Source organism: Bartonella sp. AP9QHHD, from assembly GCF_042195625.1.
Lineage (GTDB): Bacteria > Pseudomonadota > Alphaproteobacteria > Rhizobiales > Rhizobiaceae > Bartonella.
The window spans coordinates 1-115343 of the sequence record NZ_JBHIOP010000082.1; the positions used below are offsets into that span (position 1 = coordinate 1).

Below are 115343 nucleotides of genomic sequence, written 5' to 3' on the forward strand. Positions count from 1 at the left end.
ACTACCCGTTACAGCATCTGTTGATTTAGCGCTAATCTCACCATTTGCAAGGAACGTAATTCTACTGTTTTCTTGTGTCCTTACAGCTCTGCCTTTTTCTTCTTTACTCTTTTCATGACGCGCTACAAAGGCATCGGCTTCCTTGCTCCATAACAAAGAATCCTGTGCTACTCCTTCAGAAACCTCTTTAATCCTTGCATTCACATTCTTGATATTCTCATCAAGACCTGCAAAAGCGGTTCCAACACCTTGAAAGGCACTCTCTGTTACAACTCCATCTTTAGCAATGTAAGATAATTTATACGTTGGCTGTGTAAGAGCTCCATCTTTAAAGGATGCTTCTCCACCTAAAAACTTAGCTACATCCTCACCGATTTTATTAATCTGACCACCCGTGATTGCATCACGTGAACCCTTGGCAATCTGACCATCGGCAACATTATGAAGACCAACAGCTGCCTTATCCTTACCTTTGCCTAAAGTCACACTCGTGTAATCAATGCCGCCATTCTCACCCTCTTTTTTATCGTAATGAACAACAGCCGAGTCATCTGACTGAAGGCTGGTAGAAAGATCCTTCAAACCTTTATCAAGCTGACCTTTGTTAACAGCTTCATTATCCTTTGTTGCTTCACCAACACCTGAAAGTGTCCGATCCGTACCAGTCTTGTTGGCTATGTTGATTTCACTGCCTTCTACTTCTTTACCAATAGTGATAAGATTGGTTGCTTGATCTTTCTTAACAAGGCTATCACCTTTCACATTGGTAATCTCATTATTAATTTCTTTGCTAATCTCATTTCTAATATTTATGAAAGAATTACCAACTCCAGCCAAAGCATCCGCCACATTGCCATAGTCTATCTCTTCAGATTTACCATCATCCTTAACTGTCTTAACCTTAAAACTTGGAGCAGTCCATTGTCCTTGCTCATCATAGCCAGCACCTCCACCAAAATAGGTTGCAAGTTGTTCGTTCAGCGAATAAAGCTGACCACCCGTGATAGCATCCGTTGAATTAGCGCTAATCTCACCATTTGCAAGGAACGTAATTCTACTGTTTTCTTGTGTCCTGACAGCTTTGCCTTTTTCTTCTTGCTTCTTCTCATGACGTGCTACAAAGGCATTAGCTTTATCGTTCCATAATAAAGCATCACCTTTAACTTGCTGAGTAATATTCGTTATGTTTTTAGTAAGTTCGCTAAACTTATTTGTTACATTATCATTGACATTCTTGATATTGCTATCAAGCTGGCTTTTGTTAACAGCGTCATTATTGTTCTTTGCTTCACCAACACCAGAAATTATCCGATCCCCACCGCTTTCATTTGCAATATTGATTTCTGCGCCACCTACTTTTGCACCAATAGTGAGACGATGCGTTGTTTTGTCTTGCTGAACAAAGCTCTCGTTTTCCACTTTGGTAATCACATTATTAACCTGTTCAGTCAATTTATTCTGAACATTCGTGATAGAACTTCCAACACCGGCAAGTGCATCCGCTACATTCGTATAGTTCTTGTCAAAAGAAGTACCATCCTCACCAAACTGCTTGATCTTGAAATCCGGTGCTTTCCATTTGCCCTCTTTATCATATCCAGCACCACCACCAAAATAGGTTGCAAGTTGTTCGTTCAGCGAATAAAGCTGACTACCCGTTACGGCATCTGTTGATTTAGCGCTAATCTCACCATTTGCTAGAAACGTAATTCTACTGTTTTCTTGTGTCCTGACAGCTTTGCCTTTTTCTTCTTTACTCTTTTCATGACGCGCTACAAAGGCATCGGCTTCCTTGCTCCATAACAAAGAATCCTGTGCTACTCCTTCAGAAACCTCTTTAATCCGTGCATTCACATTCTTGATATTTGTATCAAGACCTGAAAAAGCGGTTCCAACACCTTGAAAGTCACTCTCTGTTACAACTCCATCTTTAGCAATGTAAGATAATTTATACGTTGGCTGTGTAAGAGCTCCATCTTTAAAGGACGCTTCTCCACCTAAAAACTTAGCTACATCCTCACCTATTTTATTAATCTGTCCACCCGTGATTGCATCATGTGAACCCTTGGCAATCTGACCATCGGCAACATTATGAAGACCAACAGCTGCCTTATCCTTACCTTTGCCTAAAGTCACACTCGTATAATCAGTTTCATCACCTGTTTTATCGTAATGAACAACAGCCGAGTCATCTGATTGAAGGCTGGTAGAAAGATCCTTCAAACCTTTATCAAGCTGGCTTTTGTTAACAGCGTCATTATTGTTCTTTGCTTCCCCAACACCAGAAATTATCCGATCCGCACCGCTTTCATTTGCAATATTGATTTCTGCGCCACCTACTTTTGCACCAATAGTGAGACGATGCGTTGTTTTGTCTTGCTGAACAAAGCTCTCGCTTTCCACTTTGGTAATCACATTATTAACCTGTTCAGTCAATTTATTCTGAACAGTCGTGAGAGCCGTATTAACACCCTCAAACGCATCCGCTACATTCCTGTAGCTTTGTTTATCTTCTGTGCCATCATCCCGAAAAGTTTTAACCTTAAAAGTAGGACCTTCTGAGTTTCCATTTCCAAAGTCAGCACCACCACCAAGATAATTAGCTAAATGGGTACCCAGTGTATACAGCTGTCCACCATTCACGGCTTCTTCTGAGTTTTGTGTTAAATCTCCACCTCCAAGATATTTAATTTTACCTGATCTTCTGTCTTCCCCCTCTACGTGCATAGCACTAAAGGCTTTATCAGTTTTGCTCCACAATAAGGCATCGCCTTGAAATTCTTTATTAATATCGTTTAATTTGTCATTAAAATTATTAACAACAGTATTCAGATGTTTGTTTACATTTATGAAGTTCGTATCAATTCCTGCAAAAGCAGAGCCTACATCGGGATAGTCTTTTGAAGCACCTTCTTTACCATCAGCTGTGAAGGTTTTAAGCTTGAATGTAGGGGCTGTCCATGCACCACTTTCATATTTAGCACCACCACCGAAATAAGATGCAACACTGCTCCCTAGGGTATGAAGCTGAGAACCACTTACAGCTTCGTCTGAATTTTCATTGATTGTCCCGCCAAGTAGACCGGAAAGTTTCCGCCCTCCATTATCCTTATTTAGAATACTGATTTCGGTACCACCAGTTCCCTTACCAATAGTGATAAGGCCCGTTCCTCCATCACGGAGACTGCGCGTCAAAGCCATCTCTGCTACTTGCTTAACAAGAATACTGTCTCTTACTTCATTAATTTCAGTATTTGTTGCCAAAAGTTGGGAACCATTGACCGCTTCGGTCGATTCTGCTGTGAGTGCACCATTTTGAATGCCTGTTATCTTCTTACTACCAGCGTCAATACCACTCGTTGTTATTTTCGGTCCACCAGAAATCACTAAGCCCGTTGCATCTAAGGTATTTCCTGCTACTTTTGCACTACTCAACGTAATATCTTTAGCAAGATCAAATTTTAGCTTATTGTCCTTATCGCCCTTTGTAATATTTAGGTTGCTACTTCCAGCAGAAAAATCTACTCCGCTATCCATAAGAACAGCTGTAGCATTTTTATCTCCAACTGATAGTTTCCAACCGGTTTTTCTTACAACATCTTCTAAGTCTCTTAACTGTCTAACATTCACTGCATCGGCAGGCTCAGAACCAGCTGCTACGCCTGTAATTTGTCTGGTTATACCATTACTACGATCACCAACACTCACTGCACCCCGCGTACTTTTCCATTGTGTCTGGGAGCTTGTTGCAGGTCCCTGCAGCACAGAAGTATAACCAAACTCACCAGCAGCCCTATTGGCTACAGAATCACTTCCTATAGCAACACCCCCTACTACCTTCACTTGCGTTTTAAAGCCTAAAGCTGTACTGCTGTCCGCCTCTACCCGTATAAAACGACCAACAGCAACCGCATCATTATTTAGTGCCACTATATCTGCACCAACAGCAACCGATCCACCTCTATGGATCTCCGAGTTAGAACCTATGATAACAGATGCCGCTAACGTTTGGTCTCTTTCAGCTAATACCGCCTTCGCTTTAGAACCAATAACAACACTGTCCACGGTTTTCGCATTAACGCCTTCACCAAAAATGACATTACTTCCCGATACATCACGCTGTACTTCTCCACTACGTGTCATTCTGGCTATAGGATCTTTTCGCGAGAAATCAGATGCATCAATAGTCACTGTATCCTGTCCACTTTGAGTGAAAGATCGAGTTACAGAGCTACTGTCCATAAAAAACTGTGGATCGACAACAAATTTCTTATTTTGGTCTTCTGGACTTAATGTGTTTTTTGATAACTTATTGTCATCGATTTTTAAAGTATTCGCAATAGAATTATCATCACCTACACTAGTAAGGGTTCTAGTTAAAAAATTTGCATAGTCATCAGAAGCATTAATCTTTTCTAATCCGGCTTTATTGAGTGCTGTTAAATAATTGTTTTTTGAAACAGGAGAAGCATTCAAACCAGCAACAGAGAGAAGGCTTTGTGGATAAGACACACCGGCACTTTTTACACCTTCAAGAAATGTGTTTCTAAAATCAGGATTTGCTGAAAAAACAGGCGTAACATTCGATAAGAATGTAGCCGCTATAGCCAACGAAAGAACTTTAACAAAAGAAAAACGAGAACGTTTTAATTCACTCGCTGCTTGTGGGGCATATAATTTTTTCATAATAAACTCTCCAATGAAAAAACTTAGAAACACCTCCAAAACATAAAAAAGACACATTTTAGCATTATCGATATCTTTGGAATTCAGAGTAGAGGATCATTGCTTAGAGTGTGAACATTTTGAGTCTTTAGTCTTGTTCTGTTTGTGCTCTCTGTATTGAGATCTAAATGCTTGTCTTTTTGATTATGTTTTGTGGACATAAAGATAACACATTTAGAGTCTAAGGGTTTTAGTGTGCTGTTTTTTCCTAACTAAAAAAGAGGCCTTGTATATTTAATATTACTTTTTACTTGGTAGTGGTTACTATAAAATCCTTTGTACTAGGTTTTAGTATGTATTTTCCTAATTATAGACTTTATTTTTATTAGAAAACATGGTTTTATTAATAATAACTAAAGTAAAAAGAAATTGTAATATGTCCAGAATATAGTTTTCCTTGGATAACTGGCTTTTTAGTTGGATTTTTTCTTTTTAATATATCATATAATGATATATGCGCGGTCTCGTGATGTACCTTTTATCTTTACACATTACTTATCCTCCCCTTTGAAAGTTATTTTATCAAAATGAGTCTTACTAATATACATTTCCGCATCACTATAGACTGTTCAAGAAAATAGCAACATAAAAATATAACTTTTTAGCAATATGGATTCTACTGTGATCTTTTTTCAACAAAATATAGAAAAATCTTCTATAAAACCTCACAGTCTATAGCCTCATCAAATATTATGCTTATCTCTAGGTAAATACTGTGCGTCTGTAAAAAAAATCACCCTTATTTCAATTAATAAGGGTGGATGTTTTGTTTTCTTTTCGTTGTTCGTATTATTTTATTTTCAGAGTAATTGCACCACCTATGCCCCAATGACCACCAGCACTCGTGGCAGAGAGATTAGAGCGGATTTTTCCGTTTTCAGATGTATAACCAGCACCAAGAGCAAATGCGGACTGTCCACGCCATGTGCCGCTACCAAATGAGACACTCAAAGATCCCGGCTCGTCAAAGTAACGTAGGTTGGATACTGCTAGACCAACGGCGGCTGCTTGCCTTGCCTCTTTGCGTACGCTCTTAATATCATAACTTAAAATATTAAACTTCATATCTGTATATCGGTCAGACCGATCAACAGCATCATCAATGGCATTAATAACAATATTATCCACCCGACTATCCGTATATTTTTTTGCATCATCGAGAACAATTTTCATCTGTTGCTGAGTGTAATCATGTAGTTGACCACCATTCACAGCTTCTTTCGAACCTTGTTCAATGCGACCATTGGCAACATTATCAATCATAACAGGTTCACTTTCGTTGCCACCTTTTAGAGTGATCTTATTGGTTTTTTTACCATCAGCATCTTTATCATAGTTAACTGCACCATCAGAAAGATTATTAACCGTGTTCTCAATATTATCAACTCTGTCTTCAATATTGAAAACCGTTTCACCAATATTCGTAACCGTAGTGGAAATATTGTCGACTCTGTTTTCAATATGCTTAATATCTTTTTCAACGCCAGTGATACGTTCGTTGGTTTCCCAAAGCTGTCCACCATTGACTGCATCTTTTGAACCTTCTGCAATTTTACCATCTGCTACATTGATAATCTTACTTGGTTGACCATCATGGCTAGCGTCATAAGCTTTTTTCTGCTCATTCCAATTTAAACCATTGGACGAGACATTGTTTTCAACACTTTGAATACGGTCGTTTATCTTAGACATACTCTCACTTACGCCGTCAAAAGCACTGGCAACGTTATGATAATCCTTCTTTTCACCAGAGCTCCCGTCAGCCTTGAATTGTGCTATCTTGAAAGTAGGAGCAGTCCATTCTCCATTATTATAGCCAGCGCCACCACCAAAATATGCAGCAAGCTGATTACTCATCAAATAAAGTTGCGAACCATTTATAGCATCGGTTGAATTAGCAGAAATATCTCCATTGGCAAGAAACTTAATTTTGCTATTTTCTTTGTCTGCTCCATGCTGTGCTACAAATGCCTGCTCATCACCGTTCCACAACAAGGCGTCCCCTTTGACTTCTTGTGTAATATCATTGATTTGTTGTGTAAAATTATTGACCACATTCGTGAGATGACTATTCACACTCTTCACATTTGCATCGAGACCACTCAAAGCTGAGCCAACATCATGATAATTGGCTTTTGCCACCTGACCATCTTCAACAATAACAGATAAACTATAGTTTGGTCCTTTAAAAGCACCATTTTCGANCATTTCGCTCTGCAGCTTTTACACCAGAAATTGTACGAGCTTCACCAGATTTGTTTGCAACATTAATTTCTGTACCCCCCGTTGTCACACCAATGGTAATAGTACCTGCATCTCCTTCCTGCTTAACGAGACTATTTTTTGTCGCATTCGTAATCTGATTTTGGATATTCGTGATAGAAGTATCAACAGCATTAAAAGCAGAACCAACATCATTATGAGAATTACCCTGAATTGTGTAAGTTGGTGCTTTACCATTAGATACATCTGCACCACCACCAAAATATTGTGATGTATTTTGAGAAATTGTTGAGAGATTATTCGTAACAGTGATAACATTCTGATTAGTAGCAAAGAGCTGCGAACCATTTACTGCATCGGTTGAATTAGCAGAAATATCTCCATTAGCAAGAAACTTAATTTTGCTATTGGTTTTTTCCTCTCCATGCTGTGCTACAAATGCCTGCTCATCATTGCTCCACAACAAAGCATCCCCTTTGACTTCTTGTGTAATATCATTGATTTGTTGTGTAAAATTATTGACCACATTCGTGAGATGACTATTCACACTCTTCACATTTGCATCGAGACCACTCAAAGCTGAGCCAACATCATGATAATTGGCTTTTGCCACCTGACCATCTTCAACAATAACAGATAAACTATAGTTTGGTCCTTTAAAAGCACCATTTTCGAACGAGGCACCACCACCAAAATAATTTGCTATATCTCCAGATATTTTATTAATTTGGTTCCCATTGATCGCATCATGCGATCCTTGCGCAATTGTGCCATCTTTAACATTATGGAGAGCAACAGGGACTTGGTTATCCATCCCACCTAAAGTTACGCTACCATAATTAACGGTACCGTTTTCTTTATCATAAAGAACTGCAGCAGCACTTGTAAGATTAATATCATTAGAAATCTTCTCTATACTTTTATCAAGCTGGGCTTTGTTAACAGCTTCATCATTTCGCTCTGCAGCTTTTACACCAGAAATTGTACGAGCTTCACCAGATTTGTTTGCAACATTAATTTCTGTACCCCCCGTTGTCACACCAATGGTAATAGTACCTGCATCTCCTTCCTGCTTAACGAGACTATTTTTTGTCGCATTCGCAATCTGATTTTGGATATTCGTGATAGAAGTATCAACAGCATTAAAAGCAGAACCAACATCATTATGAGAATTACCCTGAATTGTGTAAGTTGGTGCTTTACCATTAGATACATCTGCACCACCACCAAAATATTGTGATGTATTTTGACTTACACTTGCAACGTCCCGATTAACCTGCTCCAACTGCGCAAAATTCACTGCATCATCAGGTTCTTCCCCAGCTGCCACTCCTGTAATCTGCTTATTGCCAGCATCAATACCATCCACAGTTATTTTAGCCCCATCAGCAAACAAAATGCCATCATCACTGATAGAGCTTCTCCCAGCGGTAACTCGTTCCACTGTAATATTATTAGCTAGATCAAATGTTACATTATTGTTTTCCCCACCTTTTGTAATCTTAAGGTTGTCACTTGCAGCCGACAAATCTACAGTATCTTGTACACCAACAGCTTTAGCATTTTTACCTCCAACAGATAGTGTCCAACCTTGGTCTACGTATTTTTGTAATGATTTTAACTGTGCAACATTAACGGCATCAGTGTCGCCACTACCAGCTGCCACTCCTACAATCTGGCGCGTTTTTTTTGATTTAGCATCACCAACACTCACTGCACCTAGCGTACTCGCCCATATCATGTCGTCAGAATCTGAAGGGCCTTTAGTTAAAGAATTATACCCGATAGCGCCAGCAGCAACATCAGCCACAGACTCGCTCCCAAGAGCAACACCCTTATGCTCAGTCGCTCTTGCATCTGAACCAATCGCTATCGAAAGATCTGTTTGAGCTTGAGCACCATAACCTATAGCAATTGCTTTTTGTCCACCTGCAAGTGATTTGTTACCGAATGCAATACTATCAACGCCTTTTGCTTTTGCACGCCCACCAATAGCAATCGTATTGCTTGCTACTGCTTCAGACGCAACCCCTATAGCAATACTTGCTTGTCCACCTGCAAGTGCAGCAATACCAAAAGCTTGTGATCCCCCAAACTTTGCAGTTGCAGCCGCTCCAAATGCTGTTGAATAATGCCCCGTTGCGGAAGATCCACACCCAGTTGCAAAAGAATACACACCATAAGCTTCAGGCAGAACATTTGAAAGACCACCGGTTGCTTTTCCCATATATCCCCCCTTACCGGTCAGACCATCATCAACCCAATTAAGCTGAACCTTCGCCCAGTTAAAAGGACGCTTGCCATTAATCTCTTTATTCATAGAAACTCTTTCATATAGTTCCTCTGCAGTGATTTGGTTATTAGTACCTTGATTGCTTCCACCACGATCAACAACATTAAACACACCACAGTAATCCTTATCGCCAGCTAATACAATACTGCCATGGCTAGCGTATTGATAAGACACGCTAGGACCACTTGTACTTTGAACTTTATCACTTGTTATCGCAAGATTTGCAGCAACCACAGGAGAAACACTCGACAAGAGCGCCGCTATAACTGTTCCCAATGAAACAGCTTTAATCAAATTTGGTGTTGAATATTTTTTCATAATACCCCCTCATAACAATAGATTAAAAACACAAAAAAGGTGTGTTCCAGAGCTTTCTTATTTCCCTTGCGTGTTCCTGCTTTTACAGCGTGTTTTAGGACATAAATAAAATTAAGACGTAAGCTGTTGTTTCTGCAACGCCTTTAGAGGGTAATTAGGGGTAGGTTCGTGAAAGTCAATTTGAGGAAAGTAAAAAAATACTTAATATTAGAATGGATTTCATTTTTCTATCAAAGGTTGTGTGTCGTTTTTAGCTTTGATCTCTTTGAAAAAGGTATAATTTTTGTGCCTATTGATCATCCGCTTAGGCATCAGTTTATTTTTCGTGAATAAGCTCTTTTATTTCATTAGAGGATTTATGAAAGCTTTTTACTAAAATGCCCCATCTATATCCTTACTCATGGTAATGTGTCTCGTTGCTGTATCCTATTTTACAAAAATACTCACTGCTACTTGTTCTTTTATTCCCTTCAGTTGTGAAAAATTCACTGCATCAGTATTGCTAGTTCCTTCTGCAACATTTGTTACTTTTTTACTTGCCGCATTAATATTACCGGTGGTTATTTGCGGGACATCAGTAATTACTAAGCCTGTTGCATCGACTTTTCTTTTCTCTCCTAATGTTATGCTTTTCAATGCTATATCATTAGCCAAACCAAATATGAGCTTATTTTCATCGTCCTTATCTCTTTTAACCCTGAAGTTACTTCCTCCCGATGAAAAATTCATTGTACTATCTAGCACCCATATCTTTAGCTGCCTCACCAGAAATAGACTGTTTCCACTCTTTTTTTCTTACGACTTCTTCTAAATCTTGCAACTGTCTCAGGTTCACCGCATCGGCAGATTTGCTATCAGCTGCTACGCCTATAATTTGTCGCGTTATGTTCTTACTAGGAACACCAATATTTACTGAAACTTTCGTACTTTTCCATTGAGATTAGGTGTTTTTAGCCAGTCCTTGCAGAACAGACGTATCCCCAAAAACGCCAGCAGTCCTACCAGACACAGAGCTGTTCCCGATAGCCCCCCATCAACCATCACTTTAGAATAGGAACCTAAAGCGATACTTCCAACCCCTTTTGCTTTTGAATAGAAGCCCATAGAAATAGCTTCTTGAGCAAATGCTTATGTACGGATGACCAAGAGCAATCGAACCATATTCTAAAGCTTTAGAAACAGCTGCTACTACTGTTGAATAATCACTCTTCGAAAGAGTATAATCATTTTCCCCGTGTTCGCTCTTCTTATTATATTCACTACCTATTGCGATACTGCTTTTCTCTAAAGCGTAAGCCATATTGCCTACAGAAACGCTTCATTCTTTTTCCGTTTGCGCTCCACTACCCTAAAGCAATACTTGTGTTTGGAGTACGTTGCATATCTGTAGATCGTTGCATTATAAAGCATACGTTTAAAACTATACGAAAATAAAAGCTAAAACTGTCTTCTTTTAATAAAGGGTATATTCGTATTTACATTTCTTGAAGCATTTTAATAAATCAAAATAATAGCAATCAATTTTTTAAATCTTTACCATTAAGGTCTTTTATTCTCAAAAAAAGTTGTCATAGGCTTTTTATATTCGGATTTTATATAATTACGGGTGTTTTATACATTTAGAATAGCTTTAGAGAACTCTGGAAGAAAGTAAAAAATTTGCCCTTTTCTTCAATTAAGAAAAAGGCAAATCAATTTTATGGATTTAGTCGTTTATTAGTTGAGTATCACATTAACCCCTGTACTTATACCCCAGTGACCTCCAGAAGTGGTAATTGACAAGTTGGAACCAATATCACCGTTCTCTGAAGTATAACCTGCACCAAAAGCAAAAGCAGATTGACTACGCCATAAACCACTACCAAATGCGATTGTTAATTTTCCAGGAATATCACTATAGCGTAAACCAGCTACTGCTAAACCAACAGCTGCTGCTTGTCTTGCCTCTTTTCGAACATCCTCAACAGCATAACTTAATGTCGAAAACTTCATATCCGTATACGAATTAGCCTCACTAACTCCATCTTTTACAAGATGAGAAACTTGCTCATCCGTATACTTATTGGCATTTTCAAGCACAAAATCCATCTTATCTTTTAATTGACCGCCATTAATCGCTTCTTTCGAATCCTTTTCAATCTTTCCATCGGCTACATTGGCTATTAATACTGGAGAACTTTCATCTCCACCAACTAAGCTAACTTTATTGGTCTTTTTGCCCGTTTTTTTATCTTTATCGTATTGTACAGATCCCTCCGTAACTTTATTTTCAATATCCTTGACCTGATCTGTAATCATTTGCTGAGTTTCCCAAAGCTGTCCTCCATTCACAGCTTCTTTTGAATCTCTGTCTACCTTGCCATCCTCTACATTGATAATCTTACTTGGACTCTTAACACCCTGAGCATCAACATGAGATGCATCATAGCTTCCTTTTTCTTCATTCCAATTCAGACTATTCGAAGAGGTACCTTTTTCAACTTCTTTTATACGATCGTTGATAGTGCTCATGCTGTCATTAACAACATCAAATGCTTCAGAGACATTATTACGCTCCTCTTTATCACCTTTCGTACCATCCTTATTAAAGACCTGAACGGTGAATTTTGGTCCTTGCCAGTTTCCTTCCTTATCATAACCAGCTCCTCCACCAAAATATGAGGCAAATGTCTGTTGAAGAGTATAAATCTGACCACCATTAATCGCATCAGTCGAATCTTCTGATATCTTTCCTTTCGCAAGGAACGTGATCTTGCTGTTTTCCTTTTTACCTTCTTCCTCATGCTGTGCTACAAACGCACCTGCATCATCACTCCACAACAACGCATTTTGCTCAATGTTGTCTGAAATCTCATTATGAAGATTCTTGAAAACCTTATTTACACCGGCAAACGCGGCTGCAATGCTATCATAATCCTCCTCTACAAAGCTTCCATCTTCTTGGAAAGTCATTATCTTGAAACCTGGAAGGACCCAGCCATCACCATCATACTTAGCATCACCACCAAAATACTTTGCTAGCGACTGATTCAGATCATAAATCTGTCCACCATTAACCGCATCACTCGAGCCTGATACTATAGAGCCAGCCGCAAGTGATGTGATCTTGCTTGCTTTTCTGTCTTCACCTTTCCCATGCAGAGCGACAAAAGCTTTGTCACCATCGCTCCAAGATAAAGAATCTTGTGCAACTCCCTCTGAGACCTCCTTAATGCGAGCGTTCACATTCTTGATATTCTCATCAAGCCCTTTAAAGGCAGAACCAACATCGGTATGCGGTTTATCTGTTACTTCACCACCTTTATCAATACTAGATAAATTATAAGTTGGCCCTTTAAAAGCACCATCCTTAAATTCAGCATCTCCACCCAACAATTTTGCTATATCCATTGAAAGAATGTGAACTTGTCCTCCATTGATAACATCCGTTGAGTTTTCCGCAATCGATCCGGCGGCTACATTATGGAGCGCAACAGGTGTAGCATCCTTCCCTTTCCCAAAAGTTACATTTGTATAATCAGTTTGATTATCTGTTGTTTTATCGTAAAGAACAACAGAAGAACTATCCGACAGAAGGGTATCAGAAAGATCCTTCAAACCTTTATCAAATTGTTCTTTGTTCACAGCTTCATTGGCTTTTTCTGCTGCCTTTACACCAGAAAGAGTTCGATCCTTACCACCCTTGTTTGCGATATTGATTTCACTACCTTCTACTCCTTTACCAATGTTGATAACATCTTCATTTTTCGTAACAAGCAAATTACTGATTACATCGCTGATCGCAGTTTGAACCTTTGTGAAAAGTTTACCCACACCTGAAAATGCATCTGATACATTCTTATAGCTTGATTCAGCTTCAGTGCCATCATCATTGATAATTTTGAGCTTAAAATCAGGAACTTTCAATTCCCCATCCTTATATTCAGCGTCATCAGAAAAATATTTTGCAACCTTATCGCCCAGTGAATAAAGTTGAGAACCATTTACAGCATCCATCGATTCTTTCGTAATATCTCCTACAGCAAGCGATGTGATTTTACTTGCCTTTCTGTCATCACCTTCCCCATGCTGGGCAACAAAAGCTTTGTCAGCATCGCTCCAAGATAAAGAATCTTGTGCAACTCCTTCTGAGACTTCCTTAATGCGAGCATTCACATTCTTGATATTGTCATCAAGTCCTTTAAAGGCAGAACCAACATCGGTATGCGGTTTATCTGTTACAACACCTTTTTCATCAATATTCGATAATTTATACCCTGGTACTTTAAAGTTTTTTCCATCAAAGGATACATCTCCACCTAAAATTTTTGATAAATCCCCAGTAATTGTATGAAGCTGACCACCATTAACGGCATCTGTCGAATTTGTGCTAAGATCTCCACCTGCAAGACCTGTTATTTTTTTACCTGCAGCATCAATACCATCCGCTATTACTTTGGGACCATTTTCAATAGTTAAGCCCGTTTTATCTAAAGTGATGTCTTTTAATTTTACACTGTTCAATGTGACATCTTGTGCCAAATCAAATGTTATTTTTTTGTCTTTATTGTCTGTTGTATCACTATTTTTAATCTCAAAGTTTTTGCTTCCAGAAACCAAATTTAATATATCACCCGGCTGAAAGTTTGAAACAGCCTTATCATTAAGAGAAAGTGTCCACCCTTGTGCTACAAATTCTCTTAATTTTTTCAGCTGTGCAATGTTGACGGCATCAGTGTCTGCATAACCCGCTGCCACACCTGTAAGCTGTCGTGTTATCTTATTCGGAGTATCACCAACACTAAAAGCTCCTTGAGTGCTCTTCCATATCACACCATCATCCGTTGACTGGCTCCCTATGGAAGGATCATAGCCAACTGCGGACACTGAGTTACGAGAAACAGATTTATAACCCACAGCAACACCACCCTCAGGAAGTACTTGTACATTTGAACCTAATGCCATACTATTTTTAGCTGTTGCAGCTGAAAGTCCACCTAATGCAATACTATTTTCACCAGATGCATTTGCAAAACCACCTAATGCAATACTATTTTCACCAGATACATTTGCAGAACCACCTAATGCAATACCATTGTTGGCAGTTGCACTTGAAAGCTTACCTATAGCAATACTTTCTTGCCCACCTTTTCCCTCACTAGCAGCAATTGTAATGCTCTCCGTTTCGGCATGCCATTTAAAGACACTATCATCGGTAGCTTTTTTAATCTCATTGTGAAGATTTACATAAGACTTACCCACACCTTCAAAGGCTTTGGCTACATTTGGAAAACTTTCTTCTTCCATCTCATTCGTCTCAGGATTTAAAGTTTTAATTTTGAACTCTGGATTATCCCATTGACCATTCGTAAATTTAACACCACCGCCTAAATATCCAGCTATATGGGTAGCTACAACATTCAACTGACTACTATTTACCACCTCTTGTGAATCTGCACTAAGATCACCAGATGTAACGCCCATTACCTTTTTATTTCCAGCATCAATACCACCGGTGGTTATTTTCGGACCATCAGTAATTACTAAGCCCGTGGCATCGAAGGTATTTGTACCTGTCTTTACGCTCTCCAGTGCAATGTCTTGCGCCAGATCAAATTTTACTTTATTGTCATCTTCGCCCTTTGTAATATTTAGGTTGCTACTTCTAGCGGAAAAATCTACCGCGCTATTCATAAGAACAGTGGTAGCATTTTTATCTCCAACAGAGAATTTCCAACCGTTTTGTCTTACAACTTGTTCTAAGTCCTGCAACTGTCTAAGGTTCACTGCATCGGTAACATTAGAACCAGCTGCTACGCCTGTAATTTGTCTGGTTATACCCTTACTATAATCACCAAATGAAACTGTTCTCTCTTTTTCATCAGAACTATCGGTTAGAGAAGAGCCGATTGCAATGCTATTTTTAGTATTTCTACTACTACCAGCTAAAGCAGTTAAGCCGATAGCAATCCCTTGGTCAGCCTTCGTCTGCGCTACCTGCCCGAAAACAATAGCATCATGCGCTTCTCCCTGAGCTCGTTCACCATAAATAAGAGGATTACCCAAATCCTGACTGCTAGTTATCTGATCTCCCTTTACAACCCCTGGAGTTAAAGCTGCTCTTGTTATTTTTTTACTTCCAGCATTCATATCAATTGAACGTATCGAATCGCTGGTTTCTGCCAAAACATTCACTATAGGACTATAATCACTTACACCAGTAAGAGTTTTGGTTAAAAAATTTTCATAGTCATCAGCAGCACTTACCTTGGATGTCAAAGCAACATTCAGCGCTGTTAAATAATTTTCCTGTGATGAACTAGAAGAATCCAAATCATTCGAAAAAACAGGGGAAATACTGGCTAAAAGTGCCGCTATTGAAGTCAAGGATAGGACTTTAATAAAAGGAAAACGAGAAAATTTTAAATTGCTCCCTGCTAATTTTGTATATAATTTTTTCATAATGAACTCCCCAATGAAAGAAATAACTATAAACACAAAAAAGACACATTTAAACGCTATTAGGTCTCCTAAAATTGGTTTTTCTAAACGTATTCAAAAATTTAGTACCTGACTGAAAAGATAGAGAAGTTGTGTTTTAGGTTTTATGGTTAATGCGTTTTGCTCTTTTACATTTCCTAAGAAAGTAAATTTTTTTTGTGGTGATTGGTTTTTTTTAACCTTTAAACTTATTGGTTGTTTTTTGCAAGGGGTAGAGTTAATTTAGCATATTGTTTTATAGCTTCTTCCAGTAAAGTTGAAATACATTTGAATGGAGATTTTTGTCTTAGTAGAAAGCTTTTTAATAGATTTGTAGAGAGCAAAAGGTTTTTTTATCTGTAGAGTGCTACAGATTTTTCAGATTTAAAAATTAAAGAAGAAAATAATAAACTTATAATTTATGAAAAAACTCATTATCTTATTTTGAAATAAGAGGTTCATTTTGTTGAAAGCGTCCGGTTTTTCTGTTTTTTTAACCTGTATTTATCGTTAGCGCTTATCAATTTATATATATTTTTTTACATACGTAACAACAATTCACCCCTGCCTCATGAGACAGGGGTGAAAAGGAATTTTTATGTATTTTGTTTATTATCAATTCAATGTCATATTGAATCCCGCACCTACACCCCAGTGACCTCCAGAAGTTGTTGCAGATATGTTAGAGCGGTATTTTCCATTTTCTGAGGTGTAACCTGCACCAAAGGCAAATGCAGACTGACTACGCCATAAACCAGTACCAAATCCAACGCTTAATTTTCCAGGTGTATCATTGTAGCGTAAGTTAGACACTGCAAGACCAATAGCTGCTGCTTGTCTTGCCTCTTTTTTCACACTCTCAATACTATAGTTTAAAACATCAAACTTCATATCTGTATATTGCTTAGCCCGATCAACAGCATCATCAATCGCATCAATCACAATATTATTAACCCGTTGATCTGTATACTGCTTGGATTCATCAAGAATAATCTTCATCTGTTCTTTAGTATAATCATGAAGTTGACCACCATTTACAGCCTCTTTCGAGCCTTTTTCAATTTTACCATCAGCTACATTATCAATCAGAACAGGTTCACTGGCATCCCCCCCCGCTAATGTGATTTTATTGGTTTTTTTGCCGTTTTCATCTCTATCATAACGAACAGCATCCTCTTCAATGCCGTCAACTCTATTATTGATGTTATCAACTTTGGCATCAATATTGATAACTGTATCACCAATATCAGCAATCGTATTGGAAATGGTATCAACTCTGTTGGTAAGATGTTTCACATCTTTTTCGACACCAGTGACACGTTCATTGGTTTCCCAAAGTTGCCCACCATTGACGGCATCTTTCGAGCCTTTTTCAACTTTACCATCAGCTACATTGATAATTTTATTCGGCTTTCCATCGCGACCAGCATCATAGGCTTTTTCTTTATCATTCCACTTTAAAGCATCTGAATCGACCTTGTTGATGACATCATCAATACGGTTATTAATATTTGACATATTTTTATTGACGTCACCAAAAGCATCAGCGACATTATGATGCTCTGTCTCAACAGTCGTACCATCAGCATTGACTTGAACAATCTTAAAAGTAGGATCTGTCCATTTGCCATTCTCATATTTGGCACCGCCACCGAAATAATTTGCAAGTTGGTTATTCATGGAATAAAGTTGGTTGCCCGTAATGGCATCTGTTGAACCTTGAGCAATCTCACCATCTAAAAGATACTTCAATTTGCTGTTTGTTTTCTTACCATCTTTTTCATGACGTGCCACAAATGCTTCTTCCTCATCATCCCACAGTAAAGCATCTTTAGAGAAATCTTCAATTTTCTGGTTAAACTCATTGGATACATTCGTTAAACGTTGATTCACATCTTGAACATTTTTATCAAGACCTGTTAAAGCATCACCAACATTGTAAAAATTAGCCTTCCCTACTTCACCACCTACAATAGCGGATAAAGTATATTTCAGCCCTTCAAAAGCACCGTTAATGAACTTTGCACCACCACCAAAAAACTTTGCAATATCTGCTGATATTTTATTAATCTGACTACCATTGATTGCATCGTTGGAATTTTCAGAAATGCTACCATCTTTTACGTTATGAAGAGCAACTGGTCCGTTGTTCTTATCGCCGCCCAAAGTTACACTACCATAATTAACACTATTATCGTCATTCTTATCATAGAGAACCGCAGCAGCAGTTACTGTCTCAATATCTTTAGAAATCTTATTTATGCTTTTATCAAGTTGGTCTTTGTTAACAGCTTCATCACCATTTTCTGCCTCCCGCACGCCAGAAATTTTACGTCCTGAACCACCAACACCTGCAATATTGATCTCAGTACCAGCGGTATCCTTACCAATAGTAATAATACCTGATGCACCTCCATCTTGCTTAACAAGACTATTTTTTACCACATCGGAAATCTTATTATCAATATTTGTGATAGAAGTATTAACACCTGTAAACGCTTCCGTAACATTATGATAGGTCTTCCCCTGAATAAGGAAAGCTGGTTCTACACCATTCAGTACATCTGTACTACCCCCAAAATATTTCGATGTATTTTGAGCGACTGTTTTAAGATTATCAGTAACAGTTGTAACCTTCTCATTCGTAGCAAAAAGTTGTGAACCATTTACTGCTTCAGTAGATGTTCGAGAAAGTTCTCCATCTTTTACACCGGAAAGTGTTCTTTCTTGCTTATCTTTATTTACAAGGCTGATTTCAGTACCACCGGTTGCTTTACCCACAGTAATAAGACCATCTTCTCCCTCCTGCTTTACAAGGCTATTTTCTGTTACATTGTTAATCTGATTATAGATATCCGTAATAGAACTATCGACACCTTCAAAAGCATCAGCAACATTATGATGCGTTTTCTCAACAATAGTGCCATCCTCATTACGCTGAGAAACTTTGAAAGTAGGATCGCTCCACTCTCCATTCTCATAGCGAGCACCACCGCCAAAATAATTCGCAATCTTATTGCCCATCTTATAAAGTTGAGAACCATTTATTGCATCTGTTGAATCTTCTGAAATATCACCATCCGCAAGGAATTTAATCTTACTATCTGTCTTCTGTCCATTTGGTCCACGCAGTGCGACAAACGCTTTTTCCTCTTCACTCCAAAGTAACGCGTCTTGAGAAAATTTATCAAATTTATCATCAAATTTCTTGTCTACATATTGTATATGTTTATTCACATTTTTGACATTCGCATCAAGCCCAGTCAAAGCATCACCAACATTTTCAAAGGTTTTCTGTTCTACCTTACCATCTGCAGAAACGGTAGATAAATTATACTGTGGTCCAACAAACACACCATTTTCAAATGAAGTACCACCACCAAAGAATTTTGCAATATCTCCAGAGATTGTATTAATTTGACTACCATTTACAGCTTCCATAGAGTCTTTGGAAATTTCACCATTTTTTACACCTGCAATGGTTCGCTCTCCCTCAGTACCTGTAATATCAATTTTCGTACCGCCTTTTTCAGCACCAATAGTGATAAGCTTCTGATCTTCTTTCCATTTAACAAGACTATTTTCTGTTACATTATTAATCTGACTATAAATATCTGTGATAGAAGTATCAACAGCAGCGAAAGCATCCGTTACATTGTCGTGTTTTGTATTCTGAACCATAAAAGTTGGTTTGATACCATTAAGTATATCTGTCTCCTTACCACCAAAAAAATCCACTATATTAGTAATATAACTAAACAGCTGATGGCCATTTATTGCTTCTGTTGAATCGGAACTGACTTTTCCAACTGCAACGCCAGAAATAATTCGATCCTTGCCTTCAGAGTTCGCAATATTGATTTCGATACCTTCTTTTTCAGCACCAATGGTAATATTTTTTTTACTTTTACTCCATTTAACAAGACTATTGTCTTCTATCTCAAACTTCATTTTATATAATTGTGAAAGATTAACAGCATCATGCTCATTGCTACCATCTGCGACTCCTGTAATTTTTGTATTGGCGGCATGAATACCACCCTTGGTCATTCTTGGGCCATCTTTGATCATGAAACCGGCATTACTCATTCTGCTGTCCCCTGTTTCTACACGACCAACTTTAATATATTCGCTTAAATCAAACTTTACTTCATTGTTATCACCTTTGGTAATTTTTATATTTGTGTTCTCACTCTCATTATTATCATCGTCTTTATGCTTAACTGCAACAAACTTTACTGTACTTCCTGCTTCAACATCTGTAGCTTCTCCGTCTTCAACAGAAAGCTTCCAACCCGTTTCCATCCCCGCTGTAAAGTCTTTCAGCTGTTTATAATTTACTGCATCAGTATCATCAGTACCAGCTTTCACTTTTGTAATCTTTTTGCCACCAGCATCAATACCTTTCATAGTTATGCTTGGACCACCATCAACAAACTTAAAGCCATCGTTGCTCATAATGCTGTTGCCTGTCGTGACACTCGTGAGCTTAAGAGTATCATTCAAAGAAAATGTAACTTTATTACTGTCTTTTGCAATCTTTATATTTTTGCTTCCGTCCTCACCCGCATCCGCAACAAAATCTACTGTACTCCCAGCTTTAACATCTGTAGCATTGTTACCATCAACAGAAAGTTTCCAGCCATTTTCTGCAAGTGTCCTTACCTCTTTCAGCTGTTCATAATTTACAGCATCAGTATTGCCTTCTGCCTTAGCTACTCCTGTAATTTTTTTATCACCAGCATTAATACCATTCAAAGTTATGCTTGGTCCATTACCATCAATAAACTTAAAGCCCTCATCACTCATAATGCTGTTGCCTGTCGTGACACTCGTAAGCTTAAGGTTATCATTCAAAGAAAATGTAACTTTATTACTGTCTTTTGCAATCTTTATATTTTTGCTTCCGTCCTCACCCGCATCCGCAACAAGATCTACTGTACTCCCAGCTTTAACATCTGTAGCATTGTTCCCATCAACAGAAAGTTTCCAGCCTGCTTCAGCAAGTGTTCTTACCTCCGTCAACTGCTTATAATTTACAGCATCAGTATCTTCTTCCCCTGCCGCTACCCCTTTAATCGTTTTATTACCAGCATGAATGCCATTAACAGTTATGCTCGGCCCCTCATCACCGTCAAATCTAAAGCCAGCAGCATCCATAATGCTGTCTCCTGCTGTGACAGTCATTACCTGAATATCATCAGCTAGATCAAATGTGACATTGTGATCATTATCTTTTTCGATCTTGATATTTTTTGTACCTTTATTGTCAACTGACTGAAAATTTACTGTACCATTTGGACCAATAGCCGTAGCATTTCCACCGTTAACAGCAAGCTGCCAACTCGTTTTGTTCGCGTTTTTCACCTCTTGCAACTGTTTATAATTCACTGCATCGTTAGGTTCAGACCCATCTGCTACGTTTGTGATCTTTTGCTTGGCTGCATCAATACCATCAATAGTCATGCTTGGACCATCATTACCATTAATAAAAAAGCCGTCTACAGTCATGCGTGAACCGCTTTCACCGTTAACAAAAAAGCCATCATCACTCATCGTGCTTTGGCCTGTGGTGACTTGCGTCAATTTAAGATGATCATTTAAAGTAAATTCAATTTTATGCTTATTATCTGCAGTGTTTTTTGCAATCTTTAAGTTGTCTTTTCCCGCTTCTTTTTCACTTTTCACTGAAAAATCTACAGTATTGCCTGAATTCACATCTGTCGGATCGGTATCGTTAGCAGAAAGTTTCCACCCCCCTCCCCCTGCTATGATATCTTTCATAGCTTTTAGTTGCGCCACGTTTACCGCATCAGTATCTTCACTTCCAGCTGCAACCCCTGTAATTTGTCGTGTTAACGTACCATTACCACGACCGCCAACTTCACCAACGCTAAAAGCGCCTGTGGTGCTCTTCCATGCTATACTGGTTTTTGTTGTCCCTTTACCTGTTGCAGGATCATAACCAGCAACCCCCTTCTCTCTATCAGAGATAGCCCCACCACCTACAGCAACACCATCTCTAACAAGCACTTGCGAATTTACACCAATGGCAACCGAATCTTCTGTTTCAGCATAAGCTTGCGTACCTATAGCAATGGCATTTTCTGCCTTCGCGATTACTTTTCTGTTAGGATTATTTTCTTCAGTTCTGTCAGAGCGCCTGCCCCCTATTGCAATAGCACCTGAAGCTTTAGCTTCAGCATCTGTACCTATAGCAATCGTATAACTCTTTTCTGCCTTTACCTTTGTACCTAAAGCAATGCTATTTGTACCTAATGCAGTTGCAAGCCCTCCAATAGAAACTGAAGATTTGCCCGATGCTTCTGAGCCTACACCCATAGCAACACTTGCTATACCACTTGCAAGTGCAGAAACACCAAAAGCTTGTGCACCCCCTGCCTTTGCTGTCGCACCTGCACCAAATACGGTTGAATAATTACCCGTCGCTGCAGATCCACAACCCGTTGCAAAAGAATAAACACCATAAGCCTCAGGCATTGCACTAACGATACCGCCAGTCGGTGTCCCCATATAACCTTTAGTGGGATCACTTAATGTCCCATCACCAGTCCAAGTAACCTTTTCAGTAGTCGTGCCATAAGGTTTACGACCTCCAAAAACTTTCTCACCAATAAATCTCTCATATTGTTGCTCTGCGGTTATTCGTTGATTATCAGCAATTCCTTGTTGTTGTTTGCCGCCACGACCAATAACGTTGTCTACACCACAGAAATCATCATCACCAGCAAAAACAACACTCCCATGACTACCGTGTGGATATACAACACCAGTACCAGTTGTACTTTGACTCGCCCCTCCTACTATCGCAAGATTCGCCGCAAAAACAGGAGAAACACTCGATAAGAGTGTGGTCATTACCGTACTAAGAGAGACAACTTTAATTAAATTTGGTGTGGAATATTTTTTTTTCATAAGAATCTCCTCCTACAGAGTTCAACATCATCACAACGCGCGAAAACACACATGGCAAAACCCTTAGTTTGCGCACTTCAAAAACCAATAAATCAAGACAAAACTCCCCCCTACGATACCGATACTTATCCGGCATCGACCTAAAATCTCTGCAACAACATCGAATCTAGAAAAGTCCCCAACCCTTTTAGCTAGAGGGATTCAAGCTAAAAAATAAATAAAAACACAAAACTTTGAAAATATACTGTTATCTCCATTCAAAAATACTGCGATTTATCTCTTAACAAAAATAGTTTCACTAAAGAGCAATTCTACTTTTCAAATAAAGCGCATCAGAAGAATGGCAAGAGTGTAAAAATTATTTTTTATAAATTTATAAAAATACTTCTCAATAAATTAGCTGTTCTTATAAGCACAAATTTATGATTTTTTAACTTATAGCATAATGTAATAATGACGATTATCATGATAATCTCACTTTTTGTTGCGAGGTAAACTGTTTCAATATATTATACATCTCTTTGAAAGAAATCTGTCTTAAATATAATGATGCACGCTCTGTAAAAAGTTTTAACGTGCTCATCTTATCATCTTCATAAAAAGACAAAAGCGCGCCTATAAATAGTCTTTCGTTCTTCTCTCTTATATATCTGTTACCCTTCTATAGGAACAAAACATCGTCATTGTATTTTCACTGTTGTATAAATTTTTTAATATCACAAACCGAAAAGAAGCTGTTTTCTAAACTCTTTCCTCTCACAGAACCCACTGTATTTTCACTGTTGTCCGTATCTTTTCTTCAACCAACAAATATTTCAGGAATGATGCTATACTCGCTTCCTTTTGAAGAAATTTTGTTTGTATTGCTACCCGTCGTTCTTTTTATGAACCGTTTTATTTTTAATCAGAACAGTCTATTGATTTATAATGATAGTTTCTCGTTTTTTAGGTTGAATAAGAGACTCGAAAATCCTGAGATTTTCACATTCCAAACTTGGTTATACAGCAGAAAATCAAAAAAGTTTTATTTTTTTTAAAGGCTGTTCATTCGTATCTTATGAAATTTCTAGATGTGCTTTTCAGTTTCGATTTTACGCTTTAAATGTAATTTTAAAAGTGGCAAAGTGGCTTCGACTTCTTCTATATCATTGAGGTTTTGAATAAGCTCTTGCAATCTTCCATAAAGCTCTGCTGCTAATTCCGCAACATCTTCAGGAGAAAGTGTTATTTTTGCATCATGATAGGTCGTATAAACTAAATGTCCCAGCTTTTTCATCAGCCCAGTAGGAATCGCCTGCGGTTTAAAACCAGCTGCTTTCGCCTTTGCCACATCTGAAAACATCTCGCCATTTCCCGTTACTAGCCAATCTAATGAAACACCACAAATTTCTTGATATTTGGAGAGCGCAGAGGCTGTAGGCTCACTTATACCAGTTTCATAAGTTCCTATAGAGCCAGCAGTGATACCAAGATGTTCAGCAAACTGCTTACGCTCTGTAAAACCAAGAGCGTGACGCACTTTACGAAAACGTTTTGCCAACTCAGTTTTAGGTTTTGCTTCCGGACGAGCCAAAAAAAACACTCCAAAATCAATATAATTGTTGACTAAATAATTATATTGATTTATATCTATCATTACTGCCCCTTAAGAAGAGCAGTTATCACATACATAACCCCACAAAAACGGATGTTACAGCATCCATTTAAGCAGGAGCGAAAATTATGACAATTACAAAAAATGCAATCGCCGTGGTATTTTTCTGAGCTGCGCCCCTGTAATATAACCTTGGAAAAACTCAAGCCTATCAGAGGCTATTTTCCAGAGTCAAAAACATTTGGACACAGGCCAATGAAAAAACTAAATGCGCCACTGCCAACTCTATCAGTTTGCATGCCAAGCCAATTCTTGCCAACTGCTTTCTCAAAAGTTGCAGTCATATTCTTTCAAAAGCAAAAAGCCTAATACGATTCTCTTCATTTCATGCTGTGTAATATACCACTGAAATCTTATTACAAAAATATGCTAATGCATTTCCCATAGGTTTTTATAAGGTAAAAAGTTTATCAATGTCTAAAAATCAATATAAAATAGGCAAAATAATTGGTATTCTACAAAAAATGAGATTATCACTCGTTATTAAAAAGTTAGACGTTTACAAACCCTGTTTGCTTATTTTATATATTAATAGCACTGATTTAGCTGTAACTGGCAATAGAGATTTCAGGGTGTTTGGTTTATCGTCAGAATACTCTTCCTCTACGCATATTAAAAGCCTTTTGGCAATGTATTTTAAATGCTATAAATTCTATAGTAAACACATTGCCATCCATATTTACAATTGGGCGCTTCAAAATCTTGGAGTAATAAAATCTTTAATAGGCTTTGATTTAAAAGCGCGTATTTTGCAGAAAATTGACAAAACCATGAGGTTCGTATACATGGCAATTTTAAGTGATGATAGTGGAGTGATACTTAAAAAAGCTGCATGGAAACCCGCAACGTTGAGGAATTAAGCATGACCTCTTTATGCGATAAAGAATTATCTGATACACTGGTTGGTCTTTATGACGACTATCAACGCGGTTTCGACATTGGAGAAGAGCTTAAACTGTGCGTGGATTTGGCGTTATCTCTTGAATTGGAACTCAGTATTCACCGTTTAAGTGAAACAGATGCTGTTTTAAAAAAAGAGATTGTGCAAACCTTGCATCGTCGTAGAAATACTCATTCCAATGAAGATGAAATTGATACAATTTTTCATATGGATTTTGAAAAACAAAAATAATACAATACTCTCCCCATATGATACGATATTACCTCATCGCTTTACTTTCTGCTACGCTTAGACAAAAAACTTTCAAGAAGATTTAAAGTGTTACGTTTTCGTCTTCTTAACAACAGTGAGATGAATTAAAGAAACGCATCAATTCTTTTAGATCATTATCAAAAAATAGAGAGTATTCTCTAGCATACATCAATTTATGCTTTGTTCATTAAGCACCAACTTTTACATTTTCTCAACTCTCCTTTAAAAGCAAAATGTGAAATGTACTGCAGCGTAAATATTTATAAAATAGCGTATGTTGTCCACACTTAAATGTAATTTATTGTTTTTCATGTTTATAAAACAGCACTATGAGTATTCCAACAAACGCAACAATGCTTTGAAAAAAATATATCGATTGAGGTGATATGTTACTGTTATCGCTTGCCATGATGAGATAGACTCCGAGGATCAAGCATCCAGAGATACCATTAAAACTTGCCTGCAATCTTCCTTGGTATTCAGGATCACAAGAGAGTTGTGATAAAGAAATCGAAAGAGCCCAACTCGAAAGTCCAAATCCAATCATAAAGTAAACAGGAAAAACAACAAAATTGTGTGTATTAACAGATAAAATAGCGAGGCCAATAGCCATAAAAGCTAATAAAATGGCTAATGTTTTCCTGATAGATAAAACTTTACAAAGAAGTGGTGAAAAAAACGCACCTGTCAATACGCCCATAGAATAAAGCACCTCAAATATTGCAAAGATCCTGCTATCCGCATGTAAAACCTCTTGTATATAAGGAACGAGAATAACAGGAATGGTCATCAAAAGAGTCATAATAATCATCTGGCTTATATAAGGTACAAAAAGAGCCGGATTCTGTTTAAAATAATGAAGGGATGCTGTATAATTTTCCCACCAATTTTGCTGGTTTTGATTTTTAGATCTTCGGTTTTTAGGTACCTTCATTGCAAAATTAAATAAACCAGCAATGATAAAGAATATACCACCTATTAGAAGAGTTCCTTTTGTTCCTGCATAGGACAGTATAAATCCACTTAAGCCCATACCTACGATAGTGCCAAGTTCATAAACCATATCGATGGTTGCATTTGCATTGATGAGCTGTTCCTTCAGCACAATACTTTGAATTAAAGAAATAGCTGATGGCATATAAAAAGGGATAAAAATACCCAAAAGAGCAGATAAGACCATCAATTCAATTTCTATACCAAAATGCCAAAGCATTACCCAGCTTACAATTACCAAACCTCTCACAAGATTTGAAATAATAATCTGCGTTTTACGGTTATATTTATCTGCCAATATGCCAAAAATAGGCGCAAAAATAATGCCAGGCGTCCAAAGAAAAAGCATCATCAACGCTACACCACGGATTGAGCCCGTCTGATTGTAAGCGAGCCATGACAATGTAATATAATTTAGTCCACTTCCAAATGTAGCAAATAAGCCGCTCAAAGTAAAATAGAGAAAAGTTCTATTTTCAAATAAAGCAATGCGTTCCTTCAAATTTGAAGTGAACATAAATTATCCTCTAAAATGAATACCAGTCGATATGCATGATACATCCTGTTTAAAAACAGGCATTCTTACAATTTTTATTTTAGATCATTAAATTTAAGAAAGCAAAATTTCTTTTTTGAGGCTTTTACAATCTTTGTGCTGTTTTATGATTAATTCTTCTATGAAAACGGAACATTTATGGACAAAAACAAAATTAATATTTTATGTGCGTTTTATTCAGAAGCTACACCTTTATACATCTGTGAAACAATTTTACGGTATGGAAGCTTCACTCACATTATTGTCCTTATTATTCTGTGCACTAAAATATGCTCGAGTATATTCCTCCATGTCGTTCTTCTATCACCACACTTCGTCTCTAAAAGAATAAACATACTATTATCCTCACAATAAATATTGCTAACTTTTCTACTCCCCTTCTCTAAATCTTTTAAAACAAGCCCATTACAGTTAGTTTTCTAATTAAAATATATAACGTGATATTTTTCCTGAGCAGTTAAATTATTGCAATCACATCTCTAAAGTTTCAGATTTAGAGTAAGAATACATAAAGGAGGATTTATCGTAGATAAATTGATTAATAAATGATTTTATTCATAATCAAAAAAACTTATCTATATGATGTCGTATTTGATGATGAATTAAAGAAACAGGAGTAGTTCCATTAATTGTTATAAACCGCTCATCTATTTCCGATAAAACGCGGTAAATGAAAATAAAATGTAATATGAGGTCTTGGAATAGATTGATTTAATTTAACGACACTTTCAACAGAAAGCTCTTGAGCATAAAAATAAGCAAGACTAGAATAAACATATCGATCGCTAATTAATAAATTTTGCGATGACGTTAAGGAAGGTTCAATAATTTCAAGCGTATATTTGCGTCTATCTGTCGCTGATAAGAGTGCTAAAAGCAACGGATCAATTGCTTTTCCATTATCTAAGTAATCTCTAATTTCTGGATTATTTCTATACCAATAACTGGGTTGAAAAGTTTGTATTATATGTTTTTCTGTTGAGTAATGGCGTGCAATTTCTTTTGTTTGTGTTGTCTTACCACTCCCATCAAACCCGCATAAGACAATAAAAGAACCAGAAAATTTCTTTGAAGACCACATGGAGTTATAAACTTTTTTATCAAGATACATTTTGTCTATATACTTTCCATAAGTTAAATTGTTTTATATCTGAAATCTCTTAATGTTTAATAAGGTGTTTTTTAACTCGTCTCTAAACAGAAAAACACAATACTCCCGCATTTTGTATAACTTATTAACTTTATGATAAATGGCGGTATATAGACTTAGTTTTAAGATAATGTTATATTTTAGACAACTTAAAATGAGATTAAGTATTTGTAAAAAATATATTTTTTTGTTCACACTCCATAACCTGTCATTTTTTGACGAATTCTAGTAGAGTTTCTGAGGATTACTCCTATAGCGTCGTGTAAGTGTATAGAAATGAGTTCGATCTCAGTATATTATTGTCCCTTAAGAGCTGCTACTAGATTGCGCTCCATAGGAAGATAATGAAATCAACTCTATCTTTTCTCAAACCACTGCCCTCGCTATAAGCATTTGATATCCGATCCCGTCAAAAAGCAGCAGAGCAATTCTCAGAAAACATCGCTGAGATATTGAAATATGTCTTGCAAAAGCGTTTGAATCAAATGTTTCAATATATCTTTCGGTATATTCATAAACTGAAACTAAGAATATTATAATAAGCCCTCAAACAACGACGACGCCCAAATCGGCCGTAATAAAGCCTCCTAAAACTGAACCAATAATACCTCTCTCTGAAAAAGACTACTATGTAAAGGCTTTAATACAATACCTTAGCGCTAATGCCATAAATGTTTCTGATAGATAACGAAGTTTATTGTCACAATAACATCTAACAACGGTCAATAGAAAAACCTCAACCTTGAGTATAAATGGAGGCAATCTTGAGAGTGCAAACACAGCCTTCCCAAGAACATAGCTATACTGGTCATTTAGCGAAGAAACTCCTCATTGGAAAAGCACCTCACAAGAGATACAGTAAAAATACCAACTGCCTCCGCTCTCAGTTTCTCCAAAATTAGCTATCGCTATGATAAACGTTATCGTTCAAATCTGTACCATGCTTCTATCGAAAAAACTTGACATGCCTAACAACATATATATTAGCTTTTTGTAAAAATGTATAATTTATAGCATGTCTATTTAACATGGGGGGATAATGTGCACAAACAACTGATGTTTCGGTTTTATGGGCTTGTTGTCCTGCTGTATCTTTCTGATATGGTTTTATTTTTAAGTAATCTTTGGAATGCTTATCGCATAACATCCTCATCGGTTTTCCTGGGCGTAACCATGGCTTTGGGCACCCTTATGCCCTATCTTCTGAAAAAAAGCGGTCTTGTGCGCATTAAAGCCTCACTGCGGTTGGTCGATTTATACAAAAGGCGGATCATTATCTATAGCCTTCTTTTATTGATTGCTCTTTTCCATTACGCTGATTCCCCCTTTGGTTTTATCGCTGTCTCTATCTCTATCGGCTATCTCTCTTTGATTACCTTAAGCACACTCGAGACTTATAATACTAAACTAGCACTTAGTGGTTATATTAGCGCCCAAAAGGCTTCCCGCATTATGCAAACAGTGGTGCAAATTGGCGCATTTTTGGGAGCAGCACTAAGTGGTTATCTCTTAGAAGCGACCAGCCCTCGAGGGGCAGCGGCTGAAATCGGTTATAATGGTTTGATTGTGACACTTTGTGTATTTGACATCATTATAAGCCTTATAGCCGGATATATTATATTTTGCGATGAATACAACGCTACAGATACCACAGCACTTGCAACTGGTAAGAAGCCAGCACCTACACCGCAAGCGGATGAGCTCTCCCGTGAACTTAAACTTTTATGCGTCTGCATAGGACTTATTGGCTTTCATATTTGCGCTTATAATACGCTGGCAACCATTCTTTTTCAGAGTGTGAAAAATTTTGGCTCTGAATACTATGGGCTTTGCAGTGCGGTTGCGGGCATGGGCGCTTTTTTGGCTGCTTTTATCAAAATCCCTCGTTTTGAATTTATTCTCCCAGCCCTTATATTGAGCGTAGCTGATCTTATTTTTAGCACCACACAATCGCCCTATTTGGCTGTGGTCTTTTGCTTTTTTATTGGCTTTTCAATGAATACCATGCGAATTAATGCCCGCAAACATACGATTGAAGCGACCAAAACAGAGGCTCAAGCAGAGCTGGTGGGAAGCTATAGCGGCATGCTTTATACTCTCTCCCAGTCGGCAGGTTATGTCATTCTTGGTCTTCTTACAAGCTCTGCCCTTATGGGTCCTCAAGCAGCTGTTTATCTTCTGCCCCTTATAGGGTTGATAATCTTTATTTATGTTCTTTTCCTTTTATTACAGCGGAACAAAGTATGAGAAAACCTATTCTTATTGTCGACCCTTTCTCCACGGGTGCCCTCTATGGCCCTGCTTTGCAAAAATTAGGCTATGCTTGTTATGGTCTTGTCTCTCAAGCAGCTCCTTTTTCACACTTTATGCTTTCTTATCAGGGAAAGGGCATGGCAGAAGCGAAGCTTCATAGTGTAGATGAGATAAAGAAACGTTTTCCTATCGGCACGATAGAGGCTGTAATAGCGGGTGCCGAAAGAGGTATCTATTGTGCAGAGCAATTGGCGGCTTATTATGGTTGTCTTGGGAATAACCCCTTGACTACCGATTGGCGACGGAAAAAAGCAGCGATGCAAAAACGTCTTTGTGAAAATGGTTTATCTTACATCCGATCAAAAATTCTTACAAAAAACGATTGTACTCTCGATGGCTTTGAAAGCCACAGCGGCTATGTGGTAAAGCCAAATGATTCTGCAGGGAGTGATGGTGTTTTGTTTTTCTCTAATCTTGAGGAAGTAGTAACGTGGGCCTCTGAAATCAACTGGAAGAAAAAAAATATTTTTGGCGCACCTAACGAGGCCTATTTGCTCCAAGAAAGATTGGAGGGAGAGGAATACATCGTCGATGCCGTTGTAAAGGGAGAGGCTATAAAAATATGTAGTTTGTCACGATATAAAAAAGGTATTCATAATGGAAGTACTTTTGTTTATGAAACGCTTGATGTGCTTGATTCTCAAGATCCCTCTTATGCCTCTCTTATCTCTTATGCAAAACAATGCATTCGCGCGCTGGGGATTGAATATGGACCTGCGCACGTGGAAATCATGCAAACAGCTCGTGGTCCAGTGATGATCGAAGTAGGAGCCCGCCTCCACGGAGGAATTGCACCCACCTTGTTCGCGCATTGCTATGAAGATGGTTTACTTGAAAGCTCCGTTAACCTTATTGCAGGCGTGTTTTCGCAAACCCCAAGTCGCTTTAAGAAAAAAGGGCGTATTATCTTCCTTATCAACGAGATCGACGGTCATATTATAAAAGATGTTAACGTATGGCGGCAAAAGCTTCATTCTTGGGAAAATGTGGTTCATTTTACGCTTTTTTTTAAAGAAAACGAGCCCCTCCCCCTAACCATCGATTTAAATACCTGCCCAGCTATTATAGCAATTTGGGGACACAATGATGATGAATTATCAGCTTTGGAGAGGATCATTCGTAGCAATTTCCTATAAAATACAACAATTGGGAGGAAAACATGGATTCAGCAGCGCAAATAATTGAAAATATAGACAAATATTAAAAATGGAAGCAGATCGTTTTTAAAGAATTCGATGCAACCATGAATAACACAATTAGACCTTTTCCCTGCCTATTCGGTGTAAATGGATACTCAAAAAATATGCTTAGATTTGAGTTCTACAACAAGCTGACTTCAAAAAATATGATGAAAGACATGATAACTTATTGCGATAACTATAAAAGTTTTGGAAAGAACACATCTTTTGTTGCATTCGAGGAGCCTGCCCCCATACAAAGTATCGAATTTTATAGAGAAAAATTCTGGTCTATACTTAAAGATTTGCGAATGCTTGATGACCGAGAATGGCCTAAGCATATACCAAAAAATATGGACAATCCTCTATGGGAGTTCTGCTTTCATGGGGAGCCTACGTTTATAGTTTGCAATACCCCATCCCATATAAACAGAATTAAGTAAGTTCTCTATTTATGTTAACTTTCCAGCTTAAGTGTTTTTTCTAAGTCTTCTCTCTACAGAACAAAATGTATTCTCGTTGTAGGAAAAAGGACTGAACCTTTTTATATTATCACAAAATCTCCTTATTTTAAGAAAATATAGCAAACTCCAAAATAGAGAATGGACGCAATATTTTCTGCAAGACAACACTATTGAATCCCTACCTTTCTCATATCATCTAATGAAACACGATAATGACTAAGTTTTCTAAAATTAAATTAAATAAAAATATTTATGATATATTAAAAATGATACTGCCAAAACAAGGCTCGATAGAGATTCAAAGGGATTTTCCAAAAAATACATAGAATGCAGTGTGTATGTATAAAACTTCTCAGGATGATCGTGTTAATAGCAATGTTTAGGGAAGCCTTTTGGGGAAAGATTTTACAGCAATTATGAGTATCTCTAGAATGAAAAGCGCTGACTTTTAGAACAGAGAGAAACATTGATTATAACAGTTTATTAGGCTAAACGCAGAATATTTATCCTAATAATGGATGGTTAAATTATAACGGGATAGTTTTTTGATAATCATAAAGAAAAAGGTATAGAGCGTGTTTCTTTTAGTTAAGGAAGAGTATTGCTCATTTTTTTTCTAAAAGTAAGCAAATTCAAAGATAATTTTTTGTTCTTATAGTGGTGAGAAAATAATTGTCGAAGTCAGTGAAGGGGAGATTCCAATAGATTGTTACAAAGTTTAATAAAAGTTGGAATACTTAAAAATTCTTTAGTTTCTATTATGATTTAAGAATACCAGATTAGGATATGGAGAATTCAAGAGCTCAAAACTTTGTGATAATATTGGTTTAGAATTACATCTTGTTCATTCAGACGAGATGAGCCAATTATTATATGTCACAGAGACATATGGGTGGAAAATTTAAAAAAAGCTTATCCAGAATCTGACTTAAAGGTTATTGGAACTTTAGTAGTAAGATTGGCTTGGTCTCATGTTGCTCAAAAATTAGCAACCAATCTTGTTGTGACTAGACTAAATTTGGAAGATCTGCTCACTGAGCGTTTTTATAATATTATGAAATGATAAAAATATTAATATCTCTTCTTGTCTCGGACATGAAGCCGGTGCTATTTGTATTTATTATCCGTTGCACCATTGTCCGAAATATATTTTAAGTGGTTGTCACTTGAAATATGCCTTGGAAAATTATTTGGCAAGAGAGCGTACCTATATGTATTGGAAAGTAATTTCCTATTATTTATCTCAATCTATAGGTACAACGTTACCAAGTATAGAATTCATGCTGACAGATGACTTTCAAAAAATAAGTGCCTATAACGCATTTGAACTAAACTTTTATGAAAAATTCGGATTAAGTACCGAGCTACATTTGACAACAGAGGAAATCACAAAATGGTTTAGTGCTCTGTCTGGGATCATAAAAAATGTTGCGTAATTCCGTCTTTCTTATGATTTTGATTGGAAGTTTGACAAGTTTCTGTACGAGTGGTGTATTATCTATCGGCCTTTCTTTATTACAATTCCAAGATACAACTGGAGAAGCATCTGCTGCTTTAAATGTCGTTAATTTAATCGCAATTGGAATTGCTGGCTTATGTTTGGGAAATGTGTTGGTGCACTATCAAGGCTTTATAATTGGGTTTTATAGCCAAATTATTTGCGCTTGTTTATTGTCTTTCTTATTATTCATAAACAACTCAATGCTTATTTTATTTGTGTTTTTCTTACTCGCTCTCTTGATGGGGGCTGATAACCCAAATAACAATAGTGCCTTGAATCAGCTGGTTCCAGCTCCCAAACAAAAAGCTGGAATTTTTGCATTTTACACTAGTTGCTGTCAGTTTTTTGTTATTATATCCCCATTGCTTATATATTTTATAATTGCGCATTTGGGGCACAAAATAGCCATAGCCTTTATTGTATTTATCTATCTTTTGAATGCCTGCTTATGGTTTCGTATAAAGTCTATACAACAACTAAACAGAGCAAAAGAGCTATTAAAAAAGCCATCTCAAAAAGCTTATGGAGTTGGGTTCAGGTGCCTTTGGCGGATTTCTGCGTTGCGTTTTTTAACGATTAATCGTATTTTGAATAATTCTCTCTATACGGGGCCTATTGTTTTATTGCCACTTGTTCTTGCTTCTATAACATCAGATAATATAAAATTTACAGCTATTCAAAATTCTATTTTTGCTTTGTCAGCACTGGGTTTTGTGATCAATGGTCTTATCTCATCTTATTATTTACGGAAATTTCCATCTTTAATTCGTTTTTTTGTATGGGGGGCACCGGCTTTTGCCGTGATCGCAATCTCTTTTGTTTTATATTTAAATTTTACTCAATATTCCCTTTATATTATGGGTTTTTTATTAGGTATTGGGCAATTTTATTTTAGGATATCGGGAATAACAATTGGACAAGCTATCACACCTAGTGAAAATTTAGCCGAGGTGATTTTGGCAGGCGATGCCAGTGTACGCATCATAACAGCTTTATTTTCTATTGTGCTTTTATATGCAGGAAATTTTTTTTCATTTTCTATATTATACATCCTATGTGTATTTATAGGCTTTTGCGCCCCTTTATTTATTTTGCACGGACTATCTATTTACATACAAAGCTTAAAGATAAAAGAAAGCGCCACATGAATGATATTCAATTATTACGTCAGCCTTTTTTTGATTATCGTATAGATAAAAATTTTGTACAAATATTCATGACATTAATTTTAAATAAGCACATTGCGTGAGAAAAGCTGAGGTGTTCGTTACCTCTCATGTGGATAAAACGCATTTAGCCCGTTAAGCAACGAAATTGCAAATAGCACTATGATCACCATTAATTCTAAAAGCTCTACCAGAAGTTAGTGATAATGGCAAAAATCCTTTAATGATATTTGAAGAGATCGTTTATGCTAGATCAGGTTATCTCAAGATCGAGAGGAGAGGAGCTTAAAAAGTGTAAAATTCATGGAAATTCAACAACAATTTCTAGTTGTACATAATGACAGGTATAGATTGGCGCGAACTGGTCAATTGCAACAGCAAAAAATCCTGCAAATGCTGAGCTTTTTAAACTATGTCATATCAAGCATATGAAAGTTCGTTTTAGGTTAATGGCGGAGAGAGAGGGATTCGAACCCTCGATATGGTTTCCCATATACACGCGTTCCAGGCGTGCGCCTTCAACCACTCGGCCACCTCTCCAGAAGTTCGCACTATACCCAGAAAGAAATAACGTGCAAGTCTAAACTATACATTCAAAACCCAAAAAACAAATTCATTTATTAAAGTAAGAGCTTTTATCTGTTGAATAACAAGCACATCCCTTCTTTTTAAGAAAAAACTTTTTTCGTGGATAGGTTTGTAGAATACAATAATGAGAATAAAAAGATTGTCACCAGTTATAAACTTTCATGCTCATTTACGCACTTTCTGCTTCACAAAAAAATACTTCTCTTAAAATTAGCATACAGCCCATAGTTTTACACAACCAAATAATTAAAATCACTTACTTATACGTCATAGGAAGGGATGGTATGTGGGGGAAGAACATTTTAAGAGAGGATAAGCGGCTCTTATGCATTTTCTTAAATAGCACGAATTTTTGCAACATTGAGAGCTGTAAAATAGCGTGATGGTATCAGTTTTCTCTTTCATAGGATTACATAATAAGCCCTATTCTAAATCCTCTATTCAATTTCACGCTTCTATATTTAGTTGATACTAAAGAAAATAAAATTTAGAAAAAAACTTTGCATTTTTAATTTAATATGTATGAATATATTTTATTTTCTAAAATGAAAAAATAGTCTCATTTTGATCAAATACAAAATCATAAAAATGCAAACCTGTTTTCATTTTTACCATATATTTTTAAATTCAGCTTTACAGTTTTCAAAATATCTAAAGTAGTCTCCATTATTTAAAAAAATTACGTATTACTTTATACTTTGATTATCGCATTCTTTAAGCGTGATATGGTCTCATCACAAAACAGAATACTCTAAAAATACTATTTTCTTTCCCATCCACACGTTTGTAAAAAAACATCTCTTAAAGCTTGCTACATCTACCTCATACGGTATCTATGAATGGTATAAAATCTATTGGATAACATCATCTTTCCTTAAATAAAAAGTAAAAGCCAAGTACTATCACGCTATTTGTCGCCTAATGTTACAATATCTATTGCTATTTGAGAGAATGCATAAAAGGAATTTATTCTTTCTTAGAGTGTTTTTATCCATACATTACTCCTCCTTGTAATGTATAAAAGAGTAATTTTTATTAATTAAATATAGAGAAATTTAAAACGAAAAAACCCTACAATATTCAGGGTTCTCATTATGTAAAACGATAAATTACCATTATAAATTAATATACTGTATTAATGTTTTACAACACTAAAGATCTGATTAGTCTGCAAAATGCAGCTCGTTCTTTCCCCTTAATGTTCTTTATTACCTTATATCCTTGCTTAGAGCACGTACAGCTCGTGCAGTTTCACATTGTAATGCTTTTTGTGCTAAAATTTTCATATCTTCAAAACTATGAGTCTGTAAACACGCCTTTACTGGAGAAATATCGCAAGATATCATAGAAAGCTCATTAATTCCCAATCCAGTCAAAATCATTGCACCAAAAGGATCTCCAGCCATACCACCACATACACTCACCCAACACTTATGTTGTGCAGCTCCCTGAATAGTCTGATAAATCATACGCAAAACTGCTGGATCAAGGCTATCAGCTTCAGACACAAGGTACGGATTTTGCCGATCAACAGCCATTGTATACTGTGTTAGGTCATTGGTTCCAATTGAAAAAAAATCAACATGGGCGCTTAATACATCTGCCATAATGGCCGCTGCTGGAACTTCGATCATAATACCAAGTTTTAATTTTGGTGCATCAACATCGTTGCGGATTTCCTCTGCAATCTTTTTTATAGCGACAATCTCTGAAACAGACATGACCATCGGAAACACAATCCATAGATCTCCACCCTCTTTTGCCGCTCGATATAAAGCACGTAATTGAGGCACCAAAAGATCACGTCGACGTAACAAAAGCCGCGTTCCTCGAACACCTAAAAAAGGATTGTCCTCTTTAGATAAATGTAAATGCGTAACCTGTTTATCTCCACCAATATCAAGTGCACGAATAATTAATGGCTTATCTCCTACAGCTGTAATCATCGCCCGATATATATTAAATTGTAGCTCTTCATCCGGAATATATGGATTCTCTAAAAACAAAAATTCCGTGCGCATGAGTCCAACACCTTCAGCCCCTAAATCAAGCGCAACAGGAACCTGATTTGCGTAGTTGACATTAGCCATGATACGAATTCTTTGACCATCTGTCGTTTGCGCTGGTAATCTACATGCATTTATTTCACTGACACGTTTTTGCGCAACAGTATCAATATGCCTTTGAGCATCTTCAACGTCTTCAAGCGTAGGATTAAGGTAAATAAACCCGTTATCGCCATCAATAATAGCCTGAATATCAGACTGAATTGCTAAAATATCATCACCTGCAGCAACAACCATTGGAATACCAAGAGTACGCGCCAAAATAGCTGTATGAGATAATGGACCTCCCCATGCTGTTGCTAATCCTTTTACCCTTGTACAATCAAGTTGTGCTACATCAGAAGGAGAAAGGTCATTTGTAACCAGAATTACACCATGTGGAATATCATTTAAAAAGAACGATCTATAGGATGGATTGATTTCACCTAAAACACGTCGACCAACATCAACTAAATTAACAGCACGTGCTGCTAACAAAGGATTATCTACCTTAAAAAACATATCTGAAAATTGACGAACCGCTCTATCCCAAGACCAAGCGACACCATGACCTTCCGCTATAAAACGACAAGCTTGAGCTATTAAATTTTCATCTTCAAGCAAAACCATTTGCGCAGAAAAAATCGCAGCAGAATCTGCTCCCATACGCACTGTAATATCAGAAATCACAGATGCCATTTTATGTTTTGTTTTTGTAAGAGCATTTTCAAGACATGCTGCACCAGCTGCAAAATCAATTGGCTGATCTATTATGGAAATATCATTTTGCCTTAAAACAAAAATCTTACCAAATGCTAATCCTGAACTCGCTCCAACACCAGAAATGCCTTTTTGCATAGAGCGTGGATACCAACCATGAAAAGCCTTTGTTTGAGATTCCATTGCTCTCATCAGACATTTTTCACTAATACTCACTTTTTTTGCAATAGCAATGGCATCATTGAGAAGTTGTGCTCCTTCTGCAGCATCTGTAGAAAAAATCAGAACATCACCGTTTTTTGCTCCTAATTGCAATAAACCAACCAAATTTTTCATTTCAACGGTATATTGACCATGGCGAACTCTGATAGAGTTTTGAGCCTTTTTCGCAAAATCAACCCATAGAGAAGCTGGTCGTGCATGAAGACCACTTGGATAATCTAAAGTCCATTCCTGACACACCGAAAGGTCACCAATAAAAGTTTTTTCTATCTTCATCTCTTGGTCAAACAAAGTTGTAACAATTTGCTGTTTGTCCATAGTTGTTGCAAGTACTTCAAGCTGTTTTTTATCAAATAAAAGAGACGTCAATTTTTTACAAATTTCTCTATAGCGATCTGGACACGCTGCAATGGCAATAACCAAATATGCTTTCTTGCCATCCTGCCACTCAACACCAGCAGGCACCTGTATAACAGCAACAGCATCCTTGATAATTAAATCACGATTTTCAGCCATACCATGAGGAATGGCTATACCATTTCCAAGCCAAGTATTGGTTGTTTCTTCACGTGCAAGCATACTTGCCAGATAACACTTATCAACTGCACCAACCTGCACAAGCAATTCAGCAGCAGCATAAATTGCATCATTTTTATGATCAAAAGCAGCTGCAAGTTGTACAGATCTTATAGACAAGATTTCACCATCAGTAAAATCTACATTCATTGCTTCTGCTTTCTCATATCTCATCATGAATTCAAATTGCCTCACATTTGAACACCAATATCTCTGATACATTCCTTTTCAAAGCTGCATTTCCCAAAATACAAGCTATAAATACCACCACAGCTCTCTTTATATTTTACAGAATATAGCTAAGTGAGGTGCTTAAATACCTCAATATAACCGATAAAACAATTAGATATTATTATCCACCTAAGTGCTTAAAACCATCATAAACAAGTCCGCCTCTTACTCTTTTACTTTACAAAGACAAAACCCCGTTTTTTACAGCACCAATCACCTGAAAAACTATGCTTTCAAAATGCTCTTATTATCCTAAGTTGATCCTAAGTTATCCAACATAACTTTTCATTATTTTTCCTACAAGAAAGCATCCTTCCCAATCATCCGTAACTTCAGCTAATATTTTGATTGATTCCTCAAAGTTTATTTAACCTATTATCCCTCTTTATAAATTCATTACATAATTACAAATTGCTCCATGCAACTTATCATCTTTAAAATTCCGTGCTGCCCATCTTATGATATCAAACCCTCGATATATAATATTTATATATTTTAAGCCACACCTTTACTTCAATCAATATCGTAAATACACAATGCCCTCTGTCGCACATTTGCAAAGTACGACACCCTCCAAGCACCATCACCAACAACTAAAATCAAGAAAAACTCTACAAATAAGATAAATAAAGTAAAAAATGAAACGCAATTATTGCCTTAACTCTAGCTCTTATGCTTGTTTATTTTCAACAATACACAATAATAGTGAAATCAGAAAAAATATTCTTGAAGGGCGCTGATTGCACGTTGGTTATTTTTATATCTTTAAACACCGTCCTCCTTAAAAATATAATTTCACTCTCGATTTACCGAAAATTCCTTAATGCACGTCACTTTCAAAGTCGTTTTGACTACCTTTTTATGGATTTTTTATCCCTATGTCTTTTTAAATGAATAGCCCCACCTATCCACACTACCACCTAAAAACAGTATGACAACTCATCAATACCACAATGCCGATAAAAAGATCCATCTTTATCAAAATGATTACATCAATAATGCTCTCATTAAATTTCTCATAATTTTCTGAAAACAAACTGCTTCTCTTATAAGAAATTACTCGACGCTTCTTCATACATAAAAAGAAAGTCTCTCCTCACTATTATTATACAGAAACTTATCAACAAACTCTATCATAATATCAATATGTTCAGTACTAAATACTAACATAACAGCGCAGAAACTTTTTCCCTCATTGAGAAAAGCCATTTCCTCAATTCTACCTTTTTCGTATATCTTCTACATTTATTATAGTACCAACGCAAAAAGGGAAAGATAAGACTCTATCTTTCCCTTTTAATACTTATAAAACCACAACTATAATTCAATGAAATCCTGTTGATTTCTAGAGAGTGTTACAGATTACTCTGCTGCCTCCAGCATAGGAATGACTGAAACATAGGAACGATTACCCGCTTTGCGTTGAAAAGAAACCTTTCCATTTGATAATGCAAAAAGCGTATGATCTTTTCCAATACCAACATTGTTACCAGGATGCCAACGTGTACCACGCTGGCGAATAATAATATTTCCGGCAATAACGGTTTCACCACCAAATTTTTTAACGCCTAGACGTTTCGATTCTGAATCACGACCATTACGCGAGGAACCACCAGCTTTTTTATGTGCCATAGACGCTCTCCTTTAATCTTTCTTACTCTTTGATGCTACAGACGCTTTCTTCTGCGGCGCAGTCTTTTTTTCAACCGTTTTTTTAGCCGTCTTCTCAACAGAAGCAGCAGCTTTTGTTTCTTGTGGTGTAGTTTCTTCTTCTTTTATCGGTTTCGCAGCAACTTTTTTAGGTTTTGAACCACCCATTAAAATTTCTAAAACACGAAGCCTCGTAAATTCTTGACGATGGCCACGCGTGCGTTTAGAATTTTGACGACGGCGCTTCTTAAATGCGATAACCTTGCGCCCACGTGCCTGTTCTAAAATCTCAGCTGTCACCAATGCATCAGCAACGACAGGGGTACCAATAACCGCATTACCTTCTTGCCCAACCATTAATATGTCATTGAATTCAACAACATCACCCGCATTTCCACTAACTTTTTCAACTTTTACCACTTGATTAGCAACAATGCGGTATTGCTTACCACCAGTTTTAATGACTGCGAACATTTTTTATCCTTCCGTTCACTCCAGCTCTTATTTAATTTCTGCCTTGAAATAAGGGAAAATAGGCTGCTTTTTATCAGTCGTAATAGATCCCAAAGAAGGATAAAACCTTCTTCAACACAAATATGCGCAGATTTCCCCACGCTTATATTTTGTATATATGAAGGAATTTCTATTCTCTGTCAATAAAGTCCCATAAAAAAGAAAAAAAGGTTGTACCAAAAACAATTGAAGGTTATCTACCACTTATACACTCAAATAGTGCCGATTTTTGTTTCACTTTATTATGGAGAGATGGCTGAGTGGTTGAAAGCACCGCACTCGAAATGCGGCATAGGGGCAACTCTATCGGGGGTTCAAATCCCTCTCTCTCCGCCACAGTTTATAAAGCGATATTATTAAAACTGTCTTTAATCGTAGTGTAGCTTGCCAGCAGGTTTTGTATATTTTGCCACTAGGTTTTGTACCAATTTATTTTTTTCAAAGAGTTTTTAAGGGGTTCTCAAAGGGTCTTCAAAGACCTCTCAAAGGTCTTTATCGTTTTTGCGAATAAATTCTCATTTTTACAATTTTTGCACTTTTTTGATTTTCTGTTACATAAATCTAATCCAGATAATAAGAGAAGGCATAGTAAAATTAAAGAATTATCTCATATTTCTCCTCCTTCTACTTTTGCTTAGTTAGTACAAAACCTACTGTAAAATTATATTATTTTGCACGTCTTGCTTGAATATGTGCTAGCAACCCTAATGTTGAACTATCACGATTATCCGCTTTACTTTCTCCACGAAGAATTGGTAGTAACTCGTTTGCTAATTCTTTACCAAGTTCAACACCCCATTGATCAAATGAATTAATATTCATTAAAATCCCTTCAACAAAAGTGCGATGTTCATAAAGCGCAATAAGACGACCGAGTGCAAAAGGTGTTAATGAATCTTGAACCAGCGTAATGCTGGGACGGTTTCCTTTAAAACTTCTATGACGTGCTAAATGGTCTGCTTCACCCTCATCAACTCCATTTTTTATCAAGATATGCCGAGCATCTTCAAGACTACGCCCCTTCATCAAGGCTTTTGATTGTGCTAAACCGTTTGCTAGCAACATCTCATACATAGAATGTAATTTTTTCTCATGCCCTTTTATAAATAAAATAAATTCTACAGGAATAATATCTGTTCCTTGATGCAGAAGCTGAAAAAAAGCATGTTGACTATTTGTTCCTGAATCCCCCCAAACAATTGGACCACTTGAAAAACTTAATGGTTTTCCATCCAGCGAGACTTGTTTACCATTTGATTCCATATCAAGCTGTTGTAAATAAGCTGGAAAATGTATTAAACGCTGTGCATAAGGAATGATCGAACGTGATGAATAACCACAAATAACACGATGCCAGAATCCTAAAAGAGCAAAACGAATAGGAATATTTTTATGCAAAGGCATAGTTTTAAAATGTTGATCCATTTGCAAAGCACCATTGAGAAATTGGCGAAAATTTCCACCACCTATTGCAAACATAACAACAAGTCCAATGGCTGACCAAATTGAATAACGTCCTCCAACCCAATTCCAAAATTTAAAAACTCTTGTGGAATCTATGCCAAATTCTGCCACTTTATCAAGCGCACTTGAAACAGCAACAAAATGCGTACAAACGGCTTCTTCTCCTAAATGTGAACAAATCCACTGACGTGCAACTTGAGCATTGACCATTGTTTCAGCCGTTGTAAAAGTTTTAGAAGCAATGACAAACAGCGTTGTTGCTGGATTCAAAATAGAGAGAGTATCAGAAATATGGGCACTGTCAGCATTCGAAACAAAATGACACTGTGGACCATCATGATAAGGTTTTAAAGCATATGTGACCATTGCAGGACCAAGATCAGAACCACCAATACCAATATTGACAATATCACTTATTCTCTCGCCACTGCTTCCCTTATAGCTTCCATCACGCACCTTTTCAGAAAATCTTTCCATACCTTCAAGGACGTCTTGAATATCGCGAATAAGATTATGACCATCCAACATGAAAATTTCATCAGCAGGTAAACGTAATGCAATATGAAGAACTGAGCGTTTTTCAGTTGTATTAATCGCCTTACCAGAAAACATTGCATCACGCCGGCCTAACACATCTGCTGCGACCGCTAAATCATCTAGAAGTTGCAATGTTTTAAATGTCACACCACATTTTGAAAAATCGAAAAGAAGATCATCAAGTCTGAGGGAAAAATGGGAAAAACGCTGTTCATCTTCTACAAAATGCCGACGAATATCATAGACCCCATCCTTTGCGGCATGGTTTCTTAAAGCTTTTAATGTGGCTTCAAAAGCCATTTCATTTCGAATCGAAAAGCTATCTCCCATAAGCTTATCCTATACGGTTATTGATAATGAAATCTATGCCCAAACAATAACAAAGCAGAAAACACCTCCTTTATTGCTCGCTATTTTCACTGCTCACATAAAAATGAAGGAATATACAAAATAAAAGGATAAGATCCGAAAATGATATTTTTACAAGAATAAACTTTCAAATCTTTTCTATCATATACATCATTTAACTTGATTGAGTTCTTTTGTTAAACGTAAATCTTCTTCTGCTTTTGGTCTTATAAAACGCCCTAAAAAAAGATAAACAACCGGTGTGACATAAAGCGTAAAAATAGTTGCTAAACCTAAGCCACCAACGATAACCCAACCTAAGTCTATACGAGCTTCTGCGCCAGCACCTTTGGCCAAAACCAAAGGAATACCTCCTAAAATGGCACAAATCATTGTCATACAAACTGGACGAAGGCGAATGTTTGCTGCTTCTTCTACGGCTTCACGCACGCTTCTTCCCTGATCGCGTAATTGATCTGCAAATTCAACAATGAGAATACCATTTTTTGCCATAACACCAATTAACAAAATTAATCCAATTTGGCTGTAAATATTAAGACTTACACCACTTAATAGCATAGCAATTACAGCACAACCAATCCCTAATGGGACAGTGGCCATAATAATGAATCCTGAAATAAAGCTTTCAAACTGAGCAGCCAAAATCAATAAAATAATCAAAAAGGCAATGCCAAAAACAATCATAAAATTGGAAGATGTTTCATTAAGCGTTTCGGCTTCCCCTAAGGGAACCAAATAGGTTCCTTTTGATAACAAAGGAGAAGCAATTTTCTGTACAGTTTGGTAAGCTTCCCCTAAAGCGATATCTGGAGCAAGATTTGCGCTTAAAATAACAGCACTCATGCGTTTTTCCCGTTTTAATTGAGGAGCAATAGCTTTTTCATGTAAACGCGCAATAACCGATAAAGGAACATATCGATTGTCTTTGGTTTTTAAAAAAATATTTTCTAAATCGCTAGGACTCTTCATAGAATTTGTACGCGATATCAATTTAACATCGTAAGAATGATCATCCACGTTAATGGAACCAATCTTTTTACCATCCAACATTGTTTGTAATGTATCGCCCAAATTGGTGATATCAATCCCTAAATCGGAGGCTTTTTTTCGATTGATTTCAATAAAAAATTGCGGTTGTGTTGCATCAACAGTAAGGCGTGGGCGAATAAAACGCGGATCATCTTGTAAAGCACTTACCAGCTTATCAGCAATGGGTTGTAATATTGCATAATCATTGCCAAGAATTGCAAATTGCAACCCTTGCCCAGTTCCGCTCACACCTAGAGAATTTCCCTGCGCAGCAAACACAAAAACTGCGGGAAACTGTTTAACCTTTGCATTAATATCTTTCACGATTTCTTGCTGACTCCGTAAACGTTTATCCCAAGATGAAAGCAATAAAATCAAAAAAGCAGTATTGGGTGAACCGCCAGCACCCGCAATAGAGTAACTGTTAGCAATCTCCCCTGCATCACGTAATGGCTGTAGACTTGCTTCAATTTGCTCTATTTGCTCGTTCAAATATTGTGTTGAAATACCTTGTGGTCCATTAATAACCAAAAAGATCACAGCTCTGTCTTCTGCTGGCGTTAATTCCTGTTGTAGCTTCGTATAGCCTCCAACACAAAGACCCGCAAAAATAAGTGAAGCAAAAACAACAGCCCAAGGTTTTTCTAAACACTTATGCAAACTGTAAGTATATGCCTTATGAAAAAAAGTACCTAATTTATATAAAAAAGCAAAATGATGGGACTTTTCCTCTTTTTCCTCAATATGTTCTTTGAGAAAACGCGAAGCCAACATTGGACAAAGCGTTAAGGCAACAACTGAAGAAAGCAAAATAGAAATTGCCAAAACAAAACCAAATTCTCTAAAAAGACCTCCAACTTGCCCAGGAAGAAAGGAAATAGGAACAAACACAGCCACTAATGTCAATGTTGTTGCTAAAACAGCAAAAAACACTTCACGTGTTCCTATCACCGCTGCTGCTCTGGAACCTAATCCCATATTGCGCCACCGAACAATATTCTCAAGAACAACAATGGCATCATCCACAACAAGCCCTGTTGCTAAAACAAGTCCTAAAAATGTGAGAATATTCAATGAAAACCCTACAAGATAAATAGCCGCAATGGTACCAATCAAAGCGACAGGAAGAGATAAAGCAGGTATCAGCGTTACACGAATGTCTCTGAGAAAAAGAAAAATGACCAAGATAACGCTCAAAATAGCAATGACCAACGCAACTTCAACCTCATGAAGAGCGCTTTTAATAAAAATTGCATCGTCATTAATAACGTCTATATTTACAGAAGAAGGAACAATACTTTTGAGATTATCAACAACGGCTCTCACACCTTCAGAAATATTAAGAGTGTTGGATTGTGCTTTACGCACGATACCTAATCCAATACCTGTCTTTCCATTGATACGAAGAATAACTGTTTCTATATCCGGCGATAAAGTAACATGCGCAACATCACCAAGATGCACATGAGGCTTTAAAACAACTTGTTCAAAAGATTCTGGTGTTGTTAAACGTGCAGTAGCACGTACAACTAAAGTTTGCTTAGAATTGCGTAATGACCCTACTGGCACATCTGTTGTCATATCAGCAAGAACACGTGAAATATCTGCTACAGTTAATCCATAACTTGCAAGTTTTGCTTGATCTATATCAATCTGAAAAATCTTTGTGCGAGCACTATCGACCTGTACATCACCAACACCATCAACAGCAGAAATAGCATCAACAATCTGATCGTTTACAATCGTGGTTAAATCATCAACACTCATTGTTGGTGACGTCACAACCAAATACATCATGGCAGCAGCATTCGAATCTGCTTTAATAATCAAAGGCGAATCCGCATCTTTCGGTAAAGAATAGGTAACACGAGAGAGAGCATCACGAATATCAGATGCTGCAACATTCAAATCAACACCGACATTAAAGTTAATCTTCACACGGGAGCGTCCAAAAGAAGACGTTGAAGAAATCGTCTTAACACCTGAAACACGAGAAACAGCATCTTCTATAACTTTTGTAACTTCACGATCAATTGTTTCTGCCGATGCACCAGAAAACATCGTCACAATCGTTGTTACAGGAGTATCAACATCGGGTAATTCTCTTACATCAACATTTAACCATGCTGCAAATCCTGCAATGATGATCATAGCATTTAAAACAAAAGTAAAAACCGGTCTGCGAATAAATAAGGTAATGAGACCACCTTGCTCCACCTTTGACGTAGGCTGTTTTGTGCTCAATTCTTGGCTCATTGTATATCCGTTCCATAACCTACTGATAATTGCTGTTGATGAGACTTTGGATCATCAATAGTTACTTTACTTCCTGGATAAAGCATTTGCACCCCTTGAATGACAACTTGATCACCATTTTCTAGGGGAGCTTTCACGAAAACATGATCGGCTTTATGCTGAATAATTGTTACGGGAATAGACTCTACTTTTCCTTCTCTCACACGCCAAACGAATGACCCTTTACTATTCCATTGAACTGCAAGAGGATTAACGACAGGAAAAGAACCACCATGAAACTGCAAGGAAACAGAAAAGGACATACCAGACATGAGCGTATCTTTTTCATTATTGATTTCAACCTGAACATGAAGTGTGCGACTTTCTGGATCAACGATATTATCAATCGCATAAATATGACCAACAAAAGATCTATCTGGCTGCGCGATTAACGTTGCCGTTACCTCATCTCCTTTATGGATGCGCGACACATATCGTTCAGGGGCCCATATATCGACCAAAATACGTTCTCTATTCTCAATACGGCCTATTACAGTATTAAGGGTCACGTTATTCCCCGCATCAACGGGCAAAATACCAACAACTCCAGGAATCGGTGCTCGAATTGTTCGCCGATCGAGATCTAATTCAGCATTACGCAAAACTAAATTTGCGTTATCCAACTCTAAGCGTGCTGTAATTTCTTGAACTTCCGTTGCTGTATTGCTGGCACGTAACTTAAGAATACGCGAAAGCGTTAACGCATTATTATCACGTTGTACTTTTGCTTTTGCAGCCGCTATTTCCTCTTTTTTAGAATCAAGCTTTGCAATCACATCATCAGCTTGTACTTTTGTACCCGCTGATACAAAAAGCTTATCAATAACACCTGAGGATAAAGGGGTAAGCTCGACTTCTGCAAGAGCTTTTCCACTCCCAAGAACGTTAAGTTGTTCATAAAGATCTTGAACTTTTACAAGATCAACGACAACATTTACCGGTGGCCTTCCCATTTTTTCATTTGAAGCTTTATCCGATACTCTTGTTTTATCCACCATAGAAATGGGTTGGTCTGCACTCTTTTTTCCAGCCCAATAAGTAACCGTTAAAACAACGATTAAAAACACTAATGGAAAGCTCTTTTTTAATAACGCCATACATCCGCCCTTGCTGTGTCATGTTCATCTGAAATAGTTTTCAACAGTAATATCGGCGTTTTACACAAAAACCCAACAGCGGGTGTATATATCTTACCCCCACCGCAAAAAACACATCTCATCTCTGCTTGACTATCTTTCATAGATTAAAACGTCAAGTTAACTATCGTTCATATTGCTTTGTATAGTCATGACAAAAAAATGTTCATATTAAAACCAACTGAAGCAATAATATATTATATCCTTTTTTAAAATATATCATAAAAAAGAGAGATTTTTTTTATGACGACTCAAGTTTCACTTGCATTTCTTTAATGAAACGATTAGGAACCCTTTGTCTTAGACAATGTAAAAAATTGAAATGTATGCACCCGTAGCTCAGCTGGATAGAGCACCAGACTACGAATCTGGGGGTCAGGAGTTCGAATCTCTTCGGGTGCGCCATCTATCAATATCTTACTTATAAAGTCAGACTTTTTAAATTCTTTATTTTGTGATTTATTTTTACCTATCTTTGTATTTTGTTATTTCATTCTGTTGTGAGTCGTTTCTTTAGCCATTTTGCTAGAATAAGATGTTACGAGTCCTTCAATTCAGCTCTAAGTTGCTTTTATTAGCTTATAATCGTAGCGATTGCATGAGTAGCGTATGTTGTTGTTTTCTTTTTTCAATCTATGCGCTTGTTTTTGGTCTCTTCCGGATTATACTCTCTACTCAGTTAGGTAATTTTTTACGTGCTTATTTCTAATTGTTCCATAACTGGATGTTTCTGGATATTTTATTCCTAGCAGTCCCATCTTAAGAGGGACTTCAGATGTGTCGCCATAAATTCCGGTTTACCACCATGTGAAACTTTTTCAGTGTGTTGTTAGAAAGAATAAATAAACTACTTCTCAAACGTACTACTATGAAACACTTATGGTATCCATTAATGTCATCAGCATTTGTTGCAAACCAAAGCTTCTTTTCGCAATATTTTTAATTGAATTAAACGTATTTTTACTGCTTAAAAGCAAAAAGATTCTTTTTCCTAAAAAACAATAAAACTCTTCTTGTGCTTCTTTAGCATTATCTCTTGCATGGCATATCATCGATTTCTATGATATCTTAATATTTTTCTGTTCTCTATGAATTTTAATCCATGGGTACAGATTTCAAACATTAATAAAAGCTGAATTTAAAGAATTTTTCCATGCCTAAAACTGATATTGAAATTGCTCGCACTGCTAAAAAGCAACATATTATTGAAATTGCACAAAAAATTGGTATCTCACATGAAAATCTCATTCCCTATGGCCATGATAAAGCTAAAATTTCTTCTGAATACATAAAATCGCTTAATAAAAATCCAGATGGTAAACTTATCCTTGTCACAGCTATCAATCCCACACCTGCCGGAGAAGGCAAAACAACAACAACAGTTGGACTAAGTGATGCTCTTAATCTTATTGGTAAAAAAACAATAGCTACCTTGAGAGAACCATCTTTAGGTCCCTGTTTTGGTGTAAAAGGCGGTGCTGCTGGTGGTGGTTATGCGCAAGTCATTCCAATGGATGACCTTAATTTACATTTTACCGGTGATTTTCATGCTATTACAGCTGCTCATAATCTTCTTGCCGCAATGATAGATAATCATCTTTATTGGGGAAATACTCTAAACATTGATCCACGTCGCATTGTTTGGAAACGCGTTCTTGATATGAATGATCGTGCATTGCGCGATATTGTCATTTCATTGGGGGGCATAACAAATGGTTTTCCACGCCAAACAGGTTTTGATATTACTGTTGCATCAGAAATTATGGCGCTTCTTTGTCTCTCTGAAAATTTAGAAAACCTTACACAAAGACTCAAGAAAATTATTGTTGCTTATCGTTATGATAAAACGCCCATCACCGTTGCTGATCTTAATGCAGAAGGTGCAATGGCAGTTCTTCTAAAAGATGCTATACAACCCAATCTCGTACAGACAATTGAAAATAACCCTGTTCTCGTTCATGGAGGACCTTTTGCTAATATTGCTCATGGTTGCAATTCGGTTATAGCAACAAAAACTGCTTTAAAACTTGCTGATTATGTTGTCACAGAAGCAGGGTTTGGAGCAGATCTTGGAGCAGAAAAGTTCTTCAATATCAAATGTAGGCAAGCAGGTATTGTACCAAATGCTACAGTGATCGTCGCAACTATTCGTGCATTAAAAATGAATGGTGGTCTGGATAAAAATAACCTGACAGAAGAAAATATCACCGCTTTAGAAAAAGGAGCAGCCAATCTTTTACGACACATAAAAAATATGAAGCACTACGGTATTCCTTGTGTTGTGGCTATCAATCATTTTGACAGCGATAGCGATGCTGAAATAAAAACATTACAAAAAATAGTTGCAACAACTGGACACAAAGCTATTATCTGTAAGCATTGGGAACAAGGTGGAAAAGGCGCTATAGAACTTGCACAAGAACTCGTTACCTTGATTGAAAAGCACGATTCTGATTTTAAAGTTCTCTATCAAGATGATATTCCCCTCGTTCAAAAAATTAATTGTATTATAACAAAGCTATACGGTGGACGTGGTGCCATTATCTCAGCCCCTATTCTCAAACAACTTGAAACTTGGGAAAAAGAAGGTTTTGGCGTCTACCCTATTTGTATGGCAAAAACACCTTATTCTTTTTCTTCTGATCCCAAGCAATACGGTGCTCCTGTTGATTTTGAAATTCCCATACGAGAAGTTCGTCTCTGTGCGGGAGCCGGTTTTATTGTTGTCATTTGTGGAGATGTTATGACCATGCCGGGACTACCCCATTATCCCACGGCTGAAAAAATTCATCTTGACGAAAATGATCAAATACAAGGACTTTCATAAGTTTATAATCATGAAATCTATCATTCATTATAAAAAGCATTTTATTACAAAAAAAATAGAATTTTTAAAAGCGATATAGACAAATGTCTTATTTATATGGTATAAGTTTCTGTCCTTTTGGATATGCCTTTAAAAGGACGTAGGTTTTCCTATTATTTGTGACACTGAAAAAAGCAGGATAAATAGTGCAAGTACTCGTTCGTGATAATAATGTTGATCAAGCGCTCCGCGCGTTGAAAAAAAAGATGCAGCGTGAAGGTATCTTCCGTGAAATGAAAATGCGTAGTTATTATGAGAAGCCATCTGAGAAGCGTGCTCGTGAAAAAGCTGAAGCTATTCGTCGTACACGCAAGCTTGCTCGTAAGCGTGCACAAAGAGAAGGTTTTGTTAGTAACGGACGAACTGTTGCGGTAAAGTAATATACTTTATGATATTATATAATTGCATAAGCAATAGATAGTAAGCTACTAGAAAATTTTATCTTCATAGGCAATTGCGATGAATTGCTTGGGTAGGTTTTTATGTACAATGTTATCTAATATGTTAGTTATTTGAAAATAATAAGGTTTCTATCATAGAGGTGGTTTTTATTTCACTCTTATATTTTAAAAATAGATAACAAACTACACTTGAGATATTTAAGCGACTTTTTCCTATGTAAATTGAGTGCGGGGTGTTTTATTATCACTTTTCGCTATAATTTTCTCCTTCTGGATATCTCTTACATCACTGCTTCTTATGTACAAATTTCATGATGAACTTCTTTTTTGTCATTAAATATTCTACATCTTTCGATCATCCTAGGTCTGATTACAAAACAAAAATAACTATCGCAATATGCGATTGTGTGTAAAATATAATATCAAATTCATAATCCTCTTTCCCTTCAGTTATGTAACGAAACGATATAATTCCATAACTTTTTATATCTCTCTAAAGGATGACGAATTTCAACCACTGCACTATAGATTCTTTTTTCTTGATAAATTTCTTCTATTCATCACTTATGTAATTACCCTCATCAGTGTATCGAATAAGCCTTTCTATTTCATTCAACTTTCTTCTATACTGAGTTAGAGAAAAAGAAAATTGACAATAAACAGAGAAAACACTGTATTTTAATATGGATGAATGTGCCTTTTATTACCATTTTTGATGGAAATGTTTTTAAAATTTAAATAACGAGTTAAAGTTTTTAACGCGGAGATTTATTATTATAAGTAATCGTTTTTCATATTAAGTAATAATTCTGAATAACGTAAAGTTTCTCAACACTTTCTCATATTGAATCAATCAAGATTATTTTCTTGTACATCATAAGCGGGATTCGTATGCAAATAGAATAAAAGCTATTTAAGAAAAAACAAAAATGCTTCTTATAAACACTATAAATAATAGGAACTGCATAACATTGAAAGCTGGTAAATAGAACGATGGAGCCAGCTTATCTACCATACGGATAAGCATTATCATGGCATAAGATTAGAGTGTAGAAAATTTTATAAATGAATTATCACGAAAAAGTGTCCTGTTAAAATTAGCCCTTCATATATCAATCTACTCTATAATGTTGCTCATATTTTTACGCTTAAATGTTTTATTTATCGTATTATTTTGTTCATTCAAAACTTCTTTTCAAGCCACACAATAATCCCTTTCTGAACAGCTCTTTGTTCATAGTATGCATACATGCACTTTTACTTTGAGAAACAAACTCAAAAAAGAGATGCAATACTTTAGCCCTAATTTCCTGTACAAAAACTGCCTATGGCTCCAATATACTTTACTGTTTTATCACGCTTACAGCTACATAAAAATCTAATGTTTATTTATATCTACCCCCTCATAAACAAGATAAGCACTAAGAAATACAAACCTTTTGTTTTCCTTATTTTGATATTTTTGTAGCAATTTTTTCATCGTTTAGATCTCTTTAACGAGCAATGTGTCATACTTTTTATCAGTTTCCAGTCTTATCTTTCAGATTTTAAATTTCCAATATATGACGAAATAAAGGAGTTCGGTGTGCAAAATTCTCGTTGGTTTCGCGTTTCAATACTCATATCATGTATCTTAATAGCAATAGTCATTGTATTGGGTTCATCTCATTTGTTGCATGCACAAACATTTAATCAAAATTTAGGGCCCAGTGGTTTACCACTTCCGCGATTTGCTTCGATTAAACCCACCAGCGTTAATGTACGCGTCGGACCAGGAAGCAACTATTCAATCATTTTCACCTACAAAAAGAAGGGCTTACCTATTGAAATCATTCAAGAATATGATCAATGGCGCAAAATTCGTGATGCAGAAGGCGATGAGGGATGGGTGTATCAATCGCTTTTATCGGGAAAGCGAACTGCTATAACTATTCCATGGCAAAAAGATAAAACAAAAAGGCTGATGCTACGAAAAAACCCCACCGACAACGCAGAACTTGTGGCGGAAGTAGAACCTAACGTCATTGGTAACATCCGCCAATGTGATGGACAATGGTGCGAACTAAACATTAATAATACGCGCGGATGGCTTCAGCAACCCCAGTTATGGGGAATCTATCCTGATGAAAAAGTAAAAGGTTGGTGAATACTCAAACTCAACAAGTTTAATTTTTATTCCTCATTGAATATCCTCACTGCCTATCACAAGATTGATTTTTTGGTTTCAATCGCACGATTAAATCAACATGTGAAATTTCCATACCTTCTGGTGGCTTAGGCAAATTTCTAATAATGGGAGCTTCTTCCAAATTATAAGGAATATCAAGAATACGATTTTCGCCTTCTATATAAAAATGGTAGTGATCAGAGGTATTGGTATCAAACCAAGTTTTTGAGCCTTCTACGGCAATAATCCGTAATAATCCCGCTTCCGTAAATTGATGAAGCGTATTATAAACCGTTGCTAAAGATACAGGTACACCTGCCCTCACCGCTTCCTCATAGAGCTCTTCAGCAGTAATATGACGATTTCCTTGAGAAAAAATCATATGTGCAAGTTCCAACCGCTGACGTGTTGGACGCAGACCATTTTGACGCAAATGTTTTTCTAACATAGAAATGGAATAATATTGCACAATTTTTCCACACTCTTTTGTGAACTGCTGCTCTTCATTCATATCTAAATTGTCTGCACTCACTGACATAATTACAAACCCAAATATATTCCTGCTAAATAAGATCAAAATACAAAAAAATGGGAATAGTATGGTGTAATCTTGTATTCCATTTTTAAATAATTACCTATGTAGAATACATAAAAAAAGGCTTTTGTCATTAAAAATGATATAAAATCATTTCCCTCTCTTTAAAATTTGCTCTAAAAGTAGGTTGGGAAAAGCGCAGAAATAAAGATATATGCAAATAAATGGAGTAACAATGGCTGAACAAAAGTCTCGCTACACATATGAAGAGCTTCTAAGCTGCGCTCGCGGCGAAATGTTTGGTAGAGGTAATGCGCAATTGCCAGCACCGCCAATGTTAATGATTCATCGAATCACTCAAATTAGTGAAACTGATGGTAAATACGATAAAGGAATGGTTCGCGCCGAATTTGACATTACACCAGACATGTGGTTCTTTAATTGTCACTTTATAGGCGATCCCGTCATGCCAGGATGTCTCGGACTGGATGGTATGTGGCAATTAACAGGTTTTTTTCTTGGTTGGCTAGGCGAACCAGGCAAAGGAAGAGCAATATCAACAGGTGAAGTAAAGTTATCAGGGATGGTAACTCCACAAACCAAAATTCTTGAATATGAAATAGATTTTAAGCGTATTCGACGTGGAAATTTAGTCTTAGGAATAGCTGATGGGTGGCTAAAAGCAGATGGAGAGACTATTTATAAGGCGAACGATTTACGCGTTGCTTTATTCAAAGAAGATTGAACGTTATTTCCGTCAGAAAGAACTTTTCACTATTCTGTATGGAACGAGGAGGTATGAATGCGTCGAGTTGTTGTAACCGGAATGGGAATTGTCTCCGCAATTGGAAATAATCCTAGAGCTGTTTTAACCAGTTTACGTGAAGCAAAATCCGGAATTTCTTACGCACCTCAATATGCTGAATTAGGCTTTCGTAGCAGAGTTTATGGCAAGCCCGATATTAATATAGAAGAACTCGTAGATCGACGTGCTCTACGTTTTCATGGGCGTGGAACAGCATGGAATCACATCGCCATGGATCAAGCAATTGCTGATGCGGGTCTAGAACCGCATGAAGTATCGAACGAACACACGGGTATTATTATGGGTTCTGGAGGTGCTTCAACACATTCAATCGTAGAAGCTGCTGACATTACACGCCAAAAAGGTCCAAAACGTGTTGGACCTTTTGTTGTCCCTAAAGCGATGAGTTCCACAGCATCTGCAACATTAGCAACTTTCTTTAAAATAAAGGGGATCAATTATTCAATCTCTTCAGCTTGTGCTACCTCCAATCATTGTATTGGTAATGCTTACGAAATGATACAATATGGTAAACAGAAGCGCATCTTTGCCGGTGGCTGCGAAGATTTGGATTGGACACTATCTGTTTTATTCGATGCCATGGGCGCTATGTCCAGCAGATATAATGACATTCCTCACAAAGCTTCACGTGCTTATGATGTTAATCGTGATGGTTTTGTCATTGCTGGAGGTGCTGGCGTTTTAGTCCTTGAAGATTTAGAACTTGCTAAAGCACGTGGTGCAAAAATCTACGGAGAAATCGTTGGATACGGTGCGACATCCGATGGACATGATATGGTTGCCCCATCAGGAGAGGGAGCAGAACGATGCATGCGCATGGCCCTTGCAACAGTCGATAATAAAATTGATTATATCAATCCCCATGCGACAGCAACTCCTGTTGGTGATCCTCCTGAGATAGAAGCTATCCGTCGTGTCTTTGGAGCAGGTGATCAATGCCCCCCCATTTCCGCTACCAAGTCTCTAACAGGACATTCCTTGGGAGCAGCAGGTGTTCACGAAGCAATCTATACATTGTTAATGATGAATCATAATTTTATTTGTGAAAGTGCCCATATTGAAGAACTTGATCCAGCTTTTGCTGATATGCCAATCGTTCGTGAACGACGTGATCATCAACAACTGAATACCGTATTGTCGAATACTTTTGGCTTTGGCGGTACCAATGCAACGCTTGTTTTCCAACGTTATGTATAAACAAAAGCTCTTAGTAATTGAAAAAAGTACGGTCTTACGGAGAATAATATGAAAGGTTTGATGGAGGGCAAACGCGGCCTTATTATGGGAATTGCGAATGACCATTCAATTGCTTGGGGCATTGCCTGTCAGCTCGCACAAGCAGGAGCGGAATTAGCGTTGACTTATCAAGGAAATGCTTTTGGAAAACGTGTTCATCCCCTAGCAGATAAACTTGGCTGCAAATTAGTGCTAGAGTGTGACGTTGAAAAAAGTGAAAATATTGATTACGTCTTTGAGCAACTTGAAAAAGAATGGAAAACAATTGATTTTATTGTCCATGCCATTGGTTTTTCAGATAAAACTCAGCTAAAAGGGCGTTACGTTGATGTTACAACACGTGAAAACTTTCAACGCACGATGGTTATTTCAGCTTATTCCTTTACTGAAATTGCCCAGCGCGCGGGTAAGCTTATGCCCAATGGAGGAACACTTTTAACTCTTACCTATGGTGCTTCACAGCAAGTTGTGCCTAATTATAACATCATGGGTGTTGCTAAAGCAGCTTTAGAAGCTATGGTACGTTATTTAGCAGCGGACTTTGGTCCTCAAAATATTCGTGTCAATGCGATTTCCGCTGGTCCTGTTAGAACTTTAGCAGGTAATGGTATTGCAGCTGCACGGGCAATATTTTCACATCAACGCCGTAATGCCCCATTACGGCGTACCGTAGATATTCATGAAATTGGAAAATCTGCTCTTTATCTACTCTCTGACTTATCATCAGGTGTTACAGGTGAAATCCATTATGTTGATTCAGGCTATAACATCATGTCTATGCCAATACTTGAAGAACTGAAAAAAAGTGACGATTCCCAAGAAGAATAAAATTTATTTCATTGCACTAAAAAAGAAAATCAATCATGTACATAGTGCTTTAATCGGGTATTGAGTACTTTCTCAGCTATATAATAGTGTATTGACTTATAATAATATGACGTAAGGAATATGTGCAAATGTTTGTAAGAATAAGTCAATACAAAACCAGATGTACGATGCCTTGTTTCGCAAAATATTTTATAAAAGCCGGAATATTTCTTCAATCCATGGTTGATAAAGTGTGTATTTTATGACGTTATTTACCTTACTAAAGCATACGCTTTTGCCATTGCTTATAAATCAATATCCAACCCTCATGCCACCGCAGTTTGAAACAGAGATTAGAGAATTATTAAAACCCTTAGTTTCAGCTTTTGTGTAGCAAATTGAAAAAAATATTCCTACCGTTTGATTTATTCTTGAAACGCAAATACAATCTAATTTAGGATGAATATGAAGGCGTAAAGAAATCAATCATTAATCTTACTATTGTTCTTTAATGAAAGCATTGCTCTGATGTGTCAGGTAAAATAGAACACCCAAAAACACTATAGCTGTTTCTCCTTCATGCATTTTTTAAAGATATCTCTCAATGCACGCCATTCCATTTCACAATGGTACCTGTAGAACATATAAAAAATCCTTGTGAAGTACATAAAATCCTTTTTTTACCACCATTTTAATGTTTATACAGATGACAAACCGACACCGTCATTTTACTTGCCATGTTCTAATATTGAAACAACCCTTGACACTTGAGATGATTCATTAGAAGTATCTTTAATAATTTTTATCCACATACTAACCCGCTTGTGACAAGCAAACATATATTTTTAATTAACTCAATACAAAAATAAAATGAATTATTTATATAAATCAATTTTTTATCTTTATAATCACATTATTTTTCAGTTTAAATGACAGCCACAAACAAGTACAATAACATTTTTTCAATCTTAGACTTTCAAAGTTATAATTCCAAAAATCATTTCTTGCATATAAAAAACAGAATTGACATGTGAGAAAATAAAAGGCTTAAATATCTCTACTGAATAGCTTCAAGTGCCAAGAGCTGTCTCACAACATTTGGGGGTGTAATGATGCTCGTCTTCCTCCTTCATAAACATAAAGATGGGGATGTGCACAATAGCTTTATCGGTTACACTATTCACGGTCACCGTCGCAAATTGGACTTAGGATTTTTAAGAGAGGTCTCTTTAAAACAAGCACGTGAATATATAACAGCAATCGTGTTTTTTTGGACGTTTTATTTTACCTGACACATCAGAGAAATGCTTTCATTAGAAAATGAGAAAAATAAAGGTGTGAGATAATCTCCATTATTTAAAAGATATTGCTTTAGATAGCGTAAAACTGAATTTAAAAATGATTGTAGAAATGGGAACCGATTTTCAGCTTTAAAATTTCATCTTCTTCCCAAATTAGATTGTCTTCTTGTTTTAAAGAATTACAAAAACAGAGATTCACAATATCCCTGCCCCGATATTCTTAGCTTATACGTTACATAAATAAGATGCTTCTACCTAATGAGTCTTGTACTATTCTGTTTGCAAATATCATTGTGAGATGAATTTAAGAGACAATAAAAATATCTTGTTCATTACATTACATAAACATGTGTAAGTGGAAACGATAATTTATCTTAAAAGAGATAGCTCTTAGACAAAAGCCAAAACTTTTATATTTCAGCCATGTTTCATAAAGAATCGAATGATATGAATCTATAATTTTCTGGAATATGACTGCCTTATACAACCATCAATAAAATCTATTTTATATGTCTATCATAGCATGTTTCTATTTTTTACGATTGGAATTATTAAAAAACAGGATATTATTGAATTTCGTCCTTGAGGGCGCGGCTTAGTAATGTGTTTGCCGCTTCAGTTATATTTTTACCACAATAGAGAATTTGATAAATTTGTTCTACAATGGGCATTTCTACCCCAATACGCTGCGCCAACGTATATACTTCCTTGGTATTTAAGTATCCTTCCACAACCTGACCAATTTGTTTTTCTGCTTCTTTTATATCTATTCCTTTACCAAGAAGTATTCCAAAACGGCGATTACGCGACTGATTATCAGTACATGTCAAAACCAGATCACCTAAGCCTGTCATTCCCATAAATGTGGAAAGCTCAGCACCCATAGCCCCCCCTAAACGACTGATTTCAGCTAGTCCTCGTGTGATAAGAGCTATTCGTGCATTTGCCCCAAAACCTATGCCATCTGATATTCCTGCACCAATAGCAATAACATTTTTGACGGCCCCCCCTAATTGAACACCAATCATATCTGAACTTTTATAAACTCTAAAAGTTTTGTCACAATGAAAAAGTTGCTGCAATTCTTTACCAAACTCAACATCAGAAGCTGCTATCGTCATTGCAGTAGGCCAACCAATAGCTAGTTCTTGCGCAAAAGTTGGTCCAGAAAAAACAGCTAAAGGAATTTTTTCACCTAAAATCTCACGAGCAACCTCTTGTAAGAAACGTCCAGTACCATGTTCTAAACCTTTTGTAGCCCAAATAACGCGTGAATGCTGATCTAAATAAGGCTGAATATTATACAAAACTTGATGAAATACATGGCTTGGAACAGCGATTAATATATTGTGACTTGCCGTTATTGCAGTTTCAAGGGAAGCTTCAAGTAATAAATTTTCAGGAAATCGAACATCGGGTAAATATACTTGATTACAACGTTGTTCCTGTAATTCTTTGATATGTTGAGGACTATATCCCCAAAGTAAAACATTATGACCATTACGGGCAAGAGCTATCGCTAATGCAGTACCAAAAGAACCAGCACCTATAACTGTCATTGCAACGGTTTTCATTAAATTTTCTGATTATTCTCTAAATTTTTGATTTCAATTGCATATTATTATTACAAATAATTTTAATGCTATCTTTAATATAAATTCTTTAAATCTAAAAATATTACTGCTTCGTAGCTTTTTTATCTCACACAACATAAAAACTTGTTTCGCACATTCTCTTTCTTTGTAGTAAATTTTACAAATATCACTTTTTGTATATTCTACAAATAGCTATTTGTCTCAAAAATTAAAGCTTGACTAAATACCCCACGGACTTTCTTTTTTAAATTAAAAGTATATTCAAAATAATGATACTCATTCCACTGATATCTTGTACTTATCTCCTGCTTTATATCCTACAAATTTCTTCTACGAAGCTGATACATGCCGCATCAGCTCCGTAGATATTTCTAACAACTACTCCACAGGAAACTGCGTATTTGGATCTTGATCCATGGGCATTTCTGAACCAGGTGCTTGATCTACAGGAGTTTGCGTACTTAGACCCTGCCCCATGGGCATTTCTGAACGAGGTGCTTGATCTACTGGAGTTTGCGTACTTACACCCTGCCCCATAGGCGTTTCTGAACCAGGTGCTTGAACTACAGGAGTTTGCGTATTTAGACCCTGCCCCATCGGCATTTCTGAACCACGTGCTTGATCTACAGGAATTTGCGTACTTAGACCCTACCCCATAGGCATTTCTGATCCAGGTGCTTGATCTCCAGGAGTTTGCGTACTAAGACCCTGCCCCATGGGCATTTCTGAACCAGGTGCTTGATCTACAGGAGTTTGCGTACTTAGACCCTGCCCCATAGGCATTTCTGAACCAAGTGCTTGATCTACAGGAGTTTGCGTACTTGCACCTTGCTCCATCGAAACCTCTGAGCCCTGTATCTTTTCTGGCTGTTTTCTTACGGATATATCTTTGTTTGATAACTGCTCAGACACTGAAGAATCATCTCTACTTGATATTTCCGGTTCAATAACACGTCCTGAACCACCCATCATATTATAATTCAAATGAGAAATAGCCCACCAAGTTCCCCCAATAATAACAAAAACGCAAATAGCAGCAAACCACAACGCGCTTAAATTCCACTTGGCGTCTGGACCAGAATTCAAGTGCAAAAAGAAAACAATTTGTACTATAATCTGAATAATCGCCATCCCAATAAGATACGCAACCTTTGTACTAACTGCCCAACTTTCCATCATTCCATACATCACAGGAATAAAAGAACCCAAAGTGAAAAATACAGCCAGAATAAAACCAACCAAATAGGAACCAGTACTGGGACCATGTGTTTCATTTTGCACGCTCATCACAACGCTCCTAATAGATAAACCATGGTGAAAACACCAATCCATACAATATCAAGTAAATGCCAAAAAATGGAAAGACATGCTAAACGTGTTTTATTGTTCTGATCCAAGCCATTACGACGAAGATGAAAAAACATCACAACCATCCAAAGAAGGCCAACACTTACGTGAAGTCCATGGGTGCCAACCAAAGCAAAAAATGCTGACCAATAAGCAGAGAGAATTTCCCGTCCAAAAAGCTGTAAACCTGTTGCAGGATCAATACCCGCATAAGCATTTGGATCAAAATAAAAAACCTCACTCAAAAGTTCATGAAATTCGTAAAGTTCCATACCAATGAAGCAACACCCCAATCCAAAGGTAATAGCCATCCATAAACGCACACCACTGATGTTATTTTTATGTGCTTGTACCATTGCAAAGCCATAAGTGACGGACGAAAACAACAAGAAAGCAGTCTCAACCAAAACAAACTTTAAATCTATAAACTCACTGCCCGCTTTACCACCACCATAAGAAGCAGAAAATACAGCAAAACTTGAAAACAGTGTCGAAAACAGGATTAAGTCTGAAAGAATATAGACCCAAAAACCAAACGTCATTACCGAGCTACTATCGTGGTGAAGTTCATCTATAGTACTCGCGTTATTCATTGTTACAGCACTCATACTGTCACTCCTTGTTCTTTAAGAACAGCCGTAAAGGCATCTTCAGTTTTTTGCACTTCTTCAGCTGGAATATAGTAACCATGATGATCACCTGTTAATGAATGACACACAAGCGTTGCAATAAAACCAACCAGTCCAACCGCAACAAGCCACCAAATATGCCAAACAAGCGCAAAACCAACAACTAATGAGAAGAAGCCAGCAATAATTCCAGCCGATGTATTCGATGGCATATGAATTTTTGTAAATCCACTTGTCGGCCGTTGATAACCACTTTTCTTCATATTCCAATAAGCATCATCAGACTGTATCTTTGGAAGGAGGGCAAAATTATAAGAAGGAGGCGGTGAAGAGGTAAACCATTCAAGTGTACGTGCATCACCCCAAGAATCATTTAATGTTACCGGTAAGTGCCCTTTATGCTTAATACCGTACCAAATCGCCAAAACAACCTGTAGCACAAAACAAAGGATACCAAGTAAGATAATACAAGCACCCAATGCAGCAATAATAAACATCGGCTGCCAACTAGGTTCCATGTAATGCTGAAGACGACGCGTCGCCCCCATTAAACCAAGCGCATAAACGGGGAAAAAGGCAAGGTAAAAACCAATAAACCAACACCAAAAAGATGTAATACCTAGTATGCGATTTGGTTTATAACCAAAAACTTTTGGAAACCAAAATGCAATCCCCGCTAAGTACGCAAAAACCACACCTCCAATAATTGTATGATGGAAATGTGCTATCAAAAAGAGCGAATTATGAAACTGCCAATCAGCAGGAACAATAGATAATAAAACACCTGTTAATCCACCACCAACAAATGTAAAGATCATACCCATGCACCAAAGCATAGGAGGCTCAAAGCGAATCCGACCTCTATACATCGTAAGCAGCCAATTAAAAACTTTTACACCGGTTGGAACTGCAATAATCATCGTAGCAATACTAAAGAAGGTATTTACAGCTTCACCCCCACCCATTGTGAAGAAATGATGGCCCCAAACAAGAAGCGAAAGAATCAAAATAACCAACATGGCCCATATCATTGAAGTATAACCAAAGAGGCGTTTTGAAGAAAAAGTTGATACAACTTCAGAAACAATTCCAAAAGCAGGAACAACCAAAACATAAACCTCAGGATGACCAAAAACCCAAACATAGTTAATCCATACCATCGGATTTCCGCCACCAACATTGGTAAAGAAATTCATGTTCAAATAACGATCACATGCCAAGAGTGCAAATGCTACAGCCAAAACAGGATAAATGACTACAATAAGAACATTGCTGACAAAAGCACTCCAACAAAAAATAGGCATTCTCATCATTGTCATTCCAGGAGCACGCATTTTAATCATCGTTGCAATAAAATTCACTGATCCCATTGTTGTTGCAATACCAGAAAGCTGAAGTGACCATAAATAATAATCTACCCCTGTATCTGGACTCGTTTGCAATTCTGTAAAAGGTGGATACATCAACCAACCACCACGACCAAAATTCCCAACACCTAGGGATATGTTAATCAATATCGCCCCTGCAGCCGTAATCCAAAAACCTAGATTATTTGCAAAGGGAAAAGCAACATCACGCGCACCAATTTGAAGTGGTATAAGATAATTAAAAAGACCAAATAAAATAGGCGTGGCCATGAAAAAAATCATGATCGTACCATGCGCCGAAAAAATTTGATCAAAATGCTCAGGGGGCAAATAACCTGCTGTTTCACTCCCAAGAGCTAAAGCTTGATGCGTTCGCATCATAAGTGCGTCCGCAAAACCGCGAACAAGCATAATAATTCCAAGAACGATGTACATAATACCTATGCGTTTATGGTCAACAGTTGTAATCCAATTTCGCCATAAAATTCCCCACCACCCAAGCGCTGTCAGAGCAACGACAGCAATTAAACCAACCAAAACAATCGCAATACATGTATACAAAACGATTGGTTCATGTGCAAGCGCATGAAAAGCACCTGCCGTAGGATCTGTAAGTCTTCCAAACATTTCTCAACCCATTTCAAATGAAATTTAAGTTTAAAAGAAACCTTATATTAAAAATATTAAAAGGGCTCTTTCTCTATTGACCCTTTAAATAACATCAGGATCAAATACTGAACACAGTGCACCCCATAGCGTCTGAGCAGCAGCACGTTTCATTAAATCTTCATTACACACCGTATTTTCATCGACACATCGATTAACAACACGATAGTAAAGCCGCTTCTCAACAGGTGCAAAATAACGAACCTCAGCATCTTTTTCCTTCGCAGCAATATCACCCATACGAGGCGCAATAGAAAGTTGACGATAAGATGTACGATCAAGTACTCGACCATTAGCCCGAGCTTTTACAATCCAATCCTCAAAATCCTGCGAAGACACAGAATGCCACTTAAACCGCATACCCGAAAAACCATCACCACTGTAATTTGCTGAGGTCCCTTTGAATACCCCTTGTTCTTCAGCAACCAAATGCAACTTAGCATTCATCTGCGGCATAGCATAAAGAACCGTACCCAATTTGGGAACCCAAAAGGCATTGACAGAATTCTCTGACGTCAATTGCAATAAAACTTGACGTCCTTCAGGCGCGTAAATTTCATTAATCGATGCAACACCATATTCAGGATAAATAAAAAGCCATTTCCAATCAAGAGCTACAGCATCAATCTGCAATGGCTTTCCTTCACCCACCACCTCTACTGGAAGGGGATTTGTAGGCTCAAGCTTATAGGTATAATAAGTTGTTAATGAACCTAAAACCATTATGATTACAACTGGAATACTCCACATCAACGCTTCAATTTTATTTGAATGCGCCCAATCAGGAGAATAGTCCGCTTTCACATTCGATGCACGATATTTTATAGCTAAAAATACCACACTCACCATTACTGGAATGACAACGCAAAGCATAACAGCCACACAAACAACAATCAAAATGAGCTGTTGACGTGCAACATAACCTGATGGCTGTATAACATCAATTTTACAACCAGACAAAAGCAGTGCTCCCCCTAAAATCACAAGCATCTCTAATTGTCTAACAAAGCTTTTCATCTTCATTTACCCCCGTCATACGCACTAAAAACTGTCATAAATATATACCTCATATTGTACAGATTTGAAAATAATTATCAAGAGAATTAAATGCCTATATTACTCTTATTAAACGCTTACTCTTTACCTATCACAATTTAATTGTTTTGCTTAATTGTTTTGCAATATACTCAAGTGCAAACCGATATCCATCACCTCCACACCCAGTTATGATAGCGTCTACACCTGCAGATGTATAAGAATGGTGACGAAAAGCTTCACGCTGATAAATATGAGATAAATGAACTTCTACTTTCGGCCCTGAAAACATTTTTAGGGCATCAAGAAGTGCAACAGATGTATGACTGTAAGCCGCTGGGTTAATGATCAATCCAGAACTTGCCTCTATTGCTTCTTGTATCCATGCCACTAATTGCCCTTCATAGTTACTTTGATAAAAATTTATTATAATATCATTTTTTTTTGCCCATTCTCTGCATCTTTTTTCAATATCTTCTAGAGTTTCAGTTCCATAAATTTCTGGCTCACGTTGACCTAGAAAATTTAAATTAGGACCATTTAAAATCGTTATTATCTCTGACATAGCAAGCCTTTTCTTTCAGACCTATCACTTATTAAAAAAATATTTAGCATGTTTTACGGCAATAAAGCTCCATCCTTAATCTCAAAGAATTCTGCGCGTCCTTTTAAGTCATCAAATAAAAGACGATCTGTTCCTGTCATAAATGTTTGTACAGCTAAATCATCAAGAATATCAAATAGAGCAGCACGTCGATGCGAATCAAGATGGGCAGCCATTTCATCAAGAAGAAGAATGGGAGATCTTTCCGACATCATACCTGTTAGACGTGCATGACACAAAACTAAACCTGTTAGCAGCGCTTTTTGTTCACCTGTTGAACAAGATGTTGCTGCTCTATTTTTATCAGCATAAAAAACCTGCAAATCTGCACGATGTGGTCCTTCTAACGTCCGACCAGCAGCACGATCCATTGCGCGATTATGCCGCAATCGATCACAAAATTGTTCTTCAACTTCAGTTGCTGATATTTCACTAAGAGCTGTTTCTAAAAAACCATCAATTTGCAAAAAAGCTCGTGGAAAAGGTATCTGTGAGGGCATTTGTGTAAACATGTCATTTAAAAGACGAATAACATCAACACGCGCCGCAGAAATAGCTGTCGCCAATTCTGCCATTTGCTTTTCTAAAGCATCAAACCAAGCACAATCTTCATTTCCATCTAAAAACAAACGATTACGTGCGCGCATAGCTCTATCATAATCGGCTATGCGGCGCCTATGCAAGGGATCAATCGCCAAAACCATACGGTCCAAAAAACTACGGCGCTCAAGTGAAGGACCTGTAAAAAGACCATCCATAGACGGTGTTAGGACACTAATATGACAATAATCTGTTAGGCAATCACTCGACTCATTCACACCATTAATATGGACCTTTCGACTGTTATCGCTAACCTCAAAAGCTGTACCAATCTTTACTTCACCATAAAGAGCGCATTCAAGACGCGCAAATACAACAAATCCTCCACCACCATCTACAAAACTAACGTCAGAATAAACAGCACGCCGCAAACCACGACCAGGAGAAAGAAAAGATAACGCCTCTAAAAGATTCGTCTTACCAGCACCATTATGGCCAGTAAAAACCACATGCTGACCAGAAAAATGAATATTGAAAAAAGAATAATTGCGATAACGTAAAAGCTTCAGCTGCCTCACTGCCACTTTGTGCACATGACTGGCCATGCATTGCAAAACAACGGCCCCCTAAACGCGAATAGGCATCAGTACATAGAGCACATCCGCATCATCATTATCACGAATCAGAGCTGGTGCTCCAGCCTCAGCCAACATAAAAACCATCTCATCACTTGAAAGCTGCCCAGCAATATCCAAAAGATAACGTGAATTAAATCCTATCTCAAGCGGTTCAGATGCATAAGTTACTGATAATTGATCTTCTGCACTGCCCGAATCTGGGCTATTAACAACAAGCCTTAACTGTCCATGCTCAATCGTTAATTTAACTGCACGCCCCCGATCACTTGAAATCGTTGAAACACGATCAACTGCAGAAGAAAAGTCCTGCCTATTAACAATTAATTCTTTATCATTTCCAAGAGGGATAACACGTTGATAATCTGGAAATGTTCCATCAATTAATTTTGATGTAAAAATCACAGAGCCTATAGAAAAACGAATTTTTGTCTCCGAAAGCTCTATACATACATCGCTATCATTTTCTTCTGAAAGAAGTTTTTGCAATTCTCCTACAGCTTTACGGGGAACAATAACACCAGGCATTCCCTCAACTCCCGAAGGAGCTTCCATCTCAACTTGTGCCAAACGATGACCATCAGTTGCAACCAAACGCAATTTCAAAACACCATCATTAATAATATGGAAATAAATACCATTAAGATAATAACGGGTTTCTTCAGTAGAAATGGCAAATTGTGTACAATCAAGTAAATGTTTTAAGCCTGATGCCGATAAAGAAAAACGATAACCAAATTGCCCAGGAAGCGACTCTGGAAAGTCTGCCTTCGGAAGACATTGAAGCTGAAAATGTGCACAACCCGAAACAACGGACATTGTACCTGCTTGATTCTCATCGAGGGATAATACAACTTCATTGCTATCAGGAAGTTTTCGAATGATATCATAGAGCAAATGTGCCGGAACAGTTGTTGCTCCAGCTTGTTTAACATTAACTGCAAAAGATTCCATAACCTCTAAATCAAGGTCTGTTGCTTTTAACTGTACACGGCCATTTTCTGCATCAATCAACACATTCGATAAAATAGGAACAGTATTACGGCGCTCTACCACACGGTGAACCCGACCAAGAGACTTGAGAAATTGACTGCGATCAACTGTAATCCGCATAAAAGCCCCGTATGATTTACTAAAAACTATAAGAATTCTTTAGACTTAAAGAATAGACCCTCTTTAAGAATCGCCTGCTAGAGTTTATTAAACCTCTCTTAAAATGGCAAGTCACTCCTGCATAAGAAAAAATAAATCTTTTCATTAAATTCTTTAAAGTCTCTCCAAAGAAAGAAACGATAAACACTATACAGCCTGTTCTCCAATCAACCGCTTAAGCAACTCAAGTTCCTTAGCCAAGGTCTGATCACCACAAACCAAATCTTCAATTTTACGCACAGCGTGTAAAACTGTTGTATGATCACGCCCACCAAAACGGCGCCCAATTTCTGGTAATGAGCGAGGAGTTAATACTTTTGCTAAATACATTGCAACTTGCCGTGGCTTCACAACCGTACGTGTTCGACGATTAGATAACAAGTCCTGTTTAGAAACATTATAATGGCGTGCTACCGTACGCTGAATTTCTTCAATCCGAATACGCTTAGGTTCACCAGGACGTGTCAAATGACCTAATAACTCATCAATCCGCTCTAAAGATAAATCAGACTCAAAAGATTGACGAAACAAGAGCTGATTAAACGCACCTTCAATATCACGCCCCGACCCTAAAACCGTTTTCGCAATATATTCCAAGATATCATCAGAAATTGATACCATGCCATCATCTTGTTGTGCCACCTTCAACCGCTGGCGCAACATTTGCAAACGCATTTCATAATCTGGTGCTTCAATTTCAAGAGCTACCCCTCCCTGAAGACGAGAGCGAACGCGAAGATCAAGCGATTCTAATTCTGCTGGTGGACGATCTGCAGCGACAACAACCTGTTTTGCACTATCAAGCAACATATTAAGCAAATGGCAAAACTCGTGTTGTATCGACTTACCCTGCAAAAACTGCATATCATCAATAATCAAAAGGTCGATATCACGAAGCTGTTCTTTAAAAGAAAGAGCATCATTATCACGAATAGCTGTTGCAAAACGCCACATAAAATATTCAGCAGTTAAATAAATAACGCGCGCAGACGTTAAACGCTTCAATGCAGAAGCAGCAATCGCTTGAAGCAAATGTGTTTTTCCTAAGCCAACAGATGCGTGAATAAAAAGAGGATTAAAACGTAAGGCACTTTTATGCCCCTCTGCAATGGAACGCGCAGCTGCTAAAGCAACACGATTAGAAGCCCCCTCAACAAAACTTTCAAAAGTATAGCGAGAATCAAGTGGAGATCCAAAAACTCCCGTTTGAGAATTCTTAACTGAATGCTCTGCGCAACTTTCAACAAAAGATGAAGTCGCCTGCTCCTCTAGCACAACAGGAGGAACACTTCTTTTACAAACGACATCTCTTGAAACGCGTTCCATACCACGAACAATAACTTCAACACGAAGAATTGCTGAATTCTCTTGTTTCCATAAATGAGTCAAAAGAGAACCATAGTGATTATTAATCCATGAACGCAAAAAAGCAGTAGGAACAGAAAGCTTTACAAGAGTATGACTATATTCAGCAAGCTTCACACGTCCAAACCAACTGGTATAAGCCTCAACACCAACCTGCACCTTTAATTGCGCCATAACACGTATAAAAGCCGCCGCACTTTCCTCCTCTGAAACAATAGAATGCCCTATAGAAGCATTTCTACAAACGTTCTCATCACTTTCCGTCATCCTATTCTTTATTATGTTCTCTGCCGACAGGATATTTACCGAAACCCTTTTAAAGGAACTAGCTTTAGAGTTCAATTTATCCACCATCTTCCATCCTGATAAAAATAAAATTTTGTCCTGCCAAACAACTAAAATAAATCTAGCGAAGGCAAAACGCCCTACCCCAAATAAGATTACTCACCCTCCCCTAGGATAGCCTCATCACAACCCTACTAACAAAGATGACCAATAAGATTTACTTGCACTCATGATATGACCCACCCTTCTAAAATGGTAAACATATCCATTAAGAAAACTAAAAAACCGTCAGAAAACCTCTCCAACACAAAAGTTTCGAAAAGCCTAAATCAAAACATCTTGTATTCAACAAAATACAGAATAATGCGCTGATGTGACCCCTTCATGCTTCTTAGTCTTCATAAGAACCATACAAAACAGCAGAGGTAAAATGCAAGAGGTCAAAATAAAATCAAAAAACCCGAAAAAAATGCTTATATTAATGAGGACTGAAAAAAATATTGATTCAATTCATTTTTTTTCTCTAAATTTACCAATAATTAAAGAATCTCTTCAGATTTAAAAAAAAAAATAAAATGCTTGACAAAAAAGACTCTGTACAAATCCACAAAGCTTGTGGATAACCATACCTCCCCCTATAAACTTTCTCTCCTTTTTCAAGTGGAGAATCATTATCGATTCTTATTTTCAATAGAAACTTTTTGAAATAATAAACAAAAAGCCAGCATCCTTATGGATACTGGCTTTGTTCTCAATTAAAGGAGAAAAAGCTTAAACGCTGAGAGCCTTCAAACGTTTAGCTAAACGCGATACTTTCCTCGCAGCAGCATTTTTATGAAAAACCCCTTTAGAAACTGCACGCATAATTTCAGGCTCAAAATTCTTAAATGCAATCTCTGCAGATGCCTTATCGCCACCCGCTAAAGCATCATCAAACTTACGTATAAAAGTACGAACGCGTGAACGGCGGGCCTTATTAACCTGTGTGCGCGCCGCAACCTTGCGCACCGCTTTTCGAGCAGAAGGTGTATTCGCCATAAATATAATCTCTCTTTCAACACCTTGGTAAAATGAGTCTCAATAACAACTCTACCAATATAAATAAATCCAACCCAAGCAAAACTATAAAGCTGCCTATAACCGTGTGGATTATAGCGCAATCCTAAAGCTAACGTCAATTAGATTTTCAAAGATAGCCATAAAAAAACGAAGCCAAACTCTTTGATCCGCAACTTTATAGCTTAATAATAGATATTCCTTAACAAACAAAAGAATTTAAACGGCTAACTTACGCAAGACATATTGCAAAATTCCACCATGATGCAAATAATCTAGCTCATCTTCAGTATCAACACGGCATAATAATGGAACGGTTTTTACCGTACCATCAGAAAAAGTAATTTTCGCTACAGTCTTTTGACGAGGTTTCAAGTTATGAATCCCTTCAATTGTCACCTTTTCATCTCCCTTTAAGCCTAAAGATTTCCAACTTAGCCCCTCCTCAAAAACAAAAGGGACAATGCCCATACCAACAAGATTAGAGCGATGAATCCTTTCAAAAGACTGCACAATCACTGCTTTGACACCAAGAAGATTGGTCCCCTTGGCAGCCCAATCGCGAGATGATCCATTACCATATTCAATACCTGCAAAAACAACGAGTGGAATACCTTCTTGTTTATACGCCATTGCTGCATCGTAAATGGTTTGTTCTACCGCTGACGGATAATGAACCGTATAACCTCCTTCTCGACCATTTTCCCCTAACATGAAATTACGAATGCGAATATTGGCAAAGGTCCCACGCACCATAACTTCATGATTCCCACGACGCGTTCCATACTGATTAAAATCAGCCACTTTAACACCATGATCCATTAAATATTTTCCGGCAGGAGAAGCTGCTTTAATAGAACCAGCAGGAGAAATATGATCCGTCGTGATTTTATCACCAAATAAACCTAAAATCCGTGCATCTTTAATATCTGGTAAGATATCAGGTGTTTTCTGCATATCATCGAAATAAGGTGGATTGCGTACATAGGTGGATTGCTCATCCCAAGAATAGGTAGAACCCGTAGGAATCTGAACTTTTTGCCAATTTTCATCTCCCTTAAAAACATCTGCATACTTTTCGGCAAAAACCTTCCGCGTGACATTTTTTTCGATAAACTCCTGTATTTCTTGAGAAGTTGGCCAAATATCTCTCAAATAAATGGGGTGGCCATTTGAATCTTCACCTAGAGGCTCCTTGGTTAAATCTTTACACACCGTCCCGATGAGCGCATGTGCAACAACTAACGGTGGTGAAGCTAAATAATTCGCTTGCACATCAGGGGAAACACGCCCTTCAAAATTACGATTTCCTGAAAGAACCGCAGATGCAATTATACCATTGTCATTAATCGTTTTGGAAATAGCTGGATGCAAAGGACCAGAATTCCCAATACATGTTGTGCACCCAAATCCTACTAAGTTAAATCCTAATGCATCTAAATCTTTTTGCAGACCCGAATTTTGAAGGTAAGCTTCAACGACTTGTGAACCAGGTGCAAGAGAAGTTTTTACCCATGGTTTACTCTTAAGACCCTTTGCCACAGCATTTCGTGCCAAAAGCCCCGCTGCAATAAGAACACTTGGATTCGATGTATTCGTACACGACGTAATCGCAGCGATCACCACATCACCGTGACCAAGCGTATATTCTTCACCCTCAACCTGATAACGCTTATCTTGTCCAGAAGTCTTCTTATAGTCTTCGACCAATGCCTTCTCAAAACCCTGCCCAACATTTTCCAATGCAATACGTCCTTCAGGACGTTTAGGACCAGCCATAGAAGGGACAACGGTTCCCATATCTAATTCAATTGTATCACTAAAAATGGGATGAGCCACCATTTCATCATGCCACATCCCTTGTGCTTTGGTGTAAGCCTCCACTAAGGCAATCCGACTTTCATCACGCCCTGTCATATTGAGATAACGCACTGTCTCCTTATCAATTGGGAAAAAACCACACGTTGCTCCATATTCAGGTGCCATATTTCCAATCGTTGCCCGATCAGCAAGCGTCATATGCTCCAAACCAGGACCAAAAAACTCAACAAATTTACCGACAACACCCTTCCGACGTAGCATTTGGGTCACCGTTAATACGAGATCGGTGGCTGTTACACCTTCCTTAAGTTTACCTGTTAGACGAAAACCAATCACTTCAGGTAACAACATAGAAACAGGTTGGCCTAACATTGCTGCTTCTGCTTCAATACCACCAACACCCCAACCTAAAACCCCTAAACCATTTACCATAGTCGTATGCGAATCAGTTCCCACACAGGTGTCAGGATAAATCGTCTCACAGCCCTCTTCATTCTTCATCCATACACATTGTGCTAAATATTCTAAGTTAACCTGATGACAAATCCCTGTTCCTGGAGGAACAACGCGAAAATTTTGAAAGGCTTGTTGCCCCCATTTAAGGAAACGATAGCGTTCACCATTGCGTTCATATTCATGCTCAACGTTTTCCTTAAAAGCCATGGAATTGCCAAAAGCATCAACAATAACTGAGTGATCAATGATGAGATCAACGGGAATGAGAGGATTAATTTTTTCAGCGTTACCGCCAAGTTTAACCATAGCATCACGCATTGCAGAAAGATCAACAACTGCTGGAACACCTGTAAAATCCTGCATAAGAACACGTGCAGGACGGTAAGCAATTTCTGCCCCAGTGCTCCCTTTGTCGTTTAACCACTTAGCAACATTGAAGATATCCTCTTTTTTAACTGTGCGACCATCTTCGAATCGCAATAAATTTTCGAGAATAACTTTCATCGAAAACGGTAAACGAGAAACACCTTCAAGTCCGTTCTTCTCCGCTTCAATCAAGCTATAATAAGTATATTCTTTGCCACCAACATTTAATACTCTACGACAATTAAAGCTATCAATTTGAGTCATGACTGTCCACCCTCATACTATAACCACCCAATTTCCAGGAATGAACAACACAAACTACGAGTCAAGGTCGCAGCTTGAGCGCAGACGCAATTACCTCCGCCATCCATTTCCCCCTCCACCCTCTAGGCATAATGCGGAAATCAGCGCCAGAAACCATTTTACACCAGATATTGATGTAAGGTATCCCTTATAGAACTATTTCTAGAACTATTCTAGGTACAATTGCATAAAAAATGTGTTTTTTATTCTATAATGCAATAAAGAATATGAAAATAAAAACAAAATAGGCAATCACATGGTGTTATCAGGCAAAGATTTAGCCGCTTACAGAAACGAGGAAATTCTGTTTCAAGGTCTTTCTTTTTGTTTATTTTCACAGCAACTTATGACAATCACCGGTCCTAATGGTATCGGAAAGTCTACATTACTCCGAATCATTGTCGGTCTTCTTGAGGCTGCTGAAGGTCATATAATACTTAAAGACCATGATCAAATATACCCTGTTGCAACTGCTTGTCATTATCTTGGTCCTCAAAATGCTATGAAACCTCTCTTATCTGTCATTGATAATTTGCAATTTTGGGCAGATTTTTACGGTCAACATTTACGTTTTGCGCATGAAGCTCTTGCCGATATTGGTCTTTCTAACCTTGAACATTTACCCTTTAACGCCCTGTCAACTGGACAACAAAGACGCGTAGCTATTGCGCGCCTTTTGCTCTCCTATCGTCCTCTTTGGATTTTAGATGAACCAATATCTGGGCTTGATAACCATGCTCAAAAACTCCTTGCTCGTATTTTCCAGCGTCATCTCAATCAAGGAGGTATGATTATCGCTGCAACTCATAATTCCATAGGCATTCCAGAAAACCATAAAATCGCTCTGGAAAAATTTTTACCTCTCTAGGAGAGAATAAAATGAAAGCACTGTTCTGGCGTGATCTTAAACTATTATTAGCGCTACAAGCCACTTCACTAACAGGATTATTGTTTTTTATCGCTGTTGTTGTCATAACCCCCTTTGCCATTGGACCAGATCCCAAAACTCTTGCACAAATAGGACCAGGTATATTGTGGTTTGGAGCCCTTCTTGCAGGACTCCTCAATCTGAACAAACTTTTCCAAATCGATCGCGATGATGGTAATCTCGACCAATTTATCCTTTCAGGAAAAAGACAAAGTTTTACACTAATTGTCTTTACAAAATGTCTTGCCCATTGGGTAGGAACAATGCTTCCTCTTATTTTTGCCACACCTATTTTAGCCCTCATGCTCCATTTAGATGTAGTAATAACTTTTACAACAATACTTACCCTTTTATGCGGAACACCAGCTATTATTTTTATTGGTGCTATAGGCGCTGCACTCGCAACCTCATTGTTGCACAGTACTTTGCTTATTTTTATCATTATCTTGCCGTGGATCATTCCAATTATGATTTTTGGTGTTTCCGCTGCTACAGCCCCAATAAACCCAAATACCTCTTTTCTCACTTCTCTAGCTCTTCTCAGCGCTTTTTCACTTCTTTTGAGTCTCTTTAGCTCTTTTGTTGCTGCGATAACGCTTAAACTTTTATCAGAATAATAAAAGATGATTGCCGCATAGCAAAACTCTGCCTATTATGAATTTTATGAATAAACTATCTCGTACATATAAAATCAGGTTACTCCCTGCAAGTTTCACCCTTTTCATGAAAATAAGCAGAGTCGTCTTACCTTGGTTGGCCGGCATAACATTGTGTTTCCTTATCTTAGGGCTTATTCTAGTGATGCATTCCCCTGATGACTATCAACAAGGCATTACTGTTAAGATTATGTACCTTCATGTACCCTTTGCGTGGTTGTCTACATTCTGCTATGTAACGATGAGTGCAGCGGCATTAGGAAATCTGATTTGGAAATATCATCTTGCTGACGTGGCACTTAAATGTGGAGCGCCTATTGGGGCAATTTTTACCGCCTTGGCTCTCATGACAGGAGCACTTTGGGGGCGACCTACATGGGGAACATGGTGGGTCTGGGATGCACGGTTAACATCAGTTTTAATTCTGCTTTTTATCTATCTCTCCATTATCCTGCTTGGGCGTGCTTTTGACAACCAAGTAAAAGCCGCTCGTGCGACTGCAATTCTTACACTTGTTGGATTTGTTAATATCCCTGTTATTAAATTTTCCGTTAATTGGTGGAATACATTGCATCAACCAGCATCATTGTTACGTGCTGGAGGATCAACAATCGACAATGCTATGTTATGGCCCCTTATAACAATGCTCTTTTGTTTCATCTTTATGTTTATTGCTCTTTATTTGATGGCTATGCGAAATGAAATCAATCGTCATTATATCCGAATACTTCAGATTAAAAAATCCCGTCGTGCACAACAACAGGACGCTTCATCATGCTCGATCTAAATGGCATCCACAGCGGACTTTTAGGAAATCTATCTCAGAAAATTGATTTTTTCCTTAGCACCCTTAAACACGAGCAAATTGTTGTTTTAAGCTATGTGCTTTCTGCAATATCCCTCTTATGTCTTATTGGATATATTCTTTGCAAAGCTCTATACCAAAAAAAAATTCTCCAACAACTAAACAAAAAAGAGCTGTCACAAAAAGAAAAGTATAATGAAAAACATCCCTCCAAACTTAAAAAAAATATATCTTTGCCTGTTCTGCTTGTTTTTTTTGGACCATTTGTTCTTTTTCTTCTTCTCATGGTGCTTTTTTTCAACTTTATGGATAAAAAACACCTTCAAGATTCTTCTCTTCTCCCAAACGCATTGGCTGAAAAACCTGCTCCCAATATTCATCTTCCTCTTCTTGATAAAGAAAGTTATCTCAATTCAAAACAGTTTAAAGGACGTGTCACATTGGTCAATTTTTGGGGCTCTTGGTGTCTGCCCTGTCGCGAAGAACATCCTATTCTTATGCAAATTGCACAAGATAAACGTTTTGATCTGATTGGTATTAATTATAAAGATAATAAAACAAACGCTCTGCGTTTTTTAAACAGTTTTGGTAATCCTTTTAAATTTATTGGCTTTGATGTTTCAGGATATACAGCCATTGATTGGGGAATATATGGCCCCCCAGAAACCTTTCTCTTGAATAAAGAGAGCATCATTATTGCCAAACATGTTGGTCCCTTAACATGGCAAATTTATCAAAAAAAAATTCTACCAAAAATTGAACAAGCGATTATGACAGAAGAAAAATAAAATAATGCAGGTTTGTAAAAACATAACGTTTTATCATGCTATGTATGCTATTTTATTTATACGGACCCGCATTCTTCTTAGAAAAATTTTACAAGAGTATTACCATTGTTGATTCAAAAACATGTGTAAAGAAATATCTGTGTAGGAGCTTTATTTTTGATTACTTGGACAAAAACAATATTGCTATAGAACCATCGTTAGATTAGTGACAGCAACCAACTATTATTTTCAAAGTCATATAGGTCTTCGCTTTTTATCTAAAATGCACATTGTTATGAGGGGACTTCACCACTATTCTCATCTTTTTTATAAAATAACAAACCCGTTCCTTCGCAGCGTCATTGTTATATTTATTCCCATTACACTATCTGTTCGTAATAGACTCTATAAAGTCCATATTGAGTCTATACATTCTTATTCTATCGATAATTTCTCTTATGATTATAACTAATGAGCTTTTTTGACTCTTAATAAGATAAATTCGAGTAAGAAAATATGACTACAATCAAAAAATCTCATTTAACAGAGAAGATAAGTTATGAATACATAATCAATCTATCAATGAACATTATAAAAGAATTCATTGTAAGAAATAAACTTTTGAGATGTAAAAAGTATAAAAGAAGCTTTTTCGAGAGGAGAAAATATATTTTACAGAGAACTCTTTTTTAAGCACTCTATAACGTAATTACTGATCTCAACAGAAAAATCACTCGTATACATTAAAAAACTCTAAGACAAAAAATATTCTAGAAGTTCATATGAGCTTATGCGTAAACTTTTATGACGCAAATAAAATAGGCTTTTGTTGCAATCATCATTTTTTATGAAAAATATTTGATTATGTTTTTTCTTCTAAAAATTCTTGCGGTGTAAAACAATATGTTTTTGAGCAAAATTCACATGTGACTGAAATATATTTATTTTTAACCATTCTATTGCGTTCATCAATAGAAAAGCCTTCTAGGATTCCTTTAATTTTTTCGTGTGAACAAGAACATTGATCGACAAGAGAAAAAGGATTAAAAACTCTAACACCTTGTTCATGAAAAAGACGGAACAAGAGCTGTTTACTACCGACTTGGGGATCTGTTAATTCTGAACTTTCAATCGTTTCCATGAGTATTTTAGATTCCTGCCATTGGTTATCCAATTGGGTATGAGTTTTCGTTTCTTCTCGCTTTTGATGAGGGGCATCTATTTTATGATGAGACGATTCTTGGGGTAAAAGTTGGATCAAAATACCTCCAGCTCGCCAGCTTTTCTGCGGTTTTCCTTGTTGGTCACGATTAATTAATATAGCAACAGCCAGACGGATATCGGTAGGAATTTGTTCTGACTGATCAAAATAAATACGAGAAGCTTCTTGTAAATTTGATCCATCTAATGCAACTATCCCTTGATAGGGTTGCATATGGGGACCTTGATCAATTGTGAAGGCTAAAGTGCCTTTTCCTAAAAGCGTTTCTGAAGAGGTTTGACCATTGTCTATGGCTTGTTTCAGCTGTTCTTTATCAAAACGAGCGTATCCACGTAAACTGGAAGGAGGCGAAAAATCGCACACCAACATATTAACCGGTCCATCGGAATGGGTTTGTAGAATAAATTTTCCCGTAAGTTTTAGAGAAGTTCCAAGCAGAACCGTTAAAAGTAAAGCTTCTGCCAGAAGATAAGAAACTGGTTCAGGGTATTGATGTCTGTTAAGAATAGAATTTAAAGTTTCCCCAAGTTGTACGGCACGTCCACGGATATCAAGTTCTTCAACTTGAAAGGGAATAACACTATCATCTTCATGCAAGAAGTTGTTGTTGGGAGAGGCTTCATCTTTAGCTTGTTCACTCATAGCTTTGCCTTTTTTATATAATTTGTTGTAGGGAGGCTATTGTGGAGAGAAAAACGCATCTTGTAAACACCAAGAAAGAATTGCTTTTTGAACATGAAGACGATTTTCAGCCTCATCGAAAACAACGGAGTGCGGTCCATCAATCACAGAATCAACAACTTCTTCACCGCGATGAGCAGGAAGACAATGCATAAAAAGAGCATCAGATTTTGCTAATTTCATGAGAGATTCATTGACTTGATAAGGCTGAAAAGTAGAACGACTGCGAGCACGAAATTCTTGTCCCATGGAGACCCATGTGTCGGTCATAATACAATCAGCATCTTGAGCTGCTTTTTGGGGATTATGGGTTAGTGTAAGATGTGCTCCTCGTTCACGTGCCCAATGGATAAATTTTTCCTGTGGCTCACTGCCCTTTGGAGTAGCAATACGCAAATGAAAATCAAAAAGAGCTGCAGCTTCAATTAAGGAATGAAGCACATTATTACCATCCCCCATCCACGCAAATATTTTGCTAGCAATTGGCCCCCGATGCTCCTCATAGGTTAAGATATCTGCTAGAATTTGGCAAGGATGTGTATCATCTGTAAGGGCATTAATGACAGGAATTTGTGCATATTGTGCCAATTCGAGCATACGTTGGTGTTTCGTTGTTCGCAATATCACGATATCCACAAAACGGGATAAAACGCGCGCCGTATCAGCTATGGTTTCACTATGACCAAGTTGCATCTCTGAACCCGTGAGCATGATTGTATCTCCGCCAAGCTGGCGCATACTGATATCGAATGAAATACGGGTTCGTGTGGATGGTTTTTCAAAAATCATCGCAAGTGTTTTACCTATAAAAGGTTTTGAACCTTTTCCTGCTTTAAAAGATGCTTTAAGGATCTTTGCATAATCGATCAGTGCACGTGCTATTGCTGGCGTTAAAATGGATAAGTCCGTGAAATGACGAAGAGCATTTGTCATGTGTGTGATATTTGTCTTTCTTTGTTTACTTGCAAAAGATAAGCTATTGCTTTTTCAATACGATGCAAACTTTCATCTATTTCTTCTTCCCTAATGATAAGAGGAGGCAATAAGCGCACAACATTGTTGTTGGCAGCAACACTTAAGAGATGTTCATTTTCTAAAGCATTAACGACAAGATTTGAAGACACAACACATTGAATACCCAACATTAGCCCCATCCCCGGAACTGCGCGGATAATATCAGGATAGATATTGAGAATGTGCAAAAGTCCACTTTTTAGTTTATCCCCCATACGCTGAACATGGTTAAGAAAACTTGGCTCTAACAAAACATCAAGAACACTATTTCCTACAGCCATTCCAAGAAGATTTCCTCCAAAGGTTGAGCCATGTGTCCCAAGTGTCATGCTTTTTGCAACTTTATCCGTTGCAAGGCAAGCACCTAATGGAAATCCCCCTCCTAATCCTTTTGCGAGGGTAAGAATATCAGGCGTGATATCACTCCATTCATAAGCAAAAAGCTTTCCTGTTCGTCCTATACCCGTTTGGACTTCATCTAAAATCAATAACAGACCATTATCATCGCATATTTTGCGCAAAAATCTTAAATATTCATGAGGGACCGTTCGTATTCCTCCTTCTCCTTGAATAGGTTCAATAAGAATAGCGGCGGTATTTTTATTAATAGCGTTACGCAAAGCGACTTCATCACAAAAAGGTACTTGAATAAATCCACCAGCTTTAGGTCCAAAGCCTTCAAGATATTTTTCATGCCCAGTCGCAGCAAGTGCAGCAAGTGTACGTCCATGAAATGCCCCTTCAAAAGTAATTATTTCAATGCGTTCTGAATGACCAGCAGCATAGTAATAATGGCGTGCCGTTTTGAATGCGCACTCCAATGCTTCAGTACCTGAATTGCAGAAAAAAACCTTATCCGCAAAACTATTTGCACAAAGCCGCGTGGCAAGAGATGCTTGTTCAGGAGATTGAAAAATATTAGAAACATGCCAAAGTTTTTCAGCTTGTATTTTGAGCGTATCAACCAATTTTGGATGTGAATACCCTAATGCATTAACAGCAATGCCAGATGTGAAATCAAGATAATGTTCTCCTTTATCGGAAATAAGCCATACACCATGCCCCTGTTCAAAATGCAAATTCCGTCGTGCGAAGCATTCATAAAGTGGTTGTATAGAGACAGCATCCATCATAATTCCCTTTATATTTTAACCTTTTCAATATATATACAAAGCAACACTACAAATAAAACAGCATGGTACATTTCGTTACGGTGCTTTCAACATTTCATTACGATTAGTGATTACACCTATAGAATAGATCATTACACCAATTGAAAAAAAGTCAATGAAGGTTCTACAAATAAGCATTTTGGGAAAAAACCTTAAACAAAAGTGAAAGTTTAACCTATGATTGATTTGCAAGTTGGGGAAAACATTCTAAATAAACTCTTCAAGAGGTAAAGACTCTTGTCATAGAGTGAGTGCATATTGTAATTTACAATATAATAAGCAAGATGATGTGTTTTGATTTGTAAGTCCACAGGCTGGATGATTTTCTTATGCTCGTTTAGAGTGTAAAGTTCTTTCATTCAGCGTAATGAAAACATTATTTAAACATTTGAAGATGCAACGGGGGAGAGCATCTTAGTGACGTAATCGGAATGGAGTGCTGGTATGGGTTGGACATGTGAACGCGTTGAGCTTCTTAAAAAGCTTTGGAGTGAAGGGTTAAGTGCAAGTCAAATTGCTGCTCAATTAGGTGGGGTCAGCAGAAATGCAGTCATCGGCAAAGTACATCGATTAAAGTTACCAGGACGTGGTAAGACAGCTCAAGGAAGCACGCGTGCGCAAAAAACTCCCGTGGGAAGCAGCAGCCCATCATCTCCACGTGTGCGTCGCAACACATCCACAGTATCGCCAATAAACACATCATCTGTAAGTATTGAAGAAACAGCTTTAAAGACAGAATTTGTAGTGGAAGATGTAAAAGAAGTTGATATGTCCACAAAATCCAATGTAGTTGTGCCTATATCACGTCAACTTAATCTTCTACAATTGAGTGAAAATACATGTAGATGGCCGGTTGGCGATCCATTATCAGCAGATTTTCATTTTTGTGGTGCAGATTCTGATGAAAATAGCCCCTATTGTGCCTTTCATGCTAAGCTAGCATTTCAACCAATATCTGAAAGACGTCGGATAAGAGTGTAATATCCTCAATTGAATCTCGTATTCTACGCCTTCTGCGCTTCGCTATTAAATTTTAATTATCGAATTATTATGAGAAAGAAATTTAATGGAGCTTTTAATGAATGAAAAAATTTCTTCATGAAACTATTCAACGAAACTGTATCCTTTGGTGCTATTGCGCAGCTGTGTGTTGTAAAGTTATATTCCTGTTTATTTTCACAATTTTCTTTAATTTAGTTGTACTGCTTTTAACACTATCCATAGCGACATCTTTTGAATAAGCTAGTTTCTCAATTTCTCATGTTTTTATGCTTCGTGTATTTAATAGAGTAATGCTGTGGTTTATAAAAATAATTTATCGCTTTGCAACCTGAATGAGATCCATTTATATCTCTCTCATTTTAAGTCCTCTTATATTGAATCAATCAAAATCTTTTGTTTGGGCGTCACGAGCGAGATGAGAACTGTGGAGAGTTAAAAACACTTAAAGAAAAGCATGCCTCTTATAAATGCTTTCAAGTGCCAAGGACTTAAAGGGTTGTTGCAACATTGGGAGATGGCAAAGTGTATGATGATGCCAGATTGCCCTTTTATTAAGTATAAAGATAGGGGGTGCTTCATGGATTTATCATTATACTCTTCACGGATGCCGTCGCAAAATAGGCTTGGGAGCGTTGAGAGATATTTCTTTAAAACAAGCCTGTGAATACATGCAATTCAATGTCATTCTGTTTTGCGTGAGGGATGTGCCCCGTTAAAGAATGCGATAAACAAAAGCGTGAAGCAATACGTAGAATGTAAAATAATATCTTTATAATTTTTTATAAAAAATTATAAAGAAGGGAATATTGTATTCAAGGCTCTTACGAAATATACAAAAACAATAAATTATAAGTATAAATAAATATAAAATCTAGAGCGACCACAATAACATCACTTTCCTTCTCCCGACACAAAACGGCGCAACCAAACATAAAGCGCACCTTCTCCGCCATGCTGACGCGCTGCTTGCTCAAACGCGTGGACATAATATCGAAAAGCTGGTGTTGATAACCAATACGGAACAAATCTATACAAAGCTCCATCGCTCCCAACGGATCGTCCTTTTCCTGTAATCACAAGGACATAACGCAATCCTCTCTGCTGAGAGGACTGTAGAAATTTTTTTAAGAAAAAATAAGCTTCTTCCTGCATATAACCATGGAGATCAAGACGCGCCTCAAGAGGACAACGACCTTGGGAAATTTTACGATATGCAACATGATCAAAGAAATGAATCTTTTGTGCTTGTGTAACTGACCTCTTTTCTCTTTTAATAATTGTCGAGGGTTGTTGATTTTCCTGAGACAATGAGGAGATTTGAGTTACAGGCTGTTTTTTATCATTAATATTTGCAATAGTTTCTGAAGCAGAAGAGAGCATCTTACCGTGAAGCGGTGTTATCGTACGACAAACCATCTCCCATAAAAGACGATCTTGTGAAGCCAATAAATCTCTTTTTTGTCTCCATTTACTTGAGGACATTTTAATTTCTCATAAATCATTGAATGCTTATGGAAGAAAAACAAAAAGTATTTTAATTTTCATTTTCTGTAGCAAAAAGCTTCCAGTTGGGATCTGACGATAAACTATTGCGAACAAAAGTCCAAATATCCCTGATTTCTACAATAGCATCAGGATCACCGTCTATACGCTCGCCCTGTTCATTATAAGTAACAGAAATCATCTCACTGACAATACGTATTGTTAAAAGTTCATCTTTTTCTTGTATTGCCGCCGCAACAAATTCGGCCTTATTAATTCCAACAAAAGTGAATTCTATTCTTTCTTTATTTTTTTCTCGTTGCTCAATAGCCATACAAAAGCTCTCAAAAACATCCTGACAAAGCAAGCTTTTAAGTTGATTGCGATCACCTTTGGCAAAAGCTGTTACAATCATTTCATACGCAATTTGTGCACCTTTTATAAAAAGTTGAGGAGAAAAATGAGGATCAATTCTATGAAATTCCCGCAAATTTTTATTCAAAACACTCCCCTCCGGTGAAATTTTATCAATTTCACTAAAGTCGTCTTTTTGTGAATTTTTCTGATGAGGGAACGAAACAATATTATCAGCCGTTTCTGCTTCAACTTGTTTTTTAGAACGTCGTGAATAAGGATCAAAGGGTGGCTTTTCAAACCCAATTCGTTTCCCTAATACATTACGGAGTTGCACAAAAATAACAACCATAACAACAAGAGCTATGACAAGTATAACGTCAAATTCCATAGGCGCTATCAATCTCCAAAGCTTAAGTCTCTAATAAACATTGCAGTCAATACCATTTATCAATAAATATGTAAAATAAGGAATCTTATCATTCAAATATTTTTATAGATTTTGTATTTAAACGGAGTTCTCTTAAGAATTTCTCCCCCTACTCATCTAGAAGGAAACTTTCATGTGATAAAACTTTATTCTATAAATCCTCGTTTTTTTGTTGTTATCTTTCTTTGCATTCTTTTAATCGAGATTGCTGGTTTTATCTTTGTTGGTCAAGAAATTGGTATTTTGGCAACCTTGAGCTTGGTTATTCTCACAACCATAGTTGGGGTTGTTTTATTGCGAATTCAAGGGATTAGCCTCTTAAAAAATATACAAAATGAACTTATCCAAGGACGCACATTAGAGAATAATATTATTAATGATGCTTTCATCATGTTTAGTGCAATTTTACTTATTCTTCCCGGCTTTGTAACTGACCTCTTGGGAATATTACTTCTTATTAAACCAATTCGCTCTGTTGCTTGGTATTTCTTTGCATCATTAAAAAACAAAATGAATCCCAATACTAAAAGAAAAAATGACTCTGAAAAAATAATTGATCTAAAAGCAGAAGATTACACAATTCATGATACGACAGAATCTCCATGGCGCAAAAATGATGATAACCATTGAAATACCTAAAAAATCTGTAACAAACTAAAAAAATATTCAAGATAAAGAGCGCATTTCTTGCAACCTTTTGCAAGGCGTGATAACCAATCTGGTCTTTAGATCTAAAATAAATATACATATTATAATGGAAGAGGTTTGTCGTATGGCCGAAGATGAAATGAATAACAGTGGTGGAGAGCCGGTTTTTGCTGTATTAACTCAATATTTAAAAGATTTATCATTCGAAAACCCTGGTGCTCCTCGTTCATTACGTGCACGTGAAAAATCACCACAAATTGATATCAATATTAACGTCAATGCTAACCCAATTGGTGATGACAATTATGATGTCGTTTTGTCTCTCTCCGTCAAAGCCAATGATGAAACTGAAACCTTATTTCATGTAGAACTTATTTACGGTGGTGTTTTCCACCTTAAAAACATTCCACAAGAACATGTTATGCCACTGGTCTTTATTGAATGTCCCCGTCTTTTATTTCCATTTGCTCGCCAAATTATATCTGATGCTACTCAAAGTGGTGGTTTTCCACCTTTGTGGATTGATCCTATTGATTTTGCAGCACTCTTCCAAAAGCGTCTTTCTGAAGAGCAAAAAGACAATCAAATACAGCCCTCTTAAAAAATTTATTTTTTTGCTATCAAAAAGCCCCTTGATATATTATTGGTATATTAGGGGCTTTTTTCCTTTAGACGACTTTTGCGGCATGATAAGCCGCAAGCATTGCAATATTGACAACATCTGTATCGCTCCCACTAAACGGTACAATTTGGACAGATTTTTCCAATCCAATTAAAATAGGACCAATGATAGTTGCTTCACCGAGTTCTTGTAACATTTTGCTTGCAATGGAAGATGCGTGATATCCAGGCATAACCAAAATGTTAGCAGGCTCCGTTAATCCCATAAATGGATATTGCTGCATCAATTTGGAATTGAGCGCCACATCAGCGCTTATTTCTCCATCAAACTCAAAATCAACCTTGCGTTCGTGCAAAATATTAATTGCATCCTGAATTTGCTGCGTCGTCTGCCCTTTCATGTAGCCAAACGTAGAAAATGCTAAAAATGCTACCCGTGGTTGATACCCAAATCCACGTACAAACGAAGCTGTTTGTTCCGCTATATCAGCAAATTCTTCAGCATTAGGATTTTCATAAACAGCTGTATCGGCAATAAACACAGTTCGGCCACGGCAAATGGCCATTGAAATACCAATCAATCGTTCTTTTGGTTTTTCATCAATTGCCCGACGTATATCGATCAACGCTGTTTCATAATTGCGTGTCACCCCTGTAACCATTGCATCAGCATCTCCTAGTGCCACCATACACGCAGCAAAATAATTGCGATCATTATTGATACGACGATGACAGTCACGCAACAGCCAGCCTTGACGCTGCATCTTTTTATAAAGATAATTCGCATAAGCATCTGTACGGCAAGAAAGCTTGGCATTTATAATAGAAATACCTTCACGCTCCAAATCAATTCCAGCGATAACAGCTGCTTCTCTTATTTGCTCTTCCCGACCAACCAAAATCGCTTGTCCTAATTTTTGATGAACATAAGAAACGGCTGCCCGCATAACTTGTTCTTCTTCACCTTCTGCAAAAACAATTTGTTTTGGCGCTTGACGAACGTGGTTATAAACCCCACGCATTATCGAAGAAGTAGGATCACGCCTCGCATTTAAATCACGCTCATAGGCCTCTAAATCATCTATGTTCTTTTGTGCAACACCGCTTTCCATTGCTGCTTTTGCTACCGCTATTGAAACAACTGTGAACAAACGCGGATCAAAAGGAACGGGAATGATATAATTAGGACCAAATTTTAATCGCTTTCCACGATAAGCTTCTGCAACGCTGTCAGGTACTTCCTCATGCGCTAAATCGGCAAGAGCCCTTGCCGCAGCAATCTTCATGTCTTCATTAATAACTGTTGCACGCACATCAAGCGCACCACGAAATATATAAGGAAAACAGAGAACATTATTAATCTGATTTGGATAATCGGAACGCCCTGTTGCAACAATAGCATCATGACGCACTTGCATAACCTCTTCCGGTGTAATTTCTGGATCGGGATTGGCCATAGCAAAAATGATCGGCTGCGGCGCCATGGATTTTACCATTTCAGGGGTAAGAGCACCTTTAGCAGAAACCCCGAAAAATATATCTGCTCCTTCCATTGCTTCCATAAGCGTACGTTTATCCGTTTGAATAGCATGCGCAGATTTCCACTGATTCATTCCCTCTTTACGACCTTCATAGACCACACCCTTTGTATCACATAATATGATATTTTCAGAACGAAAGCCCATTGCTTTAATCAGTTCAATACAAGCAATCCCAGCAGAACCAGCACCATTACAGACTAACCGCGTATTTTGCATATCGCGCCCTGTTAAAGTCAAAGCATTGAGAACACCCGCAGCAACAATAATCGCTGTACCATGTTGATCATCGTGAAAAACAGGAATATTCATCACCTCGCGTAGGCGGCTTTCAATCATAAAGCACTCAGGTGCCTTAATGTCTTCAAGATTGATTCCACCAAAAGAAGGTTCTAAATGACGCACCAAATTGATAAAACTTTCCGTATCATTTATATCAATTTCTAAATCAATGGAATCAATATCCGCAAAACGCTTAAACAGCACTGCTTTGCCTTCCATGACCGGCTTAGAGGCAAGTGCACCTAAATTGCCTAACCCTAAAATAGCGGTTCCATTTGAAATAACAGCAACAAGATTACCTTTTGCTGTATAATCATAAGCTAGCGCTGGATTTTGAGCAATTGCCTTAACTGGAACGGCAACACCTGGTGAATAAGCAAGTGCTAAATCATGCTGTGTTGCCATAGACTTTGTTGCAATAATCTCAAGCTTTCCTGGTCGACCACGACTATGAAAATCTAGAGCTTCTCTTTCGCTCGCACTGTAAACAGTTTGAGACATTTTCTGATCCTGCTCGCTCTTTTTCATCTCACTTTATTTTCTCCAAAAACAGTGTAAATTTTGCTTGATAATGCGTATAGTCATTAAATTTGATTCATATATTAGAAATCGCTATTCTTGCCTTAGCAAATCTGATGATGCGTTGCAATTTAGAGATAAATAGATATTGAAGTAAACAAAAAAGAGTAAAAACTTCACTTAAAGGAAACAGGCCTCGTACAAATGGATAAAAAAAACAATCATAAAAATAATTTAATTCCACAGCCTGCCTCCCCATCTGCTTCCTCTCAAGAACGTCTTACACCTATGATGGAGCAGTACATAGAAATCAAAGCCGTCCATCATGATTCCCTTCTCTTTTACCGAATGGGGGATTTTTATGAATTATTTTTTAATGATGCGATTGAAGCTGCTCAGGCTTTAGGAATCACACTCACAGCACGCGGAAAACATTTAGGACAAGATATTCCTATGTGTGGTGTTCCCGTTCATGCTGCAGATGATTATTTACAAAAACTGATTGCTTGTGGTTACCGAGTTGCTGTTTGTGAACAAATAGAAGATCCTGCTGAAGCAAAAAAACGTGGCTCAAAATCTGTTGTTCGGCGTGATGTTGTTCGTCTTGTAACACCTGGAACAATAACAGAAGAAAAACTCCTTGATCCAACACGCGCAAATTATTTGATGACACTTTCCCGTATAAAAACTAGCGATGGAGAGGAATTTGCTCTTTCTTGGATTGATATCTCAACAGGCATATTTCGTGTAACAGAGAGCCGCCAAGAAAAACTTTTAGCAGATATTATGCGTGTGGATCCACAAGAAATCATTGTTTCTGATTCATTTTTTCATGATAAATCTCACAAGTCACTTTTTAGTGTTCTTGATCGTATCGTTTCACCTCAACCTGCTTGTCTCTTTGATGCACTCACCGCTGAACGCGATATTTGCAATTATTTTAAACTCTCAACTCTTGAAGGCGTTGCCGATTATTCACGCTGTGAACTCTCTGCAATTGTAGCTGCTATTCGTTATATCGAAAAAACACAAATCACGCATCGCCCTCCCCTCATGCAGCCTGAACGCCAAAATGAAAGTGCAACTCTTTTTATTGATGCCGCAACCAGACTAAGCCTTGAACTTATTCGAACGACATCAGGTCAACGGGATGGAAGTTTATTAAAAGCTATTGATCGCACTGTAACAGGAGGAGGATCACGCCTTCTTATTGACCGCCTTATTGCTCCCCTCACCACTCCTTCAGCTATTGATACGCGTTTGGATTCTATCGATTTTTTTCTACGTAATCCTTCTCTTGCAGAAGCGATAAAGCTTATTTTAAAGGGGGGACCAGATATGCCCCGCGCCGTTTCACGTTTGGCTCTTGGACGAGGAGGTCCCCGTGATATGGCGACAATCCAGCGTGGCTTTGAAATCATTCGTGAATTGCATCAACTTCTTGATAATGAGCTTCTGCCTCAAGAAATAAGTGATGTACAACAGGTGTTCTCAAACTTACCCACAGCGTTATACTTTCATTTAGAACAAGCATTAGCTGATGATCTCCCACTCCTTAAACGTGATGGTGGTTTTATTCGTTCCAATTATCATAAAGAGCTCGATGAAATGCGTGCTTTACGTGATGAATCTCGCCGTGTCATTGCTGAACTTCAAGCGCAATATGCCCAAAAAACAGATATTAAGACGCTTAAAATAAAGCATAATAATATTCTAGGTTATTTCATTGAAGTAACCAGTACACAAGCATCTGCTCTTACAAATAATCCAGAAGCTAAAGCAAGTTTTATTCATCGGCAAACAATGGCAAACGCTATGCGTTTTACGACAACAGAGCTTGCTGACCTTGAAAGCCGTATTGCCCATGCTGCCAATCACGCATTGACACTTGAACTAGAGATTTTTGATATTCTCGTTCATGAAATTACCGAACAAGTTGATTTTATTCGTAAAGCCTCTGAAGCACTTGCTATTTTAGATGTCTCTGTCGCTTTAGCATATCTTGCTGAAGAACAAGGATATTGCCGCCCTAAAATTGATCTTTCACTTACCTTTCGCATTACAGCAGGACGCCATCCTGTCGTCGAGCAAGCACTCCGCAAACAAGCAGCAGAACCTTTTATTGCCAATAATTGTGATCTCTCTGTGCAAGAAAATCAGCAATATGCAGCAATCTGGCTGTTGACAGGGCCTAATATGGGAGGAAAATCAACTTTTTTGCGGCAAAATGCTCTTATTGCTATTATGGCGCAAATGGGGTCCTTCGTTCCAGCAACTTCAGCACATATTGGTGTCGTTGATCGCCTATTTAGTCGCGTTGGGGCTTCCGATGATCTTGCACGAGGGCGCTCAACCTTTATGATGGAAATGGTTGAAACAGCAACGATTCTCAATCATGCTAGCCACCATTCCCTTGTTATTCTTGATGAAATAGGACGTGGAACATCAACCTTTGATGGACTTTCTATTGCTTGGGCTGCTGTTGAATATCTCCATGAAGTTAACCATTGTCGTGCTATTCTTGCTACCCATTTTCATGAAATGACTGCACTTACCGAAAAACTTGACAGACTGCATAATGTAACCATGAAAGTCAAAAATTGGGATGGTGATGTAGTTTTTCTTCATGAGGTCACACCAGGAGCCGCTGACCGTTCCTATGGTGTACAAGTCGCAAAGCTTGCTGGACTTCCCCCAGCCGTTATTACACGAGCAACAGATGTACTCCATCAATTAGAACAAGGCGAAATGGCTGGAAAAGGACATAAACTCATTGATGATTTACCTCTCTTTTCTCTTAAAGCAACATCTCCCGTCAATGAAGAAAGAAACAAACATTGTGTTCTTCACGAAGCTTTAAAAAATATCCATCCCGATGAACTCTCTCCTAAACAAGCTTTAGAAGCAATTTACCACCTCAAACAGCTTGAAAAGAGTAACCCTTTATAGAAAACAGATGTTATTTTTTATTAAAAAACCTTCTTAATAGGAGATAACGTAACCATTTTTGATATACCACAGCATAAACAGTTATTTATCGTATTCCCATCGCTTTTCTACATAATATATTTTGATAAGTGTAATTGCCTATAGGCAAAACCCTATGCATTATATTTCATATTCCCTTAGATTAATATTGGCTCTTATACAAAAAATTGGTCAAGATCGGCTATTTTTACAAGATAGTCGTTTTTTGTAAAGATTGTCATGAAATCTCCTCCACCTTGCAAATACGCCATATTTAATGAATTGTGCTTTTTCACGATCAATATTATTGTTATCATAGCAATATTTTTAGTTTAAAACTGTCAGTGTTGGAATACCATCCCATTTTGTATAATAAATTCATGGATAATGGGTCTCGTATTTTCTTCACATTTTAAGTTATAAAGAGCTCTTTTACTGTTTTCATATGAAACATATAATCAGATATATCACAGCTGTACTTTATTTTCATAAACATCCTTCAACTCCTTCCCACACCTTAATGGATAAGAATTTTCATTCGAATCAAGTCTGCAAATAGTCCAGCTTCTAACGGATTTTCCTTGACTTCCTAATCATGTGCTTCTCTTAAACTCAAAGCTTTACAAACAAGTCTAAGAATATTCACCACACACTAAAAACACACTTAATATTTAAGGAAGATGCCGTATATCACAGCTCTAAATGACAGTGTTTTTACGGTACAACAAGATAATGCCACCAGTACAATAAATATCTTTCATAAATTATGAGTAATAAGAAATCATAATCTCATATAAGATTGGAATATGATATGAAAAGTAATTATACTGTATCTGTCTTACATAGCTGCTAAAATAAGCAATCTACCGCAGTTTTTAGTTGTATTGATAGCTTTTTAATCATACTCATCATGACTCGAAATATTCTGATAAGTTCATAAACTCATAAAATAATTAGCTTAGAATATCGTGCAAAAGATGCAAAAAATCAGAGCACTATCTCTATTCAACTCATCAAATATTACGTACTGCACCCTTTGCAGCAGATGTGGTCATCGCTGCATAGGCTTTGAGAGCCTTTGAAACTTTACGCTGACGCTTCTCAATCGGTTGCCAAGCGCCTTTTCCTTTTGCTTCCATCTTAGAACGGCGCTGGTTCATCTCAACGTCATCCACCAACATATGAATTCTACGATTTGGAATATCAATTTCTATGATATCCCCCTCTTCCACCAACGCAATTTCTCCTCCTTCAGCAGCTTCTGGTGAAATATGTCCTATTGAGAGCCCTGAACTTCCACCTGAAAAACGTCCATCTGTAACAAGTGCACAAACCTTGCCTAATCCTTTAGATTTGAGATAACTCGTTGGATAAAGCATTTCTTGCATTCCAGGTCCACCACGTGGGCCTTCATAACGGATTAAAACAATTTCACCTATTTTAATCTTATCAGTTAATATAGCTGAAACAGCTGAATCTTGGCTTTCAAAAATTCTTGCCGGACCTTTAAAAGTTAAAATTGATTGATCAACGCCTGCTGTTTTTACAATGCAGCCATCTTTTGCAAGATTCCCATAAAGAACTGCCAATCCTCCATCTTGTGAATATGCGTGTTCCCTATCGCGAATCACACCTTTTTCACGATCAAGGTCAAGGGTCTCATAGCGACAAGATTGACTAAAAGCTGTCTGTGTTGGAATACCACCTGGAGCGGCACGATAAAATGCATGAACTGTTGGCTCATTAGTTTGCTTTACATCCCAGCGGTAAAGAGCTTCTTTCATTGTTTTTGCGTGAACCGTATAAGTTGATGTATCAATGAGTCCTGCCGCATCCAGTTCACCTAAAAGCCCCATAATACCACCAGCGCGATGAACATCTTCCATATGTACATTTGCAACAGCAGGAGCAACCTTACATAAAACAGGAACACAACGTGAAAGATGATCAATATCCGTCATGGTAAAATCCACCTCACCTTCTTGCGCTGCAGCTAAAAGATGCAGTACTGTATTGGTTGATCCCCCCATGGCAATATCAACGGTCATTGCATTTTCAAAAGCCTTGCGTGAAGCAATAGAGCGCGGCAAAACTGTTTCATCATCTTCTTCATAATAACGTTTAACCAATGCAACAATCTGTTTTCCAGCTTCTTCAAAAAGCATTCGTCGATCTGCATGTGTTGCTAACATTGATCCATTTCCGGGAAGAGAAAGCCCCAATGCTTCCGTTAAGCAATTCATAGAATTGGCCGTAAACATTCCTGAACAAGAACCACATGTAGGACAAGCAGCACGCTCCATTTCAGCAACTTCTTCTTCTGAATTTTGTTCTGAAGCTGCTGCAACCATGGCATCGACCAAATCAACCGTTAGATCTTGATCCTTCCATTTAATCTTACCTGCTTCCATAGGACCGCCTGAAACAAAGATTGTCGGAATATTCAACCGTAAAGCAGCCATTAACATACCAGGTGTAATTTTGTCACAATTAGAAATACAAACAAGTGCATCTGCACAGTGTGCATTAACCATATACTCTACAGAATCAGCAATGATTTCACGTGAGGGCAACGAATAGAGCATTCCATCGTGCCCCATCGCAATTCCATCATCTACAGCAATGGTATTAAATTCTTTCGCAACACCACCGGCAACTGCTATCTGTTGTGCGACTAATTGCCCAAGATCTTTTAAATGAACATGCCCTGGTACAAATTGTGTAAAAGAATTCGCAATCGCAATAATGGGTTTACCAAAATCAGTATCTTTCATCCCTGTTGCACGCCAAAGTCCGCGGGCTCCTGCCATATTACGCCCGTGGGTTGATATTCTTGAACGGTAAGAAGGCATTATTTTTTTCCCCTCAAATAATTCCATTTTGCTTGTTGTGCTGTAACTTCATTATAAAAACAAGAGCTTTAATATTCAAAAGAGAAAAATACCTTGTACTGCGGCATTTGAAGCACAAAATTAAAAGCTCTGCATAAACTTTTTCATAAAGCCTTTGTTTTTTATTACCTGTTAATCAACATCTAATCCCTGTGCAAGTCCACGTTTGAGACAAATATCAAAACGCTTCAGTATGACACGAACTGTTCCAGATTTTTGTATGCCAGATTTGGTTAGCATATTGCATCTATCTGTTTGCGTAATTTCTGGAATTGGAAAGAATATAAAGAAATCGTGATAAAAATCTATCATCTCCTTATAATTCAGCTTTACACCTTTCAAACGCATTCATAAAAATATCTTTTAAATAATGATGACGCATTATCTCATGCTTTTGTTTTTACACTCTTCAATAGAGCTACTCCCCTCAGGAAGAACAAAACACACCAAACAAAATACACTTGTATAGCCTTTATACTCATTTTAAAGAGACATCTTTCAATGCACTCGAGCCCATTTCACGATAGCGCCTATGAATGGTATAACAGCCCCCGTGAATAATATAAATCTATAAGGGACATCTTCACACTTATGAAGAAGAAAACTGACACCATCATACATTTTTTTATCCCCATATCGTGAACGTCCTTGGTAATTGAGACAATTAAAAAGAGATATTTTTATTCCTTTCTTCAAGTGTTTTTATCCACATGGCTCTCCCTGCTTATGACATCAAGCAAGTGACTTTAATTGTTTCAATATAAGAAGATCTCAAATGAGAGAACCTTATGATATTCGGGACTCTCATTCCAGTTGTAAAAAATTAATTATGAATATAAATCAATACTTAATCTCATTATAACTCACATTACACCCTTTACGAAAAAACAGATAGAATTTATAAAGAGTACAGCTTTTTCTCGTAAGGTAATCTAGTGCAGAGTTACAATTTGTAGTTCATGCTCATTGGCTCCAGCAAGGGCGATAGAACGCTCATCGGATAAAATGATAGGATAACCTGTTTCACCAAAGAGAGCCCATATCGTAATGCCTGGGGTCATCGGTGGAAGATCTGGAAAGTTTTTAGCCAGATCATCTGTACAAACTTTTTTTAAATAGGCAATCTGTCCCGCATCAGAGTAGGATGTGTTCTGAAACGACAAGTTTTGTTTGTGTTCTCCCATTTCACTGTTCCTTTACGCCTTAACTTTTATGACTCACCACTACTGACTTTAATTGGAATCTGTTTTATTTCTTTTTTTAATTTTGGTTGATACAGATTAATTGATAAAAGACCATTTTTCAACTCTGCATTTGTAACATGCATCCCTTCCGCGAGAACAAAGGTTCGCTGGAATTGTCGCGCAGCTATACCGCGATATAAATATTGATGATTTTGGTTGTCTGTTTGTTTACCATGAATAACCAATTGATTATCATCGAGTAAAATATTAAGATGGTTAATCTTAAATCCAGCAACAGCCAAAGTTATCCGGATATGATTTGCATCATCACTTTTATGCAAACGTTCAATATTATAGGCTGGGTAAGCCTCATCAGCTTTACCGATACGTTGCAATATTTTTTCTACGGTTTCAAACCCTAAAAGAAAAGGATTGGAGAAAGGCGTCACATGTGTCATTCATGAGTATCCTCTTTAAAACGGCTTTACTTGACCAAACTCTATAAAAGTGTTCGCTGCACTCCTCTCATATGGCGAGCGTGAATGATAACTTCAAGAGAGAAGATTTAAGAGAGTTCAATGCCTCAAAGTAACATAAAATTATCAAAGGTGCGAAATTTATCTAGTATATTGTATAATAAAGATGAAATTGCGGAAATATTTCGCCGTTTTTCTGTGCAACGCCCAACACCTAAGAGTGATCTTAACTACATAAATACTTTTACACTTTTAGTTGCCGTTGTGCTTTCGGCTCAAGCGACAGATGTAAGCGTTAATAAAGCGACAAAAGAATTATTTTGCCTTGCTGATCAACCGGAAAAAATGGTTGCATTAGGGGAAGAAGAAATAGCAAATCATATCCGTTCAATTGGCCTTTGGCGTGCAAAAGCACGTAATGTTTATGCGCTTTGCAACTGTTTAATTGATTATTATGGCGGTCAAGTACCCGATACGCGTGAAGCACTCATGGCCCTTCCTGGAGTGGGGCGCAAAACGGCTAATGTGGTCTTGAATGTTGCTTTTGGTCAGCCTACATTGGCAGTAGATACACATATTTTTCGCTTAAGCAATCGTCTTGGTTTGGCGCCTGGAAAAACACCAGAAATTGTTGAGAAAAAATTATTAAAGATTATACCGGTTCATTATATTCGCCATGCGCATCATTGGCTGATTTTACATGGTCGCTATATTTGTCAAGCCCGTAAACCACAATGTACGCAATGCATTATTGCCGATTTATGTAAAGCAGCCATCAAAACAAATGCAATTCCAGCACCTTTGGTTGAGCTTCAAGGCAATGGAGCACCGATTTTTTTGTAATACGGTCTTGCTATTTTGTGTATACTAGCTTATGAAAACGTCTTTAAGAGCCGCCCGGCAGGGCATGCCGTGGCTGTTTAAATGCTTGTTCAAGCGTTGGTCCGCTTGAGTGAATAAAATGTTTGATTGAATAAATTAATGTACGGAGTAGCAAAATGCCCAAGATGAAGACCAAATCATCCGCTAAAAAGCGGTTTAAAATCACTGCGTCAGGCAAAATTAAAGTAGCAGCTGCCGGTAAGCGCCACGGCATGATTAAGCGTTCGAATAAATTTATTCGCGATGCACGTGGAACAATGGTTTTGTGTGAACAAGATGCTAAAAAAGTCATTCAGCATTATTTGCCGAATGGTATTTAAACCTTACGCTTTTGATTTTGAGGAGATTATAATATGGCTCGTGTGAAAAGAGGTGTGACAGCACACGCTAAGCACAAAAAAGTTCTTAAACAGGCTGAAGGTTTTTACGGTCGTCGTAAAAATACCATTCGTGCAGCTAAAGCAGCGGTTGATCGTTCAAAGCAATACGCTTATCGTGATCGCAAAAATAGGAAACGTACTTTCCGTGCTTTGTGGATTCAGAGAATTAATGCGGCTGTTCGCGCAGAAGGTTTAACTTATGGACGTTTTATTGATGGCTTATCAAAAGCCGGTATTGAGGTTGATCGTAAGGTTCTTTCAGATATAGCAATCCATGAGGCAGAAGCATTTTCTGCTTTAGTTGCTTCGGCAAAAAAAGCTTTAGAATATTTAAAAGATACGACACCTAATGCTTTCGAAGGCGCTGTCAAATAAGCCAGTCGTGTTCTCTTAAAGCATTCATTTATTCGAGGTCCCGTGCTGGCTATTGCGAGTGCGGGTTTTTCTTTATTAAAAAATAGGCAAAAATATGAATGATATTGAGCGTCTGGAACAAGAAATTTGTTTAGCCTTAGAGGCAGCAGGTGATGAACAAGCACTTGAAGAAGTGCGTATTGCAGCATTGGGTAAAAAAGGTAGTATCTCTGAAAAATTAAAAGAATTAGGAAAAATGGATGCTGGCGAGCGCCATAAAGTTGGACCAGTTCTTAATGGATTAAAAAATCGCATTTTAGAATTATGGGCACAAAAGCGTGATCTTCTGAAAAGACAGGCAATGGATGTCCGTCTTTCTCGTGAAACAGTTGATGTTACCTTGCCTGTTCGCTCTTCACCTATAGAACGGGGACGCATTCATCCTATTTCACAAGTGATTGAGGAAATTATTGCCATTTATACAAAGTTGGGTTTTTCTCTTGCAGAGGGACCTGATATTGAAACAGATTATTATAATTTTACAGCATTGAATTTTCCTGAAGGGCATCCAGCGCGTGAAATGCATGATACCTTCTTTTTTGATGTTGATAAAATGGGAGAACGAAAATTATTGCGAACCCATACATCACCCGTACAAATTCGCACACTAGAAAAACAAAAAGCACCGATACGAATCATTATTCCTGGAAAAACTTACCGCATGGATTCGGATGCAACACATTCTCCCATGTTCCATCAGGTCGAGGGTCTTGTCATTGATAAAACCTCCACCATTGCACATATGATGTGGCTGCATGAAACTTTTTGTAAAGCATTTTTTGAAGTTCCCTCTGTAAAAATGCGTTTTCGTCCCTCTTTTTTCCCTTTTACCGAACCATCTATGGAGGTAGATATTCAATGTGATCGTTCTGGTTCAGAAGTAAAGTTCGGAGAAGGGCAGGATTGGTTGGAAATTTTAGGATGCGGAATGGTGCATCCCCAGGTGTTGAAAAATGTTGGTTTAGATCCAGATGAATATCAAGGTTTTGCATGGGGCATGGGCATTGATCGTATTGCCATGTTGAAATACGGTATGCCTGATTTGCGGGCTTTTTTTGATGCTGACCTGCGTTGGTTAGACCATTATGGCTTTCGTTGCTTTGATATGCCTGCTTTTTTTCCTAATAGAAATGTGTGATCTTAGTCATCGCTTTCATGTGAGGTTTTAAAATGAAGTTTACATTGTCCTGGTTAAAAGATCACTTAGAAACAAATGCATCTTTGAATGAAATTTGTGAAAAATTAACCGCTATAGGTCTTGAGGTTGATTACGTTGATGATCGGTCTTCTTTAAAAGGTTTTGTGATTGCAAAAGTTTTAACAGCAATAAAGCATCCTGATGCAGATAAACTTCAAATTTTATCAGTCGATACAGGGACTTCCACACCTGTTCAAGTTGTCTGTGGAGCACCAAATGCACGCGCAGGTCTTGTTGGTGTTCTGGCACTACCAGGCACTTATATTCTAGGACTTGATGTAACATTATCTGTAGGAAAAATCCGAGGTGTTGAAAGTTTTGGGATGATGTGTTCACAAGCGGAGCTTGAATTATCAAATGAGCATGATGGGATTATTGAACTTCCAGAAGATGCACCTATTGGAGGTTCATTTGCAGCTTATGCTGGTTTAGATGATCCGGTTATTGATATTGGTTTGACCCCTAATCGTTCCGATTGCACAGGTGTTCGTGGTATTGCACGTGATCTTGCTGCCGCTGGAATGGGAAAATTAAAAGAATTATCCTTGTCAAAATTTGATCCTTCCTTTGAAACACCTCTCGATGTTTCATTAGATTTTTCGCAAGATTCATCATTATGTTTAGGTTTTGCTTGGCGTGAAGTGCGCAATGTTCAAAATGGTGCATCACCACAGTGGATGCAACAGCGTTTGAATGCAATTGGTCTGAGACCGATTAATGCGCTTGTTGATATGACCAATTACATCAGTTTTGACCTTGGTCGTCCGCTCCATGTTTTTGATGCAGATAAAATTAAAGGTAATTTGTGTGTACGTTGCGCGCGTGAAGGAGAGCAGCTTCAAGCACTGAACGGAAAAATCTATCATCTGGGCCCTAAGAATTGTGTCATTGCAGATGACGAGGGGGTTGTTTCGATTGCCGGTATCATGGGCGGTGAAAGAACGAGTTGTGATGAAACAACACATCGCATTATTATTGAATCGGCGCTTTGGGATGCGCGAAGCATTGCACAAACAGGAAGAGCATTAGGTCTTATTAGTGATGCACGTTATCGATTTGAACGAGGTGTTGACCCGGCTTTTATAGAAACAGGACTTGAGATTGCAACAGAATTGGTCTTACGTCTTTGTGGTGGTGAAGTATCTAAAAAGAAGATCGTTGGCTATCAGCAACAAGAAATCAAACAGATCGCTTTTCCTTTTTCTGAAATTAAACGTTTAACAAATTTGGAAATAGAACCTGAAAAAGTCATCTCTATTTTAACAAAACTTGGATTTTTTGTTGAAGGAAAAGGAGAAGTCGTTACGGTAAAAGTACCATCATGGCGCCCTGATATTATGGGTAAAGCCGATTTGGTGGAAGAGGTTATGAGAATTTATGGGTTAGATAAAATTAAACCTATTCCTTTGGAAAACTTTGCAGAAGGAAAAGATCAAATTTTAACATGCGCACAAATTCGTTCACGTGCTACACGTTTGGCTCTAGTGCAACGTGGTATGAAAGAAGCGGTGACATGGTCTTTTATTTCTGAAAATCAAGCTCTTGCTTTTGGAGGAGGTCAAGAAGAGCTTAAATTAGTTAATCCTATTGCTGCTGATATGTCAATGATGCGTCCTTCCCTTTTACCTGGCTTGATTATGGCAGCACAAAGAAATGCTGATCGTGGTTTTTCCGATCTTGCTTTGTTTGAAGTTTCAAGTATTTATGAGGGCGACACCCCTGATAAACAACACCGTGTTGTTAGTGGAATTCGTCGCGGAACAGAGCAATTTAAAGGGGCTGGGCGTTTTTGGAATGGAAATGCAACCGTCGTTGATGTTTTTGATGCCAAAGCAGATGCTTTAGCTATTTTAGAAGCATGCGATATGGATGTTGGGAAAGTGCAGATTGAAGTTGGAGCACCGGATTGGTATCATCCTGGTCGTTCAGGTGTCATAAAACTTGGATCAAAGATTATTCTTGGTTTTTTTGGTGTTTTTCATCCTGCTACATTAGAAAAGTTAGATGTCAGTGGCCCTTTATGCGGCTTTGAAATTTTTCTAGATCGAATTCCAGAATCAAAGAAAAAAACGACCAAAAGCCGTCCTCCTTTGAAACTCTCACCTTTTCAAATGGTGCGGCGTGATTTTGCCTTTATAGCGGATAAAACTGTTGCCTCTTCTCTTATTATTCGTGCGGCAGGTGGAGCTGATAAAAAACTTATTCATTCAGTGCAGGTTTTTGATATTTTTGAAGATTTAAGCTTTGGTGAAGATAAAAAATCTGTCGCAATTGAAGTAACTATTCAGCCCATAGAACGGACTCTAACAGATGAAGATTTAGAAAAGCTTGCCTCAAAAATCGTGGATAATGTTACCAAAATGACAGGTGCATATTTGCGCTACTGAGTATTCTCATTTTTTATGAGATATTTTACATGAAGTGGGAGCTTGTTTGAGTACTCCCTTTTTGTTTAGCACTCAAGAGCTATAGAGCTTCTTGAAAGGGGATCTTATTACCAAAACAAGCTGCTTAAATCATCAGTTTTTTCAATATGAAAAAACTGTTTTTAAACATCTTGAAAAGTTATTTTTTCTCTTAATCCTTCATTGCAAATGTAAAAGATAACTGCTATTGCTAAATGATAATGCAAATTATTTGCAATAAAAAGAAGGCATATAAAGGAAAGAGAGAATCAATGAACGTAAGAACGTTTTTCACCATAGTTTTTGGAAGTGTTATTTTTTTTACACCCAATTTTGCTTTGTGTGCTGGTAAATTTAAAGCTGTTACGACATTCACTATCATTGCTGATATGGCACGCAATGTAGCAGGTGATGCCGCTGATGTTGAATCCATTACAAAACCAGGTGCGGAAATTCATGAATACCAACCCACCCCACGCGATCTTATGCGTGCTCAGGGAGCTAACCTTGTATTGTGGAATGGTTTAGAGTTAGAGCTTTGGTTTGAAAAGTTTTTTCAAAATATCAAGGATGTTCCAAGTGTTGTTGTTTCAAAAGGTATTGTACCCATTAAAATTGGTGAGGGCCCCTTTAGCGGTAAACCCAATCCTCATGCGTGGATGTCACCGACCTCTGCTTTGATTTACGTTGATAATATTCGCGATGCTTTTGTAAAATATGATCCTGAACATGCTGAAATTTATAAACAGAATGCTGAAATTTATAAACAGAAAATTCGTGCAACGATTGATCCAATTAGGGCTGAATTAGAAGCTGTACCGCAAGATAAACGTTGGCTTGTGACTAGTGAGGGGGCTTTTAGCTATTTGGCGCGTGATTTTGATCTAAAAGAACTTTATTTATGGCCCATCAATGCTGACCAACAAGGAACACCACAGCAGGTCAAGCATGTTATTGATATGGTTCGCAAATACAATATTCATGCAGTTTTTTCTGAAAGCACTATTTCCCCTGCGCCTGCTAAGCAGGTTGCCAGAGAAACAGGAGCTAAATACGGTGGTGTTCTTTATGTTGATTCTTTAAGTGAGAAAAATGGTGAGGTACCCACTTATATTGATTTATTACGTGTCACGAGTGGGCGTATTAGCAATGCTTTAGTAGAGGGAGTAAAAAACCAATGACGGAATGTGGAATTTTTGCCCAAGGAGTAACGGTAACATATCGTAATGGACATACAGCTTTACGCGAAGTGAATTTTGAAAGTCCAAAGGGTTCTATTACGGCATTGGTTGGTGTTAATGGATCCGGTAAGTCAACGTTATTTAAAGCGATTATGGGGTTTGTACGCCCCTCAAAGGGAAAAATTCGTATGTTTGATTTGCCCGTTGATATAGCTTTGAAAAAAAATCTTATTGCTTATGTTCCTCAAAGTGAAGATGTTGATTGGAATTTTCCTGTCTTGGTTGAAGATGTTGTATTGATGGGGCGGTACGGTCATATGAATTTCTTTCGCTATGCCCGTACACAAGATTATGAGGCCGTTCGTATTGCCTTAGAACGCGTTGATATGTTGGCTTTTGCCAAGCGCCAAATTGGAGAACTTTCTGGTGGACAGAAAAAGCGTGTTTTCCTAGCGCGCGCGCTTGCACAGAAAGCAAAAGCTATTTTATTAGATGAGCCGTTTACAGGGGTTGACGTTACAACAGAAGATAAAATCATTGCTTTGTTACAAGATCTCCGTAAAGAAGGAGCAGTGATCTTGGTTTCAACTCACAATTTGGGTTCTGTTCGCGAATTTTGTGATCATACAGTTTTAATAAAAGGGACTGTTTTAGCTTCTGGGTTAACAGAAAAAATCTTTACAAAGGAAAATCTGGAGAAAACTTTTGGAGGGTCTTTGCATCACCATATTTTTGATCTTCAAACCACAAAAAAAAATGATGTTTTCATGGGAAGAAAGCAGTCTAGCGTTTGTGAAGATATTGAAAGAGTGGAGCACGTTGCATGATTTCTTGGTTGCTTGAGCCACTGAGCTATCAATATATGGTGAATGCAATGTGGGTTTCTGGGTTAGTTGGGTGTGTTTGTGCCTTTCTTTCAGCTTTTTTGATGTTAAAAGGTTGGTCATTGATTGGTGATGCACTTTCCCATTCGATTGTTCCTGGTGTAGCAGGAGCTTACCTTTTAGGGTTACCTTTTTCACTCGGCGCTTTTTTTTCTGGTGGTCTTGCAGCAGCAGCAATGCTCTTTTTTAACCACCGGACAAAGCTTAAAGAAGATACCATTATTGGGCTCATTTTTTCTTCCTTTTTTGCCTTTGGGTTGTTTCTCAAATCATTAAAACCAATGGCTGTTAATATTGATACGATTGTTTTGGGAAATATTTTAGCAGTGAGTTCAACAGATATTCTACAATTGGCTTTTATCGGCTTTGTTTCGTTGCTTATATTGCTTTTGAAATGGAAAGATCTTCTTGTGTCATTATTTGATGAAACGCATGCGCATGCCATTGGATTAAACGTAAAATTTTTAAAGATTCTCTTTTTCACATTGCTTGCCGCTTGTACTGTTGCTGCGATGCAAACCGTTGGAGCATTCTTAGTCATTTGTCTTGTTGTGACACCTGGGGCAACGGCCTATCTTTTAAGTGATCGTTTCGTGAACATCTTGGTTATTGCAGTTGTAATTGGAACCTTCACAAGTGTCTTGGGTGTTTATGTGAGTTATTTTTTGAATGCACAAACGGGGGGGGTTGTAGTGCTTTTTCAAGCATCTTTATTTGTTTTGGCTTTTATTTTTGCTCCTAAACATGGGTTTATTGCTGCGCGCTTACGCATAAATGCGGCAAAAAAGGGTGTAATATTATCATGATTGATCAATTACTGCTTCCATTTCAGTTTTCTTTTATGCTTAAGGGTATGCTTATTGTCATGATTCTTTCTATTCCCATGGCGATGCTTTCCTGTTTTCTTATTTTGAAAGGATGGGCGCTGTTAGGCGATGCCATTTCTCATGCAGTTTTTCCAGGTGTTGTTGTTGGTTATATGACAACACCATGGGTAATCGCATTTTTAACTTCTTTGCCATTTGCTTGGTTTCAGCATATGCGTCCAGAGAATATTACAATGACTTTGATTACTTGCGGTGCTTTTGTTGCAGGAATGGTGTGTGCACTATTAACGGGTTTTTTAGGGAGCAATAGCCGTATCAAACAGGACACGGTGATGGGTGTGGTCTTTTCTTCAATGTTTGGTTTGGGGCTTGTTTTAGCCACGTCTATTTATAGTAGCTTAGATTTGAATCATATTCTATTTGGTAATCTCTTGGGTGTTAACTGGCTTGATATAACGCAGACGGCAATCATTTCTGCTGTTGTCACTTTTATTTTAGCAGCAAAATGGCGCGACTTTATGCTGTATATTTTTGACACAGTTCAAGGACGTGCAATGGGGTTACCAATATCTCTACTCCACTATACCCTGCTAACGATGATTTCTCTTACAATTGTTGCGGCTTTGAAAGCTGTAGGTATCGTACTCGTTATTTCTTTACTGATAGCACCAGGAGCAATTGCCTATCTTGTCACAAAGCGGTTTTCTTTTATGTTAATGATCGCGATACTTGTTGCAGCTTTTTCTGGTTTTTTAGGGATTTATCTCAGCTTATTTATCGGCTCTGATTCTGCTTCCACAATTGTGTTGATCTTGACGTTGATTTTTATGGCTATTTTCATGATGATTTTCTTTCGTCGAAACACAGTTCAAGAGACTTGAAAGTGTTAAAATTCATGCATATCAGCCATGCATTTTTATATATTGTTTCTCATTTTTATTTTAATTAGAGTTTGGGGTGCTAGGTTATTTTTCCTCCTAATATCTAGCAGGTGAATGCAGTAAATTTTCTCCCCCCCCCAACACTGCATTCTTAATTAAGAGGCTGCATTGATTTTTTCTGCAGCCTTTTTATTTTTTTGTTTTTCTAAAATCTCTCCTCTTTTCTTGAAATCATTTAAAATGATTATAATATTGTGTAAGCTATTCGGTATTTTCAAGGAACTTATAACAGCAAAGACACTTACGCATGAAGGGGTAGAGCGTAATTGTACACTCAGACATGTAAACAGAAAAAAACAGATACAATGTTTTTGTATAGGGTTTTGCGTAGAGGAAAATAGTACGAGAAAATGAAAAAAGATTTGAAGATATCGCACCCTTTACGTATCTGCTATTATATAGCAGGGTGGGCGATGGTTATATTAGGTATTATCGGTGTCGTATTACCTATTATGCCAACTGTGCCTTTTTTATTGGTTGCCTCATGGTGTTTTACGCGTTCTTCTCCACGTTTTCATCAATGGTTGAATAATCATCGTATTTTTGGTCCCCCTATTAAGCGATGGGAAGAAAAAAAAGCAATCTCTCCATTCGTTAAAGTTTTTGCAATGATGAGTATGACAGGAGGATTTTTATCCTTTTTTGTAATGCTACACCCTCCTTTGTGGATTTCTTTACTTGTTGCGGTTATATTATTGCTGATTGCCATTTATATTGTAACACGTCCATCTTCCTAATGATAAAAAAGGCTTTATGGGATACTCTTTTTAGCTTCAACTTATTTGTAAAAACTATGAGAACTTTTAAGTTTTGAATATAAGCTCTCCATTTCCAAAATGCATATGAAATAGCAAGCTTTTTGAACGCAATTAATTAATAATATGTTTGTGAAATAATTTTTATGAACACTCAAAATGTTCTCACTTGGTAAACAATGATAAATCACATTCATGGAAGAGAGTCATTATTTTTGTAAAGCATGTTTGTATGAATCTCTACATATACATCATTAAAAAGTCATTGATATGATAGTCATTTCTTTCTAAAAGACATTTCGTTTGTTTTCATATCTCTTAATGAGGATATAATACAAAGCTTACTAAACACCATCATTTTTATACTTATACAGTTAAGAAGCCGGTCTATTATATCAATCTTTAATGTTACATCTGTTATTAACTTAAGAATAATTCATAAGAAACAACAGAGTTTTTCAAATGGTTTTATATATACACGCATTCTTATTATAATATGCGAATAAATAATTTCTCTGTCTTTGTATAAAGCTTATTCGAAATAAAAATATTATTGCATTCTCTGTTTTTAATAAAGTCATGCCCCTCACGTAAAACAAAAGGTCTCCCAAATCATGTTATTTACACATTTATTTTAATGAAACATCTCCCAACACTTTACTCATTTCATAATAGCAGACCATACATGGATAAAGTAAAATCTCATTGTAACGTGTATAAAATCTATTTGAGCACCATCATCCTTGCCTTTCAAAATGCACACCAATAGTCACCATGCTATTTGTCATCCTCCAATTTTGCCTTAGTAATTCCTAATGCTACAATTATAGCTTGTCATCTGGTTTTGTATATTTTGACACTAGATTTTGTACCAATTTATTTTTTCAAAGAGTTTAAAGATGTTCTCAAAGGGTTTTGAAAGCCTTTTCTCATTTTTATTTATGGAAACGCACTTTTTTCTGATTTTCGGTAATTTTTGCAATTTTAGGTGTCAAAATCTATTTTGATAAAACGCGCATTGAATGGTCAAAATTGTACATAAAAACAACAAATTACCACGTATTCCTACTTAATCCAACCTCTTCCCACTTAGTATAAAACCTACTGTCAAACTACAACAATAACCCTTAGAACTTGAAAACCTTCATACATGCAAGGAGATGAGTGTGCTTGATTTAACAGGGTTAAAATGAGAAAATCTCCTTGGCTAAACTTCCTTGGCCCGTTAAGTATTTTTTTAATGCGTCGTAAATATTTTTAAGTCTTATCTATCGCGCCTTATGTAAGTGAAGCGTATGCGTGGTAGGCCAAGTAGAATCTGCTCAAAAACAGCCGAACTGTTTACAGACCAGCAAAGGTTAAGAATCCTCGTCCTTAGGGTAGGACAAAAATCAATCTTATAAACAATATGATGGATCAATATACTTGTTTTAAAGAACCGGAAACTATGTCTTTATAGGTCTAGCAATTCGTTTTTTATTACCAAAAAAATTGAGATAACGTTGTACTTCTTTTGAATCACCGATCGTTTTTTCAGGATTATCTGAAAGTTTTACGGCTGGTCGACCATTGGCATAGGTCACCTTACAAACAAGGGAAAGAGCATCAAGAGTTTCGATTTCCTGAGGTGCACAGCCTGTAAAATCATTGGTAAGATCCGTGCCCCATCCAAAACTCATGCGCACTTTACCATGGAAATGATGATAGGTTTTTTCAATTGTATTGACATCAAGAGCATCAGAAAAAATTAAAAGTTTTTTGCGTGGATCTTTTCCTTTTTCTTTCCACCATTGAATAATACGTTCACCACCTTCAATAGGAGGCGCACTATCGGGTCTGAAACCCGTCCAATCAGCGACCCAATCTGGTGCATTGCGTAAAAATTCTTCTGTACCAAAGGTATCAGGTAATACAATGAGAAGATTTCCACCATAATAACGATTCCAATCTTGCAAGACTTGATACGGAGCTCTGCGTAATTCATCATCATTGTTGCTGAGAGCCGCAATAACCATAGGCAATTCGTGTGCATTGGTTCCAAGAGCTTCTAAATCCGTATCCATGGCAAGAAGAACATTAGAAGTTCCAGTAAAAGAATGACCAATGCCTTCTTTTAATGCTTCCACACACCAGCGCTGCCATAAAAAAGAATGGCGACGCCTTGTCCCAAAGTCAGATATTTTAATATCAGGCAATTTTTTGAGACGTTCAACTTTACTCCACATTTTTGCTTTAGCACGCGCATAAAGTACATCAAGAGCAAAACGATCTAGTTTTTTGAGAGCAGCACGTGAACGTAATTCACTAATAATAGCAAGGGCAGGAATTTCCCACATGGAACTATGGGCCCAGGGTCCATGAAAATGAAGGATATATTGGCCATCTTTGCGGGTGAGTTCATATTCTGGAAGTTGAAAATTCTCAAGCCACTGAAGAAAATCCGGTTCAAAAATTTGTTTGCGTCCATAAAATGTATTACCAGCAAGCCAAATCATTTCTTTTTTTGTAAAGCGCAAACTAAGAGCATGATCAAGTTGGGCACGCAATTCACTCTCATCAATATCGTCGGCAAGACGTATTGTTTTAGAGCGATTTATGAGGGAAAAAGTAACATTAACATTAGGATATAACCCCCAAATCATCTGCACCATTAGAAGCTTATAAAAATCCGTATCAAGAAGTGACCGAATAATGGGATCAAGTTTCCAAGTGTGATTGTAAACACGTCTAGCAATATCCGGATGATTCATAACCTTTTTCTTTCATTTTCATAAAATCTAAAATATTATGCACCAACACGGCTAATATAGGCGGTGCAATATAACAACTCTACAGTTTTGGACAAGAATAAAAAGTCTGCTCTCTTTTTTCATCTTTAATCTTTAAGATTTGACAATACGTATAATTTCATGCTGACCTGTTTTTTGTAACTTTATCCCTATATGAACTTCGGTATATTCTTTGCTATTAATATAGAGCATATTTTTAGGTCCCCATTTTACTTTAATGCAATAAACGGCATCATAAAACTTCATTGTTGCTTCATATTTTGGCCAAATAGAGGGTAAATGTGGCTGCAAAAACAATAGGTCTCCCTGACGCTGTATTCCAAGAATAGCTTGTGTTGCGGCGCGATAAAACCAACCGGCTGAACCTGTATACCAAGTCCAACCGCCTTGACCACATCGTGGTTCAACAGCATAAATATCTGCGACCATTACATAAGGTTCAACACGATAAATTTCAGGATCTTGTCCATGGGTAATTGGGTTTATCATAGAAAATAAAGCATAAGCTTTATCGTTTTGTTCCATTTCAGCCAACGCAAAAATACTCCAAATGGCACCATGCGTGTATTGACCACCATTTTCTCGAATTCCTGGAGGATAACCTTTTATATAACCAGGCTCGAGCGTACTTTTATCAAAAGGCGGCCAAAAAAGGCGAATGAGTCCGCCTTTTTTATCATAGAGATGTTCCAACATTGATGTCATTGCTTGTTTTTGACGTTCAGGCGATGCCATTTGAGAAATGATAGCCCAAGATTGAGCAATGGTATCAATTTGACATTCATCATTGATTTTAGAGCCAAGAGGTGTTCCATCATCAAAATAACCACGTCGATACCAAGCACCATCCCAACCATTTTTCTCTAGGCATTTTGTTAAATGTTCAAGGTACGTACTCCATATTTGCATATGGCTATTGTCAGCACGTTTTTTGGCTAAAGAGATAAATGCTTGTAATGTGTACCCAAGAAACCATCCTAACCAAATGCTTTCGCCTTTTCCTTCCACACCGACCAAATTCATGCCATCATTCCAATCCCCACCTAAAATAAGAGGGAGACCATGTGGTCCGCAGCGTTTAATGGCAAGGTCTAAAGCTAAAACACAATGTTCATAAACTGTTGCAACCTTTGGGGATTGGGTGGGTTGAAAATAAGCATCCTGTTGCCCACTTTTGAGAACATCACCTTCAATAAAAGGAATGAGCGTATCAAGAAAAGCGTCATCACCAGTGGTAGTGACATAAAGAGCTGTTGCATATGCAAGCCAAACGATATCATCAGAAATGTATGTACGAACACCAGCATTTGTGTCAGGCAACCACCAATGTTGCACATCACCTTCAAGAAATTGGTGCGCTGCTGCATTTAACAATTGTTCACGTGCTAATTGTGGTTCCAGCAATAACAAAGACAAGCTATCTTGTAACTGGTCACGAAAACCAAATGCACCACTCGCTTGGTAAAAGCCTGCGCGTGCCATGATGCGGCATGCGTAGATTTGATAAGGAAGCCAATGGTTGACCATAAGATTAAAAGAAGCATCAGGTGTTTTGACTTGGAAAGGAGAAACAAAATCACTCCATTGCTGTTTTTGTTTTGTGAGCTGAATTTCAAAATCACTTGCACGTACTTGATTGAGTAATTTTTCAGCTTCTTGCCTATTTTCAGCACTGCCAAGATAGAAGATGATTTCTTTTGTTTGCCCTGGTTGAAGATCAATATCATAGGCGAATGCTGAACAAGGATCACATCCTGCTTCAATGGTATTCGAAAGAGCAGCGGCTTTACGGATCGCATTTGGACGTGTTACGGTTCCCGTTGCACCAATAAATTCAGCGCGATTGGTCGTAGTGCTGGTTGGCATTTCGGACGCTGATAAAAATGTAACTTGTTGAGATTTCTCGATGTGATAGGGATTTTGAATAAAATGTGCACCCCATCTGGTCTCATAAGAGGAAACAATAAAGGGGGCATATTTTGTACGGACATTTCCCAAAACCCATTCAACATAATTATAAAGGCGTAAACTGCGTGGTTTTTTCCCTTCATTCGTAAGGATAAGACGTGAAAAGCGAATAGGTTTTTCGGGATCAAGTGTATGAGTCAATTCTAATGCGATTTCTGAATGTGTTGATTTAAAAGTTGAGAATCCAAACCCATGACACGCCTCATAGACAATATTTTCGTCACATTCAACAGTAGAAACGGGTGAGAAACGTTTTAAAGACTGGCGATCAACCAGATAAAGAGCTTCTCCTGGTCGGTTAGACGTTGGATCATTCGCCCAAGGAGTTAGTTGATAATCGCGGCTATTGTTAGCCCAAGTAAAAATTGCACCTTCAGCAGAGACATGAAAACCAAATCTGTGATTAGCAATGACATTAATCCACGGATGCGGTGTAGTGGTACGTCCATGAAGACGTATTACATAATGATTGTGCTGATTAAAACCACCGTAACCATTCCAATATCTTAGATCTTCTCCATTTGGGAGAAAAGAGGATGGTTTTTGTTGGCTAATAAGACCAATGGAAGAAAAAAGATTTTGTTCAGTTTGTGTTGTAAATTGCTGTCCTTCGTTATATCTTGGCAAGTCTAATTGATCATAAGGTTCTTGATAATTTTTACGAATTGTGAGATTAAAATCATTCTCATCAAGTCGTTTAAGTTGTTCAGATAAAGAGCCATTTTGGGCATCAAGAACGATACGCGCTGATGCAAGAAGCGTTTTAAAACTCTGTTCACTCATTTGATCGCGTCGAAGCATGAAAATATGTTGGCGTTCATCTGCTTTTTGCGTGTGGTGATAATAAGATTCACAGACCCACTCAAGAGCGCGTTGTGTACTTTGTATATAAGAAAATGTTTGTTCATTAAGAATGACCAAATCAACAATGAGTCCACGCATACGCCAATATTCATGTGCTTTAAGGAGCTCGCGCAGTACAGTTATATTTCCCTCGTTATTTAATCTAAGAAGACAGAGTGGATTGTCTCCTGAGATAGACATGGGCCAAAGATTAGACTGTTTTCCTAGCGTTTTTGCTAATATTTCAGAAGGAAGACGCCACGTTCTTTCTGGATAAATAAGTGGTGTTGCATATTTTTGATAGACAATAGCGTCTTTAAGCTGGGTTCCGCTCTGATACAGTGCGACTTGTGAGCGCGTCCATGCCATTGAAAGTTCTTTTTGAAACATATCAGGTTGTCGATAATGTTTAATATGATTATTTAGCGCTTCTTTTGTATGAGCAGCAAAAGTCCAAAAAATAAGTTCTGCTTTTTCATGGGCTGGAATTTTTATACGGCATCGCAATGACATAACAGGGTCAAGAACACAACCTTGACTGTTACTGAAACGAGCATTTTGGTCAAATGCAGCAGGACGATGAATGGATCGCCCCCGACCAATAAACAGAGAGCGATCTGTTTCAGCTTCTGTCTCTTGGAGAATATCTGTTGTACTAGAAACAAAATGAGCAACATAGATTTCAGGGTCACTAGGCGAGCGTTTGCGCCTTTTGGCAAAAATTGTTTTACCTTCTTCAGTAATTTCTGTCTCTATAAACATACGGGAAAAAACAGGATGAACTTGGTCTGTATCCATCGTGGCAAGTGCTAATTCACCATAAGAAGTCACTTCAATGAGTCGGTCTTTATTTGTCGTATTCATCAGTTGAATACGTCTCCCTTCGCCACATCCTTCAGATGTAATAAGACATTCAAGTGTTGATTTAATACCATCAACCATTTTTGTATATTCAGCCTTTTCATCTGTAAAAATGCTGACAGCGTCTTCTTCAATAACACGTGTTGGCTCACCAGTAACAGACCACCACCGTCCACTATGCGTATCACGTAAGAAGAATAAAGTACCTTGTTGATCTTCTGTTGCATCAGGAATAAAGCGCGTAATCGCATAATCGTGCCAACGACTGTAACCAGAACCGTTCGCTGTTAACATGGTAGAATAAAAGCCATTAGACAAAAGTAAAGTTGCTCGTGGTTTGAGTAACGGGTTTGTAATAATGCGCAAAGGGGCTGCGTCAAATGCTTGAGACTTATTGCGCATACGATTAACAGCTTTGGTATGAATAATAGGAATGAGATGAGGCGCTCTTTCCTGTAAGAGCAATTGTGTTGCTTCAATAACGGGATCACGGTGAAAACGATCACGCATTCGCCCTTGAAAAATAACATTGTTAAGAGCAAGAATAGACATGCCATGATGATGCGCATAATAATTGCGTACAATGGCGTATTTTTCCCCTGTTTTCACACGTGTTGGAGTAAAATCAACAGAGTCATAATAACCATATGTTCCTAAAGCTCCAAGATCACGGAGTCGTTTTAAATTAGCGACAGCGCAAGCAGGAGCATATTGTGCCGCTAGAAGGCTGGCATAGGGAGCAATGACAGCATTGCGTGAAAGACCACGTTGGAGTCCGAGGTTTGGAACACCAAAATGAGCGTATTGGTAATTCATTAAATGATCGCGAGCATTAAATGCGGCTTCTGAAATACCCCATGGCAATTCCCGTTTATGGGCATATTGTATTTGACAACGAATAATCAATCGATTTGTTTGATCTAGGAGAGATCCTAAAGGTTCATGCATTACGAGAGATGGCATAAGATATTCAAACATTGATCCAGACCATGATAGGAGTGCACCTTTCCCACCTATGGGTACGAGAAGTCGACCAAGACGAAACCAATGTTTAAGTTTTATATCTCCTTTTGCGATGGCAAAAAAGCTTGCAAGACGTGCTTCTGAAGCAAGTAGGTCATAACAATTTTCATCGAGTTTGTTTTCTTGAACACGATATCCTATGGATAAGAGATGCCGTTTAGGCTGTTCTAAAAAGTCAAATTTCATATCAAAGGCTATTTGCCGTGCCATTATAGCCAGCCTGTTTAGTTTTTTACTTAATTTTTCAGTATCACAATGAGCAGTCGCATCATTATGATGAGCGTTACAGGTGTCGATAAGGCATTTAGCCCAAGAAAGCGCACCAGCAGATTCTATCGTTTGAATTTTGTGGTCAAGTTCACCGACTAAGTGCACAATATCGTGGGCTGCAAGTGAAAGATCTATGATGTGAGAAGGGACCGTATTTTCTTGTTCTAAAAAAGTGAAGACAGAGTCATGAAAACGAGTGATGTTTTCTTCGATTTTTTGGCGTAAAGAGCGTAAACTGGGTTGATGATCTGGAATTTCTCTGACAGTTTCTTCAAGAATAGCAAGAACATCCGATAAGCCTTCTCGATCACTTTGGAAAAAAAGAGGCGGTTTTTCAGCCCATTCACTTAAAGCAGAAGAGAGTGTTACCAAATGACCGGCAAGATTTCCTGAATCAACGGTTGATACATAAGTAGGTAAAAGAGGCCTGAGTGTATCCGTTTCATACCAATTATAGAGATGACCACGAAACTTTTCCATTTTTGTAAGAGAGCGTAATGTACATTCAATACGGGTGATGGTCTCTTCAAAACCAATCCAGCCAAAATCACGTGCTGCAATAATAGAAAGGAGATAAACCCCAATATTCGTAGGCGATGTACGTTGAGCAACAAGAGGTTCAGGATCTTCTTGAAAATTATCGGGAGGCAAATAGTTGTTTTGTGCATTGACAAAGGTTGCATAATAAAGCCATGTCCGACGTGCAATAGAACGGAGTTTTTTTTCATCTTTTGAAGAAAGATCAAGGCTATCTTGAAAGGTTGAAGGTTGACTCACAATCCAAGCAATGAAGGGTGAAAAAAACCATGCTATCCCAAAAGGCAAAGCAACCAAGCTTGCAAAACTATCAGAAAAAAGAGGGAGTGCTATAGTAAGAATACCAATAAGCGATGCTGGTGCCATTGTAAAAACATAGAAACGCAAACTATTGGGTATTGATTTTGTTGCGGCAGAAGTTTTCCATTCAAGAAGATGCTGTTTTGAAATCGTCATACGATAGAGTGTACGAATAATCGCATCGGTCATAAAATACGCCGAATGAGCAAGAAACGTCGTTTTAAGAAATATATCAGCGCTTGTAAGAGCAATTTTGTTCCAAATTAATTGAAAATGTCCACGCAAAGAATGATCTATATTGGATGAGACAAGCGTTTTTAATACACATAGAATGGGTGAAATGAAGGAGCTAAACAACAAGAATAGTTGCCAGACGATTGCACTCTTTAAAGACAAAAAAGCCCATCCTGCAAATGCTGCGATTAACCACATAAGTGGCGTGAGAGAACGACGTAAATTATCCTGCATTTTCCAACGCGTCACGGAACTTATTTGACGGTGGGGAAAAAGATAAGGCAAAAGCTGCCAATCACCGCGGACCCAACGATGATAACGCATAACATCAATATTGTAAGCGGTTGGATAGTCTTCAATGACTTCTATGCTACTTACCAGAGCAGTACGAGCATAACCTCCCTCTAAGAGATCATGGCTAAGAATAGTATTTTCTTTAATTTTGCCATCAAGCGCTTGTTCAAATGCATCAATATTATAAAGACCTTTACCGATAAAGGTGCCTTCTCCTAAAAGATCTTGATAAGTATCAGAAACAGCAAAAACATAAGGATCAATGCCACGGTTTATAGAAAAAACCCGTTGGAGAATTGATGTTTTTTTTCCTGTTGTAAGAGAAGGAATAATGCGTGGTTGTAAAATGCTATAGCCCTTTACAACCTTTCCACTTTGTGGATCAAAAACGGGATAATTGAGTGGATGGTTAAGCTTTCCAACAAGTTTCGCGACGCTCTCTGGAGTAAGACGTGTATCACAATCCAGCGTCATAACAAAACGGCAATCCATGGGAAGATGTGGATTGGGAGGATAAAAGCTTGTATTTTTATCGCCTCTTAAGAGCCGATTAAGTTCATGAAGTTTTCCTCGCTTTCGTTCCCATCCCATCCAACATTTTTCGCTTGTATTATAAAGGCGTCGGCGATGTAAAAGGAAGAAAAGCGGAAGTTCATCACGATGATAACGACTATTGAGTTTATCAATACTCTTTTGCGCATAGTGCAATAAATCAAGATCATCTTGCGTTTCTCTCAATGGAGCATCCACCCAATCTGTAATGAGTGCAAAATGAATGGCACCTTTAGGATTGGAAAGATAGTGCACTTCAAGATTGCGCACTTGTTCATCAATGTCAGCGCGTGATGTCATCAAAGTAGGTACAACAACCATTGTCCGTGCATGTTTTGGAATACCTTC

At 37.6% G+C, this 115343-nt stretch carries 70 protein-coding genes, 3 tRNA genes and 1 pseudogene (1 of these 74 running past the window's edge); 34 read left to right on the forward strand and 40 right to left on the reverse strand.

Annotation, left to right across the window (positions count from 1 at the left end):
- The 7 genes from ACFIK4_RS05705 to ACFIK4_RS05735 all read right to left on the reverse strand — a co-directional run.
- Nucleotides 1-4686, reverse strand: a 4686-nt coding sequence (locus ACFIK4_RS05705; RefSeq protein ID WP_375675403.1) for a hypothetical protein, incomplete at its 3' end; no start/stop codon positions are given.
- 828 nt (nucleotides 4687-5514) lie between these two features.
- Nucleotides 5515-6933: a Vomp family autotransporter gene (locus tag ACFIK4_RS05710; RefSeq protein WP_404977425.1), complete on the reverse strand. Its 1419-nt coding sequence runs from the start codon at nucleotides 6931-6933 to the stop codon at nucleotides 5515-5517.
- On the reverse strand, nucleotides 6911-9559 hold the full coding sequence (locus ACFIK4_RS05715; protein ID WP_404977426.1) for a hypothetical protein: 2649 nt from the start codon (nucleotides 9557-9559) through the stop codon (nucleotides 6911-6913). The genes ACFIK4_RS05710 and ACFIK4_RS05715 overlap by 23 nt, the downstream gene beginning before the upstream one ends.
- Nucleotides 9560-9985: 426 nt before the next feature.
- On the reverse strand, nucleotides 9986-10288 hold the full coding sequence (locus ACFIK4_RS05720) for a hypothetical protein (protein ID WP_375611461.1): 303 nt from the start codon (nucleotides 10286-10288) through the stop codon (nucleotides 9986-9988).
- 987 nt (nucleotides 10289-11275) lie between these two features.
- Nucleotides 11276-16000: a YadA-like family protein gene (locus tag ACFIK4_RS05725; RefSeq protein WP_375675406.1), complete on the reverse strand. Its 4725-nt coding sequence runs from the start codon at nucleotides 15998-16000 to the stop codon at nucleotides 11276-11278.
- A gap of 633 nt (nucleotides 16001-16633) precedes the next feature.
- Nucleotides 16634-22954: a Vomp family autotransporter gene (locus ACFIK4_RS05730; RefSeq protein WP_375675408.1), complete on the reverse strand. Its 6321-nt coding sequence runs from the start codon at nucleotides 22952-22954 to the stop codon at nucleotides 16634-16636.
- A gap of 1066 nt (nucleotides 22955-24020) precedes the next feature.
- Nucleotides 24021-24527, reverse strand: a complete 507-nt coding sequence (locus tag ACFIK4_RS05735) for a helix-turn-helix domain-containing protein (RefSeq protein ID WP_375610047.1) — start codon at nucleotides 24525-24527, stop codon at nucleotides 24021-24023.
- A 494-nt stretch (nucleotides 24528-25021) separates the two neighbouring features.
- Between ACFIK4_RS05735 and ACFIK4_RS05740 the strand changes: the two genes are divergently transcribed.
- Complete coding sequence (locus tag ACFIK4_RS05740) at nucleotides 25022-25468, forward strand: hypothetical protein (RefSeq protein ID WP_375612874.1); 447 nt, start codon at nucleotides 25022-25024, stop codon at nucleotides 25466-25468.
- 2 nt (nucleotides 25469-25470) lie between these two features.
- Complete coding sequence (locus ACFIK4_RS05745) at nucleotides 25471-25740, forward strand: hypothetical protein (protein ID WP_012754562.1); 270 nt, start codon at nucleotides 25471-25473, stop codon at nucleotides 25738-25740.
- Between the two features lie 319 nt (nucleotides 25741-26059).
- Here ACFIK4_RS05745 and ACFIK4_RS05750 read toward each other — a convergent pair whose 3' ends face one another.
- Both ACFIK4_RS05750 and ACFIK4_RS05755 read right to left on the reverse strand, forming a co-directional pair.
- Nucleotides 26060-27271 carry an MFS transporter gene (locus tag ACFIK4_RS05750; RefSeq protein ID WP_375675411.1) on the reverse strand — a complete coding sequence of 404 codons (1212 nt, stop codon included), beginning with the start codon at nucleotides 27269-27271 and terminating at the stop codon, nucleotides 26060-26062.
- Between the two features lie 682 nt (nucleotides 27272-27953).
- Entirely contained in the window at nucleotides 27954-28421 is a 468-nt protein-coding gene (locus ACFIK4_RS05755; RefSeq protein ID WP_375675413.1) for a dTMP kinase, read from the reverse strand.
- Between the two features lie 1095 nt (nucleotides 28422-29516).
- Here ACFIK4_RS05755 and ACFIK4_RS05760 point away from each other — a divergent pair.
- The 5 genes from ACFIK4_RS05760 (at nucleotide 29517) to ACFIK4_RS05780 (ending at nucleotide 35064) form a co-directional block, all read left to right on the forward strand.
- Entirely contained in the window at nucleotides 29517-30707 is a 1191-nt protein-coding gene (locus tag ACFIK4_RS05760) for a hypothetical protein (RefSeq protein ID WP_375638180.1), read from the forward strand.
- Nucleotides 30704-31909, forward strand: coding sequence for an ATP-grasp domain-containing protein (locus ACFIK4_RS05765; RefSeq protein WP_375672091.1), 1206 nt, complete (start codon nucleotides 30704-30706; stop codon nucleotides 31907-31909). The genes ACFIK4_RS05760 and ACFIK4_RS05765 overlap by 4 nt, the downstream gene beginning before the upstream one ends.
- A 167-nt stretch (nucleotides 31910-32076) precedes the next feature.
- Nucleotides 32077-32394 (forward strand): YqcI/YcgG family protein, encoded by a 318-nt coding sequence (locus ACFIK4_RS05770; protein WP_375675521.1) that lies wholly within the window; start codon nucleotides 32077-32079, stop codon nucleotides 32392-32394.
- Between the two features lie 913 nt (nucleotides 32395-33307).
- Entirely contained in the window at nucleotides 33308-33478 is a 171-nt protein-coding gene (locus ACFIK4_RS05775) for a hypothetical protein (RefSeq protein ID WP_375612867.1), read from the forward strand.
- A 362-nt stretch (nucleotides 33479-33840) separates the two neighbouring features.
- A complete protein-coding gene (locus ACFIK4_RS05780; RefSeq protein ID WP_375629568.1) occupies nucleotides 33841-35064 on the forward strand; it encodes an MFS transporter in 1224 nt (407 codons plus the stop codon).
- 468 nt (nucleotides 35065-35532) lie between these two features.
- Here ACFIK4_RS05780 and ACFIK4_RS05785 read toward each other — a convergent pair.
- The 4 genes from ACFIK4_RS05785 to rplU all read right to left on the reverse strand — a co-directional run bounded on the left by ACFIK4_RS05785 (nucleotide 35533) and on the right by rplU (nucleotide 41588).
- Nucleotides 35533-35622 (reverse strand) — tRNA-Ser (locus tag ACFIK4_RS05785).
- Nucleotides 35623-36878: 1256 nt separating this feature from the next.
- Nucleotides 36879-39410: a phosphoenolpyruvate--protein phosphotransferase gene (gene ptsP / locus ACFIK4_RS05790; RefSeq protein WP_375620828.1), complete on the reverse strand. Its 2532-nt coding sequence runs from the start codon at nucleotides 39408-39410 to the stop codon at nucleotides 36879-36881.
- A 1416-nt stretch (nucleotides 39411-40826) separates the two neighbouring features.
- Nucleotides 40827-41096 carry a 50S ribosomal protein L27 gene (rpmA, locus tag ACFIK4_RS05795; RefSeq protein ID WP_100130483.1) on the reverse strand — a complete coding sequence of 90 codons (270 nt, stop codon included), beginning with the start codon at nucleotides 41094-41096 and terminating at the stop codon, nucleotides 40827-40829.
- A gap of 12 nt (nucleotides 41097-41108) precedes the next feature.
- Nucleotides 41109-41588 carry a 50S ribosomal protein L21 gene (rplU, locus tag ACFIK4_RS05800; protein WP_375629522.1) on the reverse strand — a complete coding sequence of 160 codons (480 nt, stop codon included), beginning with the start codon at nucleotides 41586-41588 and terminating at the stop codon, nucleotides 41109-41111.
- 285 nt (nucleotides 41589-41873) lie between these two features.
- On the opposite strand from rplU, the gene ACFIK4_RS05805 reads away from it, so the two are divergent.
- Nucleotides 41874-41963: transfer RNA gene (locus tag ACFIK4_RS05805), tRNA-Ser, on the forward strand.
- A 330-nt stretch (nucleotides 41964-42293) separates the two neighbouring features.
- Here the strand turns inward: ACFIK4_RS05805 and pgi are convergent.
- The 3 genes from pgi to ACFIK4_RS05820 form a co-directional block, all read right to left on the reverse strand.
- A complete protein-coding gene (gene pgi / locus ACFIK4_RS05810; RefSeq protein WP_375668144.1) occupies nucleotides 42294-43958 on the reverse strand; it encodes a glucose-6-phosphate isomerase in 1665 nt (554 codons plus the stop codon).
- Nucleotides 43959-44147: 189 nt separating this feature from the next.
- The gene (locus ACFIK4_RS05815; protein WP_375675417.1) at nucleotides 44148-47282 is read right to left on the reverse strand and encodes an efflux RND transporter permease subunit; all 3135 of its coding nucleotides are present in this window, start codon (nucleotides 47280-47282) and stop codon (nucleotides 44148-44150) included.
- Nucleotides 47279-48418 carry an efflux RND transporter periplasmic adaptor subunit gene (locus ACFIK4_RS05820; protein ID WP_375675419.1) on the reverse strand — a complete coding sequence of 380 codons (1140 nt, stop codon included), beginning with the start codon at nucleotides 48416-48418 and terminating at the stop codon, nucleotides 47279-47281. The genes ACFIK4_RS05815 and ACFIK4_RS05820 overlap by 4 nt, the downstream gene beginning before the upstream one ends.
- Nucleotides 48419-48785: 367 nt before the next feature.
- On the opposite strand from ACFIK4_RS05820, the gene ACFIK4_RS05825 reads away from it, so the two are divergent.
- The 4 genes from ACFIK4_RS05825 to ACFIK4_RS05840 all read left to right on the forward strand — a co-directional run bounded on the left by ACFIK4_RS05825 (nucleotide 48786) and on the right by ACFIK4_RS05840 (nucleotide 53870).
- A tRNA-Arg gene (locus ACFIK4_RS05825) sits at nucleotides 48786-48862 on the forward strand.
- A gap of 748 nt (nucleotides 48863-49610) precedes the next feature.
- Nucleotides 49611-51284: a formate--tetrahydrofolate ligase gene (locus ACFIK4_RS05830; protein ID WP_375675421.1), complete on the forward strand. Its 1674-nt coding sequence runs from the start codon at nucleotides 49611-49613 to the stop codon at nucleotides 51282-51284.
- A 185-nt stretch (nucleotides 51285-51469) separates the two neighbouring features.
- Nucleotides 51470-51703, forward strand: a complete 234-nt coding sequence (gene rpsU, locus ACFIK4_RS05835; RefSeq protein ID WP_012754552.1) for a 30S ribosomal protein S21 — start codon at nucleotides 51470-51472, stop codon at nucleotides 51701-51703.
- A gap of 1606 nt (nucleotides 51704-53309) precedes the next feature.
- On the forward strand, nucleotides 53310-53870 hold the full coding sequence (locus ACFIK4_RS05840; RefSeq protein ID WP_375612838.1) for an SH3 domain-containing protein: 561 nt from the start codon (nucleotides 53310-53312) through the stop codon (nucleotides 53868-53870).
- 46 nt (nucleotides 53871-53916) lie between these two features.
- Here ACFIK4_RS05840 and irrA read toward each other — a convergent pair whose 3' ends face one another.
- Nucleotides 53917-54429: an iron response transcriptional regulator IrrA gene (gene irrA / locus ACFIK4_RS05845; RefSeq protein ID WP_375612837.1), complete on the reverse strand. Its 513-nt coding sequence runs from the start codon at nucleotides 54427-54429 to the stop codon at nucleotides 53917-53919.
- Between the two features lie 232 nt (nucleotides 54430-54661).
- On the opposite strand from irrA, the gene fabA reads away from it, so the two are divergent.
- From fabA to fabI, 3 genes are read left to right on the forward strand one after another with little or no spacing between them, the layout of a single operon-like run.
- Nucleotides 54662-55171 carry a 3-hydroxyacyl-[acyl-carrier-protein] dehydratase FabA gene (gene fabA, locus ACFIK4_RS05850; protein WP_273722474.1) on the forward strand — a complete coding sequence of 170 codons (510 nt, stop codon included), beginning with the start codon at nucleotides 54662-54664 and terminating at the stop codon, nucleotides 55169-55171.
- 57 nt (nucleotides 55172-55228) lie between these two features.
- Nucleotides 55229-56449, forward strand: coding sequence for a beta-ketoacyl-ACP synthase I (gene fabB, locus ACFIK4_RS05855; protein WP_375638167.1), 1221 nt, complete (start codon nucleotides 55229-55231; stop codon nucleotides 56447-56449).
- Between the two features lie 48 nt (nucleotides 56450-56497).
- Nucleotides 56498-57316: an enoyl-ACP reductase FabI gene (gene fabI, locus ACFIK4_RS05860; RefSeq protein WP_375610038.1), complete on the forward strand. Its 819-nt coding sequence runs from the start codon at nucleotides 56498-56500 to the stop codon at nucleotides 57314-57316.
- 1846 nt (nucleotides 57317-59162) lie between these two features.
- Here the strand turns inward: fabI and gpsA are convergent.
- The 12 genes from gpsA to acnA all read right to left on the reverse strand — a co-directional run bounded on the left by gpsA (nucleotide 59163) and on the right by acnA (nucleotide 73779).
- Nucleotides 59163-60170: an NAD(P)H-dependent glycerol-3-phosphate dehydrogenase gene (gene gpsA, locus ACFIK4_RS05865; protein WP_375652409.1), complete on the reverse strand. Its 1008-nt coding sequence runs from the start codon at nucleotides 60168-60170 to the stop codon at nucleotides 59163-59165.
- Nucleotides 60171-60569: 399 nt separating this feature from the next.
- Nucleotides 60570-60788 (reverse strand): hypothetical protein, encoded by a 219-nt coding sequence (locus tag ACFIK4_RS05870; protein WP_375675424.1) that lies wholly within the window; start codon nucleotides 60786-60788, stop codon nucleotides 60570-60572.
- A 51-nt stretch (nucleotides 60789-60839) separates the two neighbouring features.
- Entirely contained in the window at nucleotides 60840-61478 is a 639-nt protein-coding gene (gene cyoD / locus ACFIK4_RS05875; RefSeq protein ID WP_375675426.1) for a cytochrome o ubiquinol oxidase subunit IV, read from the reverse strand.
- Nucleotides 61478-62146: a cytochrome (ubi)quinol oxidase subunit III gene (locus ACFIK4_RS05880; RefSeq protein WP_375628427.1), complete on the reverse strand. Its 669-nt coding sequence runs from the start codon at nucleotides 62144-62146 to the stop codon at nucleotides 61478-61480. Before ACFIK4_RS05880 ends, cyoD begins: the two co-directional genes overlap by 1 nt.
- Nucleotides 62143-64161: a cytochrome o ubiquinol oxidase subunit I gene (cyoB, locus tag ACFIK4_RS05885; RefSeq protein ID WP_375675428.1), complete on the reverse strand. Its 2019-nt coding sequence runs from the start codon at nucleotides 64159-64161 to the stop codon at nucleotides 62143-62145. Before cyoB ends, ACFIK4_RS05880 begins: the two co-directional genes overlap by 4 nt.
- An 84-nt stretch (nucleotides 64162-64245) precedes the next feature.
- A complete protein-coding gene (gene cyoA / locus ACFIK4_RS05890) occupies nucleotides 64246-65217 on the reverse strand; it encodes a ubiquinol oxidase subunit II (RefSeq protein WP_375615577.1) in 972 nt (323 codons plus the stop codon).
- 130 nt (nucleotides 65218-65347) lie between these two features.
- Entirely contained in the window at nucleotides 65348-65800 is a 453-nt protein-coding gene (aroQ, locus tag ACFIK4_RS05895) for a type II 3-dehydroquinate dehydratase (protein ID WP_375611431.1), read from the reverse strand.
- A gap of 53 nt (nucleotides 65801-65853) precedes the next feature.
- Nucleotides 65854-66984: a DNA replication/repair protein RecF gene (gene recF, locus ACFIK4_RS05900; RefSeq protein ID WP_375675524.1), complete on the reverse strand. Its 1131-nt coding sequence runs from the start codon at nucleotides 66982-66984 to the stop codon at nucleotides 65854-65856.
- A 21-nt stretch (nucleotides 66985-67005) separates the two neighbouring features.
- Nucleotides 67006-68127 carry a DNA polymerase III subunit beta gene (dnaN, locus tag ACFIK4_RS05905; RefSeq protein ID WP_375606188.1) on the reverse strand — a complete coding sequence of 374 codons (1122 nt, stop codon included), beginning with the start codon at nucleotides 68125-68127 and terminating at the stop codon, nucleotides 67006-67008.
- Between the two features lie 186 nt (nucleotides 68128-68313).
- Entirely contained in the window at nucleotides 68314-69885 is a 1572-nt protein-coding gene (gene dnaA, locus ACFIK4_RS05910; protein ID WP_375611430.1) for a chromosomal replication initiator protein DnaA, read from the reverse strand.
- Between the two features lie 702 nt (nucleotides 69886-70587).
- Nucleotides 70588-70854 (reverse strand): 30S ribosomal protein S20, encoded by a 267-nt coding sequence (gene rpsT, locus ACFIK4_RS05915; protein ID WP_273790272.1) that lies wholly within the window; start codon nucleotides 70852-70854, stop codon nucleotides 70588-70590.
- A gap of 237 nt (nucleotides 70855-71091) precedes the next feature.
- Nucleotides 71092-73779: an aconitate hydratase AcnA gene (gene acnA, locus ACFIK4_RS05920; RefSeq protein ID WP_375675431.1), complete on the reverse strand. Its 2688-nt coding sequence runs from the start codon at nucleotides 73777-73779 to the stop codon at nucleotides 71092-71094.
- A 295-nt stretch (nucleotides 73780-74074) separates the two neighbouring features.
- On the opposite strand from acnA, the gene ccmA reads away from it, so the two are divergent.
- The 4 genes from ccmA to ACFIK4_RS05940 all read left to right on the forward strand — a co-directional run bounded on the left by ccmA (nucleotide 74075) and on the right by ACFIK4_RS05940 (nucleotide 76995).
- A complete protein-coding gene (ccmA, locus tag ACFIK4_RS05925; protein WP_375611428.1) occupies nucleotides 74075-74686 on the forward strand; it encodes a heme ABC exporter ATP-binding protein CcmA in 612 nt (203 codons plus the stop codon).
- Between the two features lie 11 nt (nucleotides 74687-74697).
- Complete coding sequence (ccmB, locus tag ACFIK4_RS05930; protein WP_375611427.1) at nucleotides 74698-75363, forward strand: heme exporter protein CcmB; 666 nt, start codon at nucleotides 74698-74700, stop codon at nucleotides 75361-75363.
- A 46-nt stretch (nucleotides 75364-75409) separates the two neighbouring features.
- On the forward strand, nucleotides 75410-76189 hold the full coding sequence (locus ACFIK4_RS05935; protein ID WP_375675434.1) for a heme ABC transporter permease: 780 nt from the start codon (nucleotides 75410-75412) through the stop codon (nucleotides 76187-76189).
- 191 nt (nucleotides 76190-76380) lie between these two features.
- Nucleotides 76381-76995: a DsbE family thiol:disulfide interchange protein gene (locus ACFIK4_RS05940; RefSeq protein WP_375630725.1), complete on the forward strand. Its 615-nt coding sequence runs from the start codon at nucleotides 76381-76383 to the stop codon at nucleotides 76993-76995.
- An 841-nt stretch (nucleotides 76996-77836) separates the two neighbouring features.
- Here ACFIK4_RS05940 and ACFIK4_RS05945 read toward each other — a convergent pair.
- Genes ACFIK4_RS05945 through ACFIK4_RS05955 form a run of 3 tightly spaced genes read right to left on the reverse strand, consistent with a single transcriptional unit; the run spans nucleotide 77837 to nucleotide 81021 of the window.
- Entirely contained in the window at nucleotides 77837-78838 is a 1002-nt protein-coding gene (locus ACFIK4_RS05945; RefSeq protein WP_375675436.1) for an Hsp33 family molecular chaperone, read from the reverse strand.
- Nucleotides 78839-78874: 36 nt separating this feature from the next.
- Nucleotides 78875-79810 (reverse strand): ornithine carbamoyltransferase, encoded by a 936-nt coding sequence (argF, locus tag ACFIK4_RS05950; RefSeq protein WP_375675438.1) that lies wholly within the window; start codon nucleotides 79808-79810, stop codon nucleotides 78875-78877.
- Nucleotides 79807-81021 (reverse strand): aspartate aminotransferase family protein, encoded by a 1215-nt coding sequence (locus ACFIK4_RS05955; RefSeq protein WP_375675526.1) that lies wholly within the window; start codon nucleotides 81019-81021, stop codon nucleotides 79807-79809. The genes argF and ACFIK4_RS05955 overlap by 4 nt, the downstream gene beginning before the upstream one ends.
- A 486-nt stretch (nucleotides 81022-81507) precedes the next feature.
- On the opposite strand from ACFIK4_RS05955, the gene ACFIK4_RS05960 reads away from it, so the two are divergent.
- Nucleotides 81508-82044, forward strand: a complete 537-nt coding sequence (locus ACFIK4_RS05960; RefSeq protein WP_375617530.1) for a GcrA family cell cycle regulator — start codon at nucleotides 81508-81510, stop codon at nucleotides 82042-82044.
- A gap of 528 nt (nucleotides 82045-82572) precedes the next feature.
- Nucleotides 82573-82821: pseudogene (locus ACFIK4_RS05965) on the forward strand (Arm DNA-binding domain-containing protein); the annotation flags it as partial.
- 135 nt (nucleotides 82822-82956) lie between these two features.
- On the opposite strand, the gene ACFIK4_RS05970 reads toward ACFIK4_RS05965, so the two are convergent.
- Together ACFIK4_RS05970 and ACFIK4_RS05975 are read right to left on the reverse strand one after the other, a co-directional pair.
- Nucleotides 82957-83547, reverse strand: coding sequence for a Smr/MutS family protein (locus ACFIK4_RS05970; protein WP_375611420.1), 591 nt, complete (start codon nucleotides 83545-83547; stop codon nucleotides 82957-82959).
- A 52-nt stretch (nucleotides 83548-83599) separates the two neighbouring features.
- The gene (locus ACFIK4_RS05975; RefSeq protein WP_375612823.1) at nucleotides 83600-84292 is read right to left on the reverse strand and encodes a Tim44/TimA family putative adaptor protein; all 693 of its coding nucleotides are present in this window, start codon (nucleotides 84290-84292) and stop codon (nucleotides 83600-83602) included.
- Between the two features lie 174 nt (nucleotides 84293-84466).
- Here ACFIK4_RS05975 and ACFIK4_RS05980 point away from each other — a divergent pair, with 174 nt between their 5' ends.
- The gene (locus tag ACFIK4_RS05980) at nucleotides 84467-84961 is read left to right on the forward strand and encodes an FxsA family protein (RefSeq protein WP_375675441.1); all 495 of its coding nucleotides are present in this window, start codon (nucleotides 84467-84469) and stop codon (nucleotides 84959-84961) included.
- Nucleotides 84962-85103: 142 nt separating this feature from the next.
- Nucleotides 85104-85580 (forward strand): protein-export chaperone SecB, encoded by a 477-nt coding sequence (secB, locus tag ACFIK4_RS05985; RefSeq protein WP_375611417.1) that lies wholly within the window; start codon nucleotides 85104-85106, stop codon nucleotides 85578-85580.
- Nucleotides 85581-85647: 67 nt separating this feature from the next.
- On the opposite strand, the gene ACFIK4_RS05990 is transcribed toward secB, so the two are convergent.
- Nucleotides 85648-87948: an NADP-dependent malic enzyme gene (locus ACFIK4_RS05990; protein ID WP_375611416.1), complete on the reverse strand. Its 2301-nt coding sequence runs from the start codon at nucleotides 87946-87948 to the stop codon at nucleotides 85648-85650.
- Between the two features lie 195 nt (nucleotides 87949-88143).
- Between ACFIK4_RS05990 and mutS the strand changes: the two genes are divergently transcribed.
- A complete protein-coding gene (gene mutS / locus ACFIK4_RS05995) occupies nucleotides 88144-90888 on the forward strand; it encodes a DNA mismatch repair protein MutS (protein ID WP_375611415.1) in 2745 nt (914 codons plus the stop codon).
- Nucleotides 90889-91919: 1031 nt separating this feature from the next.
- Here the strand turns inward: mutS and ilvD are convergent.
- The 3 genes from ilvD to ACFIK4_RS06010 all read right to left on the reverse strand — a co-directional run bounded on the left by ilvD (nucleotide 91920) and on the right by ACFIK4_RS06010 (nucleotide 95439).
- Entirely contained in the window at nucleotides 91920-93758 is a 1839-nt protein-coding gene (gene ilvD / locus ACFIK4_RS06000; protein ID WP_375638162.1) for a dihydroxy-acid dehydratase, read from the reverse strand.
- A 971-nt stretch (nucleotides 93759-94729) separates the two neighbouring features.
- On the reverse strand, nucleotides 94730-94981 hold the full coding sequence (locus tag ACFIK4_RS06005) for a DUF1150 domain-containing protein (RefSeq protein ID WP_012754519.1): 252 nt from the start codon (nucleotides 94979-94981) through the stop codon (nucleotides 94730-94732).
- A 26-nt stretch (nucleotides 94982-95007) separates the two neighbouring features.
- On the reverse strand, nucleotides 95008-95439 hold the full coding sequence (locus tag ACFIK4_RS06010; protein WP_375612819.1) for an Hsp20 family protein: 432 nt from the start codon (nucleotides 95437-95439) through the stop codon (nucleotides 95008-95010).
- Nucleotides 95440-95559: 120 nt separating this feature from the next.
- On the opposite strand from ACFIK4_RS06010, the gene nth reads away from it, so the two are divergent.
- The 10 genes from nth (at nucleotide 95560) to ACFIK4_RS06060 (ending at nucleotide 105306) form a co-directional block, all read left to right on the forward strand.
- The gene (nth, locus tag ACFIK4_RS06015) at nucleotides 95560-96300 is read left to right on the forward strand and encodes an endonuclease III (RefSeq protein ID WP_375612818.1); all 741 of its coding nucleotides are present in this window, start codon (nucleotides 95560-95562) and stop codon (nucleotides 96298-96300) included.
- A gap of 155 nt (nucleotides 96301-96455) precedes the next feature.
- The gene (rpmI, locus tag ACFIK4_RS06020; RefSeq protein ID WP_183193590.1) at nucleotides 96456-96659 is read left to right on the forward strand and encodes a 50S ribosomal protein L35; all 204 of its coding nucleotides are present in this window, start codon (nucleotides 96456-96458) and stop codon (nucleotides 96657-96659) included.
- A gap of 33 nt (nucleotides 96660-96692) precedes the next feature.
- Nucleotides 96693-97094: a 50S ribosomal protein L20 gene (rplT, locus tag ACFIK4_RS06025; RefSeq protein ID WP_012754515.1), complete on the forward strand. Its 402-nt coding sequence runs from the start codon at nucleotides 96693-96695 to the stop codon at nucleotides 97092-97094.
- Between the two features lie 94 nt (nucleotides 97095-97188).
- A complete protein-coding gene (gene pheS / locus ACFIK4_RS06030; RefSeq protein ID WP_375611410.1) occupies nucleotides 97189-98271 on the forward strand; it encodes a phenylalanine--tRNA ligase subunit alpha in 1083 nt (360 codons plus the stop codon).
- Between the two features lie 32 nt (nucleotides 98272-98303).
- Nucleotides 98304-100718 carry a phenylalanine--tRNA ligase subunit beta gene (gene pheT, locus ACFIK4_RS06035; RefSeq protein ID WP_375611409.1) on the forward strand — a complete coding sequence of 805 codons (2415 nt, stop codon included), beginning with the start codon at nucleotides 98304-98306 and terminating at the stop codon, nucleotides 100716-100718.
- 290 nt (nucleotides 100719-101008) lie between these two features.
- Entirely contained in the window at nucleotides 101009-101917 is a 909-nt protein-coding gene (locus ACFIK4_RS06040) for a metal ABC transporter substrate-binding protein (protein WP_375611408.1), read from the forward strand.
- The gene (locus tag ACFIK4_RS06045) at nucleotides 101914-102744 is read left to right on the forward strand and encodes a manganese/iron ABC transporter ATP-binding protein (RefSeq protein ID WP_375638161.1); all 831 of its coding nucleotides are present in this window, start codon (nucleotides 101914-101916) and stop codon (nucleotides 102742-102744) included. The genes ACFIK4_RS06040 and ACFIK4_RS06045 overlap by 4 nt, the downstream gene beginning before the upstream one ends.
- Complete coding sequence (locus tag ACFIK4_RS06050) at nucleotides 102741-103607, forward strand: metal ABC transporter permease (protein WP_375611406.1); 867 nt, start codon at nucleotides 102741-102743, stop codon at nucleotides 103605-103607. Before ACFIK4_RS06045 ends, ACFIK4_RS06050 begins: the two co-directional genes overlap by 4 nt.
- Entirely contained in the window at nucleotides 103604-104509 is a 906-nt protein-coding gene (locus ACFIK4_RS06055; RefSeq protein ID WP_273790250.1) for a metal ABC transporter permease, read from the forward strand. Before ACFIK4_RS06050 ends, ACFIK4_RS06055 begins: the two co-directional genes overlap by 4 nt.
- A 410-nt stretch (nucleotides 104510-104919) precedes the next feature.
- The gene (locus ACFIK4_RS06060; protein WP_375611405.1) at nucleotides 104920-105306 is read left to right on the forward strand and encodes a YbaN family protein; all 387 of its coding nucleotides are present in this window, start codon (nucleotides 104920-104922) and stop codon (nucleotides 105304-105306) included.
- Nucleotides 105307-106769: 1463 nt separating this feature from the next.
- Here the strand turns inward: ACFIK4_RS06060 and pncB are convergent.
- Together pncB and ACFIK4_RS06070 are read right to left on the reverse strand one after the other, a co-directional pair.
- Nucleotides 106770-108074 carry a nicotinate phosphoribosyltransferase gene (gene pncB, locus ACFIK4_RS06065; protein WP_375611404.1) on the reverse strand — a complete coding sequence of 435 codons (1305 nt, stop codon included), beginning with the start codon at nucleotides 108072-108074 and terminating at the stop codon, nucleotides 106770-106772.
- A 132-nt stretch (nucleotides 108075-108206) separates the two neighbouring features.
- Nucleotides 108207-115343, reverse strand: the 3' portion of a protein-coding gene (locus ACFIK4_RS06070) for a GH36-type glycosyl hydrolase domain-containing protein (RefSeq protein WP_375675448.1). It continues 1434 nt past the right edge of the window; 7137 of the gene's 8571 nt are visible here — the last part of the coding sequence; its start codon lies beyond the right edge, outside the window; the stop codon is at nucleotides 108207-108209.

Coding starts and splice junctions, on each gene's coding strand:
- ACFIK4_RS05720 (WP_375611461.1), bottom strand. CDS start 10,288: ATGAATTTTTCATCGGGAGGAAGTAACTTCAGGGTTAAAAGAGATAAG.
- ACFIK4_RS05725 (WP_375675406.1), bottom strand. CDS start 16,000: ATGAAAAAATTATATACAAAATTAGCAGGGAGCAATTTAAAATTTTCT.
- ACFIK4_RS05730 (WP_375675408.1), bottom strand. CDS start 22,954: ATGAAAAAAAAATATTCCACACCAAATTTAATTAAAGTTGTCTCTCTT.
- ACFIK4_RS05740 (WP_375612874.1), top strand. CDS start 25,022: ATGTCTAAAAATCAATATAAAATAGGCAAAATAATTGGTATTCTACAA.
- ACFIK4_RS05745 (WP_012754562.1), top strand. CDS start 25,471: ATGACCTCTTTATGCGATAAAGAATTATCTGATACACTGGTTGGTCTT.
- ACFIK4_RS05750 (WP_375675411.1), bottom strand. CDS start 27,271: ATGTTCACTTCAAATTTGAAGGAACGCATTGCTTTATTTGAAAATAGA.
- ACFIK4_RS05755 (WP_375675413.1), bottom strand. CDS start 28,421: ATGTATCTTGATAAAAAAGTTTATAACTCCATGTGGTCTTCAAAGAAA.
- ACFIK4_RS05760 (WP_375638180.1), top strand. CDS start 29,517: ATGTTTCGGTTTTATGGGCTTGTTGTCCTGCTGTATCTTTCTGATATG.
- ACFIK4_RS05765 (WP_375672091.1), top strand. CDS start 30,704: ATGAGAAAACCTATTCTTATTGTCGACCCTTTCTCCACGGGTGCCCTC.
- ACFIK4_RS05770 (WP_375675521.1), top strand. CDS start 32,077: ATGCTTAGATTTGAGTTCTACAACAAGCTGACTTCAAAAAATATGATG.
- ACFIK4_RS05780 (WP_375629568.1), top strand. CDS start 33,841: ATGTTGCGTAATTCCGTCTTTCTTATGATTTTGATTGGAAGTTTGACA.
- ptsP (WP_375620828.1), bottom strand. CDS start 39,410: ATGATGAGATATGAGAAAGCAGAAGCAATGAATGTAGATTTTACTGAT.
- rpmA (WP_100130483.1), bottom strand. CDS start 41,096: ATGGCACATAAAAAAGCTGGTGGTTCCTCGCGTAATGGTCGTGATTCA.
- rplU (WP_375629522.1), bottom strand. CDS start 41,588: ATGTTCGCAGTCATTAAAACTGGTGGTAAGCAATACCGCATTGTTGCT.
- pgi (WP_375668144.1), bottom strand. CDS start 43,958: ATGGGAGATAGCTTTTCGATTCGAAATGAAATGGCTTTTGAAGCCACA.
- ACFIK4_RS05815 (WP_375675417.1), bottom strand. CDS start 47,282: ATGAGCCAAGAATTGAGCACAAAACAGCCTACGTCAAAGGTGGAGCAA.
- ACFIK4_RS05820 (WP_375675419.1), bottom strand. CDS start 48,418: ATGGCGTTATTAAAAAAGAGCTTTCCATTAGTGTTTTTAATCGTTGTT.
- ACFIK4_RS05830 (WP_375675421.1), top strand. CDS start 49,611: ATGCCTAAAACTGATATTGAAATTGCTCGCACTGCTAAAAAGCAACAT.
- irrA (WP_375612837.1), bottom strand. CDS start 54,429: ATGTCAGTGAGTGCAGACAATTTAGATATGAATGAAGAGCAGCAGTTC.
- fabA (WP_273722474.1), top strand. CDS start 54,662: ATGGCTGAACAAAAGTCTCGCTACACATATGAAGAGCTTCTAAGCTGC.
- fabB (WP_375638167.1), top strand. CDS start 55,229: ATGCGTCGAGTTGTTGTAACCGGAATGGGAATTGTCTCCGCAATTGGA.
- fabI (WP_375610038.1), top strand. CDS start 56,498: ATGAAAGGTTTGATGGAGGGCAAACGCGGCCTTATTATGGGAATTGCG.
- gpsA (WP_375652409.1), bottom strand. CDS start 60,170: ATGAAAACCGTTGCAATGACAGTTATAGGTGCTGGTTCTTTTGGTACT.
- ACFIK4_RS05870 (WP_375675424.1), bottom strand. CDS start 60,788: ATGGGGCAGGGTCTAAATACGCAAACTCCTGTAGTTCAAGCACCTGGT.
- cyoD (WP_375675426.1), bottom strand. CDS start 61,478: ATGAGCGTGCAAAATGAAACACATGGTCCCAGTACTGGTTCCTATTTG.
- ACFIK4_RS05880 (WP_375628427.1), bottom strand. CDS start 62,146: ATGAGTGCTGTAACAATGAATAACGCGAGTACTATAGATGAACTTCAC.
- cyoB (WP_375675428.1), bottom strand. CDS start 64,161: ATGTTTGGAAGACTTACAGATCCTACGGCAGGTGCTTTTCATGCGCTT.
- cyoA (WP_375615577.1), bottom strand. CDS start 65,217: ATGAAAAGCTTTGTTAGACAATTAGAGATGCTTGTGATTTTAGGGGGA.
- aroQ (WP_375611431.1), bottom strand. CDS start 65,800: ATGTCAGAGATAATAACGATTTTAAATGGTCCTAATTTAAATTTTCTA.
- recF (WP_375675524.1), bottom strand. CDS start 66,984: ATGGCCAGTCATGTGCACAAAGTGGCAGTGAGGCAGCTGAAGCTTTTA.
- dnaN (WP_375606188.1), bottom strand. CDS start 68,127: ATGCGGATTACAGTTGATCGCAGTCAATTTCTCAAGTCTCTTGGTCGG.
- dnaA (WP_375611430.1), bottom strand. CDS start 69,885: ATGGTGGATAAATTGAACTCTAAAGCTAGTTCCTTTAAAAGGGTTTCG.
- rpsT (WP_273790272.1), bottom strand. CDS start 70,854: ATGGCGAATACACCTTCTGCTCGAAAAGCGGTGCGCAAGGTTGCGGCG.
- acnA (WP_375675431.1), bottom strand. CDS start 73,779: ATGACTCAAATTGATAGCTTTAATTGTCGTAGAGTATTAAATGTTGGT.
- ccmA (WP_375611428.1), top strand. CDS start 74,075: ATGGTGTTATCAGGCAAAGATTTAGCCGCTTACAGAAACGAGGAAATT.
- ccmB (WP_375611427.1), top strand. CDS start 74,698: ATGAAAGCACTGTTCTGGCGTGATCTTAAACTATTATTAGCGCTACAA.
- ACFIK4_RS05935 (WP_375675434.1), top strand. CDS start 75,410: ATGAATAAACTATCTCGTACATATAAAATCAGGTTACTCCCTGCAAGT.
- ACFIK4_RS05945 (WP_375675436.1), bottom strand. CDS start 78,838: ATGAGTGAACAAGCTAAAGATGAAGCCTCTCCCAACAACAACTTCTTG.
- argF (WP_375675438.1), bottom strand. CDS start 79,810: ATGACAAATGCTCTTCGTCATTTCACGGACTTATCCATTTTAACGCCA.
- ACFIK4_RS05955 (WP_375675526.1), bottom strand. CDS start 81,021: ATGGATGCTGTCTCTATACAACCACTTTATGAATGCTTCGCACGACGG.
- ACFIK4_RS05960 (WP_375617530.1), top strand. CDS start 81,508: ATGGGTTGGACATGTGAACGCGTTGAGCTTCTTAAAAAGCTTTGGAGT.
- ACFIK4_RS05970 (WP_375611420.1), bottom strand. CDS start 83,547: ATGTCCTCAAGTAAATGGAGACAAAAAAGAGATTTATTGGCTTCACAA.
- ACFIK4_RS05975 (WP_375612823.1), bottom strand. CDS start 84,292: ATGGAATTTGACGTTATACTTGTCATAGCTCTTGTTGTTATGGTTGTT.
- secB (WP_375611417.1), top strand. CDS start 85,104: ATGGCCGAAGATGAAATGAATAACAGTGGTGGAGAGCCGGTTTTTGCT.
- ACFIK4_RS05990 (WP_375611416.1), bottom strand. CDS start 87,948: ATGAAAAAGAGCGAGCAGGATCAGAAAATGTCTCAAACTGTTTACAGT.
- mutS (WP_375611415.1), top strand. CDS start 88,144: ATGGATAAAAAAAACAATCATAAAAATAATTTAATTCCACAGCCTGCC.
- ilvD (WP_375638162.1), bottom strand. CDS start 93,758: ATGCCTTCTTACCGTTCAAGAATATCAACCCACGGGCGTAATATGGCA.
- ACFIK4_RS06005 (WP_012754519.1), bottom strand. CDS start 94,981: ATGGGAGAACACAAACAAAACTTGTCGTTTCAGAACACATCCTACTCT.
- ACFIK4_RS06010 (WP_375612819.1), bottom strand. CDS start 95,439: ATGACACATGTGACGCCTTTCTCCAATCCTTTTCTTTTAGGGTTTGAA.
- nth (WP_375612818.1), top strand. CDS start 95,560: ATGCCTCAAAGTAACATAAAATTATCAAAGGTGCGAAATTTATCTAGT.
- rpmI (WP_183193590.1), top strand. CDS start 96,456: ATGCCCAAGATGAAGACCAAATCATCCGCTAAAAAGCGGTTTAAAATC.
- rplT (WP_012754515.1), top strand. CDS start 96,693: ATGGCTCGTGTGAAAAGAGGTGTGACAGCACACGCTAAGCACAAAAAA.
- pheS (WP_375611410.1), top strand. CDS start 97,189: ATGAATGATATTGAGCGTCTGGAACAAGAAATTTGTTTAGCCTTAGAG.
- pheT (WP_375611409.1), top strand. CDS start 98,304: ATGAAGTTTACATTGTCCTGGTTAAAAGATCACTTAGAAACAAATGCA.
- ACFIK4_RS06040 (WP_375611408.1), top strand. CDS start 101,009: ATGAACGTAAGAACGTTTTTCACCATAGTTTTTGGAAGTGTTATTTTT.
- ACFIK4_RS06045 (WP_375638161.1), top strand. CDS start 101,914: ATGACGGAATGTGGAATTTTTGCCCAAGGAGTAACGGTAACATATCGT.
- ACFIK4_RS06050 (WP_375611406.1), top strand. CDS start 102,741: ATGATTTCTTGGTTGCTTGAGCCACTGAGCTATCAATATATGGTGAAT.
- ACFIK4_RS06055 (WP_273790250.1), top strand. CDS start 103,604: ATGATTGATCAATTACTGCTTCCATTTCAGTTTTCTTTTATGCTTAAG.
- ACFIK4_RS06060 (WP_375611405.1), top strand. CDS start 104,920: ATGAAAAAAGATTTGAAGATATCGCACCCTTTACGTATCTGCTATTAT.
- pncB (WP_375611404.1), bottom strand. CDS start 108,074: ATGAATCATCCGGATATTGCTAGACGTGTTTACAATCACACTTGGAAA.